Annotated in this window: 109 protein-coding genes (2 of these 109 only partly in view); 72 read left to right on the top strand and 37 right to left on the bottom strand. The window is 71.3% G+C overall.

Features of this window, described 5'->3' with window-relative positions:
* Positions 1 to 494, top strand: partial view of a hypothetical protein gene (locus AB0E94_RS11930; RefSeq protein WP_360325418.1) — the 3' portion only. Its footprint begins 805 nt before the window's first position; 494 of the gene's 1299 nt are visible here — the last part of the coding sequence; the start codon falls outside the window, past its left edge; its stop codon occupies positions 492 to 494.
* Positions 495 to 580: 86 nt separating this feature from the next.
* On the opposite strand, the gene AB0E94_RS11925 is transcribed toward AB0E94_RS11930, so the two are convergent.
* A complete protein-coding gene (locus AB0E94_RS11925) occupies positions 581 to 1045 on the bottom strand; it encodes an SRPBCC family protein (RefSeq protein WP_360325417.1) in 465 nt (154 codons plus the stop codon).
* A gap of 80 nt (positions 1046 to 1125) precedes the next feature.
* Between AB0E94_RS11925 and AB0E94_RS11920 the strand changes: the two genes are divergently transcribed.
* On the top strand, positions 1126 to 2688 hold the full coding sequence (locus tag AB0E94_RS11920) for an NAD(P)/FAD-dependent oxidoreductase (RefSeq protein WP_360325415.1): 1563 nt from the start codon (positions 1126 to 1128) through the stop codon (positions 2686 to 2688).
* Here AB0E94_RS11920 and AB0E94_RS11915 read toward each other — a convergent pair.
* Entirely contained in the window at positions 2654 to 2896 is a 243-nt protein-coding gene (locus tag AB0E94_RS11915; RefSeq protein ID WP_360325413.1) for a hypothetical protein, read from the bottom strand. The two genes, AB0E94_RS11920 and AB0E94_RS11915, sit on opposite strands and share 35 nt — an antisense overlap.
* A complete protein-coding gene (locus AB0E94_RS11910) occupies positions 2896 to 3111 on the bottom strand; it encodes a hypothetical protein (RefSeq protein ID WP_360325412.1) in 216 nt (71 codons plus the stop codon). Before AB0E94_RS11910 ends, AB0E94_RS11915 begins: the two co-directional genes overlap by 1 nt.
* Positions 3112 to 3454: 343 nt before the next feature.
* On the opposite strand from AB0E94_RS11910, the gene AB0E94_RS11905 reads away from it, so the two are divergent.
* The 7 genes from AB0E94_RS11905 (at position 3455) to AB0E94_RS11875 (ending at position 9432) form a co-directional block, all read left to right on the top strand.
* Entirely contained in the window at positions 3455 to 3583 is a 129-nt protein-coding gene (locus AB0E94_RS11905) for a hypothetical protein (RefSeq protein WP_360325410.1), read from the top strand.
* Between the two features lie 37 nt (positions 3584 to 3620).
* The gene (locus tag AB0E94_RS11900) at positions 3621 to 4499 is read left to right on the top strand and encodes a Scr1 family TA system antitoxin-like transcriptional regulator (protein WP_360325408.1); all 879 of its coding nucleotides are present in this window, start codon (positions 3621 to 3623) and stop codon (positions 4497 to 4499) included.
* A 177-nt stretch (positions 4500 to 4676) separates the two neighbouring features.
* Positions 4677 to 5816 carry a glycosyltransferase gene (locus AB0E94_RS11895; RefSeq protein ID WP_360325407.1) on the top strand — a complete coding sequence of 380 codons (1140 nt, stop codon included), beginning with the start codon at positions 4677 to 4679 and terminating at the stop codon, positions 5814 to 5816.
* An 82-nt stretch (positions 5817 to 5898) separates the two neighbouring features.
* The gene (locus AB0E94_RS11890; protein ID WP_360325405.1) at positions 5899 to 6792 is read left to right on the top strand and encodes an ABC transporter ATP-binding protein; all 894 of its coding nucleotides are present in this window, start codon (positions 5899 to 5901) and stop codon (positions 6790 to 6792) included.
* A 5-nt stretch (positions 6793 to 6797) separates the two neighbouring features.
* Positions 6798 to 7538 (top strand): ABC transporter permease, encoded by a 741-nt coding sequence (locus AB0E94_RS11885; protein ID WP_360325403.1) that lies wholly within the window; start codon positions 6798 to 6800, stop codon positions 7536 to 7538.
* A gap of 2 nt (positions 7539 to 7540) precedes the next feature.
* Positions 7541 to 8809, top strand: coding sequence for a sensor histidine kinase (locus AB0E94_RS11880; RefSeq protein ID WP_360325401.1), 1269 nt, complete (start codon positions 7541 to 7543; stop codon positions 8807 to 8809).
* Positions 8806 to 9432 (top strand): response regulator transcription factor, encoded by a 627-nt coding sequence (locus AB0E94_RS11875; protein ID WP_360325400.1) that lies wholly within the window; start codon positions 8806 to 8808, stop codon positions 9430 to 9432. Before AB0E94_RS11880 ends, AB0E94_RS11875 begins: the two co-directional genes overlap by 4 nt.
* 4 nt (positions 9433 to 9436) lie before the next feature.
* Here AB0E94_RS11875 and AB0E94_RS11870 read toward each other — a convergent pair whose 3' ends face one another.
* Complete coding sequence (locus tag AB0E94_RS11870) at positions 9437 to 10546, bottom strand: FAD-dependent monooxygenase (RefSeq protein WP_360325399.1); 1110 nt, start codon at positions 10544 to 10546, stop codon at positions 9437 to 9439.
* A gap of 45 nt (positions 10547 to 10591) precedes the next feature.
* On the opposite strand from AB0E94_RS11870, the gene AB0E94_RS11865 reads away from it, so the two are divergent.
* Complete coding sequence (locus AB0E94_RS11865) at positions 10592 to 11509, top strand: helix-turn-helix domain-containing protein (RefSeq protein ID WP_360325397.1); 918 nt, start codon at positions 10592 to 10594, stop codon at positions 11507 to 11509.
* A 28-nt stretch (positions 11510 to 11537) separates the two neighbouring features.
* Positions 11538 to 11945 carry a VOC family protein gene (locus AB0E94_RS11860; protein WP_360325395.1) on the top strand — a complete coding sequence of 136 codons (408 nt, stop codon included), beginning with the start codon at positions 11538 to 11540 and terminating at the stop codon, positions 11943 to 11945.
* Between the two features lie 255 nt (positions 11946 to 12200).
* Here AB0E94_RS11860 and AB0E94_RS11855 read toward each other — a convergent pair whose 3' ends face one another.
* Entirely contained in the window at positions 12201 to 12704 is a 504-nt protein-coding gene (locus AB0E94_RS11855; protein ID WP_360325394.1) for a hypothetical protein, read from the bottom strand.
* 103 nt (positions 12705 to 12807) lie between these two features.
* On the opposite strand from AB0E94_RS11855, the gene AB0E94_RS11850 reads away from it, so the two are divergent.
* Complete coding sequence (locus AB0E94_RS11850) at positions 12808 to 13305, top strand: HXXEE domain-containing protein (protein WP_360325393.1); 498 nt, start codon at positions 12808 to 12810, stop codon at positions 13303 to 13305.
* A 201-nt stretch (positions 13306 to 13506) separates the two neighbouring features.
* Complete coding sequence (locus AB0E94_RS11845) at positions 13507 to 14181, top strand: MBL fold metallo-hydrolase (RefSeq protein WP_360325392.1); 675 nt, start codon at positions 13507 to 13509, stop codon at positions 14179 to 14181.
* Positions 14182 to 14294: 113 nt separating this feature from the next.
* On the opposite strand, the gene AB0E94_RS11840 is transcribed toward AB0E94_RS11845, so the two are convergent.
* From AB0E94_RS11840 to AB0E94_RS11820, 5 genes are all read right to left on the bottom strand, one after another.
* On the bottom strand, positions 14295 to 16286 hold the full coding sequence (locus tag AB0E94_RS11840) for a hypothetical protein (RefSeq protein WP_360325391.1): 1992 nt from the start codon (positions 16284 to 16286) through the stop codon (positions 14295 to 14297).
* On the bottom strand, positions 16283 to 18064 hold the full coding sequence (locus AB0E94_RS11835; RefSeq protein ID WP_360325390.1) for an HSP90 family protein: 1782 nt from the start codon (positions 18062 to 18064) through the stop codon (positions 16283 to 16285). The genes AB0E94_RS11840 and AB0E94_RS11835 overlap by 4 nt, the downstream gene beginning before the upstream one ends.
* Positions 18065 to 18154: 90 nt before the next feature.
* Positions 18155 to 19309, bottom strand: coding sequence for an LCP family protein (locus AB0E94_RS11830; RefSeq protein ID WP_360325389.1), 1155 nt, complete (start codon positions 19307 to 19309; stop codon positions 18155 to 18157).
* A 74-nt stretch (positions 19310 to 19383) separates the two neighbouring features.
* Positions 19384 to 21027, bottom strand: coding sequence for an ATP-dependent DNA helicase RecQ (locus AB0E94_RS11825; RefSeq protein ID WP_360325388.1), 1644 nt, complete (start codon positions 21025 to 21027; stop codon positions 19384 to 19386).
* Positions 21028 to 21095: 68 nt separating this feature from the next.
* Positions 21096 to 21221, bottom strand: coding sequence for a hypothetical protein (locus tag AB0E94_RS11820; protein WP_275413259.1), 126 nt, complete (start codon positions 21219 to 21221; stop codon positions 21096 to 21098).
* 123 nt (positions 21222 to 21344) lie between these two features.
* On the opposite strand from AB0E94_RS11820, the gene AB0E94_RS11815 reads away from it, so the two are divergent.
* Entirely contained in the window at positions 21345 to 22913 is a 1569-nt protein-coding gene (locus tag AB0E94_RS11815) for a glycoside hydrolase family 3 protein (RefSeq protein WP_360325386.1), read from the top strand.
* Positions 22914 to 22984: 71 nt separating this feature from the next.
* Here the strand turns inward: AB0E94_RS11815 and AB0E94_RS11810 are convergent, their stop codons facing one another.
* Positions 22985 to 23272, bottom strand: coding sequence for a GNAT family N-acetyltransferase (locus AB0E94_RS11810; RefSeq protein WP_360325385.1), 288 nt, complete (start codon positions 23270 to 23272; stop codon positions 22985 to 22987).
* Between the two features lie 48 nt (positions 23273 to 23320).
* Here AB0E94_RS11810 and AB0E94_RS11805 point away from each other — a divergent pair, with 48 nt between their 5' ends.
* From AB0E94_RS11805 to AB0E94_RS11775, 7 genes are all read left to right on the top strand, one after another.
* Complete coding sequence (locus tag AB0E94_RS11805) at positions 23321 to 23647, top strand: hypothetical protein (RefSeq protein ID WP_360325383.1); 327 nt, start codon at positions 23321 to 23323, stop codon at positions 23645 to 23647.
* A gap of 43 nt (positions 23648 to 23690) precedes the next feature.
* Positions 23691 to 24512: a DUF1206 domain-containing protein gene (locus tag AB0E94_RS11800; RefSeq protein ID WP_360325382.1), complete on the top strand. Its 822-nt coding sequence runs from the start codon at positions 23691 to 23693 to the stop codon at positions 24510 to 24512.
* Positions 24513 to 24636: 124 nt separating this feature from the next.
* Positions 24637 to 25806: a mechanosensitive ion channel domain-containing protein gene (locus AB0E94_RS11795; RefSeq protein ID WP_360325381.1), complete on the top strand. Its 1170-nt coding sequence runs from the start codon at positions 24637 to 24639 to the stop codon at positions 25804 to 25806.
* Positions 25807 to 25854: 48 nt separating this feature from the next.
* Complete coding sequence (locus AB0E94_RS11790) at positions 25855 to 26286, top strand: phage holin family protein (RefSeq protein WP_360325379.1); 432 nt, start codon at positions 25855 to 25857, stop codon at positions 26284 to 26286.
* A complete protein-coding gene (locus AB0E94_RS11785) occupies positions 26283 to 26612 on the top strand; it encodes a DUF3618 domain-containing protein (RefSeq protein WP_360325378.1) in 330 nt (109 codons plus the stop codon). The genes AB0E94_RS11790 and AB0E94_RS11785 overlap by 4 nt, the downstream gene beginning before the upstream one ends.
* On the top strand, positions 26612 to 26884 hold the full coding sequence (locus AB0E94_RS11780; protein WP_317791175.1) for a DUF4235 domain-containing protein: 273 nt from the start codon (positions 26612 to 26614) through the stop codon (positions 26882 to 26884). Before AB0E94_RS11785 ends, AB0E94_RS11780 begins: the two co-directional genes overlap by 1 nt.
* A gap of 356 nt (positions 26885 to 27240) precedes the next feature.
* Positions 27241 to 27444 carry a cold-shock protein gene (locus tag AB0E94_RS11775; RefSeq protein WP_011905669.1) on the top strand — a complete coding sequence of 68 codons (204 nt, stop codon included), beginning with the start codon at positions 27241 to 27243 and terminating at the stop codon, positions 27442 to 27444.
* 115 nt (positions 27445 to 27559) lie between these two features.
* Here AB0E94_RS11775 and AB0E94_RS11770 read toward each other — a convergent pair whose 3' ends face one another.
* Positions 27560 to 27790, bottom strand: a complete 231-nt coding sequence (locus AB0E94_RS11770; RefSeq protein ID WP_360325376.1) for a hypothetical protein — start codon at positions 27788 to 27790, stop codon at positions 27560 to 27562.
* Positions 27784 to 28761: an aldo/keto reductase gene (locus AB0E94_RS11765; protein WP_360325375.1), complete on the bottom strand. Its 978-nt coding sequence runs from the start codon at positions 28759 to 28761 to the stop codon at positions 27784 to 27786. Before AB0E94_RS11765 ends, AB0E94_RS11770 begins: the two co-directional genes overlap by 7 nt.
* A 64-nt stretch (positions 28762 to 28825) precedes the next feature.
* On the opposite strand from AB0E94_RS11765, the gene AB0E94_RS11760 reads away from it, so the two are divergent.
* Both AB0E94_RS11760 and AB0E94_RS11755 read left to right on the top strand, forming a co-directional pair.
* Positions 28826 to 29566 (top strand): methyltransferase domain-containing protein, encoded by a 741-nt coding sequence (locus AB0E94_RS11760; protein ID WP_360325373.1) that lies wholly within the window; start codon positions 28826 to 28828, stop codon positions 29564 to 29566.
* Positions 29567 to 29577: 11 nt separating this feature from the next.
* Positions 29578 to 30600, top strand: a complete 1023-nt coding sequence (locus tag AB0E94_RS11755; RefSeq protein ID WP_360325372.1) for an adenosine deaminase — start codon at positions 29578 to 29580, stop codon at positions 30598 to 30600.
* Here AB0E94_RS11755 and AB0E94_RS11750 read toward each other — a convergent pair.
* The 4 genes from AB0E94_RS11750 to AB0E94_RS11735 form a co-directional block, all read right to left on the bottom strand.
* Complete coding sequence (locus AB0E94_RS11750) at positions 30591 to 30737, bottom strand: hypothetical protein (RefSeq protein WP_177319708.1); 147 nt, start codon at positions 30735 to 30737, stop codon at positions 30591 to 30593. The genes AB0E94_RS11755 and AB0E94_RS11750 overlap by 10 nt on opposite strands.
* Before the next feature lie 14 nt (positions 30738 to 30751).
* Positions 30752 to 32974 carry an RICIN domain-containing protein gene (locus AB0E94_RS11745; protein WP_360325370.1) on the bottom strand — a complete coding sequence of 741 codons (2223 nt, stop codon included), beginning with the start codon at positions 32972 to 32974 and terminating at the stop codon, positions 30752 to 30754.
* Positions 32975 to 33225: 251 nt separating this feature from the next.
* The gene (locus AB0E94_RS11740; RefSeq protein WP_360325369.1) at positions 33226 to 34647 is read right to left on the bottom strand and encodes a HAMP domain-containing sensor histidine kinase; all 1422 of its coding nucleotides are present in this window, start codon (positions 34645 to 34647) and stop codon (positions 33226 to 33228) included.
* 2 nt (positions 34648 to 34649) lie between these two features.
* The gene (locus AB0E94_RS11735) at positions 34650 to 35339 is read right to left on the bottom strand and encodes a response regulator transcription factor (RefSeq protein WP_043525920.1); all 690 of its coding nucleotides are present in this window, start codon (positions 35337 to 35339) and stop codon (positions 34650 to 34652) included.
* 96 nt (positions 35340 to 35435) lie between these two features.
* Between AB0E94_RS11735 and AB0E94_RS11730 the strand changes: the two genes are divergently transcribed.
* The 3 genes from AB0E94_RS11730 to AB0E94_RS11720 are packed head-to-tail and all read left to right on the top strand — an operon-like array spanning position 35436 to position 38989.
* Positions 35436 to 36362 carry an ADP-ribosylglycohydrolase family protein gene (locus AB0E94_RS11730; RefSeq protein WP_360325367.1) on the top strand — a complete coding sequence of 309 codons (927 nt, stop codon included), beginning with the start codon at positions 35436 to 35438 and terminating at the stop codon, positions 36360 to 36362.
* A gap of 38 nt (positions 36363 to 36400) precedes the next feature.
* On the top strand, positions 36401 to 38398 hold the full coding sequence (gene thrS / locus AB0E94_RS11725) for a threonine--tRNA ligase (protein ID WP_360325365.1): 1998 nt from the start codon (positions 36401 to 36403) through the stop codon (positions 38396 to 38398).
* Positions 38399 to 38458: 60 nt separating this feature from the next.
* Positions 38459 to 38989: an HIT domain-containing protein gene (locus tag AB0E94_RS11720; RefSeq protein WP_360325363.1), complete on the top strand. Its 531-nt coding sequence runs from the start codon at positions 38459 to 38461 to the stop codon at positions 38987 to 38989.
* On the opposite strand, the gene AB0E94_RS11715 is transcribed toward AB0E94_RS11720, so the two are convergent.
* Positions 38942 to 39547, bottom strand: coding sequence for a TetR/AcrR family transcriptional regulator (locus AB0E94_RS11715; protein ID WP_360325362.1), 606 nt, complete (start codon positions 39545 to 39547; stop codon positions 38942 to 38944). The genes AB0E94_RS11720 and AB0E94_RS11715 overlap by 48 nt on opposite strands.
* A gap of 53 nt (positions 39548 to 39600) precedes the next feature.
* Here AB0E94_RS11715 and AB0E94_RS11710 point away from each other — a divergent pair, with 53 nt between their 5' ends.
* Positions 39601 to 40770, top strand: coding sequence for an FAD-dependent monooxygenase (locus AB0E94_RS11710; RefSeq protein WP_360325360.1), 1170 nt, complete (start codon positions 39601 to 39603; stop codon positions 40768 to 40770).
* Here AB0E94_RS11710 and AB0E94_RS11705 read toward each other — a convergent pair.
* The gene (locus AB0E94_RS11705; protein WP_360325358.1) at positions 40767 to 42929 is read right to left on the bottom strand and encodes an elongation factor G-like protein EF-G2; all 2163 of its coding nucleotides are present in this window, start codon (positions 42927 to 42929) and stop codon (positions 40767 to 40769) included. The two genes, AB0E94_RS11710 and AB0E94_RS11705, sit on opposite strands and share 4 nt — an antisense overlap.
* Before the next feature lie 176 nt (positions 42930 to 43105).
* On the opposite strand from AB0E94_RS11705, the gene pgsA reads away from it, so the two are divergent.
* From pgsA to AB0E94_RS11685, 4 genes are read left to right on the top strand one after another with little or no spacing between them, the layout of a single operon-like run.
* Positions 43106 to 43726, top strand: a complete 621-nt coding sequence (gene pgsA / locus AB0E94_RS11700; protein ID WP_360325356.1) for a phosphatidylinositol phosphate synthase — start codon at positions 43106 to 43108, stop codon at positions 43724 to 43726.
* Complete coding sequence (locus AB0E94_RS11695) at positions 43723 to 44589, top strand: phosphatidylinositol mannoside acyltransferase (protein WP_360325354.1); 867 nt, start codon at positions 43723 to 43725, stop codon at positions 44587 to 44589. Before pgsA ends, AB0E94_RS11695 begins: the two co-directional genes overlap by 4 nt.
* Positions 44590 to 44597: 8 nt before the next feature.
* Positions 44598 to 45734 (top strand): glycosyltransferase family 4 protein, encoded by a 1137-nt coding sequence (locus AB0E94_RS11690; protein WP_360325353.1) that lies wholly within the window; start codon positions 44598 to 44600, stop codon positions 45732 to 45734.
* A 30-nt stretch (positions 45735 to 45764) separates the two neighbouring features.
* Positions 45765 to 46325 (top strand): hypothetical protein, encoded by a 561-nt coding sequence (locus AB0E94_RS11685; RefSeq protein WP_360325351.1) that lies wholly within the window; start codon positions 45765 to 45767, stop codon positions 46323 to 46325.
* An 887-nt stretch (positions 46326 to 47212) separates the two neighbouring features.
* On the opposite strand, the gene pdxS is transcribed toward AB0E94_RS11685, so the two are convergent.
* Positions 47213 to 48109, bottom strand: coding sequence for a pyridoxal 5'-phosphate synthase lyase subunit PdxS (gene pdxS, locus AB0E94_RS11680; protein ID WP_360325349.1), 897 nt, complete (start codon positions 48107 to 48109; stop codon positions 47213 to 47215).
* A 113-nt stretch (positions 48110 to 48222) separates the two neighbouring features.
* On the opposite strand from pdxS, the gene pdxT reads away from it, so the two are divergent.
* Genes pdxT through AB0E94_RS11665 form a run of 3 tightly spaced genes read left to right on the top strand, consistent with a single transcriptional unit; the run spans position 48223 to position 50181 of the window.
* Positions 48223 to 48819 (top strand): pyridoxal 5'-phosphate synthase glutaminase subunit PdxT, encoded by a 597-nt coding sequence (pdxT, locus tag AB0E94_RS11675; protein ID WP_360325347.1) that lies wholly within the window; start codon positions 48223 to 48225, stop codon positions 48817 to 48819.
* A gap of 18 nt (positions 48820 to 48837) precedes the next feature.
* The gene (locus tag AB0E94_RS11670) at positions 48838 to 49590 is read left to right on the top strand and encodes a YebC/PmpR family DNA-binding transcriptional regulator (RefSeq protein WP_360325345.1); all 753 of its coding nucleotides are present in this window, start codon (positions 48838 to 48840) and stop codon (positions 49588 to 49590) included.
* Positions 49591 to 49629: 39 nt separating this feature from the next.
* Positions 49630 to 50181, top strand: a complete 552-nt coding sequence (locus tag AB0E94_RS11665; RefSeq protein ID WP_360325343.1) for a Uma2 family endonuclease — start codon at positions 49630 to 49632, stop codon at positions 50179 to 50181.
* Here AB0E94_RS11665 and AB0E94_RS11660 read toward each other — a convergent pair.
* Complete coding sequence (locus tag AB0E94_RS11660; RefSeq protein ID WP_360325342.1) at positions 50178 to 50678, bottom strand: hypothetical protein; 501 nt, start codon at positions 50676 to 50678, stop codon at positions 50178 to 50180. The genes AB0E94_RS11665 and AB0E94_RS11660 overlap by 4 nt on opposite strands.
* 169 nt (positions 50679 to 50847) lie before the next feature.
* Between AB0E94_RS11660 and ruvC the strand changes: the two genes are divergently transcribed.
* The 8 genes from ruvC (at position 50848) to AB0E94_RS11620 (ending at position 60043) form a co-directional block, all read left to right on the top strand.
* Positions 50848 to 51378 (top strand): crossover junction endodeoxyribonuclease RuvC, encoded by a 531-nt coding sequence (gene ruvC / locus AB0E94_RS11655; RefSeq protein WP_360325340.1) that lies wholly within the window; start codon positions 50848 to 50850, stop codon positions 51376 to 51378.
* Positions 51375 to 51977, top strand: coding sequence for a Holliday junction branch migration protein RuvA (gene ruvA / locus AB0E94_RS11650; protein WP_360325338.1), 603 nt, complete (start codon positions 51375 to 51377; stop codon positions 51975 to 51977). Before ruvC ends, ruvA begins: the two co-directional genes overlap by 4 nt.
* Positions 51978 to 52056: 79 nt before the next feature.
* Positions 52057 to 53106, top strand: a complete 1050-nt coding sequence (gene ruvB / locus AB0E94_RS11645; RefSeq protein WP_360325337.1) for a Holliday junction branch migration DNA helicase RuvB — start codon at positions 52057 to 52059, stop codon at positions 53104 to 53106.
* A 157-nt stretch (positions 53107 to 53263) separates the two neighbouring features.
* Entirely contained in the window at positions 53264 to 53662 is a 399-nt protein-coding gene (gene yajC / locus AB0E94_RS11640; RefSeq protein ID WP_360325335.1) for a preprotein translocase subunit YajC, read from the top strand.
* Positions 53663 to 53827: 165 nt separating this feature from the next.
* Entirely contained in the window at positions 53828 to 55720 is a 1893-nt protein-coding gene (gene secD / locus AB0E94_RS11635; protein ID WP_360325334.1) for a protein translocase subunit SecD, read from the top strand.
* Between the two features lies 1 nt (position 55721).
* Positions 55722 to 56891, top strand: a complete 1170-nt coding sequence (gene secF, locus AB0E94_RS11630) for a protein translocase subunit SecF (protein WP_360325332.1) — start codon at positions 55722 to 55724, stop codon at positions 56889 to 56891.
* A gap of 79 nt (positions 56892 to 56970) precedes the next feature.
* Entirely contained in the window at positions 56971 to 57513 is a 543-nt protein-coding gene (locus tag AB0E94_RS11625; RefSeq protein WP_317797370.1) for an adenine phosphoribosyltransferase, read from the top strand.
* A 133-nt stretch (positions 57514 to 57646) separates the two neighbouring features.
* Positions 57647 to 60043, top strand: a complete 2397-nt coding sequence (locus AB0E94_RS11620; protein WP_360325330.1) for a bifunctional (p)ppGpp synthetase/guanosine-3',5'-bis(diphosphate) 3'-pyrophosphohydrolase — start codon at positions 57647 to 57649, stop codon at positions 60041 to 60043.
* A 237-nt stretch (positions 60044 to 60280) separates the two neighbouring features.
* Here the strand turns inward: AB0E94_RS11620 and AB0E94_RS11615 are convergent, their stop codons facing one another.
* Both AB0E94_RS11615 and AB0E94_RS11610 read right to left on the bottom strand, forming a co-directional pair.
* On the bottom strand, positions 60281 to 61168 hold the full coding sequence (locus AB0E94_RS11615) for a peptidylprolyl isomerase (RefSeq protein WP_360325329.1): 888 nt from the start codon (positions 61166 to 61168) through the stop codon (positions 60281 to 60283).
* 20 nt (positions 61169 to 61188) lie between these two features.
* A complete protein-coding gene (locus tag AB0E94_RS11610) occupies positions 61189 to 62064 on the bottom strand; it encodes a peptidylprolyl isomerase (protein WP_360325327.1) in 876 nt (291 codons plus the stop codon).
* A 189-nt stretch (positions 62065 to 62253) separates the two neighbouring features.
* On the opposite strand from AB0E94_RS11610, the gene AB0E94_RS11605 reads away from it, so the two are divergent.
* The 8 genes from AB0E94_RS11605 (at position 62254) to AB0E94_RS11570 (ending at position 72858) form a co-directional block, all read left to right on the top strand.
* The gene (locus AB0E94_RS11605) at positions 62254 to 62952 is read left to right on the top strand and encodes an MBL fold metallo-hydrolase (RefSeq protein ID WP_360325326.1); all 699 of its coding nucleotides are present in this window, start codon (positions 62254 to 62256) and stop codon (positions 62950 to 62952) included.
* Between the two features lie 24 nt (positions 62953 to 62976).
* Positions 62977 to 64287, top strand: a complete 1311-nt coding sequence (gene hisS / locus AB0E94_RS11600) for a histidine--tRNA ligase (RefSeq protein ID WP_360325324.1) — start codon at positions 62977 to 62979, stop codon at positions 64285 to 64287.
* A 37-nt stretch (positions 64288 to 64324) separates the two neighbouring features.
* The gene (locus AB0E94_RS11595; protein ID WP_360325322.1) at positions 64325 to 65254 is read left to right on the top strand and encodes an acyl-ACP desaturase; all 930 of its coding nucleotides are present in this window, start codon (positions 64325 to 64327) and stop codon (positions 65252 to 65254) included.
* A gap of 54 nt (positions 65255 to 65308) precedes the next feature.
* The gene (locus tag AB0E94_RS11590; RefSeq protein ID WP_360325321.1) at positions 65309 to 66115 is read left to right on the top strand and encodes a cyanophycinase; all 807 of its coding nucleotides are present in this window, start codon (positions 65309 to 65311) and stop codon (positions 66113 to 66115) included.
* Complete coding sequence (gene cphA / locus AB0E94_RS11585) at positions 66112 to 68841, top strand: cyanophycin synthetase (RefSeq protein WP_360325320.1); 2730 nt, start codon at positions 66112 to 66114, stop codon at positions 68839 to 68841. Before AB0E94_RS11590 ends, cphA begins: the two co-directional genes overlap by 4 nt.
* A gap of 363 nt (positions 68842 to 69204) precedes the next feature.
* Positions 69205 to 71244 carry a serine/threonine-protein kinase gene (locus AB0E94_RS11580; RefSeq protein ID WP_360325318.1) on the top strand — a complete coding sequence of 680 codons (2040 nt, stop codon included), beginning with the start codon at positions 69205 to 69207 and terminating at the stop codon, positions 71242 to 71244.
* Between the two features lie 245 nt (positions 71245 to 71489).
* Positions 71490 to 71744: a hypothetical protein gene (locus tag AB0E94_RS11575; protein ID WP_360325317.1), complete on the top strand. Its 255-nt coding sequence runs from the start codon at positions 71490 to 71492 to the stop codon at positions 71742 to 71744.
* Between the two features lie 211 nt (positions 71745 to 71955).
* Positions 71956 to 72858 (top strand): sigma-70 family RNA polymerase sigma factor, encoded by a 903-nt coding sequence (locus tag AB0E94_RS11570; RefSeq protein WP_360325315.1) that lies wholly within the window; start codon positions 71956 to 71958, stop codon positions 72856 to 72858.
* A 32-nt stretch (positions 72859 to 72890) separates the two neighbouring features.
* On the opposite strand, the gene AB0E94_RS11565 is transcribed toward AB0E94_RS11570, so the two are convergent.
* From AB0E94_RS11565 to AB0E94_RS11530, 8 genes are all read right to left on the bottom strand, one after another.
* Positions 72891 to 73664: an urease accessory protein UreD gene (locus AB0E94_RS11565; protein WP_360325314.1), complete on the bottom strand. Its 774-nt coding sequence runs from the start codon at positions 73662 to 73664 to the stop codon at positions 72891 to 72893.
* 1 nt (position 73665) lies between these two features.
* Positions 73666 to 74364 carry an urease accessory protein UreG gene (gene ureG, locus AB0E94_RS11560; protein WP_360325312.1) on the bottom strand — a complete coding sequence of 233 codons (699 nt, stop codon included), beginning with the start codon at positions 74362 to 74364 and terminating at the stop codon, positions 73666 to 73668.
* A gap of 38 nt (positions 74365 to 74402) precedes the next feature.
* A complete protein-coding gene (locus AB0E94_RS11555; protein ID WP_360325310.1) occupies positions 74403 to 75047 on the bottom strand; it encodes an urease accessory UreF family protein in 645 nt (214 codons plus the stop codon).
* A complete protein-coding gene (locus AB0E94_RS11550) occupies positions 75048 to 76766 on the bottom strand; it encodes an urease subunit alpha (protein ID WP_360325308.1) in 1719 nt (572 codons plus the stop codon).
* A 40-nt stretch (positions 76767 to 76806) separates the two neighbouring features.
* Positions 76807 to 77214 (bottom strand): urease subunit beta, encoded by a 408-nt coding sequence (locus AB0E94_RS11545; RefSeq protein ID WP_360325508.1) that lies wholly within the window; start codon positions 77212 to 77214, stop codon positions 76807 to 76809.
* Positions 77215 to 77219: 5 nt separating this feature from the next.
* Positions 77220 to 77522 (bottom strand): urease subunit gamma, encoded by a 303-nt coding sequence (locus AB0E94_RS11540; protein WP_360325306.1) that lies wholly within the window; start codon positions 77520 to 77522, stop codon positions 77220 to 77222.
* 136 nt (positions 77523 to 77658) lie between these two features.
* The gene (locus tag AB0E94_RS11535; RefSeq protein WP_360325304.1) at positions 77659 to 79683 is read right to left on the bottom strand and encodes an acyltransferase family protein; all 2025 of its coding nucleotides are present in this window, start codon (positions 79681 to 79683) and stop codon (positions 77659 to 77661) included.
* Positions 79684 to 79887: 204 nt separating this feature from the next.
* On the bottom strand, positions 79888 to 80457 hold the full coding sequence (locus tag AB0E94_RS11530) for a TetR family transcriptional regulator (protein WP_360325303.1): 570 nt from the start codon (positions 80455 to 80457) through the stop codon (positions 79888 to 79890).
* A gap of 48 nt (positions 80458 to 80505) precedes the next feature.
* Between AB0E94_RS11530 and AB0E94_RS11525 the strand changes: the two genes are divergently transcribed.
* On the top strand, positions 80506 to 83649 hold the full coding sequence (locus tag AB0E94_RS11525) for a cytochrome P450 (RefSeq protein ID WP_360325301.1): 3144 nt from the start codon (positions 80506 to 80508) through the stop codon (positions 83647 to 83649).
* Positions 83650 to 83981: 332 nt separating this feature from the next.
* Here the strand turns inward: AB0E94_RS11525 and AB0E94_RS11520 are convergent, their stop codons facing one another.
* From AB0E94_RS11520 to AB0E94_RS11505, 4 genes are read right to left on the bottom strand one after another with little or no spacing between them, the layout of a single operon-like run.
* Positions 83982 to 85601: a serine/threonine-protein kinase gene (locus AB0E94_RS11520; protein ID WP_360325300.1), complete on the bottom strand. Its 1620-nt coding sequence runs from the start codon at positions 85599 to 85601 to the stop codon at positions 83982 to 83984.
* A 53-nt stretch (positions 85602 to 85654) separates the two neighbouring features.
* Complete coding sequence (locus AB0E94_RS11515) at positions 85655 to 86035, bottom strand: RidA family protein (protein ID WP_360325298.1); 381 nt, start codon at positions 86033 to 86035, stop codon at positions 85655 to 85657.
* Positions 86035 to 87267, bottom strand: a complete 1233-nt coding sequence (locus AB0E94_RS11510; protein WP_360325296.1) for an amidohydrolase/deacetylase family metallohydrolase — start codon at positions 87265 to 87267, stop codon at positions 86035 to 86037. The genes AB0E94_RS11515 and AB0E94_RS11510 overlap by 1 nt, the downstream gene beginning before the upstream one ends.
* On the bottom strand, positions 87264 to 88559 hold the full coding sequence (locus AB0E94_RS11505) for a helix-turn-helix domain-containing protein (protein ID WP_360325294.1): 1296 nt from the start codon (positions 88557 to 88559) through the stop codon (positions 87264 to 87266). Before AB0E94_RS11505 ends, AB0E94_RS11510 begins: the two co-directional genes overlap by 4 nt.
* Before the next feature lie 160 nt (positions 88560 to 88719).
* On the opposite strand from AB0E94_RS11505, the gene AB0E94_RS11500 reads away from it, so the two are divergent.
* From AB0E94_RS11500 to AB0E94_RS11485, 4 genes are read left to right on the top strand one after another with little or no spacing between them, the layout of a single operon-like run.
* Positions 88720 to 89982, top strand: a complete 1263-nt coding sequence (locus AB0E94_RS11500) for an extracellular solute-binding protein (RefSeq protein ID WP_360325293.1) — start codon at positions 88720 to 88722, stop codon at positions 89980 to 89982.
* The gene (locus AB0E94_RS11495; RefSeq protein ID WP_360325291.1) at positions 89979 to 90860 is read left to right on the top strand and encodes a sugar ABC transporter permease; all 882 of its coding nucleotides are present in this window, start codon (positions 89979 to 89981) and stop codon (positions 90858 to 90860) included. The genes AB0E94_RS11500 and AB0E94_RS11495 overlap by 4 nt, the downstream gene beginning before the upstream one ends.
* Positions 90857 to 91696: a carbohydrate ABC transporter permease gene (locus tag AB0E94_RS11490; protein ID WP_360325289.1), complete on the top strand. Its 840-nt coding sequence runs from the start codon at positions 90857 to 90859 to the stop codon at positions 91694 to 91696. Before AB0E94_RS11495 ends, AB0E94_RS11490 begins: the two co-directional genes overlap by 4 nt.
* Positions 91693 to 93087, top strand: a complete 1395-nt coding sequence (locus AB0E94_RS11485) for a beta-N-acetylhexosaminidase (RefSeq protein ID WP_360325288.1) — start codon at positions 91693 to 91695, stop codon at positions 93085 to 93087. Before AB0E94_RS11490 ends, AB0E94_RS11485 begins: the two co-directional genes overlap by 4 nt.
* A gap of 20 nt (positions 93088 to 93107) precedes the next feature.
* On the opposite strand, the gene AB0E94_RS11480 is transcribed toward AB0E94_RS11485, so the two are convergent.
* Positions 93108 to 94016: an aminoglycoside phosphotransferase family protein gene (locus AB0E94_RS11480; RefSeq protein WP_360325286.1), complete on the bottom strand. Its 909-nt coding sequence runs from the start codon at positions 94014 to 94016 to the stop codon at positions 93108 to 93110.
* Between the two features lie 29 nt (positions 94017 to 94045).
* On the opposite strand from AB0E94_RS11480, the gene AB0E94_RS11475 reads away from it, so the two are divergent.
* The 8 genes from AB0E94_RS11475 (at position 94046) to AB0E94_RS11440 (ending at position 102719) form a co-directional block, all read left to right on the top strand.
* Positions 94046 to 95233 carry an alanine racemase gene (locus AB0E94_RS11475; protein ID WP_360325284.1) on the top strand — a complete coding sequence of 396 codons (1188 nt, stop codon included), beginning with the start codon at positions 94046 to 94048 and terminating at the stop codon, positions 95231 to 95233.
* An 8-nt stretch (positions 95234 to 95241) separates the two neighbouring features.
* Positions 95242 to 95763, top strand: a complete 522-nt coding sequence (locus AB0E94_RS11470; protein WP_360325282.1) for a GNAT family N-acetyltransferase — start codon at positions 95242 to 95244, stop codon at positions 95761 to 95763.
* Between the two features lie 129 nt (positions 95764 to 95892).
* Positions 95893 to 96699 carry a hypothetical protein gene (locus AB0E94_RS11465; RefSeq protein WP_360325280.1) on the top strand — a complete coding sequence of 269 codons (807 nt, stop codon included), beginning with the start codon at positions 95893 to 95895 and terminating at the stop codon, positions 96697 to 96699.
* Positions 96700 to 96778: 79 nt separating this feature from the next.
* Positions 96779 to 98581, top strand: a complete 1803-nt coding sequence (aspS, locus tag AB0E94_RS11460) for an aspartate--tRNA ligase (RefSeq protein ID WP_360325277.1) — start codon at positions 96779 to 96781, stop codon at positions 98579 to 98581.
* Between the two features lie 99 nt (positions 98582 to 98680).
* A complete protein-coding gene (locus tag AB0E94_RS11455; protein ID WP_360325274.1) occupies positions 98681 to 99268 on the top strand; it encodes a helix-turn-helix domain-containing protein in 588 nt (195 codons plus the stop codon).
* A 50-nt stretch (positions 99269 to 99318) separates the two neighbouring features.
* Complete coding sequence (locus AB0E94_RS11450; RefSeq protein ID WP_360325506.1) at positions 99319 to 100521, top strand: MFS transporter; 1203 nt, start codon at positions 99319 to 99321, stop codon at positions 100519 to 100521.
* An 18-nt stretch (positions 100522 to 100539) separates the two neighbouring features.
* Entirely contained in the window at positions 100540 to 100761 is a 222-nt protein-coding gene (locus tag AB0E94_RS11445; protein ID WP_360325272.1) for a hypothetical protein, read from the top strand.
* Between the two features lie 164 nt (positions 100762 to 100925).
* Entirely contained in the window at positions 100926 to 102719 is a 1794-nt protein-coding gene (locus tag AB0E94_RS11440) for a replication-associated recombination protein A (RefSeq protein ID WP_360325269.1), read from the top strand.
* Between the two features lie 1676 nt (positions 102720 to 104395).
* Here the strand turns inward: AB0E94_RS11440 and AB0E94_RS11435 are convergent.
* Positions 104396 to 104968 (bottom strand): hypothetical protein, encoded by a 573-nt coding sequence (locus AB0E94_RS11435; protein WP_360325267.1) that lies wholly within the window; start codon positions 104966 to 104968, stop codon positions 104396 to 104398.
* Positions 104969 to 105737: 769 nt separating this feature from the next.
* On the opposite strand from AB0E94_RS11435, the gene AB0E94_RS11430 reads away from it, so the two are divergent.
* The 9 genes from AB0E94_RS11430 to AB0E94_RS11390 all read left to right on the top strand — a co-directional run.
* On the top strand, positions 105738 to 106367 hold the full coding sequence (locus AB0E94_RS11430) for a hypothetical protein (protein WP_360325264.1): 630 nt from the start codon (positions 105738 to 105740) through the stop codon (positions 106365 to 106367).
* Between the two features lie 140 nt (positions 106368 to 106507).
* Positions 106508 to 107233 carry a hypothetical protein gene (locus tag AB0E94_RS11425; RefSeq protein ID WP_360325262.1) on the top strand — a complete coding sequence of 242 codons (726 nt, stop codon included), beginning with the start codon at positions 106508 to 106510 and terminating at the stop codon, positions 107231 to 107233.
* A gap of 79 nt (positions 107234 to 107312) precedes the next feature.
* A complete protein-coding gene (locus tag AB0E94_RS11420; protein ID WP_360325260.1) occupies positions 107313 to 107762 on the top strand; it encodes a DUF948 domain-containing protein in 450 nt (149 codons plus the stop codon).
* A gap of 31 nt (positions 107763 to 107793) precedes the next feature.
* On the top strand, positions 107794 to 108084 hold the full coding sequence (locus AB0E94_RS11415) for a hypothetical protein (protein ID WP_317791242.1): 291 nt from the start codon (positions 107794 to 107796) through the stop codon (positions 108082 to 108084).
* Positions 108081 to 110762: an alanine--tRNA ligase gene (gene alaS, locus AB0E94_RS11410; RefSeq protein ID WP_360325257.1), complete on the top strand. Its 2682-nt coding sequence runs from the start codon at positions 108081 to 108083 to the stop codon at positions 110760 to 110762. The genes AB0E94_RS11415 and alaS overlap by 4 nt, the downstream gene beginning before the upstream one ends.
* Positions 110763 to 111028: 266 nt before the next feature.
* The gene (ruvX, locus tag AB0E94_RS11405) at positions 111029 to 111484 is read left to right on the top strand and encodes a Holliday junction resolvase RuvX (RefSeq protein ID WP_360325255.1); all 456 of its coding nucleotides are present in this window, start codon (positions 111029 to 111031) and stop codon (positions 111482 to 111484) included.
* Positions 111485 to 112663 carry an endolytic transglycosylase MltG gene (gene mltG, locus AB0E94_RS11400; RefSeq protein WP_360325253.1) on the top strand — a complete coding sequence of 393 codons (1179 nt, stop codon included), beginning with the start codon at positions 111485 to 111487 and terminating at the stop codon, positions 112661 to 112663. It begins immediately after the preceding gene.
* Between the two features lie 163 nt (positions 112664 to 112826).
* The gene (mltG, locus tag AB0E94_RS11395) at positions 112827 to 114008 is read left to right on the top strand and encodes an endolytic transglycosylase MltG (RefSeq protein WP_360325250.1); all 1182 of its coding nucleotides are present in this window, start codon (positions 112827 to 112829) and stop codon (positions 114006 to 114008) included.
* A gap of 31 nt (positions 114009 to 114039) precedes the next feature.
* Positions 114040 to 114476 carry the 5' portion of a shikimate dehydrogenase gene (locus tag AB0E94_RS11390; protein WP_360325247.1) on the top strand. The gene runs 448 nt beyond the window's last position, so the window shows 437 of its 885 coding nt (coding positions 1–437); it begins with the start codon at positions 114040 to 114042; the stop codon falls past the right edge of the window.

Here is a 114476-nt window from a genome sequence, read left to right as displayed (position 1 = left end):
CCGCGGAGCAGCCGAAACGGTCGACTGATCAGCGGAAGCCGGCCAGGAAGGGACAACGGCCCGGATCCGCGCCCGCGCCCGATCAGAGCGCCCGGAAGATCCGGCGGACTCCCGCCCAGGGCCAGAAGGCCGAGCCCGGGCGGGACCAGATGGCCGCGCCAGGAAAGGGGCAGAAGCCCGCGTCAGGGAAGGGGCAGAAGCCCGCGCCCGGCAAGGGGCAGAAGTCCGCGCCTGGTAACCCGCGCCCCGGCACCCAGTCATCGAGGCCCGACCGGGACACGGCGGCCGCCGAGCCGACCGGCGGGCCGGCGAAGAATGCGCCCGGCAAAACCGCTGATCCGCTACGGAACGGCGGGTCGCCTGGTGACGGCGCGGCGAAGGGGACCCGGTCCGGGGTGGCGAAGACGCCGAAGCGGGACCGGGCAGCCGGTGACCACCGGATCAGCCCGGAGGCCGGGATTCGGTCCGGTGTCTCGCCTGCCGGGCCGTCGTAGGCTCAGTGTTCTTCGTAGCCGTACCAAAAATGAAAAACAGGAGACGGCCACCGATCGGCGGCCGTCTCCCGGGGTGAGCCGAATGTTCAGGCGCCGGGCCGGTCGACCTGGCCGCGCCATGCGCCGGTCTCGATCCCGCCGCGGCTCTCGATGAACTCCTTGAACCGGTGCAGATCGCTCTTCACCCGGCGGTCGATGACGCCGAGCTTGTCGCCCGCGGTCTCGATGAAGCCCTGCGGATCGAAGTCCATCTGCACGGTGACCCGGGTGTGGGTGTCGTCGATCCGGTGGAACGTGACCACACCGGCCTGCTTCTCGCCGTCGGTCGCATGCCAGGCCACCCGCTCGTCGGGCAGCTGCTCGGTGATCTCGGCGTCGAATTCGCGCTTGATGCCGGCGATCTCGGTCTTCCAGTGTGTGTGGGTGTCGTCGAGCTGGCGGATCTCGCTGACCCCCTCCATGAACCGGGGGAACTCCTCGAACTGGGTCCACTGGTTGTAGGCGGTGCGGACCGGGACGTTGACGTCAACGAACTCGGTGACCGTGCTCACGAGGTTCTCCCTTCACTTGCTTGTCACGATCACTGGGTGCCCGGGAGCGGATGCCCTAAACACCGGGTAGCTTGCGAAATGTGGACGACGTGGACGCCATCGTCGTCGGGGCCGGGCACAACGGCCTCGTCGCGGCGAACCTGCTGGCCGACGCTGGATGGACGGTCCGGGTGCTGGAGGCCACCCCGCAACCGGGCGGGGCGGTCCGCTCCGGGCACGTGACCGCGCCCGGCTACCTCTCCGACCTCTTCAGTGCCTTCTACCCGCTCGGGTACGCCTCCCCGGTGCTGAACCGCCTCGACCTCGACATCGCCTGGACCCACGCGCCGGACGTGTACACGCACCTGCTCCCGGACGGGCGGGCCGCCACGGTCAGCCGCGACGTCGACCGGACCGCCGAGTCGATGGAGCAGTTCGCGCCGGGTGACGGCGACCGGTGGCGGCACGCCTACGCCGACTGGCGGGCCGTCTCCGGCTCGATGCTGGACACCCTGTTCACGCCGTTCCCGCCGGTCCGGCCCAGCGTGGGGCTGCTCCGGCGGCTCAAGGCCGGCGGCGCGCTGCGACTGGCCCGGCGGATGGTGCTGTCGGTGCGCGAGCTGGGTTCGGAGCTGTTCGACGGGGAGGGCGCGGCCCTGGCCCTGGCCGGCTGCACCCTGCACACCGACCTGTCCCCGGACGAGGCGGGCGGCGGCGTCTACGGCTGGCTGCTCGCCATGCTCGGCCAGGAGGTCGGCTGGCCGGCCCCGGTCGGCGGGGCCGGCCAGCTGACCTCGGCGCTGGTCCGCCGCTTCCCGGGGGAGATCGTCTACGACGCCCCGGTCACCCGGGTGCTGGTGGCGCGAGGTCGGGCCATGGGGGTGCGCACCGCGGACGGCCGGGACTGGCGGGCCCGCCGGGCGGTGATCGCCGACGTGCCCGCCCCGGCCCTCTACCTCGACCTGGTCGGCGAACGCTGGCTGCCGCCCCGGCTCACCGAGGACCTGACCCATTTCCGGTGGGACGGGGCGACGATCAAGATCGATTGGGCGGTACGGTCGAAGGTCCCGTGGAAGAACCCGGCCGCCGCCGGCGCGGGCACCGTGCACCTGGGCGCCGACATGAACGGCCTCACCAGGTACGCCGCCCACCTCGCCGCCGGTGAGATCCCGCCCGACCCGTTCCTGCTGCTCGGGCAGATGACCACCACCGACGCCACCCGGTCACCGGACGGCACCGAGTCGATGTGGGCGTACACCCACCTGCCGCACCGGCCGTCCTGGCACGCCGACGAGATCGCCGCGCATGTGGAACGGATGGAGGCGGTGATCGAGGAGCAGGCGCCCGGCTTCCGGAGCGAGATCGTGGCCCGCAACGTGTTCGCCCCGGCCGACATGGAACGGGAGAACCCGTCGCTCGTCGGCGGCGCGCTCGGCGGTGGCACCGCGGCCGCGTTCCAGCAGTTGTTCCTGCGCCCGGTGCCGGGCCTCGGCCGGGCCGACACCCCCGTCGACAGGTTGTTCCTCGGCAGTTCGTCGGCCCATCCGGGCGGCGGCGTGCACGGGGCGCCGGGCGCCAACGCGGCACGCGCCGCCCTGGCCAGGCACGGCAATCCGCTCTACCCGGCCGTCATCGGCGCGGCCCACCGGGTGATCTACCGCTGAGCAGGCTCCGGCGCCGGGCCGCGGCGGCACGCAGCGCCGGCCAGAGCCGGAGCCGCCGGGAGCTGTCCACCTGGGCGAGCAGGTGGGCCAGCGCCGGGCGGTCCTCCCTGGGCACCAGCGTCACGATGATCAGAATCGGGGCGATCGCGGCCACGAGCTCCACGACCAGGAGGAACATCACCAGCAGGGCGACGGCGGCGACGATCATCAGAGGCCTCCGACCAGGGCCGCGGCGATGAAGACCAGCGCGGTCGCCACGGCGAGACCGACGGCGGCGAGCGCGGCGGCGGCCTGTACCAGAGCGCCGATCGGGGCGGTGGCGCGCTTGAGGAGATGCAGCGCGAGGACCAGGCACGTTCCCGCGATGATCAGGTAGAGAAGACTGCCGCTGTGCAGTCCGAGGGACAGGTCGGTTGTCGGCATGGTGGCCCCCTGTGGCGGAGGGATGCTGTGCGCCTTCGCTGGCGTGAGGTCGACCTGGTTCGAGCATGCAATGCAGAACATGGTCAATGCAATGCATCGATGGGTGACTGAATCGTCTACCCGTGCACAGCCGATGCCGAAGGAGTGCCGCGCATTGACTCCCGTCGACGATGGGTGGATCGTGCATGGCGGAGCCTTGGGGCGCTCTGAATCACGTCAGGCGAGGATGCAAGCATTAGGCATGTCAAATGCTGATTTGTCGCCCCTTGCGCTTACAACGCTGGCTTTTTCGTGCGCAAATGGGACATGCCCCACTGTCTATACGACAAATAGGGGAACGGTGATGGTTCAGGGCTACACCGTCACTGCTGAAGAGGCTCGTGCGGCCGGGGTCGACATGCCCGCGGGTGAGCAGATGGTGGAGATTCCGCTGTCTCTGCTCGCCGAGACGGCCCACATGGTGGAGCCCTGAGGCCCGAGATCCGGAGAAGAGCAGGGAGGCTGGGCTCATGACTGACGATCAGGAGCCCGGTTCCGGCCCGCGGACCGTGGGTGAGCGTCTGCGGGCCCGCCGCGAGAGCCTTCGTCTCAGTGGCAGCCTGTTGGCCGCCCGGTCCGGCCTGACGCAGTCGAAGGTGTCCCGGATCGAGACGGGCCACACGTCAGCGAATCCCGAGGACGTCCGCCGCCTCGCCGAGGCGATGCGGATGGAGCCCGCTGAAGTCGACGACCTGGTGCGGCTGGCGGTGGAGTCCCGGCGCGGCGGCGACACCGACGAGTGGCGCGTGGAGCACTTCAGTGAGGTCGCCCGCAAGCAGATCGAGGTGCAGCAGGCCGAATCGACGGCCCGGGAGATCCGCATCTTCCAGCCGTCCATCGTGCCGGGCCTGCTTCAGGTCAGCGGCTACGCCGAGGCGGTGATGCGGCCGTGGTACGAGGAGCTCGGCGACTCCAGCGAGGAGGCTGCGGCCGATCTGATCGCCGCCGTCGGAGGGCGGTTGCAGAGGCAGCGCATCCTCACCGCCTCCAACAGGTCCTTCCACCTGATCCTGGCTGAGGCGACACTCAGCCACCGGCTGGGAAACCCGGAGGACATGGTGTCGCAGATCCGCCGGATCCGGGAGCTCGCACGACGGGACAACGTCACGATCGGGATCATCCCGGCGGATGTGCCGCTGACCTTCCCCCTCATGCACGGGTTCGAGCTGCTCGACGACACCCACGTACTGATCGACCTCTATACGGTGTCGTTCACTGCCGAGGTGGTCTCGGACCTCCGGGCGTACCGGAAGATCTTCGACATCCTCGCCGCGTCCGCCACCGCCGACATCGAGCCGATCCTGGACAAGTACCGGGACCTCTACCTCTCCCTGTCCGCGGGCCGCTGATCTTCGGCGATGCCGGCCAGACCTGGTCGGGTGGTGCCTGAGCGGTTCGTGCCACGACCGGCACGGCAGGCGGTTTACCCTGCTCACGGAGTCCGTAACGGTCAGCCCATGTTTACCGTTCGTGCTGTCGGGCAACTGCTGGCCCGTACCCGATCCCGGCCCGCTGGAGGAGACCCCGTGCACATTGCGATGATCTCCGAACACGCTGACGTCGCCGACCTGTCGGCCGCGCTGGCCGAACTGGGCCACGACGTCCGGATCTACACCCGCCGTGAGGACCCGGACGTCGCCGAGGTGGTCGTCACCTCGAGCGGCGTGCATGTGGTGCACATCGCCGCCGGCCCGCCCCGCCCGTTGCCGTCCGACCTGGTGCTGCCGCACATGGGGGAGTTCGCCCGGATCCTCGGCGAACAGTGGCGGGACGGCTGGCAGCCGGACGTGGCGCACGCCCATTTCTGGACCAGCGGCCTGGCCGCGGTGACCGCCGCCCGGCAGCTGAACATCCCGGTCGTCCAGTCGTTCCACGAGCTGGGCGAGTTCGGTGAGGTCGCGGACGGCCCGTCCCGGTCCGGCTACGAGCGGGCGCTCGGCCGGGCGGTGGACCGGGTGGTCGCGCAGACCCAGGAGGAGGTCCGTGGCCTGGTCCGGATCGGTGTCCCGCGGGCCAGCCTGACCGTGGTGCCGGCCGGCGTGGACAGCGAGACGTTCACCCCGGATGGCCCGGCGGTCCAGCGTGACCCGGAGCGCCCCCGGATCCTGTCGGTCGGCAAGCTGGTCGAGCGCAAGGGGTTCGGCGACGTCATCCAGGCGATGCGGTACGTCCCCGGCGCCGAGGTGGTGGTGGTCGGCGGCCCGCCTGCGGACCGGCTGCCCACCGACCCGGGGGCCCGGCTGCTCCAGTCGATGGCCGAGCAGTTCAAGGTGGCCGACCGGTTCCGGATGGTCGGCGCGGTCGCGCACCGGGACCTGCCGAGCTGGTACCGGTCCGCCGACGTGCTGATCGCCACCCCGTGGGAGGAGCAGGCCGCTCTCGAGGCGATGGCCTGTGGTGTGCCGATCGTCGGCCCGGCGGCCGGTTCGCTCACCGAGACGGTGGTCGACGGCCTGACCGGTGACCTGGTGCCGGAGCGGGACCCGCGGGCCCTCGGTGGCGCGCTGCGCCGGCTGGTCAACGACAAGGTGCGGCGGTTCACCTACGCGACGGCGGCCCTGGACCGGGCCCGGCAGGCGTATTCGTGGAAGCGGGTGGCCGCGCAGGTCGGCTCGGTCTACGCGAGTCTGCGGCGTACCCCGGCCGTGGTGGAAGACGCGGTGTAGGGCGGCATCAACCGATCGGTGGACCGGATCCGTCGCCCGCTGTTCGATTCGGGCACCCCCGCCTCCGGGTGACGCTCTATGCATGACAGTCATCGAGGTCAAGAACCTGGCGAAGCGGTACGGCGAGACCGTCGCCGTACGAGACGTGTCCTTCAGTGTCGAACCCGGTGAGATCTTCGGCATCCTCGGCCCGAACGGCGCTGGCAAGACCACCACCGTCGAGTGCATCAGCGGCCTGCGTACCCCCGACTCCGGATCGATCACGGTCCTCGGACGCCCCGCGGGCGACCCGTCCCTGCGGTCGGTCATCGGTGTGCAGCTCCAGGAGAGCGAACTCCAGGAGAAGATCACCGTCCGGGAGGCGCTGGAGCTGTACAGCACCTTCTACCCGAACCCGGCCGACTGGCGGGCCCTCGCCGACGATCTGGGCCTGACGCCGAAGCTGAAGTCGCGGTTCGGCAAGCTCTCCGGTGGCCAGAAGCAGCGCCTGTCGATCGCGCTGGCGCTGATCGGCAACCCGGAGATCGCCATCCTGGACGAGCTGACCACCGGGCTGGACCCGCAGGCCCGCCGGGAGACCTGGGACCTGATCTCCGGCATCCGCGACCGGGGCGTCACCCTGCTGCTGGTCACCCACTTCATGGAGGAGGCCGAGCGCCTCTGCGACCGGATCGTGGTGATCGACAAGGGCGCGGTGGCGGCCCTGGACACCCCGGCCGGTCTGGTCGAGCGGGCCGGCAACGAGCAGCGGATCCGTTTCCGGCCGTCGACGCCGATCGAGGACGAACTGCTGACCGTGTTGCCCGAGGTGCGTGAGCTGCGCCGCCAGGGCCCGCGGATCGAGGTCGTCGGCACCGGCAACGTGCTGCACGCGGTCGTCGCGGTGCTCGCCCGCAACGGCATCGTGGCCGCCGAGCTGACCCTCGAGCAGTCCACTCTCGACGACGCCTTCGTCCAGCTGACCGGCAAGGAGTGACCGTCATGACCGTCTTCACCAAGATCACGACCACCGAGTTCCGGCTCACCCTGCGCGATCCGCTCTACGCCTTCTTCACCCTGCTCTTCCCGGTCCTGCTGGTGGTGATCCTCGGCAACGTGCCGACCATGCAGGAGGCGCCGCCGGAGCTGGGCGGCCTGCGGGTGATCGACCTGTACGCCGGCCTCGCGCTCGGCATGGCGATCGGCATCATCGGGTTGCAGGGCCTGCCATCGGTGCTGGCCACCTACCGGGAGCGTGGCATCCTGCGCCGGCTCGCCACCACCCCGGCGGCCCCGCCCACCCTGCTCGCCGCCCAGCTGGTGATGAACCTCGTCACCGTGCTGGTGTCGATGGTGCTGGTCTACACGGTGGCGATCCTCGTCTTCGACGTGCCGTTCCCGCAGAGCCCGGCCCTGTTCCTGCTCGCGGTCCTGCTCAACTGTGCCGGAGCGTTCTCGATCGGCCTGCTGCTGGCCGCGGTCGCGCCGACCGGCAAGACCGCCAACGCGATCGGCACGTTCCTGTTCTTCCCGCTGATGTTCTTCGCCGGTCTGTGGGTGCCCCGCGGTCTGATGCCGGAGATGCTGGAGAAGGTCGGTGACTTCACCCCGTTCGCCGCCGGCCAGGACCTGATGACCGACGCCCTCATGGGGCAGTCGCCGGACCTGCTCTCGATTACGGTTCTGGTGGCATACCTGGTGATCTGCGGGGCCGCCGCGATCAAACTCTTCCGCTGGGAGTGACGATGCTCAAGCCTGAGGCGCTGGGGGGACCGGCCGCGAACCGGGAGCTCTGGCGCACCTGGCTGTCCTACGGCACCCTGTTCGGCTCGCTGCTGCTGTCGGTGGTCACCCAGGGCGTCGAGGGCCTGCCCCAGAAGGACCTCGGCACCACCACCGTGGTCACGCTCGTGACCGCACTGTGGATCGCCTGGTGGGTTGACCTGCACCCGGGCTGGCAGCGGCGTCAGGCGCTGATGCTGATCTTCCTGGTCGGACTGCTCGGCCTGAACTTCTCGCTGGTGATGTGCAGCCCGCTCTTCGGCGTCTTCACCTGGACCGGCTACATCTTCCTCGGTTACGCCGTCCCCGGCCGGTGGCAGCTGGCCGGGACCCTCCCGGTCGCCGCGATCAACGCGATGTCCCAGATCGGCGGATGGAACACCATCGCCAACGAGGACGGCGGATACATCATCTACCTCGCGGTGCTGCTCTGTAACCTGCTGATCGCCGGGATCATGACGTGGGTGACCCTGCGCGACGAGCGGGAGGCCGACACCCGGGTCCGCCGGATCGACCAGCTGGCCGAGGCCAACGCCAAGCTCGCCGCCGCCCTCCAGGAAAATGCCGGACTGCACGCCCAGCTCCTGGTCCAGGCCCACGAGGCGGGCGTCCACAATGAACGGCAGCGGATGGCCGGCGAGATCCACGACGTCCTGGCCCAGGGCCTGACCGGCATCGTCACCCAGCTGGAGGCGGCCGAGTCGCACCCCGGCGACCGCGACCGGCACCTGGCGGCGGCGAAACGGCTCGCCCGGGAGAGCCTGGCCGAGGCCCGCCGGTCGGTGCAGGCGCTACGGCCCCAGCACCTGGACGCGGCCCGCCTGCCCGAGGCCCTCGGCGAGGTGCTCCAGGGCTGGTCCGAGCTGCACGGGGTCCGCGCCGACCTGACCACCACCGGGGTGGCCCGGCCGCTGCTGCCGGAGATCGAGACGACCCTGCTGCGGACCGCTCAGGAAGCCCTCGCGAACGTGGCCAAGCACGCCGCCGCCGGCCGGGTCGGCCTGACCCTCTCCTACATGGAGGACGTGGTGACGCTCGACGTCCGCGACGACGGAGCCGGCTTCGACCCGGAGGCCCCGCGGGAGGTGACCGAGGAGGGCGGCTACGGTCTGCGCGCCATGCGGGAACGCCTCACCCGGGTCGCCGGCACCCTCGAGGTCGAGTCCGAACCCGGCGGCGGCACCGCCGTCTCCGCTTGCGTACCGGCACTGGCCCTAGGGGGAGCAGCATGATCAGGGTCGTCATCGTGGACGATCACCCGGTGGTCCGGGACGGCCTGCGCGGCATGTTCGCCGGCGATGACAGGTTCACCGTGCTCGGCGAGGCCGGCGACGGACGGGAGGCCCTGGCGGTCACCGAGGCGCTCGCCCCCGACGTGGTCCTGATGGACCTGCGGATGCCGGTGATGGACGGCGTCTCCACCATCCGCGAGCTGAAGGCCCGGGGCTCGGCCGCCCGCGTCCTGGTGCTGACCACCTACGACACCGACAGCGACGTGCTGCCCGCGATCAAGGCCGGCGCCACCGGATACCTGCTCAAGGACACCCCGCGCGAGGAGCTGTTCCGCGCCGTCGTGGCCGCCCACCGCGGCGAGTCGGTGCTCTCCCCGGCGGTCGCCGGCCGGCTCATGGGCCAGCTCCGGTCACCCGCCAAGGAGCCGCTCAGCCAGCGCGAGATCGAGGTGCTCACCCTTATCGCCCGCGGCTGTTCCAACCGGGAGACCGCGAAACGCCTGTTCATCAGCGAGGCCACGGTCAAGACGCACCTGCTGCACGCCTACGCCAAACTCGGCGTCCGGGACCGGGCCGCCGCCGTCGCCACCGCCATCGAACAGGGCCTGATCCGCCGCGACTGAGGCGCTAGGGACGCCAGCTGAGGATCGGGTCCATCTGGCGCAGCACGGTGTCCGGGCCGAAACGGCCGGCCAGCGACATGGCGGTGTTGCGGAGGAACGCGGCGACCGGGTTGCTCAGCCCGGCGACGCGGCCCACCCGCCGCGACGCACGGGCGATCTCGGTGGTACGGCCCACCCGCGCCGCCGAATAGCCGGGCAGATCATCCGCGTGCCGGGCCAGCACCAGCGCGTCCTCCAGAGCCTGGCAGGCGCCCTGCCCGAGGTTGGGTGTCATGGCGTGGGCGGCGTCGCCGAGCAGGGCCACCCGGCCGGAGTGGAACCGTGGCAGCGGCTCGTCGAGGCAGCGGATGTCGGTGCGCACCACCTCGGTGGCCGCCGCGATCAGCGACGGAACCGGCTCGTGCCACGCCCCGAAGAGACGCAGCATCTCGTCCTTCTCCACGGCCGCACGGGCGCCGGCCGGGGCGGGAGCGGTGGCGTAGGCGTAGACCCGGCCGTCGCCGAGCACCGCCACCCCGAACACCTTGCCGTCACCCCAGGTCTCGGCGGGCAGAACGGCGCCGCCCGGGTGCGGGACGACGATGCGCCAGCTCGTCACACCCGTGTAGACCGGGCCGGGATGTTCCGGGAACAGCTTCGCCCGTACCGCTGAATGAAGCCCGTCGGCCGCGACCACCAGATCGGCGGTGAGCGGACCGTCCGCGGTGACCACCCGGCCGGTCGCCGGATCGACGTCGCCGGCCGGCCGGCCCAGCCGGACCGTGCCGGGGTCGAGGGCGTCGGCGAGCGTCGCCATCAGGGTGGCCCGATGCACGATGATCACCGGCTCGCCGTAGCGCTTGGCGGCTTTCGTGGCGTCGGTCCGGGTGATCCAGCGCCCGTCCGGACGCTGGATGCCGGCCGCCCCTTGCAGACCCGACAGCTCCCGGATCCGCTCGCCGACACCGAGGGCGTCCAGGACCCGTAACGCGTTCGGGGCGACGGCCAGACCGGCGCCGACCGGTTCGAGCGCGGCGGCGCGCTCCAGAACCGTGACGTCCCAGCCCTGGCGGCGCAACGCCACCGCGGCGGCGAGCCCACCGATCCCGGCCCCGATCACTACTGCGTGCGGCATCCTCGCATCGTCGCATTCGCCCCGGCCGGCGGGCAGACTCGGGGGATGGACGAGTACGCGCACGCCCGCCCGGCCCCGGTGCTGCGCCCGCATGTCGCGTTCTACTCCGGCTACCGGCAGCGCGGTCTCGCCCCGGCCACCCACCGGGGCCTGCCGTCGCCCTACCTGACGTTGATCTTCACGCTGGACGAGCCGCTCGTCATCGCCGCCCACCCCGACCCGGGACAGGCGCCCGGCCGGTACCGTTCGCTCCTCGGCGGCCTGCACCTCGTCCCGGCCCTGATCAGCCACGACGGCAGCCAGTCGGGGGTGCAGGTGGCGGTCCGGCCGGAAGGCTGCCGGCCGCTGCTCGGGCTGCCCGCCGCCGAGGTGGCCAACCTCGACGTGGACGCCGCCGCCGTCTTCGGCGAGACGTTCGTCGACCGGGTCCGGGAGCGGCTGCACTTCGCTCAGGACTGGCCGGCCCGGTTCGCGGTCCTCGACCGGGCGCTCGGCGGGCGGCTGCGCGACACTGCCGGGCCGGCCCCGGTGACCCACGCGTTCCACCTGGTCAACAACGGTGTGCCGGTCTCCGAGACGGCCGAGCGGATCGGCTGGAGCGCACGCCATCTCACCGACCGGTTCCGTGCCGAACTCGGCATCCGCCCCAAGGAAGCCGCCCGGATCGCCCGTTTCGACCGGGCCCGTCGCGCGGTTCGCCCCGGTGTCCGGATCGCCGACGTGGCTGCCGCACACGGCTACGCCGACCAGTCCCACCTGGTCCGCGACTTCCGCGCCTTCGCCGGCTGCACCCCGTCCCGCTGGCTGGCCGACGAGTTCGGCCCGGGCGCGGCCTTCGGCTCCGCAGGCGAGTTCGGCCCGGCCGCCGAGTTCGGCTCCGCAGGCGCGTTCGGCCCGGGCGCGGCCTTCGGGTTCGCGGGCGCGTCCGGCCCGGCCGACGAGTTCGGTTTTGTCCAAGCCTGACCGGCGTCCGCCCACCGACGATGGGGTGATGAACGACAAGACGACACCGCCACCACAGGTGTGGCCGACGTTGCGGGCCACCGACGCCCGCGCCCTGATCCGCTTCCTGTCCGACGCGTTCGGATTCGTCGCGACGGCAGTACACGGCGAGGGCGAGTTCGTCGCGCACGCCGAACTTCGCTGGCCCCTCGGCGGCGGCCTCATGCTCGGCTCGACGCGCGACGACCCGGACAACCCGTGGAACCTCAAACCGGGAACATTCGGCGCCTACATCGTCGCCGACGACATCGAGGCGTTGCACGCCCGCGCGGCCGCCGCCGGGGCCGAGATCATCCGCGCGCCCTTCACCACCGACTACGGATCAGAGGACTTCACGGCGCGCGATCCCGAGGGCAACCTCTGGCATTTCGGGACATACCGCGGAGAACCCCACTGATTCGGTACGGCTATGCAGAGTCCCGTGGCTACCCACGCGACGCAGGCCCCACTCCCGCCCGCCAAGGCGCCTCTCGGGCGGAAGCCGTTGGTCACCCGAAAACCGCCAGCCGTCGCTGACCGCGGTAATGCGCGCCGCGAAAGCGTCGTGGGCGACGGCTGGCGGGCCCGGCCGTCGCTGACCGCGGTAATGCGGACCGCGAAAGCGTCGTGGGCGACGGCTGGGGTCGCGGCACCGCGCCGCGACCCCGGGTGATCAGCGGGCCAGGGCCTTGGCCAGGTCGTCGCGGAACGCGCGCTCGCTGTCGGTGACCGTCTCGCCGCCGATGCCGAGGACACCGCCCGTGGAGGCCGCGCCCACCACCTCGTCGGCGATCTCCACGAGCCAGTGCTTGTAGGTCTCGGCGTCGGCCGGGGACGCCTTCGCGGCCAGCAGCGCCGCCGCCTCACCGGCGCGGGCGACGACGTCCGCCGCGTACCCGGCCGGGTCACCCGGCTGGATCACCGGCGGCTCCTCGCCGATCTCCGGGTCACCGGCCTCGGCGACCGCGGCCGTGGCGACCGCCGCGACCAGGGGGCTGGCCGACGACCTGGCGTCCGAGATCCGGTCCAGCCCGGCCGCGCTCTCGGCCCGGGTCTTACGCGCGCTGTCCGGGCTGGCGGCGCTGGCGGCGGTCAGCACCGACTGCGGCAGGCCGGTCAGCAGCCCCCACTCGGCGTCGGTGAACCCCAGTTCGGCATAGAGCGGTCGATCCGTCACGCGCTTGTCCCTTTCTCCTGTCGGCCGCCCGAGGCAACCGGCGGCCGTCAGCATTCTTACCTACCCCTTTTCGTCGTCGTTGCATCCTGTGACGATCACTCGCATGTCCCACCGGCTGGTCTGTTACGGACTCTTCGTCGCCTGGGCGGCCCACGACGTGGAGGAGGTGCTGACCGCGACCTGGTGGTCGGCCCGGACCACGCCACGCCTGCTGGCCGAGGGCTGGCCACCGGCCGTGGTGAACAGCATCGGCACGACGACGCCCAGGTTCGCGGTGGCGGCGGCGCTGGTGGGGATCGCGGTGCTGGCCGCGGCCGTGCGGGGCGCCCGAACCGGCGGCCGGTCACTGTTCTTCCAGGCGGCGGTGCTGGTCTTCGGGTGGCACGGCGTGGTCCATGCCGGACAGGCGCTGCTGGTGCGCGGTTACGTCCCCGGCCTGGTGACCGCGATTCTGCTGGTCATCCCGTATGCGTTCCGCACCCGCCGTCACTTCCACCGGCCCCCGGTCCCCACCCGCACCATCATCGTGGTGGCAGTGGCCGCGATAGTCCTGACCGCCCTCGCGCAGGCCTTGTCGCGCACGCTCATTGCCCCCGGCTGACGCCGGTCCGCGTGGACATCTGTGGCTCGGATCGGGCCACAGGTCACCACGCCGTGAAGGCGGGCAGCCCGCGTGGGCATCTGCGGCTCGATTCGAACCGCGGGTCACCACGCAGATCACTGCTGTCGACGGGGAACCGCCGGCAGTGTGTTTGCGGACGCCGGGTGGGCGGGGACGGCGGCGACTGAGAGAATCTTGGTCGTGCGAGAGGTGGTCGACGGGGTCTTCGAACTCCACATGGGTTATGTCAACGTGCACCTGGTCGTCACCGACGACGGTGTGGTCCTGGTCGACACCGGTCTGCCCGGCCGCTCGCCGTTGATCGAACGCGGCCTGCGCGGCATCCGGCGTTCGCTCGGCGAGGTGACCGCCATCCTGGTCACCCACCACCACCCGGACCACGTCGGCAGCCTCGCCGCGCTGCGGGAGAAGACCGGCGCCCGGGTGATCGCGCACGCCGCCGAGGTTCCGTGGATCGGCGGCCACATTCCGCCCGCGCAGCCGGCCGGCTTCCTGGGCAAGATGGTCAGCCGCCTGGTCGGCACGGTCCAGCCGACGAAGGTCGACCAGCTGATCACCGCCGACGGCTCCGAACCGTTGCCCGGCTTCACCGCCCTGCACACCCCGGGCCACACCCGGGGGCACGTCTCGTTCCTGCTGGATCGGGCCGGTGGTGTGCTGTTCGCCGGGGACGCGGCGGGCTGCCGCCGGGGCCGGGTGTCCGCCCCGCCCCGGGCGGTGACGGCCGACCCGGTCCGCGCCGGCGAGAGCCTGGCCCGCCTGGCCGAGCTGGAGTTCGACCACGCCGTCTTCGGCCACGGCAAGGCAGTCTCCGGCCTGGCCGTCGAAGCCTTCCGCAAGGCCGTCGCCGGCTGACTCCCACCACTCCCGGACAGGCGACATTCCCGGACAGGCGACACTCTCGGACAGACGACGCCGAAAAAGCGCGCGGCGTCGCGGGCCGACGCCGGGGGCGGCCGACGGGTGGGTCAGTCCAGGTGGACGTCCTCCAGGTCGTCGAGGTCGAGACCGTGGCCGGCCAGGAACTCCAGCGCGTCGGCCGCCCGGTCGCGGGCCTGGAGGCTGCGGACGACGATGACGCAGGCCTCCCAGAACCAGTCGTCGTCCTCGTCGTCCGCCCAGGGCCGGGCCATCGCCTCGGCCTCCGCCTCCCGGCCCAGCTCCAGCAGCAGGAACGCCTCCCGGATCCGCAACGCGCCGTCGTCGGCGGGGTCGCGCCGGGCCCGTTCCAGAGCCTGCTCCCGCCGGCCGATCCCGGCTTCCAGCCGGCACAGCTCGGCCCGCAGGGACGGCGGCACCTCCTCACCGACGAGAGCGTCCACTCGGGACACCAGCTCCGCCGCGTTGTCCGGCACGTCGGTCACCCAGCTCACCGCGTCGAGCAGCAGGCGGGTCTCGGCAGCCGTGTCACCGGATTCCCGGTACAGGTCGGCCGCCTCCAGCAGCAGGCCGACCCGGTCGTGCACGTCGCCCGGGTCGCGGGCCAGTTTCTCCAGCAGCACGGCCCGGGACGGCACCGGCTCGGGCCGGTGCGGAGCGGCCAGCAGTTCCTCCAGCAGGGCGCGGATCTCCGGCCGGTGGCCGTGCCCGCGCTGGTACAGCTCGACGAGCAGCCAGCGGGCGGCCAACGACTCGTCGGCGAGCCCGGCCCGGTCAAGGCTGCGCAGGGCCTCCTCGGCGGACTCGGTGGCGTCCTCCCACTGCTGGCCGGCGCGGAGCCGCCGGGCCACCTCCAGGCGCAGCCGGGCCGCTCCGGCGTGGTCGCGGGCGGCGGTCCGCTCGGCGATCGCCCGGACCAGGGCGTCGACATCGGCGCGGCCCGGATGCTCGGCGATCGGGCGGCCGGTGAACACGGTGAGCGGCAGTGATCCGGTCACCGGGTCGGCGGCGATCCGGGCCTCCACCTCACTGCTCTGATACGTGTTGCCGTTACGCCTGTCGAACGCCTCCGCGTGCCGCCGGGCCAGCGCCAGCATCTCGTCGTGGGTCTCCTGGATCGTGGCGGTCCACTGCCGGTCGCCGCTGTCGGTGCGCCGCCGGATCTGATGATCGGCCCGGCTGGACTCGACGAGGCGGCGCAGCACGATCACGGCGCCGATCGCGAAAGTCATCGCGTCGGCCGGCGACGACGGCCGGTCCAGCCACGGCAGATGGTGGTCGAGGAGGGCGAGGCCGCGGTCGGTGTTTCCGGTGAGGCCGCAGAATTGCAGGTGCAGGCCGACCTGGGAGAGACGGATCCGGCGCTCGCGCAATTTCGGGTACGCCGACCGGTGCGCCGCCACCGCCTCGGCGAACCGCCCGGTCCGCAGGTACGGCAGCAGCAGGTTGCCCTGGATCAGCGACGGCTGGGCACCGCAGGTCTGTCGGCTGCTCAGGGGCGCGCCGATCCGCACCGCCTCCTCGTAGTCGCCGCGGGTGGTCAGGAAGGTGATCACCCGGTTGGGCACGCAGCCGGCGCAGTCGGACAGGCTGTCCCGTTTGGCGGTGGCCATCCGGTCGAACCACCCGGCCGCCTCGTCGAGCTCGCCGAGATGGTGCGCGACCACGGCCCGCCGCTGGTGGACGGCGTGCAGGCTGTGCCCGCCGGCCAGGTAGCGCCGCTCCATCTCGTCGAGCAGCCGCCGGGCGCGATCGAGCGGCACCTCGGGGAATGACGGCATCCCCGCCGCCACCGCCTTGAACTCCCACAGCAGGTGGTGCTCGTCGCCCGGCCGGACCAGGTCGGGCCGGTTGTCGAAGACGGACAGACAGTGGGTGAAGGCGAGGAACGACCGGGTGAGCTCGCCGCCCTGCCACAGCTCGTCGAGCGAGCCCATCCGGGCGCGATAGCCGAACTCGGTCAGCCCGGCGGCGTCCGCGTGCCGGAACACACTGTCCAGCGCGGACCACTTGGCCGGCCCGGCGTTGAGGCGGCGGGCCTCGCGCAGCATCTGCTCCAGCTCGGACTCGGCGACGGTCATCGCGGCGCCCCCATCGCGCGTGACAGCAGACCCAGGAACGACTGGTTGTACGCCGCGGTCGCGGCCGGGGTCATCGGCTGCCGGGCCAGCAGCAGCGCCTGCGTGAACAGGCCCTCGACCGCGAACCGGGTGAGCTCCTCGTCGCCGGTGCTCATCGCCTGCCGGGCCAGCGGATTACGGTGGTTGAAGACCAGCTGGGAGCGGCTCTCCGCACCCGTGGTGAACACGTCGAGCAGCGAACCCCACAACTCGTCGGCCGACTCCCGGGCGCGCAGCATGTCGCCCTGGAACGCGGCGTCACCGTCCAGAAGGTACAGCGCGGGCAGGCTCGGCGGGTCGAACGCGCGAACCGTCACCTCGACCCCCTGCCGGTCGAGGATCCGCTGGGCGAGCGCGGTGAACGGGCGCACCGTCTCGGCGTCGGCCGGGTCGAGGTGGTCGAGCCGCAACGTCAGGTCGGCCGGGGAGAGCACCTCGACCGCCGTGTCGACGGCGGCGGAGAGCCGGGACAGCAGCTCGGTGTCGTACACATACCCGGCGTTGATCAGCGGGATCCGCTGCGCGGCGGCGACCGGGGCCATCTGCCGGAACTCGTCCAGTGACGCGGTGTAGCGAACCACGCCATACCGGTCCTGGAACTCGGCGAGCGTCAGCGGCCCGACATTGGTCTCGAACGGCCACCACTGATGCACCAGCCGCAGCATCTCGTCGTCGTGCACGGCCAGCGCTTTCACCCCGAGATGGTGGATCGCGAGGAACGCGCGCAGCCGCTCCGGGCCGCTCGTCCCGAGCCTGGCCAGCCAGCCGCGCAGACCGTCACCGAGCGTGTCGCGCACCTGCGCCAGCAGCCCGTCGTCGTAGAGCGCCTCGCGGCTCGCCGTCGGCCGCAGCTCGGTCGTGTCGACCACACACCGCACGAAGAACGCCCACGGTGGCAGCAGCCCCTCCACGCTCTCGGAGAGCAGCATCTGTTTCAGGTAGACCCGGTGGGCGACCCGGACCGCCGGATTGGCCGGCGCCGGCAGCACGAACGCGACACCGCGGACGCCACCCTCCGGCGCGGCGAGATCGACGACGTCGAAGGGCACAAAACCGAAGACCTCCTCCGCGTACGAGAAGAGGCGCGCCCGCCGCTGCTGAGCGGACTCACCGGCCCCGGTGTCCCACGGAGCGAGCCCGGCGGTCACCTCGTCGTCGCCGACCCGCACCCCGATCGGCAGCATCGAACCGTAGAACCCGGCCAGCTCACGAACCGTCTCGCCGCTGAGCCAGTGCTCCTCACCCCGGCGCGGGACCAGGGTGACCGTGGTGCCCGCCCCGGCCCGCTGCTCGGCCGGCAGCTCCACCGAATAGCGCCCGTCGCTGTGCCCGGTCCAGGACACGGTCGGATGGTCGCCGCAGCGGGTCACCACCCGGATCTCGTCGGCCACCATGAAGCAGGACAGCAGCCCGATGCCGAACTGGCCGAGGAACTCGTGCCGGGCGAACCCGAGATCGTCACGCTTGGAGCTGCGCCCGATCGTCGCCAGCAGCTCGTGCACCTGCGACTCGGTGAGGCCGATGCCGGTGTCGTGCACCCGCAGCAGACCGTCACCGCCCGGCCCGGACGGCTCGAACCGGATCTCCCCGGCCGCCGACGGATCGGCCAGCCGCCGCGCGGTGATCGCGTCGACGGCGTTCTGTAGCAACTCCCGCACGTAGACACGCGGCGTCGCGTAGAGGTGGTGACTGAGAAGATCCACCACACCACGCAGGTCGACCCGGAACGTGAAACTCACCCGTACCCCCGTCTCATCGGACCCGGATGCTATCCATCGGGTACGACATTCCGCGGCCGTATTTCCGGCCGCCGGAGGCCGTGGGGGTGGTCAGTTCGTCTCGTTGATGAACGTCGGGTGGTCCATCAGGAACGCCGGCACCCGGTTCTCGGCCACCGCCCGGAAGAAGTCGTCGACGCCGTCCTGGAACCGTTCGCCGAGGTAGCCGCCGTCGTACACCCCCTCGCCGGGCAGTTTCACGGTGACCATGTCGTCGACGTTCAGGTCCTTCATCTCCACCGCCCAGTCCAGGATGGAGTGGCCGCGGCCGTCGAAGGTGAGCGAGCCGCCGGCGGCGTCCATGACGGCGAGCAGTTTCTTGGGGTCGGTGACGACGTCCCGGCTCATCGCCTGCTTCGCCATCGCCTTGATGAACTGCTGCTGGTGCCGCTGCCGGTCGTAGTCGGTCATGTCGTCGCCGTACCGCTGGCGGACGTAGTCGAGCGCCTCCCAGGCCTGTAGCCGCACCGGTTTGTCGCTCTTCTTGTACTGCTTCTGCGGCCCGGTGTACGGGTGCGCGCAGCTGGACGACGTGTGGTCGTTGCGGCAGCGGTAGATGCGTTCGCGGGTCTTGCCGTCCGGCCCGAGATGCTCGGACTTGACGTCCATGTCGATGACCATCTCGACGCCGCCCATCGCCTCGACGATCTTCTTGAAGCCGCCGAAGTTGACGATCGCCCCGGCGTCGAACTTCTTGATGCCGGTGACGTTGCCGACGGTCGCGGCGAGCAGCTGGAAGCCCTGGGCGGCGCTGTACTTGTTGTCGCCGAGCCGGCTGCCGTACGCCATCGCGGCGTTGATCTTCGTGCGGTCCGCCCCGGTGCCGGAGGGCTCGAAGGCGGGGATGTCGACCCGCAGGTCGCGGGGGATGGAGAAGAGGTACGCGCTGTGCCGGTCGGCCGGGATGTGCGCGATCACGATCGAGTCGGCCAGCGGCGCGGTGTGGTCGTCGCGCGGGTCGATGCCGACGAGCAGGATGTTGACCGCGCCGTCGATGTCGGACTCGGGCTCCGGCGGCGCGGCGGCCTCGGCGGGTTTCCCGGCGATCGGCGCGAGCAGGCTCTCGTCGGTGATCGCGTCGGTGTACTTGGCGACCAGCGCCTGGCCGGCGACGAGCGTCCCACCGCCGGCCAGCAGCACCACGGCGCCCACGCCCACGCAGATCCGCGCCCACAGCGGCGATCGTCGCTTGGCTTCCGCCGCCATTCCGCCTCCCCCGTACGGCAACGTGCGCATGATGGCACATCCGTGCAACCCGCTGGGAGCGCTTCCGGAAGGAGTCAGGCGGACTCTCGGGCCAGCAGGTTCTGTTCGACGACGACCGGCACCGACAGGGTCTTGTAGCCGACCGAGTCGAAGAGGACGGTCATCCGGTCCCCCTCGTAGTTCATCACCATTCCGCCGCCCCACTCGCCGTGTTCGACGCGCGCGTGCACCGGGAACGGGCCGTCCGGCTCGGCGGCGGCGATCTCGTGGGCGGTGCCGTCGGCGCAGTTGTCACAGTGGCCACACGGCTTCTTCAGGTCCTCGCCGAAGTACGCCAGCAGTGTCTCGGTGCGGCACTGCCGGGACTGGGCGAACCCGCGCATCATGTCGGTCCGGGACCGCATCACCACCTGCTGGCGTTCGTACTCCGCGCAGGCCGCCTCGGCCGCCGCGGCCGGGAGGGGCGCGCGGGCCGGGACGGTCAGCTTGTGCCCGGATCCGGCCGTCACCGCGCCGGCCTGTTCCAGCAGGTTGAGGTACTGCCCGAGCTTGCGCGGCCCGAGCCCGGTGGCCTTCTGCAGTGCGGTCTTGGAGGCTGGCCCCTTGTGCAGCTCGCCGGCCAGGTCACGCAGCTCGTCGAGGTCGGGGGAACCGCCCTGGAAGAACCGCTGGATGGCCTCGTCCTCGGAGCGCCACAGCAGCAGGGCACGGGCCGGTGCGCCGTCCCGGCCGGCCCGCCCGATCTCCTGGAAGTAGCTGTCCGGGGAGTCCGGCAGGGCGACGTGCGCGACCCAGCGGATGTTCGGCTTGTCGATGCCCATGCCGAACGCCGACGTGGCCACCATGATGTCGACCTTGTCGTCCTGGAAGTCCTCGTGGCGCTGCTCGCGCAGGCCGGCGGCCATCCCGCCGTGGTAGTAGGCGGCCGGGTACCCGGACGAGGTGAGGCGTTCGGCGAGCTCCTCGGCGGCGCGGCGGGTGGCGACGTAGATGATGCCGGGCCGCTGCTCCTCGTCGAGCATCGTGGTCAGCTTGCGCCACCGGTAGTTGTCGTCGGGGCAGTACGCCACCTCGAGGAACAGGTTGCGCCGGTCCAGCCCGGAGACGTGGATCTCCGGCTTCTTCAGGCGCAGCCGGGCGATGATGTCCTCACGGACCGGCGGTGACGCGGTGGCGGTGAGCGCCAGGATCGGCGGCCGCCCGATCTGCTTGATCATGTCGCCGAGGGCGAGGTAGTCGGGGCGGAAGTCGTGCCCCCAGGCGGAGATGCAGTGCGCCTCGTCGACCGCGACCAGGCCCGGTTTGAGCGCCCGCACCTCGGCCTGCCGCTCCGGGTTGCTGAGCTGCTCCGGGGTGATGAACAGGAACTCGGCCTCGCCGCGGCGGACCGCCTCGATCGCCTCGCGCTGCTCCTTCGGCGTCTCCTGCGAGCTGACCCGGACCGCGCGCAGTTTCGCGTCGCCGCGGTCGTTGAGGGCGGCGATCTGGTCCTGCTGGAGGGCGAGCAGCGGCGAGATGACCACGGTCGGGCCGGGCAGCAGCACCGCCGGGATCTGGTAGATCGCCGACTTCCCGGCGCCGGTCGGCAGCACCACCAGGGCGTCCTTGCGGCGCAGCACGGCACGCATCGGCTTGAACTGGCCGGGCCGCAGCGTGCGCCAGCCGAACTGGTTGCGGGCGACCCGGCGCAGGCGCGGGCCGTAGATCGGCAGTTTCATCGAGGGGAGGCTATCCGATCTTCGGGGGCGGGCTGGAGTCATGCGAACGCATGGCGGCCCCGTTACCCCTATTTGCCGCCGAACATGCGACGGATCGCCCAGAGCAGGAAGAGCACGGCGAGGGCGATGCCGAGGAGCCGCACGGCGTGCACCTCGGACCAGTCGACCCCGGTTGCGGCGAGTGGAGTGAGCACGTGCACATCCTAGCGATCGGGATGCCACAGCAAATAGAAAGGTTTGTTGACTAAAGTCTGCGGGGGGTGTGAACATAGGTCCCCGTAACGGGGGAGCCGAACGCATCGGAGGTACGGGGGCTCATGTCCATTCACGGCGAATTGCCGGAACTGGCAGCTGCGGTACTGCAACCGGGCTTCGTGGGCACGACCGCACCGGACTGGGTCCGCCGCTGGCTCGGCGCCGGGCTCGGCGGGGTGGCCCTCTTCGCCCGCAACGTGGAGTCACCCGCACAGGTGGCCGCGCTCACCGCGCAGCTCCGCTCGGAGAACCCCGATGTGATCGTTGCCATCGACGAGGAGGCCGGTGACGTCACCCGGTTCGAGTCCCGGCAGGGCAGCTCCCGTCCGGGCAACCTGGCCCTCGGCGCGGTCGACGACGCCGAGCTGACCGAGCTGGTCGCCCGCGATCTGGGCCGGGAGCTGGCCGATGCCGGCATCACGCTCGACTACGCACCGGACGCCGACGTCAACAGCAACCCCAAGAATCCGGTCATCGGCGTACGGGCATTCGGCGCCGAGCCGCATCTGGTGGCCCGCCACACGTCGGCCTTCATCCGCGGGCTCCAGTCCGCCGGGGTGGCCGGCTGCGCCAAGCACTTCCCCGGTCACGGCGACACCGCCGTCGACTCGCACCACGACGTGCCGGTGATCGCCCGCACCGAGGCCGAGCTGGCCGAGTGCGAGCTGGTCCCGTTCCGGGCGGCGATCGCGGCCGGCGCCCAGTCCGTGATGACCGGCCACCTGCTGGTCCCGGCCTACGACCCGGACCTGCCGGCCACGCTCAGCCCGCGCATCCTGACCGGGCTGCTCCGCGAGGAGCTGGGCTTCGACGGCCTGATCGTCACCGACGGCATCGAGATGCAGGGCGTGCGCCGCCGCTACGGCCTGGAGGGCGCCACCGTCCGGGCGATCGCCGCCGGGGTGGACGCCATCTGCGTGGGCGGCGACCACGCCGACGAGCAGACCGCGATCCGGCTGCGGGACGCGATCGTCGCCGCCGTCCGCTCCGGGGAGATCCCCGAGGAACGGCTGCGCGACGCCGTCGCCCGGGTCCGCCGGCTGGCCGCCTGGACCACCCGTACCCAGGTCGCCACCGGTGCCCGCGCGGTCGCCGACGCCGCGGCCGGCGCCGGGGTCGCGGTGCTCGGCTCGACCGTCGGGTTCGCCGCCGCGCGCCGGGCGGTCCGGGTCACCAGCGCCGCCGACGGCCCGGCCCTGCCGGTGACCGCCGTCCCGCACGTGGTCGAGTTCGCGCCGCCGCGCAACATCGCGATCGGCAGCGAGACCCCGTGGGGGGTCGGCGATCCGCTGGCCGAGCTGCTGCCCGGGACCACCGCGGTCCGGTTCGAGGCCGGGGACCTGGAGTCGCTGGCCGACCCGTCGGCGCCGGTGCTGGCCGGGGCCGGGGAGCGGCCGCTGGTCCTGGTGGTCCGGGACGTGCACCGCCACCCGTGGATCGAGCGGACGCTGGCCGGGGTGCTCGCCGCGCGCCCGGACGCGATCGTCGTCGAGATGGGCATCCCGGTGACCGTCACCGGCGGGGTGCACATCGCCACCCACGGGGCTACCCGGGCGCTGGGCCGGGCCGCCGCCGAGATCATCGCCGGCGTCGACGTCCCGGAGCCGGCGCCACAGCCCGTCGCCGCCTGACCTTTCCATCCCGGGGCCGTCCCGCTCCCGCCGCGTCCACGAGACCGCAGCGGGGGCGGGACGTCGGCGTCTCAGCGGGTGGCGACCAGGTCCTGGTAGTCGGGGTGCTCGCCGATCCACTTGGCGAAGAACGGGCAGGACGGGATGACCCGGTCGCCGCGCTCACGGATCTGGTCGAGGCTCTGCCGGGCCAGCTCACCGGCCAGTCCACGGCCGCGCATCGCCGGCGCGGTCTCGGTGTGCAGGATGTTCACCACGCCGTCGCGCAGACGGTAGGTGGCCAGCGCGCCCACCCCGCCGTCGACGACGAGTTCGAATCGGTGCTCGGCGGAGTTGTCGCGGACCAGGTATTCGCTCACTCTTGTCACCCTAGGCCTTGGTTTGCTCGTACCCCGTACCGTGAAAGGGTGTTGATCTTTATGCCGCGCCGCCGCATCGCCGCCGCCGTCGCCTCAGCCGTCCTCGGGCTGGGCCTGCTCACCGGATGCGGTGACGACGTCAGCTGTGGGCTCGACCAGTGCACCGTGACCATCAAGCGGGAGAGCAACTACAAGGTCGAGGTGCTCGGGGTGGAGGCCAAGTTCGTCTCCGCCGACGACAACACGGTGACCCTCGACGTCGCCGGCGAGCAGATCCAGGTGACCAAGGGCCAGCAGGCCGTCGACGTCGGCGGGCTCCAGGTCTCGCTGTCGAGCGTGACGCAGGACGCGGTCCAGATCGAGGTCTCCCGGTGACACCGTAAGTTTGACGATCGTCGCCGCTGGTCACATTGGGGGTATGACCGCAGCCTCGAACGTCAAGCACACCGCGTCACGGGCCGCCGAGAGCAAGCCCCTGGAGCTTCTCGCTCGGGGCGGCTTCATCGGATACGGCATCATCCACCTGCTCTTCGCCTGGATCGCGCTCCAGGTGGCCCTGGGTGGCTCCGGACAGGACAGTGACCAGTCCGGAGCCCTCCAGACCATCGCTCAGCAGCCGTTCGGCAAGGTGCTCCTGATCGTCATCACCGTCGGGCTGATCGCGATGGCGATCTGGCAGGCCTTCGAGGCCGCGATCGGCGAGAGCGGCCCGCAGGACCGCCGGGCGATGGCCGAGCGGGTCCTCTCCGGCGCGCGCACCGTCCTCTACGGCTACCTCGCCTGGAACGCCGTCAAGATCCTCCAGGGCTCCGGCTCCTCGATGGGCGACAGCAACTCGAGCAGCGCCTCCGGCCTGATGGACTCCGAGGGCGGCCGGGTGCTGGTCGGACTGATCGGCCTGGTGGTGCTCGGAGTCGGCGCCGGGATGGCGTACTACGGCTGGAAGAAGAAGTTCACCCGGCACCTGAACACCCACCAGATGCCGGCCGGCACCCGCCAGCCGATCATCCGCCTGGGCATGGCCGGCTACACCGCCAAGGGCGTGGCGTACGCGATCGCCGGCCTCCTCGTGGTGACCGCCGCCGTCAACTACGACCCGGAGAAGGCCCGTGGCCTGGACGCCGCGCTGAAGACGCTGGCCGGCTACTCCTGGGGTGTCTGGCTGCTGGTCCTGATCGCCGCCGGCATCGCGTCCTTCGGCGTCTACTGCCTGGCGCAGGCCAAGTACCGAAAGATCTGACACTGGTGGAACCGGCGGCGGCGGATGTGAGCTATCTCCGACATCCGCCGTCGCCGGTGTTTCCGTCCGCTCCCGCGGGCAAGGCTGGACGCCGGCCGTAGACCGCCCGTGGGAAGGAAACACAGTGTCAAGCGTTGTCACCGGTCCGCTCGCCATCGTCGGCGCGGCGCTCGCGGCGATCGTGTTCGTCGAGATCGTCCACTGGACCGTCAAACGGATCGCCCGCCGGTCCCCGCTCGCCGCCGACCTGGCCCGGACCATGCACAAGCCGTTCCTGGCGACGGTCACCCTGACCACCGTGCAGCAGGCGGTCCGGATCTGGGCCGGTGACTTCCCCGGCCGGTCCGGCGTGGTGCACATCCTGGTGCTGCTCTGCATCGCGGCCGCCGCCTGGCTGGTCGGCGCCACCCTGCTGGTGCTGGAGGACATGGCCCTGGCCAAGTGGCGCACCGACGTGCCGGACAATCTGAAGAGCCGGCGGATCAAGACCCAGGTGGTGATGCTGCGCCGGGTCACAGTGGCCGCCATCGTGGTGCTGACCATCGGCGTCATGCTGATGACGTTCCCCGACATCCGGGCGCTCGGCGCCAGCGTGCTCGCGTCGGCCGGCCTGATCAGCGTGGTTGCTGCGCTGGCCGCGCAGAGCACCCTGGGCAACGTGTTCGCCGGGATCCAGCTGGCCTTCAGCGACGCGATCCGGGTCGACGACGTGGTCGTGGTGGAGCTGGAGTGGGGCCGGATCGAGGAGATCACCCTGACCTACGTGGTGGTGCAGATCTGGGACGACCGCCGGCTGATCCTGCCCACGTCCTACTTCACCACCAAACCGTTCCAGAACTGGACGCGTACGTCGTCGGCGGTGCTCGGGACGGCCGAGGTCGACGTGGACTGGGCGACCCCGGTCGAGCCGGTGCGGGCCGAGCTCCAGCGGGTCTGTGCGGAGTCGGACCTGTGGAACGGCAAGGTCTGCGTGCTCCAGGTGACCGGGGCGACCGACGGGGTGATCCGGCTGCGGGCCCTGGTCAGCGCGAACGACGCGGCCGCACTGTGGGACCTGCGGTGCCTGGTCCGGGAGCGGCTGGTCGGCTGGATCTGGCAGCACCAGCGGGCCGCCGTGCCACGGATGCGCGCCGAGCTGGAGAAGGCCGCGCCCGCGCCGGCGCAGCGGGCCGAGCCGCACGGTGACGGCGCCGGCTCGGAGGCCGCCCGGGTGTTCAGCGGCGGGATCGACGGCGACGCGCGTGGGGTGGTGTTCGGCGGGCCCGTCCCGGTTGCGCCGGAGAGCAAGGATTGAGGGACCTCTGATCAGGGCATACCCCGATCACACGGAAAGGGGGACATGATGGCCGATGTCGTGAACGGCGTTCCCGTCCGGCCGACTGCCGAGAAGTCGACCGCGGAGCTGGTGCAGCAGGCCGGCGAGCAGCTCAGCCGCCTGGTCCGGGACGAGATCACGCTGGCCAAGGCCGAGCTTGCGGAGAAAGGCAAGCGGGCCGGGATCGGCGCCGGGCTGTTCGGCGGCGCCGGCGCGCTGGCGCTGTACGGCCTGGGGGCGGCGATCGCGACCGTGGTCATCGCCCTGGACCTGGTGCTGCCGCTCTGGGCGGCCGCTCTGATCGTCACGGTCGTGCTCTTCGCCGTCGCGGGCGTGCTCGCGCTGCTCGGCAAGAGCCAGCTGAGCCGGGCGGTCCCGCCGGAGCCGGTGGCCGCGATCGAGAGCGTCAAAGCCGATGTCGATGAAGTCAAGCACGCGGTCAAGGAGCGCCGGGGATGAGTGACAAGAACGGATCCGCCAAGCCGGACCTGGTGGCGCTGCGGGAGGACATCAGGCAGACCCGCGCTGATCTCGGTGAGACGGTGCAGGCGCTGGCCGCGCGGGCGGACGTCAAGGCCCGCGCCCGCGAGCAGGTGCAGGAGACGAAGCAGCGGGTGCTGACCCGGGCCGCCGAGATGACCGGCCGGATCCGCGAGACACCGCCGCGGGAGCTGGCCCATCAGGCCGGGTCGCAGGTCCGCGCCAACCCGATGCCGGCCGTGTTGCTGGTCGCCGGGATCGCGGCGCTGGCCGGGATCATCCTGATCGTCCGAGGGAGGCGCTGATGGCGGGCAAACTGTCGAAGGTCGCACTGAAGCCGGTCAACGTGGCACTCGGTTTCGCGGCCGGCGCGGCCGCCGGTTTCCTCTTCAAAGAAGTGTGGAAGCTGGTCGCCGGAGAGGACGACGCACCGGATGCCGGCGACCCGGATCGGGGCTGGGGCGAGATTCTCACCGCGGCCGCGTTGCAGGGCGCGATCTTCGCTGTCGTGAAGGCCGCGGTCCATCGTGGCGGCGTGATCACCACTCACAAACTGACCGGCACCTGGCCCGACTAGATCATCTTCTGTATAGACAAGTGTCTTGGCGGCCCCTCGCTTCGTTGCGGACTCGTTCCGCAGAAGTGGGGGGCCTTTTCCATATCGGTCACCCATTATTGGATTCCTTCGAGGGGCAGCTTTACGGCCCGATTTTCGGGTACAGTGTGGCCAGTTTTTGCGTACGTGGTTCGCTAGCTTCCGCTGGACCCGCGGGACGCCGGCCCCATCCCGGGCGGGTCGGCAGCTGTCACAAGGGCCTGGTGGATGGGACGTCCTCTGAAAGGGCCGCCTCGCGGTACCGCTGCTCGAAAACGGTCATCGGCCCCGCGCTGCCGCGGTTGGGCGGGCCGGCATTTTCAGAAGGAGAGTTCAGCATGGCGCAAGGAACCGTGAAGTGGTTCAACGCAGACAAGGGCTTCGGCTTCATCACCGTCGACGGCGGGGGTGCTGACGTGTTCGTCCACTTCTCGGCCATCCAGACGAGCGGTTACCGCACTCTGGAGGAGAACCAGCGGGTGGAGTTCGAGATCGCCCAGGGCCAGAAGGGCCCGCAGGCGGAGCAGGTTCGCCCGCTCTGAGACCTTATCTAAGCCGGTCGTGAGACCGGTTCGCCGACCGCCTGGCGGAGGTCGGCCCGACCGTGGCCCCGCACCCTCATCGAGGTTGCGGGGCCTCTTTCGTGCGGGGACCGGCTCAGCCCTGCCCGCGGGAGCGCCGCCGCATCCCCACGATGATCAATAGCAGACCGACGACGATCAGCGCTCCGCCGACCGCCGCCCACACCTTCTGCCCGCTCATCAGGCTGTCGCCCAGGTAGTCCAGACCCTGAAGCGTCCACACCCCACCGAGAACGACGGCGAGCAGACCCAGGGACATGGTGAGCCAGCCTCTCAACCGCGGCGGCTCGGTTTCATTGTTCACCATTTGTCGTGCACCTGCGGGCGAATCAACTCATCGTAGACCGCAGTGATCATTTCTCGGGTTTCCGGCGAGAGTGGCGCAAGATCGGCTGCGGCTGCGTTCGCACGCGCTTGTTCCGGGTTACGGGCGCCCGGGATCACCGCGGTGACACCCGGCTGATCGATGATCCAGCGGAGTGCGAATTGCGCCATCGTCGCGCCGGCCGGCACGAGCGGGCGCAGCCGGCCCACCGCCTCGAGGCCCACCCGGAAGTCCACTCCGGAGAACGTCTCGCCGACGTCGAACGCCTCGCCGTGCCGGTTGTAGTTGCGGTGGTCGTCGGCGCCGAACGTGGTGCTCTCGTCGTAGCGCCCGGAGAGCAGGCCGCTGGCGAGCGGGACCCGGGCGATGATGCCCACCCCGGCCTCGGCGGCGGCCGGCAGCACCCGCTCGAGGGGCTTGAGGCGGAACGCGTTGAGGATGATCTGGACGCTGGCCACCCCCGGGCGGGCGATGGCGGCCAGCGCCTCCTCGGCCGTCTCGACGCTCACCCCGTACGCCGCGATGCGCTTCTCCTCGACCAGGGTGTCGAGAGCGTCGTAGACCTCGTCCGAGCTGAACACCGGGGTGGGCGGGCAGTGCAGCTGAACCAGGTCGAGCGTGTCCACCCCGAGGTTGGCCCGGGAGCGGTCGGTCCAGGCCCGGAAGTTGTCCAGGTGGTAGTTGGCGGGCTCCTGGGGGAGCCGGCGGCCCATCTTGGTGAAGACGGTCAGGCCCGGGTGGCCGGAGAGGAAGGAGCCGATGATCTGCTCACTGCGGCCGTCACCGTACACATCGGCGGTGTCGATGAAGGTGACCCCGGAGTCGACGGCGGCCTGCAGGGTGGCGTGCGCGTCGGCCTCGCTGACCTGACCCCAGTCGGCCCCGAGCTGCCAGGCGCCGAGCCCCACGACGCCGACGGTCCGGCCCAGCCTACGGAAGCTTCGTTTTTCCACGTCGTGACCCTACCGCCCGGCTGATAGCGTTAAACAAGACGTACGTACGGTTTAGGAGGTTGTCATGTGGGATCCCGCTGTCTACCGCCGCTTCGGCGCCGAACGCTCCCGCCCGTTCCTCGACCTCGTCGCGCGGATCGGCGCGGAGCGGCCGCGGGCCGTCACCGACCTCGGCTGCGGCCCCGGCGAGCTGACCCGGACCCTCGCCGACCGCTGGCCCGGCGCCCGGATCACCGGGATCGACTCGTCCGCCGAGATGATCGAAAAGGCCGCCGCCGACCCCGGCCCGGTGGAGTTCCGCCTCGGTGACATCGCCGGCTGGCGCCCGGAGCCGGACGTCGACGTCGTGGTCACCAACGCCGCCCTGCAATGGGTGCCCGGCCACCAGGAGATGCTCGCCCGCTGGGCCCGCGAGCTGCCGGCCGGGGCCTGGATCGCGATGCAGGTGCCGGGCAACTTCGACAGCCCCGGGCACCGCGCCGCCCGCGAGCTGTCCCCGGTCGAGCTGCGAGCCGACCCGGTCTCCGACGCCGCCGGCTACGCCGGGATCCTCACCGCGGCCGGCGCGACCGTGGACGCCTGGGAAACCACCTACCTGCACCTGCTGCCCGCTGACGGGCCGGATCACCCGGTGCTGCGCTGGATGGAGGGGACCGCCCTGCGTCCGGTCCGCGCGGCCCTCGACGACGCCGCCTGGGCGGTCTTCCGGGCCGCGCTGGCCGAGCGGATCGTCGCGGACCATCCGGTGCGGCACGGTCTCGTGGCGTTCCCGTTCCGCCGTATCTTCGTGGTGGCAACTATCTGAGGGGAACTCTCTTGACCGACCTGACGTCGTTCATCGCCGGCCTGCCCAAGGCCGAGCTGCACGTCCACCACGTCGGCTCGGCGTCACCGCGCATCGTCGCCGAGCTGGCCGCCCGGCACGAGGGCAGTTCGCCGGTGCCGGCCGACCCGGCGCTGCTCGCCGACTACTTCGAGTTCCGGGACTTCGCGCACTTCATCGAGATCTACCTGAGCGTCGTCGACCTGATCCGCGACGACGAGGACGTCCGGCTGCTCACCTACGAGATCGGGCGCGAGCTGGGCCGGCAGAACGTGCGGTATGCGGAGCTGACCGTCACGCCCTACTCCAGCGTGCGGCGGGGCATCGCGGCCAAGGCGTTCTGCGAGGCGATCGAGGACGCCCGCGCCGGAGCCGCCCGCGACTTCGGGGTGGATCTGCGCTGGTGCTTCGACATCCCGGGCGAGGCCGGCCTGCCGGCCGCCGAGGAGACGCTGCGGGTCGCCCTCGACGAGCGGCCCGAAGGTCTGATCAGTTTCGGACTCGGCGGGCCGGAGATCGGCGTTCCGCGGCCACAGTTCAAGCCCTGGTTCGACCAGGCGCGGGCCGCCGGCCTGCACAGCGTCCCGCACGCCGGCGAGACCACCGGGCCGGAGACGATCTGGGACGCGCTGCGTGAGCTCGGCGCCGAGCGGATCGGGCACGGCATCGCCGCCGCCCAGGACGAGCGGCTGATGGCCCACCTCGCCGAACACGGCATCCCGCTCGAGGTGTGCCCGACGTCCAATCTGCGCACCCGGGCCGTCGCCGACATCGAGGAGCACCCGATCACCACGCTGGTGGCGGCCGGGGTCCCGATCAGCGTCAACTCCGACGACCCGCCGATGTTCGGCACCACCCTGGAGCAGGAGTACGCGACCGCGGCCCGCCTGCTGAAGCTGGACCCGAACGGCGTCGCGGACCTGGCCCGCGACGCCGTTCGGCACAGCTTCCACTCCGCCGAGGGCAAGGCGGCGCTGATCGCCGAGATCGACGCCTACACCACCGCTCAGGGGTAGAGCGGGTCCTGCCAGCAGGCGACCATCGTCAGGGTGCCGATCGTGAGGATCGTCAGCCAGCGCAGCAGCCGTCGCCGGGTGAACCGGGCCGGATTGTCGTCCGGCTCGGTCTCCGGCCTGCTCAGCACATCGGGCATCGCTTCTTCTCCCGTCAGTCCGGCACAGCAGTCCAGCTCTGGTGCCGCTGCTCGGCGTCCTCCTGTAGCACCAGCACGCGTTGCGTGCCGAAGCGCTGTGCGCCCACCCCGATCACCAGATCACCGGAGGCGGCGCGGATCGTGAAGCCGTACGCCGACGCCCGCAGGGTCCACCGGGCCGCGGTACCGGCCTGGCAGTCACCCTGCACCAGAGGCGCTCCGGCGACCACCGAGCCGCCGAGCGGGATGGCGCACCTGTTGCTGGCCTTCGAGACCAGCGAGTAGCTGTTGTTCCCGGCCGGCACCAGCTGCCACTGCTGCTGGGTGCCGCCCTCGTCGCTGCCGAGCGTCACCGGGGTGCCGTCGGTGGACCGGGCCGCGTACAGGTCGGCCGCGCCGCCGGTCAGCGAGTTGGTCAGCACGAACCACGAGTTCTGCACCGGGCTGGCCGCCGGCGCCGTCGACGCGGTGCCCTTGGCCAGGTAGCCGAGCTTGCGGTTGCGGATCTCGACCAGGTATCTCGCGTCCGGCCGGAGACCGATCAGGCGGGCCCGGGTGGCGCGGGTGGTGGCCACCGGCTCGCCGTCGACGAGCACCTCGTAGTCGGCGTCGTTCGAGCCGGCGCTCCAGATCAGCCGGACCGAGCCGCTCGTCGCCTCCCGGATCTCCAGCACCGCCTGCACGCCGTCGTTGGTGACACCGGGCGGTGCACCGGCGCCGTCGCTGTCGCCGGTGCCGGCCGGGGGTGTGGCGGTCGGGCGGTGCTGGGCGACCGGGGTCACCGGGATCTGCGCCACCGGCGTCGAGGCGGCCGGGTCCGGGAGAACCGGCACGGTCGCCGACACGCTCGGGCTCGGTGCGCCGGCGCTGGCGCCGGGGGCCGGGGCGCTGACCGACGGGCCGGGGACCGACGGGCTCGCCGACGGCTGCGCGTCCGGCGCGTCCTGGTCGGGCACCGCGGCGCCGGGCACGTCCGGGATGTCGTCGCCACCGTCGCTGCGCAGCAGGAACTCGCTGAGCGCCACGTTCCAGTGGTCGGACAGGTAGCTGCCCGGCTCCGGGTTGGTGCTGAAGTAGTCGTCGTGACCGCAGTCGAGGCGGTTGTCGTTCTTCTTCGGGCACACGTTCTTCACCGGCTTGCCGGTCCGGTCCTTGCCGCACAGCAGGTCGTACTCGTCGAGGCAGCTGCCCGCGCCGGTCGCGTTCGGCGAGTCGGTCAGCACCGCGCCGAGGGCGTGGGTCAGCTGGTGGGCGGCCATCGTGGCGCTCCAGCAGCCGGAGTCGACCCGGGAGTACGACGGGCCGCCGTTGTTGCGGTTGCCACGGCCGGGACGGGTGTCGTTGACGTACGTGGAGATGCCGCAGTAGAGGTTCGTGTCGGCGAACATCAGGTACTTGCGGTCGGCCCGGTTGTAGCCGAGGCCGCGCAGCGCGTCGATGGTCGAGGCGAACGAGCGCAGCGAGCCGTCCGGCAGCTGCACCTCGGCCACGTCGGGGCGGCACTCGGGCGTCGTCACGTACCGGATGTGGCGCGAGCCCCCGGTCTCGCCGGCGCTCGCGTCGTAGATCGCGTCGACACCTGCCGCCCAGGTACGGAACGAGTTGAGGAACTTGCCGTACCGGCTGGCCGACGCCGACTCGTGCAGGTAGAGCAGCTGCACCCGCTTGCCGGTGCGGCCGTCGCCGGCGCAGGCCACGTCGTCCGGGCCGAGGATGAAGTCGGCCTGACCGGGCGCGGCGTCCGGGATCAGGGCCGGGGCGTCCGCGGTGATCGCGCTGCCGCCCTCGTCGCGGGCGATCTCGGCGTCGCCGGGCACCCCGCCGGTCTCCCGCCGGACCACCGTCACCTCGTCACTGCCCGCGGTCACCGGGGCGACGCCGCGGCGGACCGAGAGGCCGTCCGGCGCCGGGTCGGGGCCGTGCGTGCAGGTCTCCTCGAACACCAGGTAGGCCCCGGCGCAGACCGAACCGGACGCCGCCAGTTTCAGGCCGCTGTAGACGAGCCCCTGCTCAGGAGCATCAGCCGGGAGAGCGGTCAGCGAGTAGTCGTCCTCCGCCGGACCGTAGTTGATCACGCTGGGGCCGACCACGCCGCCGACGCCGAGCAGTGCCAGGCCGAGGGCTACCGGAAGCAGCCGGAAAGTAGCGGAGCGTGGCGGTGGAGTCTTCGGGGTACCCGCCGCGCGGCGCCGTCCAGGCGGCGACCCGCGGAACGTCGGCCGGCGATGCGCGGACACGGCGTCTCCTTGTCGAGCGGGTTGGCGGTGGGAGGGGTCCATGGGGTGACCGCCTCCCACCGCGCGCTGGCTTCGTGGATCGCGGCGATGGGGACGCGCTGCGGGTTGCGATCCGGGAAGCCGGATGGGATCGGACGGAACATTGCCAGTCCGGGTGGCGAAGGGGAACCTTCTTAAAGCAGATATAAGCAAGCGCTGTGTCTTCCGGGGGACACGGTCCTCGATGGGGTCGCGGCGATGGAAGCCCTTGCTCATTCCCGTCCTCGTTGCCAGCGTCGTCGTCCCGGGTCACGGTCGCGTGCCGGCCGGCCCCGCCCGACCAGCCCGAACCGGCTCGGTTGTTTCGGAGTGGCGTCCGCGTCGGCCAGCATCATCACCACGCTCGCCCCACCCATCACGGCCCGGTCCAGACTGCACGAGCCGCCGGTAGCCTGAGCCACCCGGCGCGCGATGTCCAGTCCCAGTCCGGTGGAACCCTGCTGGCTCTGGCCGCGGCGCAGCGCTTTCTCCGGGTCGGGGATGCCCGGCCCGGCGTCGTCGATGCGCAGCGCCACCCAGCCGTCCCGGCGGGAGAGCGCCACCTCGAAGGCGGTGCCCTGCGGGGTGTACCGGAACACGTTGCCCAGCACCGCGTCCAGCGCGGCGGCCAGCTCGGCGCGGGCCACCGGCACCGGGATGCGCAGGTGCGCGCCGACCACCCGGTACTGCCGGTCCTGGTCGGCGGCGAGCGCCGACCAGAACATCATCCGCTCCCGGACCACCTCGCTGGCGTCGCAGAGCCCGTCCTCCGGCTCGGCGGCGACCCGGTCGGCGACCGCCTGGCGGGTGGTGGTGATCAGATGGTTGACCTCGTCCTCCAGGGTGGCGATCGCGGTCCGGATCCGCCGGATGCCGCGACGGCGGTCCACCTCGTCGGCGGTGAGGTCGATGATCTGGGTGTCGTCCGGGTCGAGCGCCTCGGCGTCCAGCCGCAGCGCGGTCAGCGGGGTCCGCAGCCGGTGCGACAGGTCGGCGACCAGCTCACGCTCGTCGGTCCGGGAGGTCACCAGGCGGTCCGCCATCCGGTTGAAGGCGTAGCCGGCCTCGGTCAGCTCCCGTGGCCCGGACGGGGAGACCCGTGCCTCCAGGTCGCCGTCGCCCACCGCGAGGGCCGCGTCGACCAGGTGCCGGGCCGAGTTGACCGCGCCCCGGGCCAGCCGGTCCACCACCACGACGGCCCCGCCGACCAGCACCACGGCCAGGCCGAGCAGCAGCCACCAGTCCCGGGCGGTGTTGTGGTCGAGCTCCGCGTCCGGCACGAACGCCTCGACCACCAGGGTCTTGCCGCCGGCGGTGACCGGCTGGAGGCGGACCATGCCGCCGTCGACGGCCTCGATCGTCGGCTCGGTCGCGACCGCGGCCCGGTCGATCAGCCCCGGGTCGGCGCGTCCGCCGGCGGCGGCGGACAGCCCCGGCGTGTGCACGACCGGGGCGCCACCGGCGGCGGCGATCGCGGCAGCGACACCTTTCTCAGCTGCGCCGGCCGCGATCGCGCCGGCCACCGTCGAGGTGCGCTGCGCGGCCTCGGCCAGGGCGGCCTCGCGGTGGTCGTTGCGCAGCTCCCAGCCGAGCGGGACCAGGAAGGCCAGCGCGGCGACGGCGGTCGTGGCGGCGGTGGTGTACGCCAGCCGCAACCTCAGTCCGGCGCCACCAACCGGAATCCGACCCCCCGCACGGTGCGCAGGTAGCGGGGCTTCGCCGCGGACTCGCCCAGTTTCCGGCGAAGCCAGTACAAATGCACGTCGATGGTCTGGTCCTCGCCGACCGATGGCTGTCGCCATACCTCCTCCAACAGCTCACGACGGGAAACCACTCGGCCCGGACGGGCGGCGAGGTAGGCCAGCAGGTCGAACTCCTTGCGGGTCAGCGCCAGCGGCTGATCGCCGAGGGTGGCGCTGCGCTCGCCGACGTCGACCCGGAGCTCGCCCACCTCGTGGACGGCCGGCTGCGCGGCGCGGCTGGCCCGGCCGACGCGGCGCAGCACGGTGGCTATTCGCGCGTCCAGATGGGCGCCGGTGAACGGCTTCACCATGTAGTCGTCGGCGCCGGCCCGCAGCAGCCGGACGACGGTCTGCTCGTCGTCGCGCGCGGTGGCGATGATGATCGGCACGTCGGTGATGCCACGGAGCATCCGCAGCGCGTCCGACCCGTCCAGGTCGGGCAGCCCGAGGTCGAGAACGACCAGGTCAGGCGTCTCCGCGGCGACCCGCCGGAGCGCCTCCAGAGCGGTGCCGACGGCGTGCACGGCGTGCCCGCGGTCGGCTAGCGAACGGAGCATGGCGCCACGCACGACATGGTCGTCTTCGACGAGCAACACCGTGGCCATGCGAAGACCGTAGCGTCCCGGACGGGGAGAACCTAAAGGGTGATCGAACGAGAGTCTTTGATGACGCTCAGTGATGGAATACGATCCGAAGTACCGATGTCATTCACACTTTTCCCCGGTACCCGCCTCGCTCTCGCCCTGGACAGCCTCGCCGGTCTCAGCGTCGGCGACGCCCTCGGAGCGCAGTATTTCGTGCCCGGCAACAAGCCCGCCGACCTCCTCGACGCCCGGGTGCCGGCCGCGCCCTGGGAGTGGACCGACGACACCGAGCAGGCCTGCTGCCTGGTCACCACGCTGGCCGAGGGCGACTTCGACCGGGACGCGTTCGCCGAGCTGCTGGCCGCCAGGTTCGAGCCCTACCGCGGTTACGGTCCGGGCGCGGTGGTCATGCTCCGCGAGATCCGCGAGGGCCTGCCCTGGCCGATCGCCGCCGCCGCGGCCTTCAACGGCCAGGGCTCCTGCGGAAACGGCGCGGCGATGCGGGCCGCGCCGCTGGGCGCCTGGCATGCGGATTCGCTGTCCCATGCGGCGACTCAGGGGGTACGCGCAGCCGAGGTCACCCACGCGCATCCGGAGGGCATAGCCGGTGGGGTGGCGGTGTCGGTGGCCGCCGCGTTCGCCGCCGCCGCTCGCCTCAACGGCCACCGTCCCGACCCCGGCCAGTTGTTGCGCGCCGCCGCCGCACACACCGCGCCGAGCGTGGTCCGGGACGGGCTCACCACGTCGGTGCGGGGCGGGGTGGCCGAGGCGGCCGAGCGGCTGGGCAACGGCGGCCAGGCGACCGCGCAGGACACCGTGCCGTTCGCGCTCTGGGTCGCCGACCGCTACCTGGACGACTTCCCGGCGGCGGTGGCGGCGTGCGTGGTCGCGGGCGGTGACGTCGACACGACGGCGGCGATCGCCGGGGGAGTGGTCGCGGCCTACACCGGGATCGACGGCATCCCGGGTGACTGGATCGCCCGCCGGGAGCCGCTTCCGGCGTGGCTGGCCGCCGCGAGCGGGGAGCAATCCGCAGGCGGATAGCATCAGGGCGACTCATCGCCGTCTGAATGGAGATCACCGTGTCTGCACCCCGTACACCCGTCGTGGCCGACCCACTAGTCGTCCCGGCCGGGACTACGGCGGCCGACGCGGTGGCCGCCGCCGGGCTTCCCGCCCACGGGCCGAAGGCGGTCGTGGTGGTCCGTGAGGCCGACGGCCGGCTGCGCGACCTGGCCTGGGCGCCGGCCGCCGACACCGAGGTGACCCCGGTCGCGATCGACACCCCGGACGGGCTCGACGTCCTGCGCCACTCCACCGCGCACGTGCTGGCCCAGGCCGTGCAGGACGTGTTCCCGGAGGCGAAGCTGGGCATCGGCCCGCCGATCCGGGACGGGTTCTACTACGACTTCGACGTGGAGAAGCCGTTCCAGCCGGACGACCTGGCGAAGCTCGAGAAGCGGATGCAGGAGATCGTCAAGGCCGGGCAGACCTTCCACCGCCGGGAGTACGGCACGCTCGACGAGGCTAAGGCCGAGCTGAAGGCCGAGCCGTTCAAGCTCGAGCTGGTCGACATCAAGGGCGACGTGGACGCCGAGGCGGCCGCGGTCGGCGCCGGCGAGCTGACCCACTACGACAACGTCGACAAGGACGGCAACCGCGTCTGGGGCGACCTGTGCCGTGGCCCGCACCTGCCGTCGACCCGGCTCATCCCGGCGTTCAAGCTGATGCGCTCGGCCGCCGCCTACTGGCGTGGCTCGGAGAAGAACCCGCAGCTCCAGCGGATCTACGGGACGGCGTGGCCGTCGCGGGACGAGCTCAAGGCGTACCTCACCCGTCTTGCCGAGGCCGAGCGCCGGGATCACCGTAAGCTGGGCACCGAGCTGGACCTCTTCTCCTTCCCCGATGAAATCGGGTCGGGTCTGGTGGTGTTCCACCCGAAGGGTGGCGTGATCAAGCGCGAGATGGAGGACTACGTCCGCGCCCGCCACATCGAGGAGGGCTTCCAGTACGTCGGCAGCCCGCACATCACCAAGGAGGGCCTGTTCCACACCTCGGGCCACCTGCCGTACTACAAGGACACGATGTTCCCCCCGATGGAGCTGGAGGGGGCGAACTACTACCTCAAGGCGATGAACTGCCCGATGCACAACCTGATCTTCAGGTCGCGCGGGCGGTCCTACCGTGAGCTGCCGATGCGCCTGTTCGAGTTCGGCACGGTGTACCGCTACGAGAAGTCCGGCGTGGTGCACGGCCTGACCCGGGTGCGTGGCCTGACCCAGGACGACTCGCACTCGTACGTGACCGCCGAGCAGGCCCCGGGCGAGATCAAGCACCTGCTGAACTTCGTGCGTTCGCTGCTCGACGACTTCGGCCTGGACGACTACTACCTGGAGCTGTCGACCCGCGACCCGGACAGCTCGAAGTTCATCGGCACCGACGAGCAGTGGGAGAAGGCCACCAAGGTCCTGGCCGACGTCGCGACCGAGTCCGGCCTGGAGCTGGTGATGGACCCGGGTGGCGCGGCCTTCTACGGCCCGAAGATCAGCGTGCAGGCCAAGGACGCGATCGGCCGGACCTGGCAGATGTCGACCATCCAGTACGACTTCAACCAGCCTGCCGGGTTCGGCCTGGAGTACCAGGCGGCGGACGGCACCCGGCAGGAGCCGGTGATGATCCACTCGGCGAAGTTCGGCTCGATCGAGCGGTTCTTCGGCGTGCTGGTCGAGCACTACGCCGGCGCGTTCCCGGCCTGGCTGGCGCCGGTGCAGGTGGTCGGCATCCCGATCCGCGATGACCACGCCGACTATCTGGCCGAGTTTGTCGGCAAGCTGAAGAAGGCCGGCATCCGTGCCGAGGTGGACTACTCCACCGACCGGATGCAGAAGAAGATCCGCACCGCGCAGCAGCAGAAGATCCCGTTCATGGCGATCGCCGGTGACGACGACGTCAGCGGCGGCACCGTGTCGTTCCGATACCGGGACGGCTCGCAGCGCAACGGTGTCTCGATCGACGAGGCGGTCGCGCACGTGGTCGAGGTGGTCCGCTCCCGTACCAACGTCGGGCCCTCCGCCGCCTGATCTTCGCCGTGGCCGGTTTCCCGCCGTGGGGAACCGGCCGCGTGCGCATAGGATGCGATCGTGAGCGAACGGGCAGGCGATCCGGACGGGCTGGAGCGGCTCTGGACGCCGTACCGGTTGGCCTACGTCCAGGGCGAGGACCGGCCCGAGGGTGGTTACGAGAAACCGGCCGGCTGCCCGTTCTGTCTGGCTCCCGCGCTGCCTGAGGCGCAGTCGCTGGTGGTGGCCCGGGGTGAGCTGGTGTTCGCGCTGCTCAATCTGTATCCGTACAACCCCGGTCATCTGATGGTCTGTCCCTACCGGCACGTGGCCGACTACACCGACCTGACCGAGGAGGAGACCGTCGAGGTGGCGGCCTTCACCCGGACCGCGATGCGGGTGATGCGGACGGTGAGCAGCCCGCACGGTTTCAACCTGGGTATGAACCAGGGCGCCATCGCCGGTGCCGGCATCGCCGCCCACCTGCACCAGCACATCGTGCCGAGGTGGGGTGGCGACGCCAACTTCATGCCGGTGATCGGCTTGACCAAGGTGCTCCCGCAGTTACTCGCCGACACCCGTGAGCTGCTGACCAAAGCCTGGCCCGCCTAGCGCGCGGATCCCGGCGACCACCTCCTCGGCCGACGGGGCGCTCGACGGATCGGTGAGCCACTGGGTGAGCACCCCGGACATCAGCGCCATCTGCACCGCGCCGAGCGAGCGCACGGTCTCCATCGGGATCTGATCCTCCGGGATGCCGGTGAGCAGCGCCGCCATGCCGGACCGGCCGGCGTGCATGCCGCCCGCCATCTGCTCGCGCAGCGCCGGGTTGTGCTCGGCCTGCAGCATCGCCTCGATGCTGGCCAGCCAGAGTTGCCGGTCGGCCTGGATCGACCGGATCACCCGCCGCCAGAAGCGCAGCATCGGGTCGGCGGTGTCGTCCTCGTCCGGCTCGGGCGCGCCGAGCGCCTGGCCGAGCGCTTCACCCCACTCCTCGATGGCGCTGAGCATCGCGGCGGTCATCAGGGCCTCGGTGGAGCCGTAGTGGTAGCCGATCGAGCCCAGGTTGGTGCCGGACAGCGCCACGATGTCGCGCGCCGTGGTCCGCGCATACCCCTTCTCGAGCAGTGCCTTCTTGGCGCCTCGCAGCAGCTCCTCGCGGTGACCCATGCCGGAGATCCTAACTTCTATACAAACGTATAAGACGTTTGTATAGTAAGTGCATGACGAACTCACGGGTCTTGATCTCAGGCGCCGGCATCGGCGGTCCGGCTCTCGCCTTCTGGCTGGCCGGGCGGGGCTTCCAGGTCACCGTCGTGGAGCGGGCCGGCGGGCTGCGGGAGGCCGGCTACAAGGTGGACGTGCGCGGCTCGGCCACCGAGGTGCTGCGCAAGATGGGCCTGCTCGCCGCCTGCCAGGCCGCCGACACCGGGATGCGGCGGATCACCTACGTCAAGAGCAACGGCGGCCCGATCGCCGCCCTCCCGGCCGACCTGCTGATGGGACGGCGCGGCGACGACCTGGAGATCATGCGGTGGGACCTGAGCCGGATCCTGCACGACGCCACCGCCGACCGGGTGGAGTACGTGTTCGGCGACGCCGTCGACACCCTCCAGGACGGCCCGGACGGGGTCGACGTCACCTTCGAGAAGGGCGCGCCCCGGCGCTTCGACTACGTGGTCGGCGCCGACGGGCTGCACTCGGCGACCAGACGCCGGGTGATGGGCGAGACTCCGCTGAACCACCTGGGCGCGTACATCTCCATCTACACCGTGCCCAACCTGCTCGGCCTGGAGCGCGAGGAGGTCATGTACTTCCGTCCCGGGCGGCTCGTCTTCGCGTACGCCATGGAGCCGGACCAGCCGGCCCGCGTCGGCCTCACCTTCGCCGCACCACGACTGGACGTCGACCGGCGTGACGTCGCCGGGCAGAAGGCGCTGGTCCGCGAGGCGTTCGCCGGACAGGGCTGGCGGGTGCCGGACTTCCTGGACGCGATGGACGACGCGCCCGACTTCTACTTCGACTCGATGAGCCAGGTCGAGCTGCCGTCCTGGTCGTCCGGGCGGGTCGCGCTGCTCGGCGACGCCGCCCACTGCCCGGCGCCCGCCTCAGGGCAGGGCACCAGCCTGGCACTGGTCGGGGCGTACCTGCTCGGCCGCCACCTGGGCACCCCCGGCGGGTTCGCCGCGTACGAGCGCGAGATGCGGCCGTACGCGGAGAAGAACCTCGCCTTCGGCCGCAAGATGGCCAAGGACATGGTGCCGGGTGGCCGCCTCAGCATCGCCTTCCGCAACTACGGCATGCGGACCCTGAAGTACCACCCGCGCAAGGAGCAGATGATCGACAGGATCCTCGCGCCGATGCACGAGGCGGCCAACGCCATCACGATCTAACGGGCCGTGACGTGCTCCTTGCGGACCGCCTCGGCCAGGTGCGGGGGCATCGGCTCGTGCCGGACGTACCGGCGGGTGAACGTGCCGGTGCCCGAGGTGAGGGCGCGCAGCTCCACCACGTACCGGACCAGCTCGGTCGCCGGCACCTCGGCCCGGACCGTGCTCGCCTCGCCGACCCCGCCTGACTCGCTGCCCATCGGGCGGCCGCGCCGGCCGGAGAGATCGCTCATCACCGCGCCGACGAAGACGTCGGGCACCCGGACCTCGATCTCGTCCACCGGCTCCAGCAGGGTGATCGCGCCCTGCTCGGCGGCCGCCCGCAGGGCCAGCGCGCCGGCCGTCTGGAAGGCCGCGTCCGACGAGTCGACGCTGTGCGCCTTGCCGTCGTAGAGCGTCACCTTCAGGTCCACCACCGGATAACCGGCCGCGATGCCCTTCTCCAGCTGGGCCCGGACACCCTTCTCCACCGACGGGATGTAGTTGTGCGGCACCGCGCCACCGACCACCTTGTCCACGAACACGAAACCCTCGCCGCGCGGCAGCGGCTCGATCTCGATGTCGCAGACCGCGTACTGGCCGTGGCCGCCGGACTGCTTCACGTGCCGGCCGTGGCCCTTGGCCGTCGCGCCGAACGTCTCCCGCAACGCCACCTTCACCGGCTCGGTGTCCAGCTCCACACCACCGGACCGGAGCCGGTCCAGCACCACGTCGGCGTGCGACTCGCCCATCGTCCAGAGCACCAGCTGATGGGTCTCCGGGTTGCGCTCCAGCCGCAGCGTCGGGTCACCGGCGACCAGCCGGCCCAGGTTCTTGGCGAGCGCGTCCTCGTCCGAGCGGGTCTTGGCCACCACGGCGATCGGCAGCAGCGGCTCCGGCATCGACCACGGCGCCATCAGCAGCGGATTGTCCTTGCCGGACAGGGTGTCGCCGGTCTCCGCGCTGCCCGACTTGGTGATCGCGCAGATGTCGCCGGCGATCGCCTGCGGAACCTCGCGCAGCTGCGCGCCGAGCGGCGAGTAGATGTGTGCGACCCGCTCGTCGGCGTCGTGGTCCGGGTGACCGCGCTCGGCCATGCCGTGCCCGGAGACGTGCAGCGTCTGGTCCGGCCGCAGGGTGCCGGAGAAGACCCGGACCAGCGACACCCGGCCGACGTGCCGGTCGATCGTGGTGCGCACCACCTCGGCCACCACCGGGCCGGCCGGGTCGCAGACGATCGGGGAACGCGGCGAGCCGTCCACCCCGGTGACCACCGGCAGATCGTGCTCCAGCGGTGACGGGAAACCGCTGACCAGCAGATCCAGCAGGGCGTCGAGGCCGACCGTGGTGTGCGCGCAGACCGGGATCACGGGGTAGAAGTTGCCCCGCGCGACGGCCTTCTCCAGGTCCGGGATGAGCGCGTCGGTGCTGATCAGCTCGCCACCGACGTACCGGTCCATGAGGGTCTCGTCCTCGCTCTCCGCGATGATGCCCTCGATCAGCGTGTTCCGGTCGTCGGCGATCGGGTTCAGGTGCTCCCGCTCGGCCTCCCGGGCGACCGGCGGATAGCCCGCCGAGTAGTCCAGCACCCGTAACGTGACCAGGCCGAGCAGGCCGGCCACCGACTGGCCGTCGTCACCGAGCATCGGCTGGAAGACCGGGAGCACGTTGTCGCCGAACGCCTCCTGGCAGTCCTGCAGCGCCTGCTCGTAGTCGGCGCGCGGATGGTCCAGCCGGGTGATCGCGACGGCGCGCGGCATGCCGACCGCGGCGCACTCCTCCCACAGCGCGACGGTGGAGTCGTCCACACCGTCGACCGCGGACACCACGAACAGGGCCGCGTCCGCCGCCCGCAGACCGGCCCGCAGCTCACCGACGAAGTCGGCGAAGCCCGGGGTGTCCAACAGATTGATCTTCACGTCGTCGTGCAGCAGCGGAGCGCAGGCCAGCGCCACCGAGCGCTGCTGCCGGATCGCCGCCGGATCGTGGTCGGTCACCGTGGTGCCGTCCGCCACACCACCGGCCCGCGGGATCGTCCCGGTCGCGGCGAGCAGCGCCTCGACGAGGGTCGTCTTCCCGGAACCGGAGTGGCCCACCAGCACCACGTTGCGAACTCTGCCGGGCTCGGTCACCACCGGCGCACCGGCGCCGGCTAGCCCTTTCTCCGAAGATTTCTGCGCCATGCCGAGCGCTCCCGTCGTTTCCTCTTTGTTACGCCGCTGTTGTCTGAATCCCACACCCGGCGCGGTAGTGGTCGCAAGGACCTTCAGCCCTGCAAAGGTGCCGGATGGTGACGATACGGCCAACCCGGGGCCGGGCCGTACCGCCGCTGGTCGCGCGCCGTTATGGTGAGACAGCCATGGCAAAGATCGTTCAAACAACGGCCCGTGCCGTCGTCTCGTACGGCGTCAACCCGCTCGCCCGTTTCCTGCTCCGGATCGGGGTGTCACCCAACGCGGTCACCGTCGCCGGCACCGTCGGTGTGCTGATCGGCTCATACTTCGGTTCGCAGGGCCACCTTCTCTGGGGCACCGTGATCGTAACCGCGTTCGCGCTCACCGACGTGCTCGACGGCACAATGGCCCGGATGCGGGGCGGTTCCGGGAAGTTCGGGGCACTCCTCGACTCCTCCATGGACCGGATCGCCGACGGCGCCGTCTTCGGAGCCGTCGTCTACTACCTGGCGACCGAGGGCAACCCCTACGGCGGAGTCGTCGCCACCCTGATCAGTCTGGTCTTCGGACAGGTCGTGTCCTACGTGAAGGCCCGCGCCGAAAGCCTCGGCCTGAACGCCGACGTCGGTATCGCCGAACGCCTGGAACGGCTGCTCATCGTCGGTGTCGGCGGCCTGCTCGGCGCGGCCGGGCAGGACTGGGGCATGCCCGCCGCGATGTGGGTGCTCGCCGCCCTCGCCGTGATCACCGCGTTCCAGCGCCTCATCCACGCCGCCCGGACCGAGCCGAAGGTTTCCACAGAGTGAAGGACCGTCTGATCGATCTCGGCTACTCGGCCGGGTGGGGGATCGTGCGCGCGCTGCCGCTGCCGGTCGCGAAAGCACTGTTCCGGGCCGCCGCCGACCGCGCCTACAAGGGCAACGGGCCGGCCACCCAGCGACTGCGCCGCAACCTGCGCCAGGTCGTCGGCGACGGGATGCCGGAGACCCTGGTCCGGGACGGGCTGCGGTCCTACGCCAGGTACTGGATGGAGGCGTTCCGGCTGCCGTCGCAGGGCCGCGCCGACTTCCTCGACGGGTTCTTCATGCTCCCGGAGAGCTACCAGAAACTGAAGAAGGGCGCCGCCGACGGCCGCGGCGTGATCCTGGCGCTGCCGCACATGGCCAACTGGGACGTCGCCGGCGCCTGGGTGTGCTCCCACGACTGGCCGCTGATCACCGTCGCCGAGCGGCTCAAACCCGAGTCGCTGTTCGTCCGCTTCCTGGAGTACCGGGAGAAGCTCGGCATGAAGGTGCTCCCGCTCACCGGCGGGCAGCGGCCACCACTCGACGAACTCGCCGAACACCTGGAGAAAGGCTGGGTGGTCGCCCTCCTCGGCGACCGTGACCTCTCCAAGAGCGGCGTCGAGGTGGAGTTCTTCGGCGGGCGCACCCGGATGCCGGCCGGACCGGCGATCCTCGCCATCCGCACCGGCGCGCCGCTCTACGCGGTCGACCTGTGGTTCGACGAGCACCGCACCACGTCGCTGATGCGTGCGGTCGTCCCACCCACCGACGGGCCCCTCGACGAGCGGGTCAAGAAGACCACCCAGATGCTCGCCGACGCGTACGCCGCGGGAATCGCCGACCACCCGCAGGACTGGCACATGCTCCAGAAGCTCTGGCTCTAGGAGGCTCGGTGCGGATCGGGATCGTCTCGCCCTACTCCTTCGACGTCCCGGGCGGTGTGCAGAACCACATCATGGACCTGGCCGAGGCCATGCTCGAACTCGGCCACGAGGTCAGCGTCCTCGCGCCGGCCGACGACGACGCCGACGTGCCCGCCTACGTGGTGTCCGCCGGGCGGGCCGTGCCGCTGCCCTACAACGGCTCGGTCGCGCGGATCTCGTTCGGCCCGATCTCCACGGCCCGGGTCCGGCGCTGGCTCAAACAGGGCGAGTTCGACGTGCTGCACGTGCACGAGCCGTTCTCGCCCAGCCTGTCCTTCCTGGCCGTGGTCTCCGCCCGCGGCCCGGTCGTCGCCACCTTCCACACCGCGATGACCCGCTCCCGGGCGCTGGCCGGCCTGCAGAACTTCCTCCAGCCGGTGATGGAGAAGATCACCGCGCGGATCGCGGTCAGCGAACTCGCCCGCAAGGTCCAGGTCGAACACCTCGGCGGCGGCGCGGTCGAGATCCCCAACGGCGTCGCGGTCCGCAAATTCGCCTCGGCTGCGCCCTTGCCCGGATGGCCCGGCGACGGCGGCACTCTCGGTTTCCTCGGCCGTTTCACCGAGCCTCGCAAGGGCTTTCCCCTCCTGCGTACGGCGTACGTCACGCTCGCCCAGGAACGGCCCGGCCTGCGCCTGCTCGTGGCCGGGCCCGGCGACCGCGACGAGCTCTACGACGACATCCCCAAGGAGCTCCACGACCGGGTGGAGTTCCTCGGCCTCGTCTCCGAACCGGACAAGGCCCGGATGCTGCGCAGCGTCGACGTCTACGTCGCCCCCAACACCGGCGGCGAGAGCTTCGGGATGATCCTCACCGAGGCGATGGCGGCCGGCGCCACGATCGCCGCCAGCGACCTCGACGCGTTCCGCCGGGTCCTCGACGGCGGCCGGGCCGGAGCCCTCTTCCCCAACGGTGACCAGGCATCCCTCACCCGGCTGCTGGGTGAGCTGCTGGATGATCCGGCCCGCCGCGCCGAGCTGGCATCGTGCGCCCGGCTCGCCGTCGGGGCGTTCGACTGGCCGAGCGTGGCCAACCGGGTGCTCGAGGTCTACGCCACCGCCATCGAGGCCACCGATGGGAGAGTTTTCGACGACGAGTGGTCCTGACCACTGGTGTTGTAAACGTTGGGCACTACGATGCCCGGCATGTGGTGGGTGGTGGGAGTCGTCGTGCTGGCCGCGATCTTCTCGGCGTACCTCGGCTGGACCGCCCAGCGGGTGGAACGCCTGCACACGCGGGCGCAGTCAGCCGAGCGTGCCCTCGACGCGCACTTGATGCGCCGGGCGGCCGCCGCGGCGGTGGTCGCCGAACAGGCCGAGACGGTCGAGCTCTACGCGGCCGCCCGCCTCGCCCTCGACGCCGAACCGGGCGAGCGCGAGTCCGCCGAGAACGACCTGACCCGCCAGTTGCAGGCGGTCACCCTCGACCCGGCCGACCCGGCGGCGCGCACCCTGATCGCCACCAGCCGCCGGGTGGTCCTGGCCCGGCAGGTCCACACCGATCTGGTACGCGACGCGCTCAGCGCCCGCCGCCGCGTCTTCGTCCGGTTGCTCCGCCTGGCCCGCCGCTACCCCCGCCCGGAGTACTTCGACATCGTCGAGCCCGTACTCCCGGAGCTGCCACCGTTGCCCTCGCCTCTGGTCGTCCCCACCCCGGCCCCACCGGCGGAGCCCCCGCTCCCGGCCCCGGCCCGCTGACCCACTCACCACCGGCCCGGTCGCCAGTGCGCGGCCGTCAGACGCGGTCGCCGGCGCGCGACGACGACTCTGCTGGCCCATAGAGGAACCCGCCTACCTGCGGAAACGTGGCGGGTCCTGCCGCTGGGCATCGGACAGCCCTTCCGGGCGGCGTAACCTCACCAGCGTCGCAGCAGCGAACCCAGACATCCGCCAACCCCGGCGGTGCGCGAGGAACCCTGAAACACCGCGCAGGTGGCCCCGGCGGTGCGAGGGAAACCCTAAAACGCCGCGGAAGCAGCCGTGCAGTGCCGCCGGCCGCCCGGCCGGGCCGGGAAGCAGTCCTACCGTGCCGCTGGCCGTTCGATGAGAGCCGGAAACAGCCCTGCCGTGCCGCTGGCCCCGGGCGTCGGCAGCGGAAACCGGATCTCGATCAAGACCCGGAGGCCCGAGGGCTTCTGCCCGCCGGCGGTCACCACCACGTTCTACAGGTACAGGCTCCTCAATTGGCCATCAGGGTCGTCGATCAGCGCACACGATGCGGCAATGTGCGATTTCACCCTCGCCGGAACGACGGCAGGCGCACACGGACGGCACAACGTGTGAGCCTGTCCCCGTCAGCGCGAAGCGGACGCACACGATCGGCGAACGTGTGCGCTGACCATCGCTGGGGCCGGTGGACCGCCCCTCGACGGTCCGCTCCCGGCATCACCCTGGACGGCCGTCCAAGGCGTTGGGGCCGGGAGTGGGCAGCAGCCCCGGCGGTCGCGTCGCGGTGGTGGGCGGGCAAATGGTCGCGGTGTAGTCCGGGGCGGCGATTGGTGAGTTTGTGAAGGCTTTGACGCGTACCAAAGCAGGTTGAAAAGAAAGACCCCGCCGAAGCGGGGTCCTCAGGGTGACGAAAGGGACTACCAGCCGCGCTCGGAGAGACGGTGGGGGACCGGCTCGTCGTCGACGTTGATGCCGACCATGGCCTCGCCGAGGCCGCGGGAGACCTTGGCGATCACGTCCGGGTCGTCGTGGAACGTGGTGGCCTTGACGATCGCGGCGGCGCGCTGGGCCGGGTTGCCGGACTTGAAGATGCCGGAACCGACGAAGACGCCCTCGGCGCCCAGCTGCATCATCATCGCGGCGTCGGCAGGCGTGGCGATGCCGCCGGCGGTGAACAGGACCACCGGGAGCTTGCCGGCCTCGGCGACCTCCTTGACCAGCTCGTACGGGGCCTGGAGCTCCTTCGCGGCCACGTAGAGCTCGTCCTCGGGGAGGGTCTGGAGGCGGCGGAGTTCGGCGCGGATCTTGCGCATGTGGGTGGTGGCGTTGGAGACGTCGCCGGTGCCCGCCTCGCCCTTGGAGCGGATCATGGCCGCGCCCTCGGTGATGCGGCGCAGGGCCTCGCCCAGGTTGGTGGCGCCACAGACGAACGGCACGGTGAACTGCCACTTGTCGATGTGGTTGGCGAAGTCGGCGGGGGACAGCACCTCGGACTCGTCGACGTAGTCGACGCCGAGCGACTGGAGGACCTGGGCCTCGACGAAGTGGCCGATCCGGGCCTTGGCCATCACCGGGATCGAGACGGTGTTGATGATGTTCTCGATCATGTCGGGGTCGGACATCCGGGAGATGCCGCCCTGCGCACGGATGTCGGCCGGGACCCGCTCCAGGGCCATGACCGCGACGGCGCCCGCGTCCTCGGCGATCTTCGCCTGCTCGGCGTTGACCACGTCCATGATCACGCCGCCCTTGAGCATCTCCGCCATGCCGCGCTTGACGCGGGCGGTTCCGATGGCGGGCTGGTTCTCAGACATGTGGTTCGGCTCCTCGTAGCGGGATCGGGCTGACGGAACGGATGTTACGAAGCCGTGCCGCCGGTTCCGATAGCCAATCGGACGGTCGGTGGCCTGCTTTATATGGTGGGCCGGTGAACATCGGAGTGCTGGCCCTTCAGGGCGACGTGCGTGAACACCTTTCCGCGCTGGCCGAGTCGGACGTGCTGGCCCGGCCGATCCGCCGTCCCGAGGAACTGGCCGACGTCGACGGCCTGGTGATCCCGGGCGGCGAGTCGACCGCGATCAGCAACCTCGCGGTCTCGTTCGGGCTCCTCGACCCGATCCGCAAGCGGATCGCCGACGGCATGCCCGTGTACGGCTCCTGCGCCGGCATGATCATGCTGGCGGCGAGCGTGCTCGACGGCCGTCCGGATCAGGAGTCGTTCCAGGGCATCGACATGACCGTGCGGCGCAACGCGTTCGGCCGGCAGGTCGACTCGTTCGAGGCGCCGGTGGAGATCGAGGGGATCGCGGGCGGCCCGTTCCACGCCGTCTTCATCCGTGCCCCGTGGGTCGAGGAGACCGGCCGCGACGTGCGGGTGCTGGGCCGCGTGGCTGAAGGTGACGCCGCCGGTAGGATTGTGGCCGTTCGGCAGGGGAACCTGCTCGCCACGGCTTTCCACCCGGAGCTCACCGGCGACCTTCGTGTCCATCGGTACTTCGTCGAGATGGTCCGCCAGGCCCTTTGATCAAAGCGGAGGTTACGCATGTCCGGCCACTCCAAGTGGGCGACGACCAAGCACAAGAAGGCCGTCATCGACGCCAAGCGCGGCAAGATGTTCGCCAAGCTGATCAAGAACATCGAGGTCGCGGCCCGGACCGGCGGTGGTGACCCGTCGGGTAACCCCACGCTGTACGACGCCATCCAGAAGGCGAAGAAGAGCTCGGTCCCGAATGACAACATCACCAACGCGGTCAAGCGGGGCTCCGGCGCCGAGGCCGGCGGCGCCGACTGGCAGTCGTTCATGTACGAGGGGTACGGCCCGAACGGCGTCGCCATCCTGATCGAGTGCCTCACCGACAACCGGAACCGGGCGGCCACCGAGGTGCGCACCCGGCTCACCCGCAACCACGGCTCGTTCGCCGACGCGGGCTCGGTGACGTTCCTGTTCAACCGCAAGGGCGTGGTCATCGTCCCGAAGGGCGGCTCCAGCGAGGACGACGTGATGCTCGCCGTCCTCGACGCGGGCGCCGAGGAGGTCAACGACCTGGGCGACGCGTTCGAGGTGGTCAGCGAGCCGAACGACCTGGTCGCGGTGCGGACGGCGCTGCAGGACGCGGGCATCGACTACGACTCGGCCGAGTCGTCGCTGGTGCCGACGATGACCGTGCCGCTCGACGAGGACGCGGCCCGCAAGGTGCTCAAGCTGATCGACGTCCTCGAGGACTGCGATGATGTGCAGAACATCTACTCGAACGCCGACATCTCGGATGAGGTAATGGCAGCTATTGACGAGTGACAGGTAGCTAAGGCGCTACTAGGCAGGTAGGATGAGGGCATGTCGCCCTCGGTGCACCAGCTCGACCTGACCTTGGTCGAGAGTCTGGATGTCGAAGACCTCATCTTCCTGCCCAAGGGTTTCCGCTACGAGCTGCACCGCGGAAATCTGGTCATCATGGCGCCGACCAGCTTCTGGCATAAGGAACTGGCTGGGCGGCTCATGTTCATGCTGCACGCGGCCGGCCTCGACGCATACCTGGATCCCGGGGTGCGTGGAGACCGGCCGCGAGACTGCCGGCTCCCCGACGTGGGAGTGGTGACCGAGCTTCCACCCGGCGCCAACAAGTATTCGAATCTGGCGCCGTCGTACTTCAGCCTGGTCATCGAGATCGTCTCGAAGAACACCCCGCACGGCGAGTTCCGGGAGAAGAAGCTCTGGTATGCCGAACATGGCATCCCGGAGTATTGGATCGTCGAGGAGACTCCGGACGGCGCCGACGACGAAGGCGTGGTCACGATCATGCGACTCGACGAGACCGCCGACGAGCCGGATTACGTTGAGGAGCGGTCGCTGCTCCTCTCCGAGCTCGAAGCGGAGTACCGCTCCTAGACGGGGTCGGCGCCGAGCCAGGTGACGTACTGGACGATCACGGCCAGTAACAGGATGCTGCCGATCACATAGCGGAGCAGGCGGCGCCATTGGGATTTCAGGTAGGCGTGCACCCACGCGATCTCCGCGTCGGCGAGGGCGTCCAGGTCGGCTCTGGCCGTACCGCCGAGGATCTTTGCCTTGCGTAACGCCAGGCTGCCGGCCGGAGTGAAGACCGGGACCACCGGATCCGGCGGCCGAAGGACGCGGACGTCGACCTCGTAGACCTGATCGTCGCGCCACTGCGCGGTCCGGGCCGTCAGGCGCTCCCGCATGTGACTCTCGGTGCGGCCCAGCCATCGCAGCCGCCGCCACCGGCCGGCCAGGTCGGTGAGCACCGCCAGATAGATCTGCTCGGCTACCGGCGCCCCGCCGACCAGCCGGGCGGCTTCGGCCCGCAACCCGGCGGCGTGCAGGGTGACGAACGCGACGTAGTCGGCCGGCGGCTCATCGTCCATCGGCGGAATGAGATGCATGTCCGCCCCTCCCGGACTCCTGCGGCGGATTTCGACGGAACGGGGTGCCGGACCGTCCTTCCGGCCTCCATCGTCGAGGCGTGTCGGCGAAGGCCGCAAGAGGCTCGCGTATTAGGGTGTCGAACACACGTTCGCGAGGGGGAGGCAGTCTGTGCGGGTGCTCGGCATCGATCCGGGGCTGACGAGATGCGGTGTCGGCGTCGTCGAGGGGATGCCGGGGCGGCTGGGCAAACTGATCGGGTACACGGTGGTGCGCAGCGATCCGGACGAGGACATCGCCCAGCGCCTGCTGCATCTGGACCGGACCCTGGCCACCCTTGTCGAGCAGTACCAGCCGGAGAGCGTCGCCGTCGAGCGGGTGTTCTCGCAGCACAACGCACGGACGGTGATGGGCACCGCGCAGGCCAGCGGGGTGGCGATCCTGGCCGGGGCACGGGCCGGGCTGCCGGTCCAGACGTACACGCCGAGTGAGGTCAAAGCGGCCGTCACCGGCTCCGGCACCGCCGACAAAGCGCAGGTCACCGCTATGGTGACCCGGTTGCTGAAACTGTCCGCGCCGCCCAAGCCGGCGGACGCGGCCGATGCCATCGCTATCGCCATCTGCCACATCTGGCGTGGGGGCACCCGCGCCCTTCAACAGGCCGCGGCAGTGGCCGCCGCCGCCCGCAGGAGCAGCCGATGATCGCCAGCGTGCGCGGTGTGGTCACCGCGATCCTCCACGACAGCGCCGTGGTCGAGGTGGGTGGTGTCGGCATGCGCGTCCTCTGCACCCCGGGCACCCTCGCCGGGCTGCGTACCGGCGCCGAGGCCCGGCTCGCGACGACGCTCATCGTCCGGGAGGACTCGCTGACCCTGTTCGGCTTCGCCGACGAGGACGAGAAACAGCTCTTCGAGCTGCTCCTGACGGCCAACGGGGTCGGTCCGCGGATCGCGCAGGCGGTGCTCGCCGTTCATCAACCGGATGTGGTACGCCGTGCGCTCGCCGGCGGTGAGGTCGCGGTCCTGACCGCCGTCCCGGGCATCGGCAAGCGCGGCGCCGAGAAGATGATCGTCGAGCTCAAGGACAAGATCGGCCCGATCCACCTGGCCGGGACGGGTTCGGCCGGCCTGCTCAACGGCGGCTGGCAGGAACAGGTCCGGCAGGGTGTGCTCGCGCTCGGCTGGACGGCGTCGCAGGCCGATCAGGCGGTCGCTGCGGTCGCCGAGACGATCGACGGTGAGGCCCCGCCGGTGCCGGTGCTGCTGCGCCAGGCGATCCGCCTGCTGGGCAAGACCCGATGAGCACCTTCTCGGGACACCTCTGCGGCGGAGGTGGCGCGATGAGCGCCTCTTCGGGACGCCTTGCGGCGGAGGTGGCGCGATGAGCGACGGCGAGCTCGTCTCCCCGGACGCCTTCGACGAGGAGCTGGACGCGGAGGCCAGTGTCCGGCCGCGCCGGCTGTCCGACTTCATCGCCCAGCACCGGGTCCGCGATCAGCTGGAGCTGCTGCTCAAGGCCTCGATGGGCCGGGGCACCCCACCCGACCACATCCTGCTGTCCGGCCCGCCCGGCTTGGGTAAGACCACCCTGGCGAACATCGTGGCGGCCGAGCTCGGCACCGGCATCCGGACCACCAGCGGCCCGGTGATCGAGCGGTCCGGCGATCTGGCCGCGATCCTGACCGGCCTGGCCCCCGGCGACGTGCTGTTCATCGACGAGATCCACCGGATCGCCAAACCGGCCGAGGAGCTGCTCTACAGCGCCATGGAGGACTTCCGGGTCGACGTGGTGGTCGGCAAGGGCCCGGGCGCGACCGCGATCCCGCTCGACGTGGAGCCGTTCACGCTGGTCGGCGCGACGACCCGGGCCGGCCTGCTGTCCGGCCCGATGCGTGACCGGTTCGGTTTCGTCGCCCACCTGGACTTCTACTCGCACGAGGACCTGGACGCTCTGCTGCACCGGTCGGCCCGGATCCTCGGGGTGCAGATCACCCCGGAGGGCTCGGCCGAGATCGCCCGCCGGTCCCGGGGCACACCGCGGATCGCGAACCGGCTGCTGCGCCGGGTGCGTGACTTCGCCGAGGTGCGGGCCGACGGCGTGGTGACCGAGGAGGTGTCGAAGGCGGCACTCCATGTCTACGACGTCGACGCCCTCGGTCTGGACCGGCTGGACCGGGCGGTGCTGCGGGCTCTGATCGAGTCGTTCAAGGGCGGTCCGGTCGGTCTGTCCACACTCGCTGTAGCGGTCGGCGAACAGTCCGACACGGTCGAGGAGGTCTGCGAGCCGTTCCTGGTCAGGGCCGGCTTGCTGGCCCGAACCCCGCGCGGCCGGGTCGCGACCGAGGCCGGCTGGGCGCATCTGGGGAAGGTTCCGCCTACGGACGGTCGCCATGGGGTGTTCCAGGGTGACCTGTTCGCCCGGGACGCGTGATCCGCGCAACTTATCCCCCGTGATGTGAACGTGACGTGTGCCGCATTCGTTATCTCCAGGTTGACCTATTAGACTCGCCGCCGTTCCATCCGGATTCGCATATCGCCGCGGCGCCCGCCCACCCGTTGCGCCGGCGGCTGACGGAAGGCCTTTTTTCGTGCGTGAGGCAAGCTATGCCCAAGCCGCCGGCGGCGGCGGTGATCTGTCGTTCTTCCTGATCATCGCGCTGTTCTTCGCCGTCTTCTACTTCTTCATGATCCGGCCGCAGCAGAAGCGGCGCCGTGAGGCCCAGGACATGCAGAACTCGCTCGGTCCGGGCGACCAGATCGTGACGATCGGCGGCCTGCACGGCACCGTCACCGGCATCGCTGACGGCGAGGTCCTTCTGGAGATCTCGCCCGGCGTCGAGGTGCGATTCGCGCGTCCGGCCATCGCCCGGGTCGTCCAGAAGTCCGGCGACCCCATTCCGGAGCCCGACGAAGTGCCCGGTGATGACACGGCGACGGTGACCGACGAGCCGGAGAGCCCCGTCACCGAGACCCGTAAGCAGGACTGACCCGCATTTCCCGTACGCACCGGCCGCGTTGAGGTTAGTAACGGGGCCGGTGCGTCAGCCCGCCGTTCGACAGTCGACGGCCGGTCAAAGACAGATGGCGCCGCGCCGTCGCGCGGCCGAAACACAGGGAGACCAAAAGCCGTGGCACGACCACCACAGGGACAAATGCATCCTGGACGCCAACTCGGCGTGCTCGGTCTGGTCTTCGTTGTCCTGTATCTGCTCGTCTTCTTCGCCGCGGGCGCCTCGGGCACCTGGAAGCAGCGCTTGGAGCCGAAGCTGGGCCTCGACCTGATCGGCGGCACGCAGGCCACCTACATCGCCTCCCAGCAGGGCGCTCCGCCCAACAAGGAGGACATGGAGACCGCCCGGGAGATCATCGACGCGCGGGTCAACGCGCTCGGTGTCTCCGAGGCCGAGGTGGTCATCCAGAGCGACAACACCATCGTCGTCTCGCTCGCCGGCAAGGCCGAGGAGCAGCTGAAGAGCCTGGCGCAGGCCGCGAACATGCGGTTCCGGCTGCTGACCGCGGTGACCGGCGACGTCTCCTCCTCCGCGGTGAACCCGCCGAGCGCGGCCCCGAGCGCCCCGGCCAGCGGTGAGCCGGCCGCCTCCGGGTCGCCGTCGGTCAAGCCGTCGTCCGGCGCCCCGAAGGCCTCCTCCTCGTCGGGTGGCCAGGGTGGCGGCGCGGAGGCGCCGAGCCCGAGCGTCACCCCGTCGGCCGAGCCGTCCGCGGCCGCCCCGTCGGCGTCCGCCTCGGCCGCGGCTCCGGCCCCGGTCACCGCGGACATGAAGGCCCAGCGTGAGGCCGTCGCCAAGAAGGTGGGCCCGGCCTGGGCCGCGGCTGAGAAGCTGACCACGCCGGTGGACCTGACCACCGACCCGACCGCGGGCCTGCCGTTCGCGGCGTTCGCGTCGCTGACCGGCGCCGAGGTCAACGCCCTCGACCCGCAGATGCAGTTCAACGTGCCGACGATCAGCTGCAAGCAGCTCGACCAGCGGCCGAACGGCGCGATCGACGACGTCAACAGCACGGTCGTCGCCTGCTACAACGGCGCCAAGGTGCAGCTGGACAAGGCCGAGGTGGTCGGTGACGACATCAGCGAGGCCGCGCCGCAGCTGGACAGCACCACCGGCCAGTGGGTCGTCTCGCTCGACTTCAAGAGCGAGGGCCAGAAGAAGTGGGCCGAGCTGACCCGTAAGGCGTTCAACGCCACCGCGACCGAGCCCTGCTACATCGCGGCCAGCGCGTTCGGCTCCTCCGGCGAGACGCATTGCTCGGTGGCCGTGGTCCTGGACAAGGAGGTCATCTCGGCCCCGCAGATCCAGGCCGTGCTGACCGGCCAGTCGCAGATCACCGGCGACTTCGATGCGGTGAGCGCCAAGAAGCTCGCCGACCAGCTCAACTTCGGCGCCATCCCGGTGACCTTCCAGGCCGGCCCGGCCCAGACGATCACCGCGACCGTCGGTGACCAGCAGCTGGAGGCGGGTCTGCTCGCCGCCGGGATCGGCCTCGGCCTGGTGGCCGTCTACGCGTTCTTCTACTACCGCATGCTCGGCCTGGTGATCTTCCTGAGCCTGGGCATGTCCGCCCTGCTCACCTTCGGCGCCCTGGTCTTCCTGGGCCGCTCGATCGGCTTCACCCTGACGCTGGCCGGCATCGTCGGTTTCATCGTCTCGCTCGGTGTCGCGGCGGACTCGTTCGTCATCTACTTCGAGCGGCTGAAGGACGAGATCCACGAGGGCCGGAGCCCCCGCGCCGCGGTTCCGCGGGCGTGGCAGCGGGCCAAGCGCACGATCCTTTCGGCGAACGCCATCACGATCATGTGTGCCGTGGTTCTCTACATCGTGTCGATCGGCCAGGTGCAGGGTCTCGCCTTCGCGCTGGGTCTGTCGACCGTGCTCGACCTGCTCGTGGTGTTCCTGTTCCGGCACCCGATCATGACGGTTCTCGCCAGCACCAAGGCGTTCCTGTCGCCCAGGGTCAGCGGCCTCGGCCGCGTTCTGCGCAGCAGCCAGACCGAGGAGCCCGGCTCCTCGCGCGTGAAGGAGGCCTGACATGGCCAATTCCTCGAGTCTCGCCAACCGCCTGTACCGGGGCGAGGCGAACATCAACATCGTGGGCCGCCGCAAGATGTGGTTCTCGATCGCCGGCGTGCTGGTGCTGATCGCCATCGGCAGCTTCTTCATCCGCAGCTTCCATCTGGGCATCGAGTTCGCCGGTGGCAGTGAGTTCTCGGTGCCGGCCCAGGTCGCCGGGAAGACCATCACCCAGGACGACGTGTTCAACGCGGTCCGCGACGCGGTCCACGCAGTGGATCCGAACGCGCAGGTCAACGCCGCGCAGCAGGTCGGCTCGGGCGCGGAGGCCAACTTCAAGGTCCGGGCGGCCGCGCTGAGCGCGGACGAGATGCGGGACGTCAAGCAGGCCATCGCCGACGACCTCGGTGTCCAGGAGAGCGACATCAGCGACCAGCAGGTCTCCTCGGCCTGGGGTGGCGCGGTCATCAACAAGGCGCTGCTCGGTCTGGCCATCTTCCTGGTGCTGGTGACCGCGTACCTGGTGGTCAGCTTCGAGTGGCGGATGGCCGCGGCGGCGCTCGCGTCCCTGGTGCTCGACCTGCTGATCACCGCCGGTGTGTACTCGCTGGTCGGGTTCGAGGTCACGCCGTACACCGTGATCGGCTTCCTGACGATCCTCGGTTACGCGCTGTACGACGTGGTGGTGGTCTTCGACAAGGTCCGGGAGAACACCCGCGGCATCACCGCCGGCAGCACCCGGACCTACGCCGAGGCGACCAACCTGGCCGTGAACCAGACCCTGATGCGCTCGCTGAACACCGGTCTGGTGGCGCTGCTGCCGGTCGGTGGCGTGCTGTTCATCGGCGCCGGCCTGCTCGGCGCGGGCACGCTGAAGGACCTCGGCCTGGTGCTGTTCGTCGGCATGGGCGTCGGTGTCATCTCGTCGATCGTGTTCGCCGCTCCGGTGCTCAGCTACCTGAAGGACCAGGAGCCGAAGATCAAGAGCCACAACGCCCGGGTGCTGGCCCGCCGGGCGCAGCGGTCCGACGACGTGGCGGCCGGCGAGCGTGGCCGTTCGGGCAACCGCACCGCCTCGGACGAGGTCCCGGCGTTCGCCGGCGGCACCACTCCGCGGCCGGGCGCCCGCCCGGTGGCCAAGCGTCAGGGTGGCGGGGCCGGCAACCGGCCCGGCGGCAAGCGCCGCTGATCCTGGAGTACGGACCACGGCCCGCCACCCCATCGGGGTGGCGGGCCGTTCCATTAGGCTGGCCGCCGTGAGTAGCGAGATGACCGGCGACAGCGGCCCGGAGATGGCGGCGCTGGTCGCCGGAGGCACGGTCGACGTGCCGGACTTCCCGAAACCGGGCATCGTCTTCAAGGACCTGATGCCGTTCTTCGGTGACGGGCCCACGTTCCGCAAGGTGATCGACGGCATCGTCGCGCACTGGGGCGCCGGGTCGTTCGACGTGGTGGCCGGGGTCGAGGCGCGCGGTTTCGTGATGGCGGCCGCGATCGCGTATGCGACGGGCACCGGTGTGGTCCCGGTTCGTAAGGCCGGCAAACTGCCGCGACCGGCCTTCTCCGCGTCGTACGGCCTGGAGTACGGCGAGGCCACCCTGGAGGTCAGTGAGGGCGCGTTCGTGCCCGGACAGCGCGTTCTGGTGGTCGACGACGTGCTCGCCACGGGCGGCACCGCGGGTGCGACGATGGACCTGGTCGAGCGGGCCGGCGGGGTGGTGGCCGGCTTCACCGTGCTGATGGAGCTGGGCTTCCTGGACGGCCGGGAGCGGCTCAGTCCCCGCAAGGTACACGCGCTGTTGACCGTTTGATCCGTCTTCGATGTTATTCGCCCGGTCGGGCCTGCTTATTCGTAGGTTCGGCCGGGGTATTCGGTGAGGCGGTGCGGGTAGGATGGGCGTTCCGAACAGACCAGATGATCCCGGCGAACGTGTGAGGAGGCCGGTGTCCAGCGACGTCGCCCCTCCGGCGGAGGGCACGGTGCAACCGACCCAGAGTCCGGGCGAGAGCCCGACTGGCGATCCTGAGACCACCCAGCCACTCGCGCCCGCTGACGAGCCCGGCAGCGGTTTCGCCGGCCTGGCGAGCGCGCCGACGGGGCGGCGGGTCCGCGCCCGGCTCGCCCGGTTCAACGCACCGTGGCAGAGCACGCAGGTCAGTGAGGTCCTGGAGCCGCTGATCGCGACGCACCGGGCCAGTCACCCCAAGGCTGACGGCCGGGCGCTGCAGAAGGCGTTCGACGTCGCGGCCCGCTGGCACTCCGGGCAGTATCGGAAGTCCGGCGATCCGTACATCACGCATCCGCTGGCGGTCGCGACGATCCTGGCCAACCTCGGCATGGACACCACCACCCTGGTCGCGGCGCTGCTGCACGACACCATCGAGGACACCGACTACTCGCTGGAGAGCATGCGCAACGACTTCGGCGCCGAGGTGGCGCTGCTGGTCGACGGTGTGACGAAACTCGACCGGGTCAAGCTCGGCGACGCGGCGAAAGCGGAGACGATCCGCAAGATGGTCGTCGCGATGGCCAAGGACCCGCGTGTCCTGGTGATCAAGCTGGCCGACCGGCTGCACAACATGCGCACCCTGACCTTCCTGCCCCGCGCCAAGCAGGAGCAGAAGGCCAAGGAGACGCTGGAGATCCTGGCCCCGCTGGCCCACCGCCTCGGTATGAACACGATCAAGTGGGAGCTCGAGGATCTGGCCTTCGGCACGCTGTTCCCCAAGCGGTTCGAGGAGATCAACCGCCTGATCGGGGAGCACCAGCCGCAGCGTGAGGCGCTGCTCCGGCAGGTCACCAACCGGGTGAGCCTCGACCTCAAGTCGGCGAAGATCAAGGCCGAGACGACCGGCCGCCCCAAGCACCTCTACTCGATCTATCAGAAGATGATCGTGCGGGGCCGCGACTTCAACGACATCTACGACCTGGTCGGCGTCCGCATCCTGGTCGACACGGTCCGCGACTGCTATGCCGCGCTGGGCGTCATCCACGCGAACTGGCAGCCGGTGCCGGGCCGGTTCAAGGACTACATCGCGATGCCGAAATTCAACATGTACCAGTCGCTGCACACCACCGTGATCGGCCCGACCGGCAAGCCGGTCGAGATGCAGATCAGGACCTTCGCCATGCACCGTACGGCGGAGTTCGGCATCGCCGCGCACTGGAAGTACAAGGAGCAGAAGGGCGCGACGATCGTCGGCCCGCCGGCGCACATCGACGAGATGACCTGGCTGCGGCAGCTGCTCGACTGGCAGCGGGAGGCGAGCGACCCGTCCGAGTTCCTGGACGCGTTGCGGTTCGACCTGTCCAGCCAGGAGGTCTACGTCTTCACGCCGAAGGGCGACGTGATCCCGCTGCCGACCGGCTCGACGCCTGTCGACTTCGCGTACGCGGTGCACACCGAGGTCGGGCACAAGTGCATCGGCGCGCGGGTCAACGGCAAGCTGGTGCCGCTGGAATCGCCGCTGTCCAACGGCGACGTGATCGAGATCTTCACGTCGAAGTCGGCCACCGCCGGTCCCACCCAGGACTGGCTCGGCTTCGTGAAGAGCCCGCGCGCCCGTACGAAGATCAGGCAGTTCTTCAACAAGGAGCGCCGCGAGGAGGCGATCGAGGACGGCAAGGAGGCGATCGTCAAGGCGATGCGTAAGCAGGGCCTGCCCCTGCAGCGCATGCTGACGAGCGAGAACCTCATGACGATCGCCCGCGACCTGCACCTGCCGGACGTGGCGTCGCTCTATGCCGCGGTCGGGGAGAATGCCGTCTCCGCGCAGTCGGTGGTGCAGAAACTCGTCGCCGGGTTCGGTGGCGAGGAGGGCGCGGTCGAGGACATCGCCGAGACCGCCGTCGCGACCCGCCCGCCGCGTAACCGCAGTTCCGCGCAGGACCCGGGTGTGGTGGTGAAGGGCGTCTCGGACGTCTGGGTCAAGCTGGCCCGCTGCTGCACCCCGGTGCCCGGCGACGCCGTCTTCGGGTTCGTCACCCGCTCCGGCGGGGTGAGCGTGCACCGCGATGACTGTGCCAACGCCGGGGATCTGCGTGACCAGTCCGAGCGGATGGTCGAGGTCAGCTGGAAACCGACGTCGGCGTCCACGTTCCTGGTGGCGATCCAGGTGGAGGCGCTCGACCGGCACAAGCTGCTGGCCGACGTGACCCGGGTGCTGTCCGAGGAGCGGGTCAACATCCTGTCCGCGACGGTGACCACCACTCGTGACCGGGTGGCGGTGAGCCGGTTCACCTTCGAGATGGCCGACCCGAAACACCTGGGTCACCTGGTCGCGGCGGTCCGCAAGGTGGACGGCGTCTTCGACGCCTACCGGGTCACCTCCGGCGCCTGACGACGACACGAAAATCGGGCGGGCCCTCGACTGGCGGGCCCGCCCGATTTTCGTACCCGAAAAGCGTCCGGTCCGGCGTCGAGTGCCGGAAAGCGGCAGGCCGACGTCGAGTATCGGAAGGCGACAGACCGGCGCCGAGTGCCGGAAGGCGACAGGCCGGCGTCGTGTCCGGAAAGGAAATCGGGCCGGCGCCGAGGGGTGAACCTCGATGCCGGCCCGGGATGTCTCCCGCCGGGGTCAGGCCGGGGTCAGCGTCATCGTCTTGATGAGGACCTCGGTCTTCGGCCGGCCGCCACCGGGCGACGGCTCGAAGGCGCCGTCGTCGCCGGCCTTGACTACGTTACGGACGATGTCCAGGCCCTTGTTGATGGTGCCGAGCAGCGTGTAGTTGGCCGGGAGCACGGTGTCCTCGGAGCAGATGAAGAACTGGCTGCCGGTGCTGCCGGGCTGGCCGGTGTTGGCCATCGCGATTGAGCCCGCCGGGTACGGCTTCTTCTCGTCGGTCGGCAGGTTCTCCTCGACCATGGTGTAGCTCGGCCCGCCGGTGCCGTCGGTGTCGCGGTAGCCCTCGCCGGTGGCGAACGGGTCGCCGCACTGGAGGACCTTGAAGCCGTCCTTGTTGACCAGCCGGTGGCACTTGGTGTTGTCGAGGAACTTCTTCTCGGCCAGGTGCTTGTAGCTGGCGCCGGTGCACGGGGCCTTGCTCAGGTCGATGTCGGCCGAGATGGCGCCGAGGTTCGTCTCGAACGTCAGGGTCGACTTGCCGGTGTTCGGCACGTTGACCGGCGGGAGGCCGACGTCCTTGACCTTGCCGCCACCCGATTCGTCAGCCGGCGTCCAGACGCAGTTGACGGTGCCGGGGCCGGCCGGCGGCACGTTCGCCGCGGGGTCGGCGCTGGCGGAGGAGTTCGGAGCGGCCGCCTCGGTGGTCTTGTCGTCCTTCATCGCCTGGACGATGAAGAAGGCCGCGCCGGCGATGACGACGACCGCGAGGGCCGAGCCGATGATCGCCTGCCGCTGCCGGCGCTTTCGGGCGGCCGAGGCGCGCTCGGCCATCTCCTTCTCGAGCCGGGCCCGCGCCGCCGCGCGCTGCCGGTCCTTGGTCGACGACACGGTCTCCTCCATGCTGCTGTCTCTACCTTCGCTCACGACTGGGCGCCTGTTGAGGGAGCGACACTGGCCGCAGCGGACGGGGCCGGGGCCGCGCCGACGGTCAGGGTCTTGATGGTGATCTTGTCCTTGGGCTTGACCTTGTCACCGGCGCTGTTCTCCACAGTCGGGACCTTGGCGATGGCGTCCAGGGTGTCGAGACCGCTGGTGACCTTGCCGAGGATCGAGTACTGCGGGTCGGCGGTGGCGAAATCCTTGTGGAAGATCAGGAACTGGCTGCCGTTCACACCCTTGGGGTTGCCGACCACGGCGACGGTGCCCTTGGGGTAGAGCACGGTCGCGGCGGGCGCCGACGAGGCGCTCGGCTCCGGGGTGGGTGCGGCCGGCGGGTTCTCGTCGTAGTAGCTGTAGGTCGGGCCGCCCTGACCGGTGCCGCTCGGGTCGCCGCAGCGCAGCGCGCCCTCGGCGGTGAGCTCGTGGCAGTCGGTGTTGTCGAAGAACTGCTTGCCGGCCAGGTACGAGAAGCTGGCCGCGGCACAGGGCGAGCTGGCCACGTCGATGTCCACCACGATCGGGACACCCTTGTCGGTGCTGATCGTCATGGTCTCGGTGCCGGAGTCGGGCAGGCCCTTGCCCGGCGGGGTGCCGACCTCCTTGAGGTCGGCGTTGCTGTCCACGCTCAACGGCGTCCAGAGGCACTGGTCGAGGGCGCTGGTGTCGGTGGCCGCCTCGTCCTCGTCGAAGGCGCCGCCGATCCAGGCGCCGCCGACAGCGACGAGCAGGACGGCGAGGGTGGCGCCGACGCCCGCCGAGACCCGGCGGCGGCGGCTCTCACGCTCAGCCCGGCGAGCCTGCTGCCGGTCGAATTTGGCCCGCGCGAGCTTGCGCTGCCGGTCCTTGCTGGAAGCCACCGAACGCTGTCCTTCCCTGCCTGGGATCACAGGAACGCCTGCCCGGAATCACAGGAGCACCTCTACATGTCAAGGGGTGCGGCACGCCACACGCCCGCAAGAGTGTACGGGTACCTCCTGAGAAAGTGGCGTGCGCCCGCCCGGCTACTCTCGTTACGATTCGCACCCAGATTCCTGAGAGGTAACCACGTGCTCGTCACCGGCTTTCCGGCCCAGGCCTTCGGCACCAACTGTTATGTGGTGGCCGCCGGTCCGGGAGAGCAGTGCCTGGTGGTCGACCCGGGCATCGGGGTGCTCGGCCAGCTCGAGGAGACCCTGGCGCAGCACCGTCTGTCGCCGGCTGCGGTCCTGCTGACGCACGGGCACCTGGATCACACCTTCTCGGTGGCGCCGGTCTGTGGCGCGCGGGGCATCACCGCCTACGTGCACCCCGCCGACCGGGAGATGCTGGCCGATCCGGCGAAAGGTCTGAGCGCCGACCTGACCTCGATGTTCGGTGGCCGTCTGCCCTACACCGAGCCGGAGGACGTGGCCGAGCTGACCGACGGCGCGGTCCTGACGATCGCGGGCATCGAGGTGACGGTCGACCACGCGCCGGGCCATACCGGCGGGTCGGTGCTGTTCCGCCTGCCGGGTGCGGGCTCCTCGTGGGACGCCGAGGAGCTCTGTCTCTCCGGGGACGTGCTCTTCGCGGGCTCGATCGGGCGCACCGACCTGCCGGGTGGCAGCACCCCGACGATGATGGCCAGCCTGCGGGACAAGGTCCTGCCGCTGGCCGACGAGACCGTCGTGCTGCCCGGCCACGGACCGGCCACCACCATCGGCCGTGAGCGCGCGTCGAACCCGTACCTGCGGGATCTGATCGCCGCGCCCGGCCGCTTCCTGTAGTCGTTTCCGGTAGGAGAGACACCAGTGCCCATTTCCGGCTTCCCCGAGTGGCTGCCGCCCCAGCGCATCATCGAGCAGCAGGTGCTCGACAAGATCAGATCCACATTCGAGCTGTACGGCTACGCCTCCCTCGAGACGCGCGCCGTCGAGCCGCTGGACACCCTGCTCAGCAAGGGCGAGACCTCCAAGGAGGTCTACCTGTTGCACCGCCTGCAGGAGGAGGAGAACGCCAGGCGTGAGGACCAGCTCGGCCTCCACTTCGACCTGACGGTGCCGTTCGCGCGGTTCGTCCAGGAGAACAACGGCAAGCTCCAGTTCCCGTTCAAGCGCTACCAGATCCAGAAGGTGTGGCGTGGTGAGCGCCCGCAGGAGGGCCGCTACCGGGAGTTCCTCCAGGCCGACATCGACGTGGTGAACCGGGACACCCTGCCGTTCCACTTCGACACCGAGATGCCGCTGGTGATCGGCGACGTCTTCAAGTCGCTGCCCATTCCGGACGCGACGATCCTGGTCAACAACCGCAAGGTCTGCGAGGGCTTCTACCGGGGCCTCGGCCTGGCCGACACGGCGCAGGTGCTGCGTACAGTCGACAAGCTCGACAAGATCGGCCCGGAGAAGGTGGCGGCCGCCCTGGTCGAGACGGCCGGCGCGACCGACGCGCAGGCAGCGGCCTGTCTGGCGCTGGCCGCGATCTCGGCGACCAACGGCTCGTTCGCCGACCGGGTCCGCGCGCTGGGGGTCACCGACCCGCTGCTCGACGAGGGTCTGGCCGAGTTGCTCCAGGTCGTCGAGACGGCCAACGAGCACGCGCCGGGCCTGGTCCGGGCCGAGCTGAAGATCGCCCGTGGGCTCGACTACTACACCGGCACGGTGTACGAGACGATGCTGAAAGGCTACGAGCGGTTCGGTTCGATCACCTCGGGTGGCCGGTACGACAACCTGGCCTCGGTCGGCAACACCCGGTTCCCCGGCGTCGGCATCTCGATCGGGGTGTCCCGGCTGCTCGGCCTGCTGTTCGGGCAGGATGCGCTGACCGTCTCCCGGTCGGTGCCGACGTGTGTGGTGATCGCCCTGGCCAGTGACGACAAGCGGGTCGAGTGCGACCGGATCGCGTCGTCGCTGCGCCGCCGGGGGATCGCGACCGAGGTGGCGCCGACGGCGGCGAAATTCGGCAAGCAGATCCAGTACGCCGACCGGCGCGGCATCCCGTACGTCTGGTTCCCCGGGGAGCCGGACACGGTGAAGGACATCCGGTCCGGGGAGCAGGTGGAGGCGGACGCGGCGACGTGGCAGCCGCCAGCCACCGACCTCTACCCGAACGTGTCGGCGCGCTGACGCTGCGTGATGCTGGTCCGGCGGTTACCGTGAGCGGATGCCGCTGGACCAGACCGCGCTGCTGATCGAGCTGGAGCCCGTCGTCGCCACCAACCTCGACCGGCACCTGGCGCTCGCCAAGGAGTGGTTCCCGCACGAGTACGTGCCGTGGAGCGAGGGGCGCACCTTCGACGGGCTGCTCGGCGGGGAGCCGTGGCGGACCGACGACTCGAAACTGCCGGACGTGGCGCGGACCGCGCTGATCGTCAACCTGCTGACCGAGGACAACCTGCCCTCGTACCACCACGAGATCGCCACGCTCTTCGGGCGGGACGGCGCCTGGGGCACCTGGGTGCACAGGTGGACGGCGGAGGAGGGCCGGCACGGCATCGCGATCCGTGACTACCTGACCGTCACCCGCGGTGTGGACCCGGTCGAGCTGGAGCGGGCCCGGATGGACCACATGCAGTCCGGGTACGTGAACGTCAACGGCCACGAGATCATGCACTCGCTCGCCTACGTGGCGTTCCAGGAGCTGGCCACCCGGATCTCGCACCGCAACACCGGCAAGGCCACCGGCGACCCGATCGCCGAGCAGCTGCTGGCCCGGGTCGCGGCGGACGAGAACCTGCACATGGTCTTCTACCGCAACCTGCTCGCGGCGGCCTTCGAGCTGGCGCCGGACCAGGCGATGCGGGCGGTCACGAACGTCACGGCGAACTTCCAGATGCCGGGGGCGAACATCGCCGGGTTCGGCCGCAAGGCGGTCCTGATCGCGCTGGCCGGCATCTACGACCTGCGCCAGCACCGGGACGAGGTGCTCCAGCCGGTGCTGCGCCAGTGGAACGTCTGGGACCGTACCGATCTGCGTGGTGACGGCGAGCGGGCGCGGGAGGAGCTGGCCGCGCAGATGAGCGAGCTGGACACGCAGGCGGCCCGGTTCGAGGAGAAGCGCGACGCCCGGCGGAAACGGCTCGGCGAAAGCTGAGTTGCATTCGGATTGGCCGGATGTTTCGGTTTTGTTCCGATTAACCTCAGCAGTGTGGAGGGGAACAGCCGGCTGTTGATCATGGGTGGGGCTGCCGGTCCCGCCCTGCTGGGCCGGTTCGTCGAACTGGCCGGGGCAGCCGCAGCCCGGATCGTGGTCATCGCGACGGCCAGCGAATCTCCGGAGACGACAGCTGACGCGTACCGCGAAAGGTTCGAAGGTCTCGGCGCCGGCGCGGTCCGCGCCCTGCCTCTCGCCTGCCGTGCCGACGCGAACGCCGCCGCGACCGAGGCCGCGCTGCGTGACGCCACAGGCGTCTTCTTCACCGGCGGCGACCAGGAGCGGATCATCACCGTCCTGGGCGGCACCGCCGTCGACGCGTTGCTGCACACGCTGGTCGCCGAGGGCCGGGTGATCCTCGCCGGGACCAGCGCGGGGGCGGCGATGATGTCGGCCACCATGATCACCGGCGGGGACCGCCCCGGAGTGGCCGCGGACAGCGTGCGCACCGGACCCGGGCTCGAATTCCTGCCATGCGTGCTGATCGATCAGCACTTCGCCGAGCGGGGCCGGCTCAACCGGCTGCTCAGCGCGGTCGCCCGCTACCCCCATGAGCTGGGTGTGGGCATCGACGAGGACACCGCCATCCTGACCGGGGGCGACAGTTTCGAGGTCCTCGGCAGCGGGGCGGTGACGGTGGTCGACGCCGGCGCCGCGACCGACATCCGGGTTCCGCCGTCCGGGCCGATCGCGCTCGCCGGAGCCCGGATCCACGTGCTGCCGGCCGGCTGCACCTTTCACCTCACGGGCCGCCGACCCGTCACCGGCCCGCCTTCCCCAGAACGGGAACGAGCCGCATGAAGATCGAAAGCCTGCGCCGTCTGCGTGGCCCCAACGTCTACCTCTCCCGGCCCGCCGTGGTGGCCCGGCTCCACCTCGGCGACCTGGCCGGAGTGGAGACCACCGACGTCACCGGGTTCACCGAGCGCCTGCTCCGGGCCGTGCCGGGCCTGTCCGAGCACCACTGCGCGGCCGGCACGCCGGGCGGCTTCGTCAGCCGGCTGCGCGGCGGCACCTACTTCGGGCACGTCACCGAGCACGTCACCATCGAGCTCTCCCAGCTGATCGGCCGGGAGATCAGCTTCGGGCGGACCGTCGGCGCCGGGGAGACCGGCGCCTACGACGTGATCATGGAGTGCCCGGTCGACGAGTCACCCGAGTCGTCGGTGCCCGGCGAGTTGTTCCGGGCCGCCATCGACCTGGTCCTGGAGGTGCACGGCGGCGCCGGCCCGTCCGCCGCGGTGTTGTCGAAGCGCCTCACCGGCCTCGCCGGGCTGGCCGAACGCGAGGCCACCGGGCCCAGCACCAGGTCGATCATCGCGGCCGCCCGGCGGCGGGGCATCCCGGTCGAACGGTTCGACGACCTCAGCCTGCTCCGGCTCGGCTGGGGGCACCGGCGCCGGCTGGCGTGGGCCGCGATGACCGACCGGACCAGCGCCGTCGGCGTGGACATCGCCGGGGACAAGCACGTCACCCGGCGGCTGCTCGACGAGGCCGGCGTGCCCGTCGCGCCGGGCGGCGCGGCCGCCACCGTCCAGGACGCCCTGCGGCTGTTCGGTGAGCTGACCGCCCCGGTGGTGGTGAAACCCCGGCACGGCCGCCAGGGACGCGACGTGGCCCTGCACCTGGGCACCGCGGAGGAGGTGGCCGAGGCGTTCGCCGCGGTCGGTGGCGAGGCGGTGGTGGAACAGCAGCTCGACGGGCGCGACTACCGGGTGCTGGTGGTCTCCGGCGAGGTGGTGGCGGCCGCCGAGCGGGTCGCCGCCCACGTCACCGGCGACGGCACGGCCACCGTCGCCGAGCTGGTCGAGCGGGTCAACGCCGACCCGCGCCGCGGTCCCGGGCACTCCCGGGTGCTGACCCGGATCGACCTCGACGAGACCACCGACCGGGTGCTGCGCCGTGCCGGGCTGAGCCGGGAGTCGGTCCCGGCCGAGGGCGGCACGGTCTGGCTGCGCGACACCGCGAACCTCTCCACCGGCGGCACCAGCCGGGACGTCACCGACCAGGTGCACCCGGACGTGACCCGGCTCTGCCAGCGGATCGTCGCGCTGACCGGCCTGGACATCGCCGGCATCGACCTGCGGCTGCCGGACATCGGCGCCCCGCTCCAGCCCGGCGGCGAGCCGGTCACCGCCGGGGTGATCGAGGTCAACGCGGTGCCCGGCCTGCGCATGCACCTGGCGCCGGCACACGGCCGGCCCCGGGACGTGGGCGACGCGATCGTCCGGGCGATGTTCCCGAGCGGGTCCGACGGCCGGATCCCGGCGGTCGCGGTCACCGGCACCAACGGCAAGACCACGGTCACCCGGCTGATCGCCCACCTGCTGGCCGGCAGCGGCATGCGGGCCGGGGTGACCAGCACCGACGGGGTGGTCATCGACGGGCGTACGGTCCAGGTCGCCGACGCCACCGGGCCGCGCTCGGCGCAGATGGTGCTCGGCGACCCGCACGTCGAGGTGGCGGTGCTGGAGACGGCCCGGGGCGGCCTGCTGCGGCGCGGGCTCGGCTACGACTGGTCGGACGTCGGGGTGATCACCAATATCACCGCCGATCACCTGGGCCAGGACGGGCTGGACTCGGTCGAGGACCTGGCGCACGTCAAGGCGGTGGTGGCCGAGCGGGTCCGGGACGGCGGGACGCTGGTCCTCAACGCCGACGACCCGTGGGTGCGCAGCCTGGCCGACCGGCCCCGGGTCCGGGCCGACCGCAAGCGCCTGGTCTGGTTCTCGCTGGATGCGGAGAGCCCGGTGCTGACCGAGCACCTGGCCCGCGGCGGGGCGGCCTACGTGCTGCACGACGGCTGGCTGGTGCAGGCGACCGGGGCGCGGCGGACACCACTGGTCCGGCTGGCCGAGGTGCCCGGGGCGTACGGCGGAGCGGCCCTGCACGTGGCGGCGAACACGCTGGCCGCCATCGCCGCCGCCCGTGCTCTCGGCGCCCGCCCGGAGAACCTGGCCGACCGGCTCGCCGAGTTCGACCCGGCGGTGGCCAACCCGGGCCGGGGCACCCTGTTCCGGCTCGGTGACGTGTCGGTCTTCGTGGACTACGCGCACAACCCGGCCGCGCTGGCCGCCACGCTGCGTACCCTGCACCGGCTGTGGGGCCCGGAGCGCTGCGTGGCCGCCGTGACACTGCCCGGCGACCGGCGTGACGACCTGCTGGCCGCCTCGGCGCAGGTGCTCGCCGACGGCCTGACCCGGGTGGTGCTCTACGAGGACACCGATCTGCGCGGCCGGCCGGCCGGTGAGGTGTCCGGACTGGTGGAGAAGGAGATGCGGGCCCGCCGTCCGCAGCTCACCGCGGTTCGGGCGGACGGCTACCGGGACGCGGTGACCGCGGCGCTGCGGCTGGCCGTACCCGGGGAGGTGGTCCTGGTGATCTACGAGAAGTGGGCGCCGGTGCGGGCCTGGCTGGCCGAGCTGGGCGCGGCGCCGGCCGGTGGGATGCCGGTGCGGGCCGGGGTGGCGGCGCTGCCGTCCCGCCATTCGGCACGCAGGCTGGCCGGAACGCCTGTCCCGAGTTGACAGATCATGGACAGGTTTGATCTCCCTGCGTAGTGATCCTCTGACCTTGGGTGATCCGCTCCGTTATGAAGTCACTCGATTGGTTGAGAGCGAAAGTTCTGACGAAGCGGGCATTCGGTGCACTCTTGGTCACGCTGCGCGTCCGGAGTACCTCTAAAGGGGGGATCACAAGGGCCGACGCACCGTAACGACGCGCAGGTGGATCGCAATGTGACGGGTCGAACTGGCGGCTGATAGGGACTAACATCCTCGCCGTCGATGGGGGATGCTCGGAGTCCGATGGTCGGGCCCGACTCGCCCGGCGTCGGACGGCATGGCGGTGCGGTCCGGCGTTTTCCTCTTGAAGCGCGCATGTGGGGGCACATGAGCACGGCGGACCTGCCCGGTTCGGGATTGCTCGCCGGTCGTTACCGACTGGTCGAGCGTCTCGGCGCAGGCGGGATGTCAGTGGTTTGGCGTGGGTTCGACGAAGTGCTCGGGCGACAGGTCGCGGTCAAGGTCCTGCCACCGTCGACGAGCGCCGACCCGTCGTTCCGGCGCAGGCTGCGGGCCGAGGCCCAGGCCGCGGCGCGGCTCACCCATCCACACATCACCAATGTGTACGACTACGGCGAGGCCACCACGGTCGACGGTGAGCCGGTGCCGTACGTCGTGATGGAGCTCGTCGACGGCGAGTCGCTGGCCGCGGTCCTGGCCCGGGTGCGGACCCTGCCGTGGCCCACCGCCGCCCGGATCGCCGCCGAGGTCGCGGCCGCCCTGGCGTCGGCCCACTCGCGCGGCATCGTGCACCGCGACGTCACCCCGGCCAACGTGATGCTCACCCCGTCCGGCGCCAAGGTGGTCGACTTCGGCATCTCCGCCCTGATCGGGGAGAACGACACCGACCCCGACGGCAGCCTGATGGGCACCCCGGCCTACCTCGCTCCCGAGCGGCTGGAGGGCGGCCAGGTCAGCCCGGCCACCGACGTCTACGCGGTCGGCCTGCTGATCTACCGGATGCTGATCGGCCAGCTGCCGTGGGATGTCGGCACTACCACCGCCCTGCTGCGCGCCCACCAGTATGTGGAGCCCGAGCCGCTGCCCCCGGTGGACGGCCTGCCCCACTCGGTCGACGCGCTGATCGCCCGCTGCCTGGAGAAGCTTCCCGGTGACCGGCCGTCCAGCGCCGAGCTGGCCGGCGCGCTGGCCACCATCTCGGCCGGGGCGCCGCTGGTCACCTCCGGCTTCGACGCGGACTGGGAGGACGGCGAGGACACCTTCATCCTGCCGTCCGGGTACCCGTACTCCGGGTTCGGCCCGGCGGCCGCCGCTGCGGCCATGGCAGCCGGTGACCGGACCACCATGGGCGCCGACCCGTCCACCGCCCCGAGGCCGGCCCAGCACGCGTCGGCTCAGCACGCGTCGGCTCAGCACGCCGCTGCGGCCGCTCCGGCGCCGTTCATGCCGCCCGCCCACACCACCGCCTCGCCCCCGCCGCCGTTGCGGCACGTCGCCGGCGGCCAGTCGCCGTCGTCGGCGCCGCCGGCCGGCCGCCCGCCGAACCGCACGCAGGGCCGGATCCGCCGGATCGTGGTGGTCGCCGGCACGGTTGCCGTGCTGAGCGCCCTCACCTACGGCTGGACGGCTCTCGGCGGCCCGCGCACCGGCGATCCGCAGGCCAACGGGACGCCCGGTCCGGCCGTGGTCCCGCCCACCGGCGAGTGCGTGGTCAGTTACGCGGTCTGGTCGGACGACGGCGTCCGGTTCAAGGCGCAGGTGACCCTGGCCAACCGGGCCAAGACCCCGATCACCGGCTGGAACCTCTGGTTCCTGATGAACGGCGACCAGGTCTTCTCCGGCAACGGCAAGGTCGCCCTCACCCAGCAGGACCGGGTGGTCACGGTCGCCTCGGAGGCCTCGATCCAGCCGCAGCGCACCGTGACGATGCAGCTCACCGGGCGCTACACGGAGAGCAACCAGGCTCCGCTGGTCTTCAAGCTCAACGACGACACCTGCGAGACGTATGTGTCGGAGAAGCCGGGCGAGCCGGCGCGGCCGGTCGAGATCCTGGAGAACGGCCAGGCTCGATTCGCCGACCCGGACACGTCACCGGCCATCTCGGTCGGCCCGAGCGGCAGCGTGATCATCAAGCCGACGCCGACCGGGACCGGTTCGGTGAAGCCGAGTGTGAACCCGCAGCCGGGCACCTCGACCACGACGGCCGGGACCGACCCGACCGGCGGCACCACCACGTCCACCACCCCGCCGCCGCCCTCGCTGCCGCCGTCGCCGGTTACCAGCACCGACAATCCGGGGGTCGGCGAGACCACGACCCCGCCGGTCACCACCACGCCGGCCACGCCGCCCACCCGTAACGACGACTGCGACGAGGAAGTCGACGTCTGCCCGACCACCGGCTCGTAGGAACGGGCAGGTAGTCCGGCCGATCGGCGGCGGAAAACCGGAGGCCGAAGGTCCGACCGTAGCGCTACGGTGAACCTAGACCGACAGGCGCTTCTGCTCCGATCCGGGAGTCCGGATTGCGGCACTTTGGCACGGCGTGGCTGCCGGCCCGTGTGGCACCCGAGCGGATGATGGGCGAGAGCCCGGGTACATCGTGGTGTCAGCCGAGTTCAAGCAGGTCGTCGACATCGGGGAGTTCGACAGAAATGATCAGCACAGCAGTCAAGGATCTGGCCGCCGAGGCGCTCTTCGTCTCCTACCTCCAGCCGTCCCAGAGTCCCTCCCGGACGGCGGTGGAGGAAGCGATCACCACCATGATCCTGCGGTACGGCAGTGACGGATGTGCCGCCGGTGTGGCGGAGGAGTTCGGCGATCACCCGGAGATCGCGGTGCAGCGGATGGTCTGGGTGCACGAGGAGCTGGCCGAGGTGCCGGCGCTGCGCGCCCCGGCCCTGCACTGAGAACTCGATCTTCGCGAACCCGGCCGTGAAACTGCGGCCGGGTTCCGTGTTTAAACCTCGTTGGTCCGTGGTGGTCCTCTCAGGCCTGAGGTTTTTCATGAAAAAACTCCACAAAAGCAACCAAGTTCGGCTGACGCTGCACCCGTAGGCGGCCACTGTTCTTCTCGTAAGCCGGTTTCATCAGCCGGTTAGTACCAGCGAGGAGGACTACGTGACCACCACGACCGAACTCCCCGCCACCATCGGCTTGATGCACGACGTGCCCTCTGCGCGTGACATCGAGGACCTGATCCGCGAGAACATGCCGATGGTTGGCCATCTGGTCCGGGAACTACTCAACCGGGTGCCCGGCCATGTGCACGCAGATGACCTCTCATCGGCCGGTTTCGCGGCTCTGCTCGGCGCGGCCCGCTCCTTCGACGTGACCCGTGGCATCCCCTTCCACCGCTTCGCCGCGGTCCGGATCCGGGGCGCCCTTCTCGACGAACTCCGCGGACAGGACTGGGCCAGCCGATCGGTGCGGGCCCGGGCCCGGCGTGCCGCCACGGCGCGTCAGGAGCTCACCGGAGCGCTCGGCCGTACGCCCAGCGACGCCGAAGTGGCCGAGATGCTCGGCATCGGCGTCAATGAGCTGGCCAGCGTCGAGGACGACGTGCAGAAGGCCTCGCTGCTGAGCCTCCAGGGATTCCCCACCGGAGCAGCCGAGGAGATGGTGCCGGAGACTTCCGAAGGACCCGAGGACCTGCTCCTCAAGCGGGAACGCCTCGGCTATCTGCACCAGGCCATCCAGGCCCTGCCGGAACGGCTCCGGCAGGTGGTGCAGGAATCCTTTCTGCAGGAACAACCGCTGAGCGAGGTGGCGGCCCGGCTCGGCGTCACCGAGTCCCGGATCTCCCAGCTGCGCACCGAGGCGCTGAGGCTGCTCCGGGAGGGCCTGAACAGCTCGCTCGCGCCGGAACTGCTGACCGTGGCCGCGGGGGGACCACGGACCAGGAAAGGCTGCCTGCAGCGCCGGCGCAGCGAATACTTCGCGAAGGTCGCCCAACAGGGCAGCCTGCACACCAGGCTGGCGCTGACCGACAGCCACGGCGTGCCGATCGCGGTCGCGGCCTGAGAGTGGCTTGCGGTGGGGCTCCCGCCGCTGTCTCAGCCGGTTCGAGACAGCGGTGCGAGCCCCATTGCAAGCCGCACGGAGCCGAGACCGCACCACGGGTCGAGCGCCGCCTTGACCTGCCTGATGTCCTCGCCCACGGCGGTCGCCAGCACACCCGGACCGGCCAGCCGCATCGATGCGGCATCCGCCCCGAGCACCGCCGGCTCCGGCAGGTCCGGGCCGGCCAGCACGGCCGTGCCGATCGCCCGGCCACCACCGAGCACCGCCGCGCCGTCCCAGCCCGGAGCCCCCGGGCCGACGGCCAGCTCATGGCGGTAGAGGGCGGCTCCGGCGTACCGGATGAGGGTGTCCGATCGAACCGCGCCGGACGCCTCCTGGTGCCGCCCGCAGACCAGATCGTCGCGCCACAGCAGCGTCCCGCCCTCGGCCACGTCGACCCGCGTCACCACGTCGTGGTCGCAGCCGGCCGCCGCGATCAGCGGCTCCGGCAGCCACCGCAGCGTCCCACCGGCCGCCACCGACGCGGTGACGGTCAGCCGCGACGGCGGCGCGGGCCGGCCCGGCAGCGCCAGCGACGCCGCCACGCTCAGCATCTCCAGCCGGGCGCCCGGCTCCACCACGACGTCCAGCCGTAGCTCGTCGCCACGCAGCGGCCCGGCCGCGCCGCCGACCAGATGGACCGTCAGCCCGCCGCCGGCGGGCCGCCCGGTCCGGCGCAGCAACAGTGGCGACTCGCCGCGCAGCACGGCCAGCCGGGTGCCGCCCCGCCCGTCGCTCGCGGCGACGATCCTGGCTTCCGCCCGCACCTCAGACCCGGGCCGCGACCAGGCCGCGGATCCAGTCGGCGACCGGGGTGGCCTGCTTGTCCTCGGCCAGCGACAGGAAGACCGTGGGCAGCTCGTGCCGCCGGGCCTTCGCGTCGCGGTCCATCACCGACAGGTCGGCGCCGACCATCGGGGCCAGGTCCGTCTTGTTGATCACGAGCAGGTCGGCGGTGGTCACACCGGGGCCACCCTTGCGCGGCACCTTGTCCCCGCCGGCCACGTCGACCACGAAGATCTGCTGGTCGATCAGGCCCTTGCTGAAGGTGGCGGTCAGGTTGTCGCCGCCGCTCTCCACCAGCACCAGGTCCAGCGGGCCGAGCTTCTCCTCGAGGTCCTCGACGGCGTCCAGGTTGGCCGAGATGTCGTCGCGGATCGCGGTGTGCGGGCAGCAGCCGGTCTCCACGGCGCGGATCCGCTCGGCCGGCAGCACACCGTTGCGCAGCAGGAAGTCGGCGTCCTCGGTGGTGTAGATGTCGTTGGTGACGACCGCCAGGCGGATCTCCGCGCCGAGCGCCCGGCACAGCGCCGCGACCAGGGCGGTCTTGCCCGAGCCGACCGGGCCGCCGATGCCGATGCGCAGCGCCCGGGGGCCCTCGCCCAGCGGCGTGTGCGGGTCGACGCCCGGATCCGGGTGGGTGTGCGGAACCTCGTCGGGACCGTGTTCGTGCAGTTCGGGGTGCATTCTTTCCTGCCTTTCAGGGTGCGGGTGAAACAGCCACCTCATGAGGCGAAGAGGCGGACCTCCCAGGTGGCGTGGTGCTCGGCGCCGATGTCGAGCAGGGGAGCGCCCGCGGCCGGCAGCTCGTCGACCGGGTCACCGGACCGGGCCGCGGCCGCCGCGGCGATCCGGTCACATTCGGGGGCCAGCCGGGCCAGCAGCGCGTGTACGGCGTACGGATCGAGCCCGAGGAGCCGGACCCCGGCGCTCGCCGAACCGGTCACCAGACCGTGCGCGGCAGCGATCGCGGCCTCGGCGGGCATCAGCCCGGCCGCCGCGGCCAGAGCGCCCAGAGCGACGGGCTGGTGCGGCTCCCGGCCGATCGCGCCGACCGGCCACATCGCCCGGCCGGCCCGCAGCAGCGCCCGGCCCTGTGCCCGGGACGCCTTCCGCAGCGCCGGGGACGGGGTGCGGGCGTCCAGGCCGGCGTCCAGCTCCGCCGCACGCCCGGTGTCGGCGCAGGCCGCGGCCGCGAACGCCGCCGAGACCAGGCCGCTGGTGGCGAGTTTCCCGCGCAGGAAACCGTCCAGCCCGCCGATGTCGCGGACCCGGCCGTTGGCGATCTGCGGCTCCAAGCCACCGGAGTGCGCGTGCCCGCCGGAGGGGAGCCGCCCGTCGGCGAGCAGGAGAAGCGTGGCGAGGCTCATTCAGAACAGGAAGTAGCGCTGGGCCATCGGCAGGGCGTCCACCGGGTCCGGCTCGATCACCTGGCCGTCGATGCGCACCTCGAACGTGTCCGCCTTGACCTCGATCCGGGGCATGGCGTCGTTCAGGGGCATGTCGGCCTTGCCGACCGAGCGGGTGTCACCGACCGGCACCAACGCCCGTTTCACCCCGATCCGGTCGCTGAGCAGCGCGTCGATGGCGGCCGGGGCGACGAACGCGAGGGACGTCTGTGCCGGGACCACACCGTAGGCGCCGAACATCGGCCGGGGCAGCATCGGCTGCGGCGTCGGGATCGAGGCGTTCGCGTCACCCATCTGCGCGCAGGCGATCATGCCGCCCTTCAGGACGACCGCTGGCCGTACCCCGAAGAACGCCGGGTCCCAGAGGACCAGGTCGGCGAGCTTGCCCGGTTCGACCGACCCGACCTGGGCGTCCATGCCGTGCGCGCGGGCCGGACAGATCGTGTACTTCGCGACGTACCGCTTGGCCCGGTTGTTGTCCGCGGCGCCGTCGCCGGCCAGGCTGCCGACGCGGGCCTTCATCACATGCGCGGTCTGCCAGGTACGGGTGACGACCTCACCGACCCGGCCCATGGCCTGCGAGTCCGACCCGATCATCGAGATGGCGCCCAGATCGTGCAGGTAGTCCTCGGCGGCCATGGTGGACGGCCGGATCCGGCTCTCGGCGAACGCCAGGTCCTCCGGCACCGACGAGTTCAGGTGGTGGCAGACCATCAGCATGTCCAGGTGCTCGCTGAGGGTGTTGCGGGTGTACGGCCGGGTCGGGTTGGTCGACGACGGCAGGATGTTCGGGTGCGATGCGACGGTGATGATGTCCGGCGCGTGGCCGCCCCCGGCGCCCTCGGTGTGATAGGCGTGGATCGACCGCCCGGCGATGGCGCGCAGCGTCTCCTCGACGAACCCGGCCTCGTTCAGGGTGTCGGTGTGGATCGCCACCTGCACCCCCGACGCGTCGCACACCTTGAGGCAGGCGTCGATCGCGGCCGGTGTGGTGCCCCAGTCCTCGTGCAGTTTGAAACCGCCGGCGCCGCCGCGCAGCTGCTCCCACATCGACTCGGCGGACATCGTGTTGCCCTTGCCGAGCAGCAGCACGTTGATCGGCCAGGTGTCCAGGGACTCCAGCATCCGGGCCAGGTGCCAGGAGTTCGGCGTGACGGTGGTGGCCTTGGTGCCCTCGTCCGGGCCGGTGCCGCCGCCGATGATGGTGGTGATGCCGGCGGCCAGCGCGGTGTCCAGGATGGTCGGGCTGATCAGGTGCACGTGGCTGTCGATCGCGCCGGCCGTGAGGATCTTGCCGTTGCCGGCCAGGATCTGGGTGCCGGGGCCGATCACCAGGTCGGGGTGCACGCCGTCCATGGTGTCCGGGTTGCCGGCCTTGCCGATGGCGACGATCCGGCCGTCGCGGATGCCGACGTCGGCCTTGACGATGCCCCAGTGGTCGAGGACGACGACCCCGGTGATGACGGTGTCCGGGGCGCCCTCGGCGCGGGTGGCCCGGCCCTGGCCCATGGATTCGCGGATCACCTTGCCGCCGCCGAAGACGACCTCGTCGCCGGGGACCGGGCCGGAGCTGCGGTCCTCTTCGATCTCGATCAGCAGGTTGGTGTCGGCGAGCCGGATCCGGTCACCCTTGGTGGGCCCGAGCAGCGCCGCGTACCGGCTGCGCTCCAGAGAGGTCACGCTGCTCCTCCGAGGTTGATCTTCAAACTGGCCGGGGGCGTCATCGGGGGCTCCCGTTGTGCTCGCCCTCGCCGGTGTCCTCGTCGAGGGAGCCGGCCGGCTCGATGTCGGTGGGGTCGGGCTGGGGCGGCGGCGCGGGCTTGTCGAGCGGCCCGCCGGCCAGGCCGCGCAGGCCCGGGACGATGCGGCCGCCGGCCAGCGCCACCAGGGTGATGTCGCGGGGGATGCCGGGCTCGAACCGCACCGACGTCCCGGCCGGGATGGCGAGCCGGTGTCCCCAGGCGGCGGTCCGGTCGAACTCCAGAGCCGCGTTGGACTCGGCGAAGTGGAAGTGCGAGCCGACCTGCACCGGCCGGTCACCGGTGTTGCGTACGGTCAGGTCGATGGCCGGCCGGCCGGCGTTGATCTCGATGTCGCCGTCGCCGAAGATGACCTCACCCGGGATGATGCCGCTCATGAGATCGGCCCGTGCACGGTGACCAGCTTGGTGCCGTCCGGGAAGGTCGCCTCGACCTGCACCTCGGCCAGCATCTCGGGCACGCCGTCCATGACGTCCTCCCGGGTGAGCACCCGCCGCCCGGCGTCCATCAGCTCGGCGACGGTACGCCCGTCGCGCGCCCCTTCCAGCAGGAAGGCGGTGATGATGGCGGTGGCTTCCGGATAGTTGAGCCGCAGGCCCCGGTCTCGCCGCCGCTGGGCGACGTCGGCCGCGACGTGGATGAGCAGGCGTTCCTGCTCGTGCTGGCTGAGGAACAAAGGGAACCTCCTGCTGATCGCGCCACGGAATGCTCGCAGGTGGAAGTTTCGGACGTGTAACCCCGGATTGATCAAAACATGGAACGGCCCCGCCATCGCGCGCTTCCACGCGGTGACGGGGCCGTTTCCGAACTGTTTACTTCGGTAGCCGTGCGCTCAGCAGGGGCGCCAGCATCGCCGAGTACTTCGTGGTGATGTGGTCGTCGTCGCGCCACACCAGCACGTTGCCGACCAGGGCCGGGCAGGAGTCGGTGGTGCAGAACCAGGGGAGCGCGTCGATCATCTGCACGCCGTTGCGCTTCGCGTTCTGCTCGACCAGCACCTGCCGCTGCGGCTGGACGATCGACTCGATCGCCGGAGCGACGCAGCGGGAGACCTTGTCCGAGTGCTCGGCCAGGCACTCCGGCGCGTTGTAGCCGGGCCACGGGGTGTCCCGGATCTGCACCAGCTTGGTCCGCGTCCCCTTGATCGCCTTGTAGGTGGCGTCCCAGCCGGCCGCCCACTCGGCGTCGAGCTTCGCGCCGCTGGGCCGGGCGCCGGCGGCGTCGACGAGCGGGTTGCCGTCGTTGCCGCTGGAGGACATCACCACGAGGTACGGCTGCGCCTTCTTGATCTCGGCGAGCACCTCGGCCCGCCAGGTCGGGCACTCGCTGTAGACGCGCTTGAGCCCGGGGCTGAAGGTGACCACCGAGGCGGCGTTGCACGCACTCTTGGTGCGGACCTCCAGTTTCCAGCCGCGCTCCTGGGCGACCGCCTGGACCGCCGGGAACCAGTGCGCGGCGTGCGAGTCGCCGAAGAGGAACACGGTCCGGGCGCCGGCCGGGTCGCCGTACACGCACGGGTTGGGCGCCGCCGCGTCCAGATAGTCCAGGTGGCACCGGTCGTTGTAGTAGTCCGGCTTGTCCTTGCGGGCGTTCTGCACCTTCGGCGTGGTGTTGGACGGCAGTTTGCCGGTGCCGACCGAGGCCGCGATGATCCGCTGGAGCTCGGCCTCCGGGTCGGTGGCGCCGGCGACGGCCTTGGCGGTGTCCACCGCCGGCGCGCCCTTGGCCAGCTGCGGCGGCTTCATCGCGCCGGCCTGGGCGACCAGGGCGGCGAAGCAGGACAGCGCCAGGCCGACGGCCAGGCCGCGGCGGGCCTTGGCCTTCACCCACGACTGGTTCCGGGCCGGGTTCTCGATGAGGTGGTACGACCCGATCGCCAGCACCAGAGCGCCGGCGGCCAGGCCCAGGTTGAGCGGCACGTTCGGCTCGACGTCCAGCATGTGCGGCACGATCATGAGGACCGGCCAGTGCCACAGGTACCAGCTGTACGAGTACCGCCCGATCTGCTGGAACGGCCAGGTCCGCAGGACGGTGGCGGCGCTGCCGCTCGGGCCGGACGTGCCACCGGCGATGATCGCGGCCGCGCCGAGCACCGGCAGCAGAGCGGCGTAGCCGGGGAACGGGGTCTCCTCGTTGTAGAGGAACGCCGACACGATCACGGCTGCCATGCCGGCCCAGGTCATGCCGGCGGCCAGCCCGCGGGGGAGCCCGGCCAGCCGGGTCGCGCCGACCGCGATCAGCGCGCCGACCGCCAGCTCCCAGGCGCGGGTGTGCGCTCCGAAGTAGGCCCACGGCGCCGACGTCGAGGTCTGCAGGACGCTGACCGTGAGTGACGCCACGACCACCAGCACCAGCGTGACGACGACCGGGGCCCGGCGCTTGCCGAAGACCAGCGCGAAGATCAGCAGCAGGAGCGGCCAGACCAGGTAGAACTGCTCCTCCACCGCGAGCGACCAGAAGTGCTGGAGCGGGGAGGGCTCGGCGCTGGCGTTCATGTACTGGACGCCCTCGTTCGCCAGGCGCCAGTTGATCCCGTAGAAGGTCGCGTAGATCGCGTCCAGTGAGATCGCCTTGAACCGGGTCGCCGGCAGCCACAGCCAGGCCGCGGTCACGGTGACCAGCAGGACCACCGTCGACGCGGGCAGCAGCCGGGTGGCCCGCCGGGCGTAGAAGGTGGCCAGCGAGACGGTCCCGGTGCGGCTCAGCTCCTTGAGCAGCAGCGTCGTGATCAGGAAGCCGGAGATCACGAAGAACACGTCGACACCGACGTATCCGCCTTCGAGGCTGGTGATCCCGGCGTGCGAGAGCACGACGAGGGTCACCGCGATGGCGCGCATTCCCTCGATATCCGGTCGGAAACCGAGGTGCGGAGGCGCAGTGGGGGAGGCTGTCCCCGGCCGCGCACTGTGGAGCTGGGCGTCGTAAGTGACCGACATGTCCTACCTAGCGATGAGTGACCGGCCGGGATCGGGGGCCGAGCTTACCTGCGGCGACACAGGTCTTCCACAGCCGGTTCATCACAACTTCATAGTGAGGCCAACTCACACCCGGGCGGCCACTCCGTCGATCAACAGCTCCACCGCGAGCGCGAAACCGGCGTCGTCCGCCTGCCCGGAACCGATCAGGCGCCGCATCGTGCCGTTGACCTCGGTGTGCAGCAGTCCGCCGACGAGTACGGCGAGGACCGCGCCGGTCCGCTCGACCTCGGTCTCGGGCAGTCCCGCGGAGCGCAGCACGGTGCACAGGGTCCGCCACATCGGGCCGTCGCGCTGGATGAAGTCGTCACTCGCGAAGGCGTACCGGATCAGGTGGCGGTGGGCGAGGCTGAGCGACCGGAACTCGTACGCCAGATTGCGCAGTTGTTCCTGCCATGTTCCCTCGCCGACCGCGATGTGACGTGCGCCATCGGTCACCAGAACCGTGATGCCGTCCAGAAGGGCCGCTTTGTTCTCCACGTGGTGGTAGATCGACATCGGATTGACGTGGAGCTGAGCAGCGAGTTTGCGCATGCTCAGGGCCTCCACGCCCTCCGCGTCGACGATATTCAGGGCCGCTTGGAGGATTGCGGACTTTGTTAAACGTTGATCACCGGACTTCGCGGGCTCAGCCATACGCCGTATGGTAGTTGCCATACACCGTATGGCTGAGGAGGATCCCCCGTGAGCGCCGCGATTCCCACCCCCCGCGGACTGCCGATCGTCGGCAATGGACTGCAGGTGCCGGTGGAGGGCACGCACCGGTTCTTCGCCGACCTGGCCGCGCAGCACCCCGACGGCATCTACCGGCTCAACCTGGCCGGCCGGCACGTCGTCTTCATCCACGACCCCGACCTGGTCGCCGAGGTCTGCGACGAGTCCCGCTTCTACAAGCCGATCGACCCGCCGCTCGCGCACGTCCGCGACTTCGCCGGTGACGGCCTCTTCACCGCGCGTGAGGAAGAGGAGGTGTGGGGCCAGGCGCACCGGATCCTGCTGCCCGCCTTCAGCCAGCGGTCGATGAAGGCGTATTTCCCGCAGATGCTGGAGATCGCCACCAACCTGACCGGCGCGTGGTCCGGGCGGACCGAGGTGGACGTCGCCGACGACATGACCCGCCTCGCCCTCGACACCATCACGCTCGCCGGGTTCGGGCAGCAGTTCCGCTCCTTCGAGCAGGCCGAGCTGCACCCGTTCCTCCAGGCCATGGGCAACGCGCTGACCGAGGCGATGAACCGGACCCGCCAGCTGCCGATGGTCACCGGGCTGAAGAAGCGGGCCGATGCGGCGTACAAATCGGATATCGCGGTTATGCAGGACACCGTCGACGAGGTGATCCGGGCGCGCCGGGCCTCCGGCGAGAAGTCGAACGACCTGCTCGGCCTGATGATCGAGGCCAGCGACCCGCTCACCGGCGCCCGGCTCTCCGACGAGAACATCCGCAACCAGGTCCTCACCTTCCTGATCGCCGGGCACGAGACCACCAGCGGCACCCTCTCCTTCGCGCTGCACCACCTGATGCGCAACCCGCACGTGCTGGCCCAGGCCTACGCCGAGGTCGACCGGATCCTGCCCGGCGACACCGTGCCCACCTACGAGCTGATCATGAAGCTCGACGTGATCCCGCGGATCCTCGACGAGACGCTGCGCCTGCACTCGCCGATCACCGCGATCGGCCTGGCCTCCCGGCAGGCGACGACGCTCGGCGGCCGCTACGAGATCCCCGCGCATCAGAAGATCGCGGTCATCCTCAAGCCGCTGCACACCCACCCGTCCGCGTGGTCCGACCCGGAGACGTTCGACATCGACAGGTGGCTGCCCGAGGCCAAGGCGCAGCACCACCCGCACGCGTACAAGCCGTTCGGCAACGGCGAGCGGGCCTGCATCGGCCGCCAGTTCGCGCTCACCGAGGCCCGGCTCGCGCTGGCCATGCTGCTCCAGCGGTTCGCCATCGCCGACCCGGCCGGCCACCAGCTCCAGATCAAGCAGACCCTCACCATCAAGCCCGACGGTTTCCGGCTGCGGGTCCGTCCCCGTCTCGAGCACGAGCGCCTGTCCTTCGGCGAGGCGGTCGAGGAGACGTCCGAGACGGTCGAGGTCCAGGCTTCTGGGGTACGGCTACGCGTCGCCTACGGGTCCAACCTGGGCACGTCCGAGGACCTGGCCCAGCAACTGGCCGACCGGGCCCGGCGGTCGGGTTTCGACGTGACCGTGCAGACCCTCGACGAACTCGCGTCCGGCCTGCCCTCGGACGGGCTGCTCGCCGTCGTCACGTCCAGCTACAACGGCAAGGCGCCGGACAACGCGCAGGCCTTCGACGACCTCGACATCCCGGCCGGGACACTCGGCGCCGTGCGATTCGCGGTGCTGGGCAACGGCAACACCCAGTGGGCGACCTACCAGGCGTACCCCCGACGGGTCTTCGAAAAGCTCGCCGCGGCCGGCGCTCAGCCGCTGGTCGACCGCGGTGAGACGGACGCCGCCGGCGACTTCGACGGCATGGCGCAGAGCTGGCTCAACGGGCTGTGGAGCGCGCTGGCGGCCGAGTTCGGCGCGGACTCGCAGGGCGACAGTGGCCCGCGGTACAGCGTCGAGGTGCTCGGCGAGGACCAGATCCGTCCGGCCGTCGTCTCCGCCCAGGCCCACCCGGTCCTGGTCATGTCGGTGGAGGAGCTGGTCGGCGACCCGGCCGGCCTGTGGGACTTCAGCCGCGAGGCGCCCCGGCCCGGCGTCAAGGCGATCACCGTCCAGCTGCCGGAGGGGGTCACCTACACCGCGGGCGACCACCTGGCCGTGTTCGCCAAGAACGATCCGGAGCTCGTCGACTGGGCGCTGCACACCCTGCGGGTCTCCCGCGACCTGGTGATCCGGCTCGGACAGGCCGGCGAACGGCCGACCGGACTGCCGATCGGCGTGCCGGTCACCGCCGGGTTGCTGCTCACCGACTTCGTCGAGCTCCAGGAGCCGGCCACCCGCGGGCAGATCGCGGTCCTCGCCGAGCACACCGAGTGCCCGTGGACGACCCGGCAGCTGACCGCGTGGACCACCTCGGCCGACCTGTACGCCGACGAGATCCTGGCCAAGCGGGTCTCGGTGCTGTCCCTGCTGGAGCGGTTCCCGGCGGTCGAGCTGCCGTTCGCGGTCTTCCTCGAACTGGTCGGCACGATCAAGCCCCGGTTCTACTCGATCTCGTCGTCACCCACCGTCGACCCGTCCCTGGTGACGATCACGGTCGGCCTGGTCGACGGGCCGTCCCGCACCGGCAACGGCCGCTACCGCGGCATGTGCTCCCAGTACCTGGCCCGGCTGTCGCCCGGCGACGTCTTCTACGGCCACGTCCGGGTGCCGGCGCCGCCGTTCCGGCTGCCTGCGGACCCGGCCACCCCGATGATCCTGATCGGACCGGGCACCGGGTTCGCTCCGCTGCGCGGCTTCCTTCAGGAACGCGCCGGTACGCCCACCAGCGGCCCCGCCAAACTGTTCTACGGCTGCCGGCACCCGTCGCACGACTGGCTGTACCGGGCCGAGATGGAACAGTGGGCCGCCGACGGGGTGACCGACCTGCACCTGGCGTTCTCCGCGGTCGACGGCCACCCGCACCGGTTCGTCCAGGAGGCCCTCGCCGATCAGGGCGACGCCGTGTGGGACCTGCTCGAACAGGGCGGCCACATCTACCTGTGCGGTGACGGCGCCCGGATGGCCCCGGCCGTCCGCGACGAGCTGTACGCCATCTTCCGCCGCCACACCGGCGGAACCGCGGTCGAGGCCGAGGCGTGGCTGCGCTCCCTGGAGGCGGCGGGCCGCTACCAGCAGGACGTCTTCGCCTGATCCGTCACCACGTGCCGACCCGTCCGTCACCACGTGCCGGCCCACGGTCCGGTCCAGGCCGCGAGCCGGCCCAGACCGCGAGCCGTCGCTCACCGCTGGAATGCGGGCGGCTTTACCTGGCTGAGCGACGGCTGGGGCTGCGAGGGACCGCGAGCCGTCGCTTACCGCTGGAATGCGGGCGGCTTTACCTGGCTGGGCGACGGCTGGGACCGCGGGCCGTCGCTTACCGCTGGAATGCCGGTGGCTTTACCTGGCTGAGCGACGGCTGGGACCGCGGGCCGTCGCTCACCGCTGGAATGCGGGCGGCTTTACCTGGCTGAGCGACGGCTGGTCTAGCCCTGGGCGTCGTCGCCCGGTTCGGTGGTGTCGTCGTTCGGCTCGCCGGTCTCGGCGGGCGTCGTCGCCGTCGCGGTCGGCGTGGTGGTTTCAGCAGTCGTCTCGGTGGCGGTCGGTTCGGTGGTCGCCGTGGGCGCGGCCGGCCGGGTGGCCGTCGCCGTGTTCGTCGGCCGGTCGTCGTTCTCCGTCGGCGCGGTTCGTTCCGGCCGGGTCGTCTCGCGGTCCTCGTCGCCGCCGGCGGCCGGGGCTTTCGCCGATCGCGGCGCGGAGCTCACCGGCGCGGCCGGGGCGTTCGTCGTCGGCTTCGGCTCGTCGGCGAACCAGCCCATCGGATCCGCCGCGACCAGCACCCCCAGCCCGCCCAGCAGGGCCACTGCGGCCAGCGCCAACAGTGGCAGAAGCCGGCGGCGGCCGATCGTGGTCCCAGTTGTCGCGCCCGCGCCGGGCGGAGCCGGTGCCGCCGGCCTGGTCGTCGTGGCGGCGCCACCGGCCACCGTCGGCCGGGCGCCGGGCGGGCCGGTGCCGGCGGTGATGGCCGGCTGGGTCTCCGCGGCTGCTCTCTGCCGGGGGAGGTTCGTGGCACCGGTCCCGGCGGGCGTGCCCGGCGCGGTGTCATCGAGCACGTGACCGATCACGGTGTCGTCGAGGGGCTGCATCCCGAGGACGCCGATCCAAGGTGATCCGGCCCGGGTTGCGGTGAGGTCGTCCGGCCCGGCGGGCGATCCGGCGGCTTCCTGGGCTGCGGAGCCTGTGCCGGGGAGCGGGGAGCCTGCGCCGGGGACGGCGGAGCCCACGCCCGAGGAGGTGGCGGCCGCGTGTGCCGCCTCGGCCATCACGCCGGCTGACGGGAAACGGTCCTCGGGCTTCTTGGACAGGGCGATCCGGACCATCTCCCGGACGTCCGGCGGCACGTCGCCCGGCAGTTCCGGCGGTTCGTCCTCCAGGTGCTGGAGCGCGATCGCGATCGGGTTGCGGCCCTCGAACGGCGGATGCCCGGCCAGGCAGTGGTAGGCGAGGGCGCCGAGCGCGTACACGTCGGCGGGTGGCCCGGCCACATGCTGCGCGACCTGCTCCGGCGCGATGTAGAGGGCGGTGCCGACCACCTCGTCCACGCCGGTGACCGTGCCCGAGTGGGCCGACCGCGCCACCCCGAAGTCGACCAGCACCACGGTGCCGTCCGGTTCGATGAGCAGGTTGCCGGGTTTGACGTCCCGGTGGACGATCCCGGCCTCGTGTGCCGCTTCGAGGGCGTGGGCCGCCTGCGCCACCACCGACATGGTCTCGGCGGGGGAGAGGCGGCCGCGTTCGGCGAGCACCCGGTTCAGCGGTTGCCCCTCGACCCGGGCCATCACCAGATAGGCGTCCTCGACCGCGGTGTTCCCGAAGTCGTAAACCGGCACCACACCCGGATGGCGCAGTGCCGCGAGAGCCTGCGCCTCGTGCCGGAACCGCCGCTGGAAGCCGGGATCGGTGGCCCGGTCGGCGAGCAGCGTCTTCACCGCGACCGCCCGCCCGAGCACCGTGTCGGTGGCCTGCCAGACCTCACCCATGCCACCGGCGGCGATCCGGTCGTCGAGCCGATAGCGTCCGCCGAGCAACTCTCCGGTGTGAGGCATGGATGTCCCTCTACCCAGGAGAGCCTCCGCCTACCCGTCCGCGGAGGGGTGTCTCAGGCGCCGGTGTAGAGGACGGCGTCGATCTCGATGTCGAAGCCGACCAGTGGGACCGGCAGGGTGGTGCGTACCGGCAGGTGGTCGCCCTTGAGGTATTCGCGGTAGATCTCGTTCATCTCCGGGAAGTCGCCGAAGTCGCGCAGGTAGACCCCGACCCGGACGGCGTCGTCCAGGCTGGCGCCGGCCGCCTCGGCCACCGCGGCCAGGTTGCGGAAGGCGGCGTGCGCCTGCTCGGCGAAGGTGCCGGTCACCCGGGTGCCGTCGGGTAGCGCCGGGATCGCGCCGGCCAGGTAGATGGTGTCGCCGGCGACGACGGCGTGCGAGTACGGGCCACCGGCGGGCGCCGCCTTGTCGGTGATCACAGCGCGCTTGGGCATCAGGAACTCCTCGGATCGGAACTAGGAAGGGAAGGGGTGGATCTGGGGAACTGTTCGGCCAGGCCGTCCACGTCGACCAGCGGCGTGGCGAGCAGGGTGCGGATGTCGTGTTCGCGGCGGTGCAGGGCGGCCCGCTGCGCGCCGGTGAGCGGGATCCACGGCGGCGGATCGGCGGGCAGCCGCGGTGGCAGAGGGCGGCCGGCCACGTACGTCGCCCGGTTGTGCAGCCTTGCCGGTGAGACGCGGACCTGCCGGTGCGCGTCGACGACGGTGAGCGGCTCGTCGCGTACCTCAAAGATCGCGAAGTCGGCGGGATCACCGACGGTGAGGGAACCGCCGGGCAGGCCCAGCGCCCGCGCCGGGTGTTCGGTGACCGCCGCGATCACCTCGGGCAGTGTGACGCCGCAGGCGAGCAGTTTGGCCATCGTGGTCGGCAGGTCGAAGACCGGGCCGTGCAGCGACCGGGCGTGCAGGTCGGTGGAGATCGTGTACGGCCGCAGGCCCGAAGCCAGTTGTTCCTCCAGCACGTCGAAGGCGAAGCCGCCGGACCCGTGCCCGAGGTCGAGCAGCACGCCTCGGCCGACGGCCTCGCGGACCGCCGGCCCGAGCGGCGCGGCGATCCCGCTGGCGCAGTGGGTCACCAGGTCGCCGGGCCGCAGCAGGTCGAGCACCTCGTCGAGGGCGGGCGGCGCGGCGCCGATGTGGACCATGACCGGGACCCGGCATGCTTCGGCGGCGGCCAGCCCCCGGCGCAGCGGCTCGACCCCGTTGGCGCCGACGGTCTCCCGGTCGATGCGCACCTTGACGCCGTGGAACAGCTCCCGGTCGGCCTGAATGGTGTCGACCGCCAGCGCGACGTCGCAGTTGTCCAGGTCGCGGCTCTCGCCGGTGCGCCCGGCCAGGCCGACCGCGGAGATGTTGAGCAGGGCCCGGATCCGGACCCCGGCGGTACGGGCGACCGCGCGCAGCCCGGCCGCCGTGTAGGCGCCCGCCGACCCGGCGTCCACCCAGGTGGTGACACCTGATCGCCAGGCGATCGGATCCGGGTCGATGCCCCAGTAGCCGGGCCCGACGTGGGTGTGCAGGTCGATCAGGCCGGGGGTGATCAGGCAGCCGGTCACGTCGACGACGGTGCGCGCGGTTCGGGGCAGGTCGCCGACGGCGGCGATCCGGCCGTCCCGGACGGCGAGGTCGCCGGGTGTGCCGCCGGTGAGCAGCAGGTCCCAGGTCATCGGGCGGCGTCCAGGGCCGGGGTGATGGCGAGCCGGTACAGCCGGGTCGGGCGGCCTTTTCGGCTCTCCTGCGCGCTGCCGGTCTCGATCACCAGGTCGGCGCTGGTCAGTTTGCGGATCAGCCGCCGGCCGCTGGGGTCGGTGATGCCGAGTGTGCGGGCGAGTTCGGCCGGGGACAGCGGCTGGCCGTCGAGGTTGCGTTCGATCGCGGCGAGCCGGGACAGGGTGGCCGGGCTGAGACCGGCCCGCCCGGCCAGGCGCTCGATCTCGCCGTGCTCGCGGTAGGTGTAGGTGAGCGGGGCGGCCGACGCGCCCATCGGCCCGATCGACATCCCGTCGCCGGTGAACAGGTAGGCGCCCGGGTCGGCGTCCTGCTCGGCCCGGGCCGCGGCCCGTTCGGCGAGGGTGACGCTGAGCCGGGCCGAGGCGCCGATGCCGAACCCGGCGACGGCCCGGATGCCCAGCGCCTCCCGGGCCTCGGCCAGGACGGGCAGGCCCACCCAGTGCTGGGTGACGCTTTCGAAGAGCGCGGCGGGCGCGAAGACCAGCACCCCGCGTGCGCCGCGATGGTCGATCCAGGCGTCGGCGAACTCGGGGGTGTTCAGCAGCAGGTGCTGGAGCCCGACCCGGGCCCGGTCCAGGTCGGTGCTCTGCTCGGGTTTGGCCACCAGGAACAGCGCGGCGGCGAAGCGCTGGCCGTCGGCCCGTTTGGTGTGGATGCGCAGGGCGAGCTCGTGCAGGTCGGCGCGGATGGTGCCGGGGGTGGCCAGGGCGTGCAGCACGGCGGTCCGGCCGTCGAGGGCGGCGGCCACCCCCATCCGGACGCTGATCACGTACGGCGCGCCGGTGCGCTCCAGATGTTCCCGGTGGAAGTCGACGACCTCGGAGACCGGCTGGTCCGGGTCGAACGGGAGCGCCGAGATCGCCGTCCGGTCCAGGTCGAGGGCGGTGGCCACCTCGTCGATCGTCTCGGTGGTGAACGTGTCGACGCTGACCGGGGTGGCCGGCCATCCGTTTCCGCGGGCACGGGCCCAGGCCAGGGCCAGGTCGAGCGCGGCCGAACGGGTGACGGTGACCGGGAGGTCGGCCGGGATCAGGTCGCGGGCCCTCGCGTACGGCACCAGGCCGAGGAGCAGCCCGTCCAGCCGGTGGTCGCGGAGCAGCCCGGTCACCCGGTCGCGGATCTCGTCCTCGCGCTCGTAGACCGCCCAGGCGAACTCGACGCCGCTGAGCGTGCCGGCCGCGTCGGCGAAGCGTGCCCGGTGGCTGGCGTGCACCACCAATCCGATCATGCCGGCCCCGTCTCGTTCTCAAGTAGTTCGTTATTGCCGTCGTAGCGTCGCTGACCAACCCCGCTTGGTCAAGTCACTCTTGACGATCGCATGGTCAGGGCCGCACGCTAGGTCGCATCGATAACGAACTATTAACGAACCTGGTTCGTATGGAGCGCTCATGAGACTGCGACTCGCGGCGGCTGCCGCACTAGCCCTGACGATCACCGCCTGCGCCCCGTCCACCTCGTCCCCGTCCACCGGCCCGGCCGACGGCGGTCCCCGGACCGGCGCGCTCAAGGTGTGGCTCTTCGACGAGCCCAACCGCGCCCCGAAGGAGGCCGTGGTCAAGGAGGCGGTCGCCGAGTTCACCGCCGCGCACCCGGACACCACCGTGGAGATCCAGTACATCGCGGTGGACACCCGCAGTGAGCGCTTCAAGGGCGCGTTCAACGACCCGGCCAGCGCGCCGGACGTGGTCGAGTACGGCAACACCGACCTGCCCGAGTACGCGGCAGCCGGCGGCCTGGCCGATCTTGGGACGACGGTCCAGGGCTGGTCCGAGGGCGCCGACCTCTCCGCCGAGGCCAAGGCCAGCGCCACCTACCAGGGCACCCTGCTCGGCATTCCGTGGTACCTGGGCGTCCGCGCCCTCTACTACCGCACGGACGTCTTCGAGGAGCTCGGCCTGAAGGCGCCGGCGACCCTCACCGAGCTGTCGGCCACCGCGAAGACGATCAGAGCCCGGAAGCCCGGGATGTTCGGCCTGGCCGTCGGTGGCAAGTACACGTACGGCGCGATGCCCTTCGTCTGGGCCAACGGCGGCGAGCTGACCGAGATCGATTCAGCAGCGTCGAGAACCGGCCTCAAGACCTACACCGACCTGATCGCCGAGGACAACTGCCCGCCGCAGAACTGCGCCGACCTGACCGGCGGCAAGACCGTCGAGCTGTTCGCCAGTGGCAAGGCTGCGCTGGGCATCCTCGGCAACTTCAACCGGGCCGCCGTCGACGCCGGCGCGGCCAAGGGGAAGTACACGGTCGTCCCGCTGCCCGGCCTCACCGCGGGCTCGATCGCGCCCGCCTTCGCCGGCGGCAACAACCTCGGCATCATGAAGAACGCGCAGCGCCCGGCCCTGGCAGCCGACTTCCTCACCCTGCTGGCCGGCCGGAAGTACCAGGCGAAGATGTACGACGCGATGGGCAACCTGCCCACCCTGAAGCCGGCCAGCGCCGAAGTGGTCGCCAAGGATCCCTTCGTCAAGCCGTTCATCGACACGATCAGCGCCGGTACGAAGTTCGTCCCGCTCGACCCGGGCTGGGGCAAGATCGACGCCTCGGCCGTACTGCCCACCATGATCGAGAAGGTGGCGACCGGCAAGGCGAGCGTCGACGAGGCCACGGCCGAGGCCGCCAAGCTGATCGACGAGGCCCTGACCAAGTGAGTCGTCCGCGCACCCGGGCGCCGCTGTGGCTGCTCCTGCCGGCCGCGGTGGTGCTCGGTGGTCTCTTCCTCTACCCGATGTACCAGCTCGGCCTGCTCTCCGTGCTCGACTTCACCCAGGCGCAGGTCAGCGGCGGGCAGCCGACCAGGTTCGTCGGGGCGGAGAACTACACCAGGCTGTTCGCCGATGCCCGGTTCTGGGACGTGCTGCTGGCCACGGTACTGTTCGCGGCCGGGTGCGTGCTCGCCACCCTGGCGGTCGGCGCCGGCCTGGCCGTGCTGCTCACCCGGATCAGCCGGATCCCGCGCCTGCTGCTGTCGCTGGCCGCGATGGCCGCCTGGGCGGTGCCGGCCGTCTCCGGCTCGACCACCTGGATGTTCCTCTTCGACACCGACCTGGGTTTCGTCAACCAGCTGTTCGGCATCGAGGGCTTCAACTGGACGTACGACAGGTACACCGCGTTCGGCCTGGTCGGCGCGGTGGTGGTGTGGGCGTCCTTCCCGTTCGTGATGGTCACCCTGTACGCCGGCATCGAGGCCGTCCCGAAGTCGGTGCTGGAGGCGGCGGCCTTGGACGGCGCGGGCGCCTGGCGCACCTTCTGGCGGATCCTGGTGCCGATCCTGCGGCCGGTGCTGGCCATCGTCGTCATCCAGTCGATCATCTGGGACTTCAAGGTCTTCACCCAGATCTACGTGATGACCCGGGGCGGTGGCCTGGCCGGGCAGAACCTCACCCTCAACGTGTACGCCTACCAGCAGGCCTTCGCCTCCAGTGAGTACGGCCGCGGCGCCGCGATCGGAGTCGTGACGATGCTGATCCTGCTGGCCGTCACCCTCGTCTATCTGCGGGCGCTGCGCCGGTCGGGAGAACAGCTGTGAGAGCCGGCCGTCGTCTGCTCGACTCGGTGGCGGTGCTGATCGCCCTGGTCACCGTCTTCCCGATCTACTGGATGGTGCTCGCCGCGGTGAAACCGGCCGGCGAGATCCAGTCGCTGGACCAGAAGCCGTGGACGCTCGCGCCGTCCCTGGACGCGTTCCGCCGGGTGCTCGCGGTCAACGACTTCGGCCGCTACCTGCTCAACAGCCTGCTCGTGGCGCTGGTCGTGGTGCTGGTCTCCGGCCTGATCGCGTTCCTGGCCGCGGTCGCGCTGACCAGGTTCCGGTTCCGTTTCCGGACCACCCTGCTGGTGACCTTCCTGATCGCCCAGATGGTGCCGATCGAGGCGCTCACGATTCCGCTGTTCTTCCTGGTCCGCGACGTGGGCACGGTGGTTCCCGGGATCGGGCTGAACACGCTCGGCTCGCTGGTGCTGGTGCACACCGCGTTCACCCTGCCGTTCGCGATCTGGATGCTGCGCGGTTTCGTGCAGGCGATCCCGGACGAGCTGGACGAGGCGGCCCAGCTCGACGGCGCCGGCCGGTTCACCGTGCTCTGGCGCATCCTCTTCCCACTGGTCGCCCCGGGACTGGCCGCCACCAGCGTGTTCTCCTTCATCCACGCGTGGAACGACTTCCTGTTCGCCCGCACGTTCATCATCAGCGAGGCGGACAATCAGACCCTGCCGATGGCGCTGCTGGTCTTCTTCAAACCCGACGAGAACGACTGGGGGGCGATCATGGCCGCCTCGACGCTGATGACGCTGCCCGTGCTGATCTTCTTCCTCATCGTCCGGCGCCGCCTCGTCGCGGGTCTCGGAGGGGCGGTCAAAGATTGATTCCCAAGCCTCATTCGGTACGGGTGGAGCCCGGCACCGCCGCCGGCCCGCTCGTCGACGCCCGCATCGACCCGGACCTCCCGCCGGAGGGCTATGTCGTGGACCTCTCGCCCGAGGGGACAGCCCTGCGGGGCGGGTCCGCGGCCGGGCTGTTCTACGGCCGGCAGACCCTCGCGCAACTGGGGTCGCCGGCGCCGTGCGGCCGGATCGAGGACGCGCCCCGGTTCGCGTGGCGGGGAGTCCTGCTCGACGTGGCACGGCACTTCATGCCCGTACCCGATGTGCTCCGTTTCGTTGATCTGATCGCCTTTCACAAACTCAACGTGCTGCACCTGCATCTCACGGATGACCAGGGCTGGCGGATCGAGGTGCCCGGCTGGCCGCGGCTCACGTCGGTCGGCGCCTGGCGCTCGTCGACGATGCTCGGGTCCCGCGTGCACGACCGTTACGACGGCCGGCCGCACGGCGGCTTCTACACCACCGACGATCTGCGGCTGATCGTCGAGCACGCGGCCGGGCGGCACGTCACGGTGGTGCCCGAGGTGGACATGCCCGGGCACATGCAGGCGGCCATCGCGGCGTACCCGGAGCTCGGCAACGGATTCGACGGCCCGGTCCGGACCGGCTGGGGCATCTCCCGGCACGTCCTCAACCTCGACGAGACGACCCTCGACTTCTGCCGGCAGGTCCTCGACCACGTCTGCGACATCTTCCCGTCCGAGGTCGTCGGCATCGGCGGCGACGAGTGCCCCACCGACGAGTGGCCCGGCGGCCGCGAACTGCAGGCGGCCTTCACCGCGCGGATGGCCGGGCATCTGGCCGGGCGGGGCCGTCGCCTCTACGGCTGGGACGAGATCCTGGCCGGCGGCGCTCCGGACGGCGCGGTCGTCGCCGCGTGGCGCGGCGTGGAACCGGCCGAGGCCGCGATCCGGGCCGGTCACCAGGTCGTCTGCTGCCCGGACGTGAAGCTCTACCTCGACTACCGGCAGTCCGACCACCCCGGCGAGCCCACCCCGGTCGGCACGCTGCTCACCCTCGAGGACGTCTACGGCTACGAGCCGCCGGACTCGCCGCTCGTGCTCGGCGCCCAGGCCAACATCTGGACCGAGCACATGGAGTCGCTGCGCCGCGTCGAGTACATGGCGTTCCCCCGGCTGTGCGCCCTCGCCGAGGTGGTCTGGGGCCGGCGCGAACGCGACTTCGCCGACTTCTCCGCGCGGCTGCCCCGGCACCTGGAACGCCTGGACGCGCTGGGCGTCAACTACCGCCCACTCACCGGGCCGCGCCCGGCGGACGCCCGGCCGGACGCGCCGGGTCATCCCCGCGACCTCGCCGACCGGCTCGCCGAACTGCACGAGATGACCGCCGATCTGCGCGGCGAGCCGGGGTGACCGGGACGGCCGGCCAGGGGTCAGGGCAGCAGCGGCAGGAGCCGGCGGGCCAGCCGCAACGGCCGCCCGCTGACCACGCCGCCGCCCTCGCAGGACCACACCTCGGAGAGCACCGCCTGGACGAAACCCCACGCTGCCACCCGCTCGCGCGGCATGCCGAGACCGTCGGCGAGCTGCTCGATCCGGGCCTCGGCGAGGTTCAGGACGGTGTCACCGGGCGTGTGCGGATCCGGGTTGTAGAGCATCGCGCCCACCTCGTAACCGGGGTCGCCGACCACGCCGTGCGGGTCGATCGCCAGCCACGGCTCGCGTTCGGCGGCCAGCACGTTGTCGTGGTGCAGGTCGCCGTGCAGCACGACCCGGCCGGTCGCGGTGGCGCACAGCTCCTCGAACAGATCGGCGGCCCGTTCCACCAGACGGCGGGGCAGCGGATCGTCGCCGGGGAACCGCCGCAGGTGCTCGCGGAACGTCGCGATGCGGCCGGACAGCTCGGGCAGCGCGACCCCGTCCGGCGCGGGCCGGTGCAGCCGGCGCATCGCCCCGATCAGCACGGCAGTCGCCGCCGTGTCGTCGCCGGGGGACAGCGCCGCCGCCGGGGTGCCCGGCCGGGCCTCCTCCAGCAGCAGCGCGCCCCGGGTGTCGTCCCGGGCCAGCACGGTGATCGCCGCCTGCCCGGCGAAACACTCCAGCGCGGTGGCCTCGTCGGCGAGGTGGCCGCTCGCCGGCACGCCCAGTTTCAGCACGGCCGGCGAGCCGTCCGCCCGGCGCACCCGGCCGACCCAGTTCAGGCTCACCGGCAGCGGGCCGGCCGCCGACAGCTCCCACTCCGTCATCAACCGGGCGGTCAGTCCGGGCAGCTCGGCCAGCCACGTCCGCCCGGCGTCACCCCAGGTCTGCTCGACATTGCGGCGGAAAGCGACATCGACCATGACGAGAAGTCTGACAACCGGAGGGCGAGATGACGACCGACATGACCGTCGACTGGCGGAGCAAGGGCTTCTGGGCGCCGGACGAGGTGGTCGATCCGCGCGGGCTCGGGCTCTTCGAGGGCGGCTTCACCTGGCCGCTGCTGGTGGTGCGGCGGGCGGCGGTGGAGGCGAACATCGCGACGATGGCCGCCTACGCCGCCCGGCACGGGTTCGACCTAGCGCCGCACGCCAAGACCACGATGGCGCCGGGGCTGCTGGCGGCCCAGACGGCGGCCGGGGCGTGGGGGCTGACGGTGGCCACCCCGAACCAGGCGCTCGTGCTGCGGCGGCTCGGCATCGAGCGGGTGCTGATCGCCAACGAGGTCCTCGACCCGGTGGCACTGCGCTGGCTGGCCGCCGAGAGCGCTGCCGGGTGGGAGGTGTTCTTCCAGGTCGACTCGGCGGCCGGGGTGGCCGCCGCGGCCGGGACCGGTGGCCCGCTGCGGGTGCTCGCCGAGCTCGGCCACGACGGCGGGCGCACCGGGGTTCGGGGTCTGGACGAGCTGGCGTCCATCGCCCGTGCGGTGGCCGCGGCCCCGGGGCTGGAGCTCGCCGGGGTGGCCGGCTACGAGGGGCAGCTGGGTGATCAGGGCGGCGTGGACGCGTACCTGGATCAGCTCGCCGAAGGGGTGCGCCGGTTGGCCGGGGCCGGTCTGCTGCCCGCCCGGCCGATCGTCGCGGCCGGGGGCAGCGCCTGGTTCGACCGGGTCGTCGCCCGGCTCGGCGGCCTCCGGGAGACGGCCCGGCTGATTCTGCGCAGCGGCGCCACAGTCAGCCACGACGACGGGTTCTACCGGGAGCGGACCCCGTTCACCCGGGTGCCGGAGGAGGGACCGCTGACCGCGGCCCTGGAGATCTGGGCGCAGGTGATCTCGGCTCCCGAACCGGGCCTGGCCATCGCCGGGATGGGCAAACGTGACGCCCCGTTCGACGAGGGGCTGCCGGTGCCGTGGGAGGTGCGCCGGGCCGGCGGCCGGACCGAAGCCGCCACCGGGGTACGGGTGACGAAGCTCAACGACCACCACACCTACCTGGCCGTCGAGGGCACGACCCTGATCCCTTGGGACCTGATCCGCTTCGGGATCTCGCACCCGTGCACCGCCTTCGACAAGTGGCGGGACATCCCGGTGGTGGACGAGGATCGGCGGGTCGTGGACGTGCTGCACACCTTCTTCTAGGAGACGCTGTGACCGATTTCCGGCTGGAGCGGTGGGACGAACGGGCGCCGGAGCTCCAGCGCCGAGCCAACACCCCGCAGATGCAGTCGTTCCTGGCCGGGGTCGAGCCGGAGGAGGCCCTCGCCGCCCGGCACCGGCGGATCCTGGCCGGCATCGCCGACGGGACCACCGAGATGTTCCTGATCGTGGTCGACGAGGCCGGGCCGGTCGGGTCGGTCGGCTACTGGGAGAAGGAGTGGCGCGGCGAGATCGTCTACGAGCTGGGGTGGAAGGTGCTGCCCGAGTTCCAGGGCCGTGGCCTGGCCGGGCGAGCGCTCGCCCGGACCGTGGCGCACGCCGCCGGCCAGGACCGGATCCGCTGGGGGCACGCCTTCCCGCGCGTCGACAACGCGGCGTCCAACGCGCTCTGCCGCCGGACCGGGTTCGAGCTGCTCGGCGAGGTGGACTTCGAGTTCCCCAAGGGCAATCCGCTGCGGTGCCATGACTGGCGGCGTGACCTGACGACGGCGATCACTGCGGCGGCCGGGTGAATCGGGGGCGGGATCGCCGTACTCATGGATGGTCGTCCCCTCGCGGGGGATGGCCCAGCTGATCGATGGTGTTTACGGTGATTGAGCGCCGAACGAGCGCTTTCACCGTCTGCGCCGCTGGAGTCCGCCATGTCCGTATTCCGCGCAGCTGCCCCCGAACCTGTCCACCGATCGTCCGACGCGCCCGGTAACCGGGTCCCGCACCAGCGCACCCCGGACCCCGGTTATCCGGAGGGCCCGACCGAACCGCTCGGCGAGACCACGGCCCGGGAGCGGGCGGCCCGGGAACGAGCGGCGCGGGGGAACGTGGCCCGGGACAACGTGACCGCGCCCCCGCCGGCGCGGGCCCGCCGCCGGCCCGGTGTGGTCGTGGCGGTGCTGTTCAGCCTGCTGGCGCTGCTGGCGTCGGGCGCGGCCGGCTGGTTCTCGTGGCGGGTGCTGGAGACCACCCGGGCCGCCGCGGCGCCACGGCCGGCGCTCACACCGGCCGCCTCGGAACCGGTCCGCAGCCGTCCCCTGGAGCCGGAGCGGTACCCGGTGGCGTACGCCAAGGAGCCGCTGCGCCTCCAGGTGGCCTGCGCCGGCGTGCTGCACCTGGACCTGGACGAGCCCCGCGCCGACGCGGCCGAGGTGCTCGCCGACCTGCGGTACGACGGCGGCTGCGGCAGCCGGCTGCCGCAGCTCAGCCTCGGTGTGGGCGCGACCGCCGGGAGCCGCCAGGTGAGCGCCGACGCCGACGCGGGCGACTGCGACCGGGCGATCCGCACCGGGCCGCTCGGGCGGGGCCTCCAGGTGGAGGTCAAGGCCGGCACGGCGTTGTGCGTGCGTACCGCGGCGGCCCCGGCCGGCCTGGTGCTCGTGGAGATCATCGACGTCGGCGGCTCCGGCACCGCCGGCCTGCGTGCCACAGCCTGGCAGGTTCCCGAGGACCGGTGACCGGCCCGTGGCACGCGGCGCGGGGCGCTCCTGACAGAATGTCGGGGGCGCCCCGCGAACCCTGTTAGGAGACTCTTCCGTGATCCGTACCCATGACGCCGGCACTCTGCGCGCGAGCGACGCCGGCACGACGGTGACGCTCGCCGGGTGGGTCGCGCGTCGGCGCGACCACGGCGGTGTCATCTTCGTCGACCTCCGTGACGCCTCAGGCGTGGTCCAGGTCGTGTTCCGCGAGGAGGACGCGCACGCGCTGCGCAACGAGTTCTGTGTGAAGGTCGTCGGCGAGGTCAACGCCCGCCCGGCCGGCAACGAGAACCCGGATCTGGCGACCGGTGAGATCGAGGTGGTCGCCAGCGAGCTGACCGTCCTCTCCGAGGCGGCCCCGCTGCCGCTGCCGGTCGACGACACCATCACCGCCTCCGACGACCTGCGCCTCAAGTACCGCTACCTGGACCTGCGCCGGTCCGGCCCGGCCAAGGCGCTGCGCCTGCGCAGCCGGGCCAACCAGATCGCCCGCGAGGTGCTGCACGCCCGCGACTTCAACGAGATCGAGACGCCGACCCTGACGCGCTCGACCCCCGAGGGCGCCCGCGACTTCCTGGTCCCGGTCCGGCTCCAGCCCGGCACGTGGTATGCGTTGCCGCAGTCCCCGCAGCTGTTCAAGCAGCTCCTGATGGTCGCCGGCCTGGAGCGCTACTACCAGATCGCCCGCTGCTACCGGGACGAGGACTTCCGCGCCGACCGGCAGCCGGAGTTCACCCAGCTCGACATCGAGATGTCCTTCGTCACCCAGGAGGACATCATCGAGCTGGGCGAGGAGATCGTCTCCCGGCTGTGGAGCGAGCTGGCCGACTACCAGGTGCAGCTGCCGATCCCGCGGATCACCTGGACCGACGCGATGAACCGTTACGGGTCGGACAAGCCCGACCTGCGTTACGGCGTCGAGCTGGTCGAGCTGACCGATTACCTGCGCGGCACCGCGTTCCGGGTGTTCGCCGGCGCGATCGACGCGGGTGGCTACGTCGGCGCGGTCGTGATGCCCGGTGGCGCCGCGCAGACCCGCAAGGAGCTGGACGGCTGGCAGGACTGGGCGAAGGCCCGGGGCGCCCGCGGCCTGGCCTACGTGGTGCTCGACGCGGAGACCGGCGAGCCCAAGGGCCCGGTCGCGAAGAACCTGTCGCCCGAGCACCTGTCCGGGCTGGCCGACCAGGTCGGCGCGAAACCCGGTGACGCGGTCTTCTTCGCCGCCGCCACCGAGCGCCGGGAGGCCCAGGAGCTGCTCGGCGCGGCCCGGATCGAGATCGCCAAGCGGGCCGGCCTGATCGACGAGTCGGCGTGGGCGTTCTGCTGGGTGGTCGACGCGCCGATGTTCGAGAAGACCGACGACGGCGGCTGGACGGCTGTGCACCACCCGTTCACCTCGCCGAACGAGGAGTGGATCGACAACTTCGAGTCGGCGCCGGACAAGGCGCTGGCGTATGCGTACGACATCGTGGTGAACGGCAACGAGATCGGCGGCGGCTCGGTCCGTATCCACCGCGGCGACGTGCAGAGCCGGGTGTTCGACCTGCTGGGCATCACGCCGGAGGAGGCCGCCGACAAGTTCGGCTTCCTGCTGGAGGCGTTCAAGTACGGCCCGCCGCCGCACGCCGGCATCGCGCTCGGCTGGGACCGCACGTGCATGCTGCTCAGCGGCAACGAGTCGATCCGTGAGGTGATCGCCTTCCCGAAGACGCGGGGCGGTTTCGACCCGCTGACCACCGCGCCGACCCCGATCACCGCGCAGCAGCGCCTGGAGGCGGGCATCGACGCGAAGCCGAAGGCCGCGGCGGGCACGCCCGGCACCGACGGCCAGGCGGCGCCGGTCCAGCACTCCAACTAGTTCCACCGAGCAAGGCCGGCGACCCGGGTCGCCGGCCTTTTTCGTGAGCTCGATGCACAGAACTTGTGCATAGAATCTGTGCACAGTTATTGTGGATACATGACGAGCGACGATCGCATGACCGAGGTGCACCTGAGCTCCAGACAGATCCGGGTGCTGGCCCACCCGCTGCGGATCCGCCTGCTCGGCAAGCTCCGGCTGGACGGCCCGGCCACCGCCACCCGCCTGGCCGAGGCCCTCGAGACCAATACCGGCGCCACCAGTTATCACCTGCGCCAGCTCGCCGACGCCGGCCTGGTGGTCGAGGAGGATCGTCCCGGCAGCGGACGGCAGCGCTGGTGGCGGGCCCTGCATCAGCTGTCCAGCTGGCAGCGCAGCGACTACCCGGACGATCCGGATGCGGCCGCCGCCGTCGACTGGCTGGAGTCGTACCAGCTCAATCAGCTCGTCCGGCGGGTCGAGGCGTGGCGCCTGCACGCTCCTGGCGACTCCCAGGAGTGGCGTGACGTCGCCGGCATGGGCGACTACGCGCTGACTCTCGACCCGGAGCAGCTACGTGCGCTGCAGTCCGATGTGGAGGAACTGATAGAAAATCATCGATCACGTGCGCTGGCTGATCCCCGGCCGGGCGCGCGGCCGGTGCTGTTCTTCTACGGCGCCATGCCCTACGTGGAGGAGACGAAGTGACGGCCGCCCAGGTCCGATCCCGCTACCTGATCCTGTTGAGCCTGCGCTGGATGCCGGTCGGGCTGCTCATCCCGGTCATCGTGCTGCTGCCACTGGAGCGGGGGCTGAACATCGCCCAGATCGGCTCGGCCGTCGCCCTCCAGGGCATCGTCGTGCTGTTCCTGGAGCTGCCCACCGGCGGACTGGCCGACGCTGTCGGGAGACGGCCGGTGCTGCTCGCCGCCGGCGCGGTCAACCTGGCCGCGCTCAGCCTGTTCGTGGTCGCCGACTCGGTCGCCCTGCTCGCGGCCTCCTACCTGCTGCAAGGCATCTACCGGGCGCTGGACAGCGGGCCGCTGGAGTCCTGGTTCGTCGACCAGTCACTGGCCGCCGATCCGGACGCCGACATCGAGGGCGGCCTGAGCCGGGGCGAGGTCGCGTGCAGTCTGGCGATGGCCGGCGCGGCTCTCGTCAGTGGCGGGCTGGTCTGGCTCGGTCCGCTCGGTCCGGTGCGCGCGCTGGCCGTACCCGTGCTGGTCGCTCTGGGTCTGAGCCTGCTCAGCACGATCGCCGTGGCGCTGCTGATGGCTGAGGACCGCCCCGCTCGCGGAAAGGCCGCGTTCGCGGCCTCGCTCCGTGGTGTGCCGGTGGCGATCCGCGGCGCGCTGGGTCTGGCCCGGCGCTCGCGGGTGGTGCAGGCGCTGGTCGGGGTGGAGTTCCTGTGGAGTTTCGGCATGGTGACCTTCGAGAAACTGATGCCGGTGCGGCTCAGTGAGGTGACCACCGCGGCCGGTCCGCTGCTGGGGCCGGTCAGCTCGGCCGCCTGGGGCGCGTCCGCCGCCGGCGCCGCCCTCGCGCCGCTTCTCGTCCGCCGCGTCGGCGCGCGCTGGGCCGGATTCACGCTGCGGATCGCGCAGGGGCTGACGATCGTCGGGATGGGCCTGTTCGCCGGCCCGGCCGGGGTGATCGGCGCGTTCCTGATCTGCTACGCCGTGCACGGCGCGGCCAACCCGGTGCACTCCGGGCTGCTGCACCGGCAGGCCGACGGGCCGTACCGGGCGAGCCTGCTCTCGCTCAACTCGATGGTCGCCGCGCCGGGCTTCTCGATCGGGGCGGTCGTCCTCACCGCGGTCGCCGCCGGAGCGGGCACCACTGTCGCGATCCTCACCGGAGCGGCTGTGCTGGCCGCCGCGGCGCCGCTCTATCTGGTGAAATCGAAGACCGTGTTTCGGGAGCCCTCCCAGGCGGGTACCAGCGAGTCACTGGCTCTCTGACACCCCCCGGAGGAACCGATGCTCGCCATCGCCGCCGCCGTAGTCTTCGGCATCTACCTGCTCGCTGACCTGCTCGACACCAACTTCGGCGCCCCCGACCTGTTCAACTTCTACACCATGGCGTCGCTCGGCCTGCTGCTGCTCGCCCTCTACCTGGCGGGCATCGGCAGCGGCCCGCGCGCCGGTGCGGGCAACGGCTCCGGCCGCCGCTTCTACGGCCGCCGCCCGGGTCGCGGCTGACCCGCCCCGGCCCTCCGGCCACTCCGGCCCGCCCTTCCCCCGGGGGCGGGCCGGAGGTGTTTTTCACCACTCTCGGTGAGGCTGTCGTTGCTGCTCGAAGGTTATCCACAGGACGGAAGACGGCGTTTCGGATCAGGTCCGGATGGCCGGTACTGTCGGTCGTGATGGAAACGGACGGGCTCTTCTCCCTCGCACCGCCGGACGCACGGACAGCGGCTCCGGCCGGTGCCGCGACGGCCGGTTTCGGGCGGCCGGCCGGCGACTCGCCACTGCCGGTGCGGATGCGGCCCGTCACCCTCGACGAGCTGATCGGCCAGGAGCACCTGCTCGCCCCGGGCGCCCCGCTGCGCCAGCTGGTCACCGGCGCCAGCCCGATGTCGGTGATCCTCTGGGGCCCGCCCGGCACCGGCAAGACCACCATCGCGCACCTGGTGGCCAACGCCACCGACCGCAAGTTCGTCGCCATGTCCGCGCTGACCGCCGGCGTCAAGGACGTGCGTGCGGTGATCGACACGGCCCGGCGCGAGCGGCGCTACGGCGGCCCGCCGACGGTGCTGTTCATCGACGAGGTGCACCGCTTCAGCAAGACCCAGCAGGATTCGCTGCTCGCCGCCGTCGAGGACCGGACGGTCACGCTGCTCGCGGCGACCACCGAAAACCCGTACTTCTCGGTCATCTCGCCCCTGCTCTCCCGCTGCGTGCTGCTCACCCTCCAGTCCCTCGGCGAAGACCACGTCCGCGACCTGCTGCGGCGCGCGACCACCGACGAGCGCGGCCTGGGCGGCGCCGTCACCCTTACGTCAGAGGCCGAGGACCATTTGGTACGGCTCGCGAACGGTGACGTCCGTAAAGCCCTGACCGCCCTCGAAGCCGCGGCCGGATCCGCGCTCGCCCAGGACGTCACCGAGATCGATCTCGCCACAGCGGAGAAAGCCGTCGACGTGGCGGCGGTCCGCTACGACCGTGACGGCGACGCGCACTACGACGTGATCAGCGCGTTCATCAAGAGCATGCGCGGCAGTGACCCCGACGCGGCCCTGCACTACCTGGCCCGGATGCTGGTCGCCGGTGAGGACCCGCGGTTCATCGCCCGGCGCATCGTCATCTTCGCCAGCGAGGACGTCGGCATGGCCGATCCGCAGGCGCTGCTGGTGGCCACCGCCGCCGCCCAGGCCGTGCAGAGTGTCGGGCTGCCCGAGGCCGGGCTCAACCTCGCCCACGCCGTCGTGCACCTGGCCACCGCGCCCAAGTCCAACAGCGTCACGGTCGCTCTCGGCGAGGCGATGTCCGACGTCCGCGCCGGTCGCGGCGGTCCGGTGCCGCCCCACCTGCGCGACGCGCACTATCCGGGGTCGCGGGGGCTCGGCCACGGCCGGGGCTACCGATACCCACACGACGATCCACGCGGCGTGGTCCGCCAGCAGTATGTCCCCGACGATCTGGTCGGCACCGACTACTATCGGCCGACCGATCATGGCGCCGAACGCGCGGTCGGTGAACGGGTGCCGCGACTTCGCCGGATCGTGCGAGGCCTCGGCCCCACGACGCGGACACCGGCGAACGGGCCGGTCACCGCTTCGGTGAGCACGGCGGACCGCGCGGCGGGTGGTGCTCGGGCCACGGATGAGTCATCGTCTTCGGCGGACTCGTCACCGGGTGGCCCGGCCGCCGACGCCGGGGACGAACCGGATGTATCGGGCGTCTCGGCTCGGGTTGGCTCGGCAAGTGGGGCCGAGGGTGGCTCGGCCTTGGATGCCGGGACTGGCTCGGTCGCCGAGGCTGGGACTGGCTCGGCTGTGGTGGTCGGGACTGGCTCGGCTGCTGGGGCTGGGACTGGCTCGGCTGCGGAGGCCGGGAGTGGTGACGGTGCTGCTGTGGTGGCCGGGAGTGGACCGGTCGCGGGTGGCGTCCGGAGCAGTGACGACAGCGGCGACAGTGCCGGGGAGGAACAGCGGTGACAGGGCGGGGTGCCGAACGACCCGACGACGAAGCCGGTCAGGGCGGTAAGAACCGTCGGCGCTTCGGGCGTGGCGGCGGCCGTGCCGAGCAGCCGGCCGTTCCCCAGGAGGTCCCGCGCGAGGAGACCGGCTGGCTCGACGACCTGCGCACGGCCAAGGAGGAAGCGGCGGCGATCGGCCCCGGCGTCCGTCCCGGAGAAGCCCGGACCAGCAAATCGGGGCGGATGGCCCCCGGTCCGGACGAGGATCCCGACGGCGACTTCGGGTTCCCCGGCGGTCCGGAGGACGGATTCGCCGACGACGGCCCGGGCGACGCCGAGGGCACCGGGAGCTGGCAGGCGCCGCGAGCCGCGCAGGTTTCGCCGGGTGCGCCTCCGGCCGGGGACTTCGCGGCCGGGGATTTTCCGTCCGGCGCGATTCCGCCAGGTCGGGCCGGGCAGCGTCCGGGTAATCCGGCGCCTGGGCAGCGATCCGGAGGCATGCCGCCGGGGCAGGCGCCGGGCGGTCAGATGCCGGCCCGGCCGGTCAGCCCGGGGCAGATGCCGCCCGGTGGGGCTCCTGCCGTTCCCTTCGACCAGCAGGGTCGTGGCCGTCGTGGTCCTGGGCCGGGTGGGCAGCGGCCCGCCGGTGGGCCTCCCGGTGGTCCTCCGCCTGGTGCTCTTCCCCCCAGTGGTCTTCCGTCCGGTGGTCTTCCCCCCGGGGCTCTTCCGCCTGGTGGTCTTCCCCCCGGTGGTCTTCCGCCTGGTCAGATGCCGCCCGGGGCTCGTCGTGGCGGGCCGCCGCAGGGTGGGCGTGCCCCCGTCGCGCCGGAGACCGGTGGTGGCCGCCGGCCGATCAACCCGGATCCGTCCGGGCAGATGTTCCCGGGGCAGCCGCCGGCCGGTGCGCCGGTCGTGCCGCCGTCCGGCAACGCGCCCGAGATCCCGGTGAACCGCCCCGCCCCGCCCGGTGCCCGACCCGTCTCCCCAGGCGCCCGACCCGTCTCCCCGGGCGCACGGCCGGCCGGCCCGGGTGTCCGGCCGGTCTCGCCAGGTGTCCGCCCGATCTCGCCGGGCGCTCCCGCCCGCGACCGTTTCCGGCCGTCGGACCCGGTGTCACCGGGCCGTCCGGACGGCGCCCACCAGAGCGGCTACGACGCCGTGCACCAGTCCGGGCCGATCCCGAACGCCTATGACGCCGTGCACCAGAGCGGTCCGATTCCGACCGGCTACGACGCCGTGCACCAGTCGGGTCCGATTCCGACCGGCTACGACGCCGGTCATCAGTCCGGGCCGATTCCGGGTGGACGTGACGCCGTACATCAGTCGGGCCCGATTCCTGGCGGGTATGAGGCTGGTCACCAGTCCGGGCCGATTCCGGGTGGGTATGACCCCGTGCATCAGTCCGGGGCCATTCCGAACGGGTACGAGCAGGGCGGCCGGGGCGCTCCCGGCACCTATGGCGCGGCGGCGGCGCCCGGTGGGTCCGGCGCCGGTGGCGAACGTCCCGGCCGTGCCCGCGCCCGGCGTGCCCCGGCCGAGGAGGGCACCGCCGAAGGGCCGACCGGCCGGCACTCCGGCCGAGGCGGTCAGCCGGTCGACGGCGACGGCGGGCGCCGTCCGGGACATGCGGCTCCGGCCGGTCCCGGCGCCGGCCGCCACGGCGCCCCGGACGGCGCGTTGCGGTCCGGCTCCGGCTCACACGCGTTCGTGCAGACCGGCACGGACACCGGCGCACACGGTTTCGTGCAGGCCGGCACCGACACCGGTGCACATGCCTTCGTGCCGCCGGTGGGCGAGACCGGCACCCAGAACGTCACCCGTCGCGGCTCGCAGGCCCGCTCCGGAGGCGATGGCCTCACCAGGAGCGAGGAACGCCGCCGCCGCAACGCGCACCAGGGCGCCGACCCCGACGAGCCCGAGGCCGGCGGCTTCACCGGAACCCCGGACGTTCCCGCTCCGCGTCGTATCGGCCCCGGCGACGGGCGGCCGGTACGCGGCGCAGCGGTGGTCCCGCCGGTCGTCCCCGGTCGTCAGGGCGCGCGGACCCCGGTCGTTCCGGGCCGGGCCGGCGCGATGGCCGACAGCACCTCCGGTGTGATCCAGCGGCCCGGCCGTGGACAGCGTGGCCCGCAGCCCGGCGAAGAACGCGGCACCGGCGCCATCGCCGTGCCCGAACAGGCCGGACCAGGGCGACGGGCGGCCCGCGCCGACGGACCGGGTCCCCAGGGCGGATTCCCGTCCGAACCCGAGGAACACACCGGCCGGCACAGCGGCCTGCGCCCGGACAACGGCGGCGCCGCACGAGCGGGCGCTCCGGCGCTCCCAGCCGGCCCCGGCGCGGCGCGGGCGGGCGCACCTGCACTCCCGCCGGGCGTTCCGGCTCTCCCGCCGGGCGCCGGCCCGGCACCGGGGATGGGCCCGGGCGCTCCCGGCCGCGGAGTGGCCGGCCGGCCCGGCTCCGACGGTGGGCCGGACGGGCCGCCGCGAGGCGGAGCCCGCGTACCCGGTCAGGGACCAGCTCGAGGCCAAGGCCCGGCACGGGGCGGCGCGGCGGTCCCCGGACGGCCTCCGGCCGGTCCCGACGGCCTGCCCGCGGCAGCCATGGGCGCGGCGGCCGGCGCGATGGCGCCGGGCCGCGGACGCCCAGGCCCGAACGGCGGCCCGGGCCGTGGCCCAGCGGACCCGGACGGCATGCCACCTCGTGGCATGGGCGGCCCCGACTCGGGTCGCCCCGGCATGGGCGGGCCTGGTGGCGGCCCGGGCATGGCTGGTCCGGACGGTGGGCCCGGTGGGCCTCGTCGTCGTGGGGCCGGTCCCGGTGGCGGACCTTCGGGTCTGCCCGGACGTGGTCCGGACGACGGCCCCTCCCGGGCGATCGGGGCTCCCGGTCACGCCGGCCCGGACGGCGATCAGACCTCCTCGATGGGCGCTGCGCCCATCGGACCGGACGGCGAACCGTCCGGTCTGCCCGGCCGCGGCCCGAACGGCCCGTCGCGCGCCGGTGCGGCCGGTCCCGACGGTCCGTCCCGCGCGATGGGTGGCGCTGCTGTTCCCGGTCGTGGTCCAGCGGGCCCGGCCGGTCCCGACGGCCCGTCCCGCGCGATGGGCGGCGCTGCTGTTCCCGGTCGCGGCCCTGCTGGTCCGGACGGTCCGTCACGGGCGCTGGCCGGTCCCGACGGCCCGTCGCGTGCGATGGGCGGCGCCGCTGTTCCCGGCCGTGGTCCTGCGGGTCCGGACGGGCTGGACGGTCCGTCCCGTGCGCTGGGTGGCGCTGCTGTCCCTGGTCGCGGGCCTGCGGGCCCGGATGGTCCGTCACGGGCGATGGGTGGCGCGGCCGTGCCTGGCCGTGGACCCGACGGCCCGGACGGCCGGGGTGGTCGTGGACCTGACGGACTTGACGGCCGGGGTGGTCGCGGGCCGGACGGCGGGCGTGGTCCCGGCGACGGCATGGGTCCTGGCGGGCCGGGCATGGGTCCTGGTGGGCCGGGTGCCGCCCGTGGTGGCGCGGCTGTGCCGGGTCGTGGTGGGCCGGGTCCCGACGGTGGATCCGCGGTGGGCTCGGTCACCGGCGCGGTGGGTGCCGCATCGGTCGGCGCCGCTGCACCCGGGCGTGCGTCGGTGGGACAGGCCGGCACCGGGACGATCACACCGGGCAAGGCCGGCGTAGGGGCGGCCGATGCTGCCACGCCCGGTCGCGGGGCGCCCGGCGGCCCAGGTCAGTCAGCCGGTTCGGCGGGCGCGAGCGCCCGTGTGGTCGCCGGCGCACGGGTGGGCGCTCCGGGCGTACCCGATGATGACGATGATGACGTGCGGACCCGGACCGGTGGGAAGCCGAGCCCGGAGGGCGAGGACGGGCCGGACGGCCTGCGTGCCGAGTTGCGGCACAAGCTGCGCACGCAGCGGCGATTGCGGGTGGTCACGCTGGTGTCGCTCGCGGCGCTGGTGCTGCTGATCCTGCCGGCGTTCTTCGGGATGCGGGCGGCGTCCAGCGACCCGGTGCTGGCCTCGCTGGACGCGCTGGAGGTTCCGTCGTGGGCGTCGAAGAACGACAAGGACTTCGAAACGGGCAACAGCCTGTGCCTGGGGGTGTGTGAGTTCCGGGAGCGGGTGTCCGAGTCGGATCAGTCGTTCAAGGAGACCACCAAGGTCTACTCGGAGGCGCTGACCAAGGCCGGGTGGACCGAACGCAAGGTCGAGGGCTGCCCGGAGATGCCGGTCAAGGCCGAGGACGGCACCTACACCTGCTGGCAGCGGGACGAGCTGACCCTGGACCTGTCGGTGGGCCTGCCGGGCTGCGCGGTGGACCAGGTGTCGGCGGAGCAGAACCCGCAGGCGGGCGCGGAGGCCCCGGAACCGATCGATCCGGCCTCGTGTGTGGGATCGACGGTGAGCATCAAGGTGTGGAACGCGATCGAGGACGAACGGGGCAAGACGGACCCGGCGCCGGGCCCGCAGGGTGTGCAGCCGGATGCCGTTCTGCCCACGGACGATTCCATCTTCCAGCAGAGCGAGCCGACACCCGCGACGTCGTGACGCGTGCGGTGGTCACGGACGGTAGGGTCTGTTGGTCGACCCGCCGAACCGTGACCACCCGAATAGGAGAACGCGCCACATGGATGCCGGAGATATCGCAGGTCTGATCGCGGCGGGCGCCTTCCTGATGCTCGTCCTCGTGCTGGCCGTGCCGATCCTCAAGCTGGGGCGCACGATCGACGCCACCACGCACGCGATCAACGACACCGTGGACCGGACCGGCCCGCTGCTGTCGAACGTGAACACCACGGTGGAGAACGTGAACGTCGCTCTCGGACAGGTTCAGGTCTCTTTGGACGGTGTGAACGTGCAGCTCGCGAAGGTCGACACGATGACCGAGCACGCTCAGAACGTGTCCGCGAACATCGCGAACCTGGTCACCGTCGTGTCCGCGGCCGCCGCGAACCCGCTGGTCAAGGTCGCCTCGTTCGGCTACGGGCTGCGTAAGGCGGCGAACGCGCGCCGGCACGCCGAGGAGGAGCGCGAGGTTCGCGCCGCGATGAAGCAGCGCCGTAGGGCCGCCCGCTGAGCCGGTTCCGCGAGAGAGGTATCACTTCGTCATGAAGCGCCTGCTGTGGCTCGGCGTCGGCTTGGCCGTCGGCGCCCTCGTCGTCCGCAAGCTGAATCAGAAGGCCAACGAGTTCACCCCGACGGGCATCGCCACGTCCCTGTCGGAATCCGCTGGCGGCCTCGTCGAGTCGCTGCGTAGCTTCGTGGAAGACGTCCGCGAAGGCATGGCCGAGCGGGAGCAGCAGATCCACGAGGCGTTCGCCGCGGGTGAGCTGTATGAGGACAAGTTCGCCGATCTGCGTGACGACGCGCAGCCCGGCTCGCAGGAGGGAAATCGATGAAGACGGCAGAGGTCAAGCGGCGCTTCCTGGCGCATTTCGAGGCGAACGGGCACACGGTGGTCCCGAGTGCCCCGCTGCCGGCTATCGACGACCCGAACCTGCTGTTCATCAACGCCGGCATGGTGCAGTTCGTCCCGTTCTTCCTGGGGCAGCAGACCCCGTCGTACGTGCGTGCGGCGAGCGTGCAGAAGTGCATCCGGACGCCTGATATCGACGAGGTCGGCAAGACCAGCCGGCACGGCACGTTCTTCCAGATGAACGGCAACTTCTCGTTCGGTGACTACTTCAAGGCGGACGCGATCCGCCTGGCCTGGGAGCTGTCCACGAAGTCGGTCGAGGAGGGTGGTTTCGGTCTGGACCCGGAGAAGATCTGGGCGACCGTCTACCTGGACGACGACGAGGCCATCGAGCTGTGGAAGCAGACCGGCCTGCCCGCGGAGCGGATCGTGCGCCGCGGCAAGAAGGACAACTTCTGGTCGATGGGCATCCCGGGGCCGGCGGGCCCGTGCTCGGAGCTGTACTACGACCGCGGTCCGGCGTACGGCAAGGAGGGCGGCCCGGAGGTCGACGAGGACCGGTACCTGGAGTTCTGGAACCTGGTCTTCATGCAGCACGAGATCACCGACGTGAAGTCGAAGGAAGAGTTCACGATCGTCGGTGACCTGCCGAAGCAGAACATCGACACCGGCATGGGCCTGGAGCGGATCGCGTCGATCCTGCAGGGTGTCGACAACCTGTACGAGATCGACGAGGTCAAGCCGATCCTGGCGAAGGCCGCCGAGATGACCGGCAAGGAGTACGGCAAGCAGTCCGGGCACGCCGCGTCCGAGAGCCACCCGGACGACGTGCGCCTGCGGGTGATCGCGGACCACGTCCGTACCGCGCTGATGCTGATCGGTGACGGCATCGTGCCGTCCAACGAGGGCCGCGGCTACGTGCTGCGCCGCATCATGCGCCGGGCGATCCGGGCGATCCGGCTGCTCGGCTGGCAGGAGCCGGCGCTGCCGATCCTGCTGCCGATCGCGCGGGACTGCATGTCCCCGTCGTACCCGGAGCTGGCGAAGGAGTTCGGCCGGATCTCCACCTACGCCTACGCGGAGGAGGACGCGTTCCTCTCCACGCTGAAGGCGGGCACCGCGATCCTGGACACCGCGATCGCCGAGACGGTCTCCGCCAAGAAGAGCCAGCTCTCCGGGGAGAAGGCGTTCCAGCTGCACGACACGTACGGCTTCCCGATCGACCTGACCCTGGAGATCGCGCAGGAGCAGGGCCTGGAGGTCGACGAGCCCGGGTTCCGCCGTCTGATGGCCGACCAGCGGAACCGGGCGAAGGCGGACGCGGCGGCCCGCAAGACGGGTCACGCGGACCTCTCGGCGTACCGCTCGGCGCTGGACGCGGGCGGCTCTGTCGAGTTCACCGGCTACCAGGAGATCACCCGCGAGTCCCGGGTGCGGGCGCTGATCGGGGAGAAGGGCCGCGTCGAGGTGGCCGGCGAGGGCGACTTCGTCGAGCTGGTCCTGGACACCACCCCGTTCTACGCGGAGGGCGGTGGCCAGCAGGCCGACACCGGCGTGATCAACGTCGGCAACGGCCGGCTGGAGATCGTCGACGTGCAGCAGCCGATTCCCGGGCTGATCGTGCACAAGGCGCGGGTGGTCCGTGGCGAGGTGCGCGCGGGCGAGACGGCGCTCGCCGAGATCGACGTGAACCGCCGTAAGGCGATCTCCCGTTCGCACACCGCGACGCACCTGGTGCACCAGACGATGCGTAACTTCCTCGGTGAGTCGGCGACCCAGGCGGGCTCGCTGAACGCGCCGGGCCGGCTGCGGTTCGACTTCCACACGCCGGGCGCGGTCAACCCGTCGGTGCTGTTCGACGTCGAGCAGCAGATCAACGAGGTGCTGCTGCGCGACCTCGAGGTGAACGCGTTCGTCACCTCGCAGGAGGAGGCGCGGCGGCTCGGCGCGATGGCGCTGTTCGGCGAGAAGTACGGCGACGAGGTCCGCGTGGTCGAGGTCGGCGACTACGCCCGTGAGCTGTGCGGTGGCACCCACGTGGCGCGGTCCGGCCAGCTCGGCCTGGTGAAGATCCTCAACGAGCAGTCGATCGGCTCCGGGGTGCGCCGGGTGGAGGCGCTGGTCGGCCTGGACGCGTTCAGCTTCCTGGCCAAGGAGCACCTGCTGGTGTCCCGCCTGGCCGACCTCTTCCGGGTGCCCGGCGAGCAGGTCGCGGACCGGGTCGAGCAGACCGTCACGGCGTTGCGCGACGCGGAGAAGGAGCTGGAGAAGCTGCGGGCGCAGATGGTCCTCGGCGGGGCGGCCGCGCTGGCCGGCCAGGCGAAGGACGTGCGTGGTGTGGCGTTCGTCGGCACCGAGGCGCCGGAGGGCGCGGCCGGCAACGACGTGCGGACGCTGGCGCAGGAGATCCGCGGCAAGATCGACGCGGCGCGTCCCGCGGTGGTCGCGGTGACCGCCCGCTCCAACGGCAAGGCGTCGCTGATCGTCGCGATCAACGGTGCGGCCAAGAGCCGGGGCATCTCGGCGCAGGACCTGGTGAAGGCGGCGCTGTCCGGCCGTGGCGGCGGTAACGCCGACCTGGCGCAGGGTGGTGGCGTCCCGGCCGAGGAGGCGCCGCGGCTGCTCGTCGCGATCGAGCAGGCGGTCGCCGACAAGGCGTGAGCCCTGACTGCTGAGAGCGCCCCGGAGAATCCTCCGGGGCGCTCTTCTCGTCACGTTCGGTGATCAGTCGTTGTTGTTTGGGTACTCCATTTCTTAGCGGATCATTAGGCCTTGCCCCGGGTGGCGGCGGTTCGGCCAGCGTTGGGGCTAAGCTCTTGGTCGCGATCGGTGACGATCATCGAAGAGGCCGATCGCTACTCTTCGCATCAGTGCGTAATCGGGGACGGGAGATGCGGGTTGCTGCTGTGCAGGGTGGGAGCGTGAACATGCGCTTCACTCGGGGCGTCCGCCTGGGTGTGGACGTGGGTCAGGTGCGGATCGGTGTCGCCAAGTGCGACCCGGACGGGATCCTGGCCAGCCCGGTGGTGACCGTGTCGCGTGACCGGGAGACCGGTGACGACGACACTCCGAAGGACATGACGGAACTGGCCCGGCTGGTGGCCGAGCACGAGGCGACCGAGGTCGTCGTCGGGCTGCCGGTGGCGCTGAACGGACGTGAGGGTGTGGCGGCCGGCCACGTCCGCGCGTACGCGGAACGGCTCGGCGCGGTGCTCGCGCCGGTGCCGGTGCTGCTGACCGACGAGCGGATGTCGACGGTCGTGGCGAGCCGGCGTCTCTCGGAGCGTGGTGTGAAGGGCAAGCGACAGCGGGCGGTGGTGGACCAGGCGGCGGCTGTGGAGATCCTGCAGGGCTGGCTGGACGCGCAGCGGAGGCAGACTTAATTGAGCGACCAGATGGAACTCAAGTTCGAGAGCAACCCGGACCCCGGGCGGTGGCGTCACCGCCGTAAGGAGGGGAAGAGCCGCTCCGTCGTCGCGTTCGTCATGGTCCTGCTGCTGTTCGGCATCCTCGGTGGCGGCGCCTGGTACGGCTACGACCGCTTCTCCGGCCGTTTCCTGGCCGCCGACTTCGACGGTCCCGGCACGGGCGAGGTGATCGTCGAGGTGAAGAAGGGCGACACCGCCTCGGTGATCGCCGAGACGCTGCACAGCTCGGGTGTGGTCAAGAGCGCGCGTGCCTTCGTGAACGCGGCGAACGAGAACCCGGACAGCACCGACATCCAGGTCGGGCAGTACAAGCTCCGCAAGGAGATGAAGGCCGCCGACGCGGTCGACGCGCTGCTGGACCTGAAGAACAAGTTCGTCGAGGGCGCCGTCACCATCCCCGAGGGATGGACGAAGATGCAGGTCTTCACCGAGCTGGCGAAGGCCAGTGGCCTGAAGTACGCCGACTTCGAGAAGGCCGCCGCCGACATCTCCAAGCTCGGTGTCTCGGCGACGTGGCTCAAGCGGACCGACGGCAAGAAGGTCGACAAGGCCAACATCGAGGGCTTCCTCTACCCGGCGACGTACGAGATCCCGGACAACGCCACCGCCGAGCAGATCCTCAAGATGCTCGTCAAGAACTTCAACGCCGAGATGACGAAACTGGACTTCGCGAACAAGGCCGCGAAACTTCAGATCTCGCCGTACGAGGCACTGGTCGCCGCGTCGATCACCCAGGTGGAGGCGCTGCTCCCGGAGGACATGGGCCCGGTCTCGCGGGTGCTCTACAACCGGGCGTACTCGGGTGACTTCCCGTGCGGCTGCCTTCAGCTGGACAGCACCGTCAACTACTGGCTGCGCCTGAACGGCAAGGAGGGCAAGTCCTCCGAGAAGCTGACGATCGACGAGATGCACGGGGAGGACAACCCGTACCGGTACAACGCGCCGGGCATGTCGATCGGGCCGATCAGCAACCCCGGCGAGATCGCTCTGAAGGGCGCGATCGACGCGCCGAAGAGTCCCTACTTCTTCTTCGTGACGATCGACGCGAAGGGGACCATGGCGTACGGGAAGACCTTCGACGAACACAACGCCAACATTCAGATCGCGTGCAAGAACGGTATCCCGATCTGCTGACCCTCTGACGGGTGCTGTGGCCGGTCGGGGTTGCCCGGTCGGCCACAGCGCGTTAGGCAGGAACCCAGGGGTGGGCGCGAAGGCATCGATGTGGGTATGGTGCGCGTCAGTGCTGGTCGTGTTCTGACCGGAGTCGGCCGGACGGGCAGCGGAGGCAGACGAGATGATCGACGAATTGGATGTGGCGTTCGAAGAGGACGCCGAGTCGAGTGGATCCCGGCGGGGAAACCGGGCCCGGAAAGGGCGGGGCCGGTCGGCCATCGCGCTGGTCACGACCCTGGTGCTCTTCGCGGTCCTGGGCGGCGGCGTCTACTTCGGCTACACCAAGGTCGCGACCTTCTTCGTCGCCGCCGACTACGAGGGTTCCGGCTCCACCCCGGTCGAGGTGACGATCCGTAAGAACCTGTCGCTCACCGAGATCGGCAACGAGCTGGTCGAAGCCGATGTGGTGAAGAGCACAAAGGCGTTCATCGAGGCCGCCGAGGCCGAGCCCAAGAGCAAGAACATCCAGGCCGGCACCTACGTGTTGCGTAAGCAGATGGCCGCCAAGCAGGCCCTCGCGCAGCTGCTCGACCCGAACACGCGGCTCAGCAAGGGCGTGACGATCCCCGAGGGCAAGACCGCGAAGCAGACGTACGAGTTGCTGGCCAAGGGCACCGGCATCCCCGTGAAGGACTTCGAGGAGGCGGCCAAGGACCCGCTGGCGCTCGGCGTGCCGGACTGGTGGTTCAACCGGGGTGACGGCAAGCAGTCAGCCAAGAGCATCGAGGGCTTCCTCTTCCCGGACACCTACGAGTTCGACACGAAGGTGACCGCCGAGCAGGCGCTCCGGACCATGGTGGAGCATTTCCTCACGGTCACCGGCGACCTGTCCTTTGCCGACGAGGTGCAGAAGAACCGGAAGGTCTCGCCCTACGAGGCGCTGATCGTGGCCTCGCTGTCCCAGGCCGAGGCGGGTGTCGCCGCGGACCTGCCGAAGGTGGCCCGGGTCGCCTACAACCGGGCGTACGTCAAGAGCATGCCGCTCCAGTTCGACGTGACCACGAACTACTGGCTCCAGCTCAACGGCAAGGACCCGAAGCACTCCGGCCAGCTCCTGCAGAAGGAGATGGACGACCCGAAGAACCCGTACAACACCGAGATCGTGAAGGGCCTGCCGCTCGGACCGATCAACAGTCCCGGCAAGGCGGCGCTGATCGGGGCGCTGCGGCCGGCGAACGGGCCGTGGCTGTTCTTCGTGGCGATCGACAAGGCCGGGCATTCGGCGTTCGCGGTCACCGACGCCGAGCACCAGAAGAACGTGCAGAAGGCCTGCGCCAACGGCATCAACCTCTGCGGAAAGTGACCCGGTCACCCGGCCCCGTAAAGTGGGCCGGGTGCAGAGCCAAGACGAGACCCCGTCCAGCGGCCGGAAGGCCGCCGTGTGCGGTAAGCCGATCGCACACTCGCTCTCCCCGGTGATCCACAATGCCGGGTTCGCCGCCGCCGGGCTGACCGGCTGGACGTATGAGGCGATCGAATGCGCCGAGTCCGAGCTGCCGGATCTGGTGGCCGGGCTGGGCCCGGAGTGGGCCGGTCTGTCGCTGACCATGCCGCTCAAGGAGGCCGCGCTGCGGCTGGCCACCTCGGCGTCGCCGGTCGCCATCGCGGCCGGGGTGGCCAACACCCTGATCCGCCAGCCGGACGGCGCCTGGCACGCCGACAACACCGACATCCCCGGCATGGTGCACGTGCTGCGGGAGGCGGGTCTCGGCGTGAGCCGTGGCCGGCACGCGGTCAAGGAGGCGCCGCCGCGGATCACCGTGCTCGGCGG

The organism is Actinoplanes sp. NPDC026670, from assembly GCF_040638175.1.
Lineage (GTDB): Bacteria > Actinomycetota > Actinomycetes > Mycobacteriales > Micromonosporaceae > Actinoplanes.
The sequence above is the reverse complement of the archived record's forward strand: the minus strand, read 5'-3'. Positions and strand labels throughout refer to the sequence as shown.

Coding starts and splice junctions, on each gene's coding strand:
- mltG (WP_360325250.1), top strand. CDS start 112,827: ATGATCGACGAATTGGATGTGGCGTTCGAAGAGGACGCCGAGTCGAGT.
- AB0E94_RS11505 (WP_360325294.1), bottom strand. CDS start 88,559: ATGATCGGATTGGTGGTGCACGCCAGCCACCGGGCACGCTTCGCCGAC.
- AB0E94_RS11530 (WP_360325303.1), bottom strand. CDS start 80,457: ATGGCTGAGCCCGCGAAGTCCGGTGATCAACGTTTAACAAAGTCCGCA.
- pgsA (WP_360325356.1), top strand. CDS start 43,106: ATGGCAAAGATCGTTCAAACAACGGCCCGTGCCGTCGTCTCGTACGGC.
- AB0E94_RS11830 (WP_360325389.1), bottom strand. CDS start 19,309: ATGGCGGCGGAAGCCAAGCGACGATCGCCGCTGTGGGCGCGGATCTGC.
- AB0E94_RS11520 (WP_360325300.1), bottom strand. CDS start 85,601: ATGCCTCACACCGGAGAGTTGCTCGGCGGACGCTATCGGCTCGACGAC.
- ruvA (WP_360325338.1), top strand. CDS start 51,375: ATGATCGCCAGCGTGCGCGGTGTGGTCACCGCGATCCTCCACGACAGC.
- AB0E94_RS11900 (WP_360325408.1), top strand. CDS start 3,621: ATGACTGACGATCAGGAGCCCGGTTCCGGCCCGCGGACCGTGGGTGAG.
- AB0E94_RS11665 (WP_360325343.1), top strand. CDS start 49,630: ATGTCGCCCTCGGTGCACCAGCTCGACCTGACCTTGGTCGAGAGTCTG.
- AB0E94_RS11415 (WP_317791242.1), top strand. CDS start 107,794: ATGAAGCGCCTGCTGTGGCTCGGCGTCGGCTTGGCCGTCGGCGCCCTC.
- AB0E94_RS11800 (WP_360325382.1), top strand. CDS start 23,691: ATGACCGCAGCCTCGAACGTCAAGCACACCGCGTCACGGGCCGCCGAG.
- AB0E94_RS11770 (WP_360325376.1), bottom strand. CDS start 27,790: ATGGTGAACAATGAAACCGAGCCGCCGCGGTTGAGAGGCTGGCTCACC.
- AB0E94_RS11870 (WP_360325399.1), bottom strand. CDS start 10,546: ATGCCGCACGCAGTAGTGATCGGGGCCGGGATCGGTGGGCTCGCCGCC.
- AB0E94_RS11465 (WP_360325280.1), top strand. CDS start 95,893: ATGTCCGTATTCCGCGCAGCTGCCCCCGAACCTGTCCACCGATCGTCC.
- AB0E94_RS11515 (WP_360325298.1), bottom strand. CDS start 86,035: ATGCCCAAGCGCGCTGTGATCACCGACAAGGCGGCGCCCGCCGGTGGC.
- AB0E94_RS11450 (WP_360325506.1), top strand. CDS start 99,319: ATGCCGGTCGGGCTGCTCATCCCGGTCATCGTGCTGCTGCCACTGGAG.
- AB0E94_RS11780 (WP_317791175.1), top strand. CDS start 26,612: ATGGCGGGCAAACTGTCGAAGGTCGCACTGAAGCCGGTCAACGTGGCA.
- alaS (WP_360325257.1), top strand. CDS start 108,081: ATGAAGACGGCAGAGGTCAAGCGGCGCTTCCTGGCGCATTTCGAGGCG.
- AB0E94_RS11860 (WP_360325395.1), top strand. CDS start 11,538: ATGAACGACAAGACGACACCGCCACCACAGGTGTGGCCGACGTTGCGG.
- AB0E94_RS11625 (WP_317797370.1), top strand. CDS start 56,971: ATGACCGGCGACAGCGGCCCGGAGATGGCGGCGCTGGTCGCCGGAGGC.
- AB0E94_RS11455 (WP_360325274.1), top strand. CDS start 98,681: ATGACGAGCGACGATCGCATGACCGAGGTGCACCTGAGCTCCAGACAG.
- AB0E94_RS11555 (WP_360325310.1), bottom strand. CDS start 75,047: ATGAGCCTCGCCACGCTTCTCCTGCTCGCCGACGGGCGGCTCCCCTCC.
- AB0E94_RS11580 (WP_360325318.1), top strand. CDS start 69,205: ATGAGCACGGCGGACCTGCCCGGTTCGGGATTGCTCGCCGGTCGTTAC.
- AB0E94_RS11825 (WP_360325388.1), bottom strand. CDS start 21,027: ATGAAACTGCCGATCTACGGCCCGCGCCTGCGCCGGGTCGCCCGCAAC.
- AB0E94_RS11915 (WP_360325413.1), bottom strand. CDS start 2,896: ATGATCGTCGCCGCCGTCGCCCTGCTGGTGATGTTCCTCCTGGTCGTG.
- AB0E94_RS11905 (WP_360325410.1), top strand. CDS start 3,455: ATGGTTCAGGGCTACACCGTCACTGCTGAAGAGGCTCGTGCGGCCGGG.
- AB0E94_RS11785 (WP_360325378.1), top strand. CDS start 26,283: ATGAGTGACAAGAACGGATCCGCCAAGCCGGACCTGGTGGCGCTGCGG.
- AB0E94_RS11575 (WP_360325317.1), top strand. CDS start 71,490: ATGATCAGCACAGCAGTCAAGGATCTGGCCGCCGAGGCGCTCTTCGTC.
- AB0E94_RS11760 (WP_360325373.1), top strand. CDS start 28,826: ATGTGGGATCCCGCTGTCTACCGCCGCTTCGGCGCCGAACGCTCCCGC.
- AB0E94_RS11705 (WP_360325358.1), bottom strand. CDS start 42,929: ATGGCGCAGAAATCTTCGGAGAAAGGGCTAGCCGGCGCCGGTGCGCCG.
- AB0E94_RS11710 (WP_360325360.1), top strand. CDS start 39,601: ATGACGAACTCACGGGTCTTGATCTCAGGCGCCGGCATCGGCGGTCCG.
- AB0E94_RS11910 (WP_360325412.1), bottom strand. CDS start 3,111: ATGCCGACAACCGACCTGTCCCTCGGACTGCACAGCGGCAGTCTTCTC.
- AB0E94_RS11615 (WP_360325329.1), bottom strand. CDS start 61,168: ATGGAGGAGACCGTGTCGTCGACCAAGGACCGGCAGCGCGCGGCGGCG.
- ureG (WP_360325312.1), bottom strand. CDS start 74,364: ATGCACCCCGAACTGCACGAACACGGTCCCGACGAGGTTCCGCACACC.
- AB0E94_RS11685 (WP_360325351.1), top strand. CDS start 45,765: ATGCCCGGCATGTGGTGGGTGGTGGGAGTCGTCGTGCTGGCCGCGATC.
- AB0E94_RS11510 (WP_360325296.1), bottom strand. CDS start 87,267: ATGACCTGGGACCTGCTGCTCACCGGCGGCACACCCGGCGACCTCGCC.
- pdxS (WP_360325349.1), bottom strand. CDS start 48,109: ATGTCTGAGAACCAGCCCGCCATCGGAACCGCCCGCGTCAAGCGCGGC.
- AB0E94_RS11890 (WP_360325405.1), top strand. CDS start 5,899: ATGACAGTCATCGAGGTCAAGAACCTGGCGAAGCGGTACGGCGAGACC.
- secF (WP_360325332.1), top strand. CDS start 55,722: ATGGCCAATTCCTCGAGTCTCGCCAACCGCCTGTACCGGGGCGAGGCG.
- AB0E94_RS11445 (WP_360325272.1), top strand. CDS start 100,540: ATGCTCGCCATCGCCGCCGCCGTAGTCTTCGGCATCTACCTGCTCGCT.
- AB0E94_RS11595 (WP_360325322.1), top strand. CDS start 64,325: ATGCCGCTGGACCAGACCGCGCTGCTGATCGAGCTGGAGCCCGTCGTC.
- AB0E94_RS11670 (WP_360325345.1), top strand. CDS start 48,838: ATGTCCGGCCACTCCAAGTGGGCGACGACCAAGCACAAGAAGGCCGTC.
- AB0E94_RS11420 (WP_360325260.1), top strand. CDS start 107,313: ATGGATGCCGGAGATATCGCAGGTCTGATCGCGGCGGGCGCCTTCCTG.
- AB0E94_RS11850 (WP_360325393.1), top strand. CDS start 12,808: ATGTCCCACCGGCTGGTCTGTTACGGACTCTTCGTCGCCTGGGCGGCC.
- AB0E94_RS11475 (WP_360325284.1), top strand. CDS start 94,046: ATGACGACCGACATGACCGTCGACTGGCGGAGCAAGGGCTTCTGGGCG.
- AB0E94_RS11715 (WP_360325362.1), bottom strand. CDS start 39,547: ATGGGTCACCGCGAGGAGCTGCTGCGAGGCGCCAAGAAGGCACTGCTC.
- AB0E94_RS11790 (WP_360325379.1), top strand. CDS start 25,855: ATGGCCGATGTCGTGAACGGCGTTCCCGTCCGGCCGACTGCCGAGAAG.
- AB0E94_RS11660 (WP_360325342.1), bottom strand. CDS start 50,678: ATGGACGATGAGCCGCCGGCCGACTACGTCGCGTTCGTCACCCTGCAC.
- AB0E94_RS11750 (WP_177319708.1), bottom strand. CDS start 30,737: ATGCCCGATGTGCTGAGCAGGCCGGAGACCGAGCCGGACGACAATCCG.
- AB0E94_RS11500 (WP_360325293.1), top strand. CDS start 88,720: ATGAGACTGCGACTCGCGGCGGCTGCCGCACTAGCCCTGACGATCACC.
- ruvB (WP_360325337.1), top strand. CDS start 52,057: ATGAGCGACGGCGAGCTCGTCTCCCCGGACGCCTTCGACGAGGAGCTG.
- AB0E94_RS11875 (WP_360325400.1), top strand. CDS start 8,806: ATGATCAGGGTCGTCATCGTGGACGATCACCCGGTGGTCCGGGACGGC.
- ruvX (WP_360325255.1), top strand. CDS start 111,029: ATGCGCTTCACTCGGGGCGTCCGCCTGGGTGTGGACGTGGGTCAGGTG.
- cphA (WP_360325320.1), top strand. CDS start 66,112: ATGAAGATCGAAAGCCTGCGCCGTCTGCGTGGCCCCAACGTCTACCTC.
- AB0E94_RS11535 (WP_360325304.1), bottom strand. CDS start 79,683: ATGCGCGCCATCGCGGTGACCCTCGTCGTGCTCTCGCACGCCGGGATC.
- secD (WP_360325334.1), top strand. CDS start 53,828: ATGCATCCTGGACGCCAACTCGGCGTGCTCGGTCTGGTCTTCGTTGTC.
- AB0E94_RS11840 (WP_360325391.1), bottom strand. CDS start 16,286: ATGACCGTCGCCGAGTCCGAGCTGGAGCAGATGCTGCGCGAGGCCCGC.
- AB0E94_RS11815 (WP_360325386.1), top strand. CDS start 21,345: ATGTCCATTCACGGCGAATTGCCGGAACTGGCAGCTGCGGTACTGCAA.
- AB0E94_RS11730 (WP_360325367.1), top strand. CDS start 35,436: ATGTCATTCACACTTTTCCCCGGTACCCGCCTCGCTCTCGCCCTGGAC.
- AB0E94_RS11735 (WP_043525920.1), bottom strand. CDS start 35,339: ATGGCCACGGTGTTGCTCGTCGAAGACGACCATGTCGTGCGTGGCGCC.
- AB0E94_RS11880 (WP_360325401.1), top strand. CDS start 7,541: ATGCTCAAGCCTGAGGCGCTGGGGGGACCGGCCGCGAACCGGGAGCTC.
- AB0E94_RS11885 (WP_360325403.1), top strand. CDS start 6,798: ATGACCGTCTTCACCAAGATCACGACCACCGAGTTCCGGCTCACCCTG.
- AB0E94_RS11480 (WP_360325286.1), bottom strand. CDS start 94,016: ATGGTCGATGTCGCTTTCCGCCGCAATGTCGAGCAGACCTGGGGTGAC.
- AB0E94_RS11440 (WP_360325269.1), top strand. CDS start 100,926: ATGGAAACGGACGGGCTCTTCTCCCTCGCACCGCCGGACGCACGGACA.
- AB0E94_RS11865 (WP_360325397.1), top strand. CDS start 10,592: ATGGACGAGTACGCGCACGCCCGCCCGGCCCCGGTGCTGCGCCCGCAT.
- AB0E94_RS11775 (WP_011905669.1), top strand. CDS start 27,241: ATGGCGCAAGGAACCGTGAAGTGGTTCAACGCAGACAAGGGCTTCGGC.